Annotated in this window: 110 protein-coding genes and 3 pseudogenes (1 of these 113 running past the window's edge); 90 read left to right on the forward strand and 23 right to left on the reverse strand. The window is 48.8% G+C overall.

Translation table 11 applies throughout. From position 1 onward, the window contains the following. Positions 1-434: 434 nt before the first annotated feature. Both DXB70_RS14595 and DXB70_RS01670 read right to left on the reverse strand, forming a co-directional pair. Positions 435-1,100: a type I restriction-modification system subunit M N-terminal domain-containing protein gene (locus tag DXB70_RS14595; RefSeq protein WP_333491304.1), complete on the reverse strand. Its 666-nt coding sequence runs from the start codon at positions 1,098-1,100 to the stop codon at positions 435-437. A 26-nt stretch (positions 1,101-1,126) separates the two neighbouring features. Beyond that, the gene (locus DXB70_RS01670; protein WP_118672537.1) at positions 1,127-2,509 is read right to left on the reverse strand and encodes a helix-turn-helix transcriptional regulator; all 1,383 of its coding nucleotides are present in this window, start codon (positions 2,507-2,509) and stop codon (positions 1,127-1,129) included. A gap of 636 nt (positions 2,510-3,145) precedes the next feature. Between DXB70_RS01670 and DXB70_RS01680 the strand changes: the two genes are divergently transcribed. Both DXB70_RS01680 and DXB70_RS01685 read left to right on the forward strand, forming a co-directional pair. Next, positions 3,146-4,462, forward strand: coding sequence for a hemolysin family protein (locus DXB70_RS01680; RefSeq protein ID WP_107000749.1), 1,317 nt, complete (start codon positions 3,146-3,148; stop codon positions 4,460-4,462). 211 nt (positions 4,463-4,673) lie between these two features. Further along, positions 4,674-4,811, forward strand: coding sequence for a hypothetical protein (locus DXB70_RS01685; RefSeq protein ID WP_243099878.1), 138 nt, complete (start codon positions 4,674-4,676; stop codon positions 4,809-4,811). A gap of 336 nt (positions 4,812-5,147) precedes the next feature. Here DXB70_RS01685 and DXB70_RS01695 read toward each other — a convergent pair. The 4 genes and pseudogenes from DXB70_RS01695 to DXB70_RS14075 form a co-directional block, all read right to left on the reverse strand. Continuing rightward, positions 5,148-5,389 (reverse strand): annotated as a pseudogene (locus DXB70_RS01695) (peptide-methionine (R)-S-oxide reductase); the annotation flags it as partial. Positions 5,390-5,478: 89 nt separating this feature from the next. Continuing rightward, positions 5,479-6,429 carry a TlpA disulfide reductase family protein gene (locus DXB70_RS01700; RefSeq protein ID WP_182448404.1) on the reverse strand — a complete coding sequence of 317 codons (951 nt, stop codon included), beginning with the start codon at positions 6,427-6,429 and terminating at the stop codon, positions 5,479-5,481. 11 nt (positions 6,430-6,440) lie between these two features. After that, complete coding sequence (locus tag DXB70_RS01705) at positions 6,441-7,334, reverse strand: 4Fe-4S binding protein (RefSeq protein WP_182426193.1); 894 nt, start codon at positions 7,332-7,334, stop codon at positions 6,441-6,443. A gap of 25 nt (positions 7,335-7,359) precedes the next feature. Continuing rightward, positions 7,360-7,506, reverse strand: coding sequence for a CD1871A family CXXC motif-containing protein (locus tag DXB70_RS14075; RefSeq protein WP_181357199.1), 147 nt, complete (start codon positions 7,504-7,506; stop codon positions 7,360-7,362). A 147-nt stretch (positions 7,507-7,653) separates the two neighbouring features. On the opposite strand from DXB70_RS14075, the gene DXB70_RS01710 reads away from it, so the two are divergent. Continuing rightward, the gene (locus tag DXB70_RS01710) at positions 7,654-8,331 is read left to right on the forward strand and encodes a response regulator transcription factor (RefSeq protein WP_107000745.1); all 678 of its coding nucleotides are present in this window, start codon (positions 7,654-7,656) and stop codon (positions 8,329-8,331) included. After that, the gene (locus DXB70_RS01715; RefSeq protein WP_107000744.1) at positions 8,328-9,479 is read left to right on the forward strand and encodes a HAMP domain-containing sensor histidine kinase; all 1,152 of its coding nucleotides are present in this window, start codon (positions 8,328-8,330) and stop codon (positions 9,477-9,479) included. Before DXB70_RS01710 ends, DXB70_RS01715 begins: the two co-directional genes overlap by 4 nt. Here DXB70_RS01715 and DXB70_RS01720 read toward each other — a convergent pair. Beyond that, complete coding sequence (locus DXB70_RS01720) at positions 9,465-9,755, reverse strand: hypothetical protein (protein WP_182429706.1); 291 nt, start codon at positions 9,753-9,755, stop codon at positions 9,465-9,467. The two genes, DXB70_RS01715 and DXB70_RS01720, sit on opposite strands and share 15 nt — an antisense overlap. Positions 9,756-10,125: 370 nt before the next feature. Next, on the reverse strand, positions 10,126-11,886 hold the full coding sequence (locus tag DXB70_RS01725) for a diguanylate cyclase (protein ID WP_118672539.1): 1,761 nt from the start codon (positions 11,884-11,886) through the stop codon (positions 10,126-10,128). Between the two features lie 449 nt (positions 11,887-12,335). Between DXB70_RS01725 and DXB70_RS01735 the strand changes: the two genes are divergently transcribed. After that, positions 12,336-12,650, forward strand: a complete 315-nt coding sequence (locus DXB70_RS01735; protein ID WP_333489793.1) for a hypothetical protein — start codon at positions 12,336-12,338, stop codon at positions 12,648-12,650. Between the two features lie 411 nt (positions 12,651-13,061). On the opposite strand, the gene DXB70_RS01740 is transcribed toward DXB70_RS01735, so the two are convergent. Next, positions 13,062-13,400, reverse strand: a complete 339-nt coding sequence (locus tag DXB70_RS01740) for a helix-turn-helix domain-containing protein (protein ID WP_107000743.1) — start codon at positions 13,398-13,400, stop codon at positions 13,062-13,064. A gap of 119 nt (positions 13,401-13,519) precedes the next feature. Between DXB70_RS01740 and DXB70_RS01745 the strand changes: the two genes are divergently transcribed. The 3 genes from DXB70_RS01745 to DXB70_RS01755 all read left to right on the forward strand — a co-directional run bounded on the left by DXB70_RS01745 (position 13,520) and on the right by DXB70_RS01755 (position 14,845). Further along, on the forward strand, positions 13,520-13,915 hold the full coding sequence (locus DXB70_RS01745; RefSeq protein WP_118481843.1) for a pyridoxamine 5'-phosphate oxidase family protein: 396 nt from the start codon (positions 13,520-13,522) through the stop codon (positions 13,913-13,915). 142 nt (positions 13,916-14,057) lie between these two features. After that, complete coding sequence (locus DXB70_RS14275; RefSeq protein ID WP_147341939.1) at positions 14,058-14,168, forward strand: DUF2200 domain-containing protein; 111 nt, start codon at positions 14,058-14,060, stop codon at positions 14,166-14,168. 65 nt (positions 14,169-14,233) lie between these two features. Then, positions 14,234-14,845, forward strand: coding sequence for a sugar O-acetyltransferase (locus DXB70_RS01755; protein WP_015553463.1), 612 nt, complete (start codon positions 14,234-14,236; stop codon positions 14,843-14,845). A 126-nt stretch (positions 14,846-14,971) separates the two neighbouring features. Here the strand turns inward: DXB70_RS01755 and DXB70_RS01760 are convergent, their stop codons facing one another. From DXB70_RS01760 to DXB70_RS01775, 4 genes are all read right to left on the reverse strand, one after another. Continuing rightward, on the reverse strand, positions 14,972-15,994 hold the full coding sequence (locus DXB70_RS01760; protein ID WP_118481842.1) for an AraC family transcriptional regulator: 1,023 nt from the start codon (positions 15,992-15,994) through the stop codon (positions 14,972-14,974). After that, on the reverse strand, positions 15,991-16,377 hold the full coding sequence (locus DXB70_RS01765; RefSeq protein ID WP_107000740.1) for a metalloregulator ArsR/SmtB family transcription factor: 387 nt from the start codon (positions 16,375-16,377) through the stop codon (positions 15,991-15,993). The genes DXB70_RS01760 and DXB70_RS01765 overlap by 4 nt, the downstream gene beginning before the upstream one ends. A gap of 53 nt (positions 16,378-16,430) precedes the next feature. Then, positions 16,431-16,793: a CGGC domain-containing protein gene (locus DXB70_RS01770; protein WP_107000739.1), complete on the reverse strand. Its 363-nt coding sequence runs from the start codon at positions 16,791-16,793 to the stop codon at positions 16,431-16,433. A gap of 244 nt (positions 16,794-17,037) precedes the next feature. Next, a complete protein-coding gene (locus DXB70_RS01775) occupies positions 17,038-17,481 on the reverse strand; it encodes an Rrf2 family transcriptional regulator (RefSeq protein ID WP_117796831.1) in 444 nt (147 codons plus the stop codon). A 127-nt stretch (positions 17,482-17,608) separates the two neighbouring features. Here DXB70_RS01775 and DXB70_RS01780 point away from each other — a divergent pair, with 127 nt between their 5' ends. From DXB70_RS01780 to DXB70_RS01900, 24 genes and pseudogenes are all read left to right on the forward strand, one after another. Continuing rightward, positions 17,609-18,565, forward strand: coding sequence for an NAD-dependent protein deacetylase (locus DXB70_RS01780; RefSeq protein ID WP_182448399.1), 957 nt, complete (start codon positions 17,609-17,611; stop codon positions 18,563-18,565). Positions 18,566-18,625: 60 nt separating this feature from the next. Further along, the gene (locus DXB70_RS01785) at positions 18,626-19,462 is read left to right on the forward strand and encodes an NAD-dependent protein deacetylase, SIR2 family (protein ID WP_118672541.1); all 837 of its coding nucleotides are present in this window, start codon (positions 18,626-18,628) and stop codon (positions 19,460-19,462) included. Then, positions 19,453-19,560 (forward strand): annotated as a pseudogene (locus DXB70_RS01790) (DNA-3-methyladenine glycosylase I); the annotation flags it as partial. The gene DXB70_RS01785 and the pseudogene DXB70_RS01790, both read left to right, overlap by 10 nt. 247 nt (positions 19,561-19,807) lie before the next feature. Then, positions 19,808-20,026 carry a cation transporter gene (locus tag DXB70_RS01795; RefSeq protein ID WP_118672542.1) on the forward strand — a complete coding sequence of 73 codons (219 nt, stop codon included), beginning with the start codon at positions 19,808-19,810 and terminating at the stop codon, positions 20,024-20,026. Positions 20,027-20,124: 98 nt separating this feature from the next. Continuing rightward, the gene (locus tag DXB70_RS01800; protein WP_117796834.1) at positions 20,125-22,125 is read left to right on the forward strand and encodes a heavy metal translocating P-type ATPase; all 2,001 of its coding nucleotides are present in this window, start codon (positions 20,125-20,127) and stop codon (positions 22,123-22,125) included. A gap of 316 nt (positions 22,126-22,441) precedes the next feature. Then, positions 22,442-22,579, forward strand: a pseudogene (locus DXB70_RS14280) (LysR family transcriptional regulator); the annotation flags it as partial. Positions 22,580-22,701: 122 nt separating this feature from the next. Then, positions 22,702-23,172: a flavodoxin gene (locus DXB70_RS01815; RefSeq protein ID WP_107000731.1), complete on the forward strand. Its 471-nt coding sequence runs from the start codon at positions 22,702-22,704 to the stop codon at positions 23,170-23,172. Between the two features lie 194 nt (positions 23,173-23,366). Further along, entirely contained in the window at positions 23,367-24,023 is a 657-nt protein-coding gene (locus DXB70_RS01825; RefSeq protein WP_107000730.1) for a TetR/AcrR family transcriptional regulator, read from the forward strand. Beyond that, a complete protein-coding gene (locus DXB70_RS01830; protein WP_117796836.1) occupies positions 24,020-24,766 on the forward strand; it encodes a YoaP domain-containing protein in 747 nt (248 codons plus the stop codon). The genes DXB70_RS01825 and DXB70_RS01830 overlap by 4 nt, the downstream gene beginning before the upstream one ends. Before the next feature lie 220 nt (positions 24,767-24,986). Further along, positions 24,987-26,171: an AI-2E family transporter gene (locus tag DXB70_RS01835; RefSeq protein WP_118672543.1), complete on the forward strand. Its 1,185-nt coding sequence runs from the start codon at positions 24,987-24,989 to the stop codon at positions 26,169-26,171. A gap of 3 nt (positions 26,172-26,174) precedes the next feature. Continuing rightward, positions 26,175-26,447 carry a hypothetical protein gene (locus DXB70_RS14290; RefSeq protein WP_243099880.1) on the forward strand — a complete coding sequence of 91 codons (273 nt, stop codon included), beginning with the start codon at positions 26,175-26,177 and terminating at the stop codon, positions 26,445-26,447. Positions 26,448-26,759: 312 nt separating this feature from the next. Next, entirely contained in the window at positions 26,760-27,299 is a 540-nt protein-coding gene (locus DXB70_RS01845) for a histidine phosphatase family protein (protein WP_118469243.1), read from the forward strand. A gap of 297 nt (positions 27,300-27,596) precedes the next feature. Beyond that, positions 27,597-28,037 (forward strand): IS200/IS605 family transposase, encoded by a 441-nt coding sequence (gene tnpA, locus DXB70_RS01850; protein WP_118569938.1) that lies wholly within the window; start codon positions 27,597-27,599, stop codon positions 28,035-28,037. Continuing rightward, positions 28,009-29,118: an RNA-guided endonuclease TnpB family protein gene (locus DXB70_RS01855; protein WP_347559576.1), complete on the forward strand. Its 1,110-nt coding sequence runs from the start codon at positions 28,009-28,011 to the stop codon at positions 29,116-29,118. Before tnpA ends, DXB70_RS01855 begins: the two co-directional genes overlap by 29 nt. A 251-nt stretch (positions 29,119-29,369) precedes the next feature. Beyond that, complete coding sequence (locus tag DXB70_RS01860) at positions 29,370-30,038, forward strand: aspartate/glutamate racemase family protein (RefSeq protein ID WP_117796841.1); 669 nt, start codon at positions 29,370-29,372, stop codon at positions 30,036-30,038. 240 nt (positions 30,039-30,278) lie between these two features. Beyond that, on the forward strand, positions 30,279-30,416 hold the full coding sequence (locus DXB70_RS14080) for a hypothetical protein (RefSeq protein WP_181357196.1): 138 nt from the start codon (positions 30,279-30,281) through the stop codon (positions 30,414-30,416). 4 nt (positions 30,417-30,420) lie between these two features. Next, a complete protein-coding gene (locus DXB70_RS01865) occupies positions 30,421-31,764 on the forward strand; it encodes an MATE family efflux transporter (RefSeq protein WP_118672544.1) in 1,344 nt (447 codons plus the stop codon). Between the two features lie 135 nt (positions 31,765-31,899). Next, positions 31,900-32,295 carry a prepilin-type N-terminal cleavage/methylation domain-containing protein gene (locus DXB70_RS01870; protein WP_118481832.1) on the forward strand — a complete coding sequence of 132 codons (396 nt, stop codon included), beginning with the start codon at positions 31,900-31,902 and terminating at the stop codon, positions 32,293-32,295. Between the two features lie 188 nt (positions 32,296-32,483). Then, on the forward strand, positions 32,484-33,332 hold the full coding sequence (locus DXB70_RS01875; protein ID WP_022360030.1) for a DNA adenine methylase: 849 nt from the start codon (positions 32,484-32,486) through the stop codon (positions 33,330-33,332). Then, positions 33,319-34,608 carry a hypothetical protein gene (locus DXB70_RS01880; RefSeq protein ID WP_118672545.1) on the forward strand — a complete coding sequence of 430 codons (1,290 nt, stop codon included), beginning with the start codon at positions 33,319-33,321 and terminating at the stop codon, positions 34,606-34,608. Before DXB70_RS01875 ends, DXB70_RS01880 begins: the two co-directional genes overlap by 14 nt. 112 nt (positions 34,609-34,720) lie before the next feature. Next, on the forward strand, positions 34,721-36,073 hold the full coding sequence (locus DXB70_RS01885) for an MATE family efflux transporter (protein WP_118672546.1): 1,353 nt from the start codon (positions 34,721-34,723) through the stop codon (positions 36,071-36,073). A gap of 23 nt (positions 36,074-36,096) precedes the next feature. Beyond that, positions 36,097-36,651: a phosphatase PAP2 family protein gene (locus tag DXB70_RS01890; RefSeq protein WP_347559574.1), complete on the forward strand. Its 555-nt coding sequence runs from the start codon at positions 36,097-36,099 to the stop codon at positions 36,649-36,651. Between the two features lie 477 nt (positions 36,652-37,128). Beyond that, positions 37,129-38,796: a 2-isopropylmalate synthase gene (gene leuA / locus DXB70_RS01895; protein WP_118672548.1), complete on the forward strand. Its 1,668-nt coding sequence runs from the start codon at positions 37,129-37,131 to the stop codon at positions 38,794-38,796. Positions 38,797-39,200: 404 nt separating this feature from the next. Beyond that, positions 39,201-40,400 carry an amidohydrolase family protein gene (locus tag DXB70_RS01900; RefSeq protein ID WP_118672549.1) on the forward strand — a complete coding sequence of 400 codons (1,200 nt, stop codon included), beginning with the start codon at positions 39,201-39,203 and terminating at the stop codon, positions 40,398-40,400. Positions 40,401-40,538: 138 nt separating this feature from the next. On the opposite strand, the gene DXB70_RS01905 is transcribed toward DXB70_RS01900, so the two are convergent. Beyond that, positions 40,539-41,132: a cupin domain-containing protein gene (locus DXB70_RS01905; protein ID WP_022360036.1), complete on the reverse strand. Its 594-nt coding sequence runs from the start codon at positions 41,130-41,132 to the stop codon at positions 40,539-40,541. 244 nt (positions 41,133-41,376) lie between these two features. Here DXB70_RS01905 and DXB70_RS01910 point away from each other — a divergent pair, with 244 nt between their 5' ends. The 18 genes from DXB70_RS01910 to DXB70_RS01995 all read left to right on the forward strand — a co-directional run bounded on the left by DXB70_RS01910 (position 41,377) and on the right by DXB70_RS01995 (position 58,828). Next, on the forward strand, positions 41,377-42,183 hold the full coding sequence (locus DXB70_RS01910; RefSeq protein WP_107000715.1) for a threonine/serine exporter family protein: 807 nt from the start codon (positions 41,377-41,379) through the stop codon (positions 42,181-42,183). Next, the gene (locus DXB70_RS01915) at positions 42,183-42,665 is read left to right on the forward strand and encodes a threonine/serine exporter family protein (protein WP_243099882.1); all 483 of its coding nucleotides are present in this window, start codon (positions 42,183-42,185) and stop codon (positions 42,663-42,665) included. The genes DXB70_RS01910 and DXB70_RS01915 overlap by 1 nt, the downstream gene beginning before the upstream one ends. A gap of 119 nt (positions 42,666-42,784) precedes the next feature. Then, on the forward strand, positions 42,785-43,645 hold the full coding sequence (locus DXB70_RS01920) for a LicD family protein (protein ID WP_233430211.1): 861 nt from the start codon (positions 42,785-42,787) through the stop codon (positions 43,643-43,645). Continuing rightward, positions 43,645-44,928 (forward strand): lipopolysaccharide biosynthesis protein, encoded by a 1,284-nt coding sequence (locus DXB70_RS01925; protein ID WP_338108855.1) that lies wholly within the window; start codon positions 43,645-43,647, stop codon positions 44,926-44,928. Before DXB70_RS01920 ends, DXB70_RS01925 begins: the two co-directional genes overlap by 1 nt. 24 nt (positions 44,929-44,952) lie before the next feature. Continuing rightward, on the forward strand, positions 44,953-46,044 hold the full coding sequence (locus DXB70_RS01930) for an aminotransferase class V-fold PLP-dependent enzyme (protein ID WP_118672550.1): 1,092 nt from the start codon (positions 44,953-44,955) through the stop codon (positions 46,042-46,044). Continuing rightward, positions 46,041-46,760 (forward strand): phosphocholine cytidylyltransferase family protein, encoded by a 720-nt coding sequence (locus DXB70_RS01935; protein WP_022360042.1) that lies wholly within the window; start codon positions 46,041-46,043, stop codon positions 46,758-46,760. The genes DXB70_RS01930 and DXB70_RS01935 overlap by 4 nt, the downstream gene beginning before the upstream one ends. Positions 46,761-46,888: 128 nt before the next feature. After that, positions 46,889-48,949, forward strand: a complete 2,061-nt coding sequence (locus DXB70_RS01940) for a DUF2142 domain-containing protein (protein WP_118672551.1) — start codon at positions 46,889-46,891, stop codon at positions 48,947-48,949. 258 nt (positions 48,950-49,207) lie between these two features. Further along, on the forward strand, positions 49,208-50,056 hold the full coding sequence (locus DXB70_RS01945) for a glycosyltransferase family A protein (protein WP_118538699.1): 849 nt from the start codon (positions 49,208-49,210) through the stop codon (positions 50,054-50,056). Next, on the forward strand, positions 50,053-51,003 hold the full coding sequence (locus tag DXB70_RS01950) for a glycosyltransferase (protein ID WP_118672552.1): 951 nt from the start codon (positions 50,053-50,055) through the stop codon (positions 51,001-51,003). Before DXB70_RS01945 ends, DXB70_RS01950 begins: the two co-directional genes overlap by 4 nt. Beyond that, positions 50,993-51,730 (forward strand): glycosyltransferase family 2 protein, encoded by a 738-nt coding sequence (locus DXB70_RS01955; protein WP_107000710.1) that lies wholly within the window; start codon positions 50,993-50,995, stop codon positions 51,728-51,730. Before DXB70_RS01950 ends, DXB70_RS01955 begins: the two co-directional genes overlap by 11 nt. A gap of 4 nt (positions 51,731-51,734) precedes the next feature. Further along, positions 51,735-52,118: a DUF2304 domain-containing protein gene (locus DXB70_RS01960; protein WP_022360047.1), complete on the forward strand. Its 384-nt coding sequence runs from the start codon at positions 51,735-51,737 to the stop codon at positions 52,116-52,118. A 90-nt stretch (positions 52,119-52,208) separates the two neighbouring features. Beyond that, positions 52,209-52,763 (forward strand): dTDP-4-dehydrorhamnose 3,5-epimerase, encoded by a 555-nt coding sequence (gene rfbC, locus DXB70_RS01965; protein ID WP_022360048.1) that lies wholly within the window; start codon positions 52,209-52,211, stop codon positions 52,761-52,763. Between the two features lie 18 nt (positions 52,764-52,781). Beyond that, positions 52,782-53,597, forward strand: a complete 816-nt coding sequence (locus DXB70_RS01970; RefSeq protein WP_022360049.1) for an ABC transporter permease — start codon at positions 52,782-52,784, stop codon at positions 53,595-53,597. A 137-nt stretch (positions 53,598-53,734) separates the two neighbouring features. Then, positions 53,735-55,141: an MBOAT family O-acyltransferase gene (locus tag DXB70_RS01975; RefSeq protein ID WP_118672553.1), complete on the forward strand. Its 1,407-nt coding sequence runs from the start codon at positions 53,735-53,737 to the stop codon at positions 55,139-55,141. A 116-nt stretch (positions 55,142-55,257) separates the two neighbouring features. Continuing rightward, positions 55,258-56,394 (forward strand): hypothetical protein, encoded by a 1,137-nt coding sequence (locus tag DXB70_RS01980; protein ID WP_182448400.1) that lies wholly within the window; start codon positions 55,258-55,260, stop codon positions 56,392-56,394. 364 nt (positions 56,395-56,758) lie between these two features. Further along, positions 56,759-57,889 (forward strand): type II toxin-antitoxin system HipA family toxin, encoded by a 1,131-nt coding sequence (locus DXB70_RS01985; RefSeq protein WP_107000706.1) that lies wholly within the window; start codon positions 56,759-56,761, stop codon positions 57,887-57,889. Between the two features lie 17 nt (positions 57,890-57,906). Further along, the gene (locus DXB70_RS01990; RefSeq protein WP_107000705.1) at positions 57,907-58,185 is read left to right on the forward strand and encodes a helix-turn-helix transcriptional regulator; all 279 of its coding nucleotides are present in this window, start codon (positions 57,907-57,909) and stop codon (positions 58,183-58,185) included. Between the two features lie 436 nt (positions 58,186-58,621). Continuing rightward, positions 58,622-58,828 carry a hypothetical protein gene (locus tag DXB70_RS01995; RefSeq protein WP_107000704.1) on the forward strand — a complete coding sequence of 69 codons (207 nt, stop codon included), beginning with the start codon at positions 58,622-58,624 and terminating at the stop codon, positions 58,826-58,828. A gap of 134 nt (positions 58,829-58,962) precedes the next feature. Here the strand turns inward: DXB70_RS01995 and DXB70_RS14085 are convergent, their stop codons facing one another. From DXB70_RS14085 to DXB70_RS02015, 3 genes are all read right to left on the reverse strand, one after another. Further along, positions 58,963-59,124, reverse strand: a complete 162-nt coding sequence (locus DXB70_RS14085; protein WP_182448401.1) for a hypothetical protein — start codon at positions 59,122-59,124, stop codon at positions 58,963-58,965. Positions 59,125-59,398: 274 nt separating this feature from the next. Then, complete coding sequence (locus DXB70_RS02010; RefSeq protein ID WP_118672555.1) at positions 59,399-60,712, reverse strand: MATE family efflux transporter; 1,314 nt, start codon at positions 60,710-60,712, stop codon at positions 59,399-59,401. 86 nt (positions 60,713-60,798) lie between these two features. Continuing rightward, complete coding sequence (locus DXB70_RS02015; RefSeq protein WP_118672556.1) at positions 60,799-61,263, reverse strand: methylglyoxal synthase; 465 nt, start codon at positions 61,261-61,263, stop codon at positions 60,799-60,801. 199 nt (positions 61,264-61,462) lie between these two features. Here DXB70_RS02015 and DXB70_RS02020 point away from each other — a divergent pair, with 199 nt between their 5' ends. Both DXB70_RS02020 and DXB70_RS02025 read left to right on the forward strand, forming a co-directional pair. Then, complete coding sequence (locus tag DXB70_RS02020) at positions 61,463-63,043, forward strand: ABC transporter ATP-binding protein (protein ID WP_118672557.1); 1,581 nt, start codon at positions 61,463-61,465, stop codon at positions 63,041-63,043. A gap of 15 nt (positions 63,044-63,058) precedes the next feature. Further along, positions 63,059-67,051: a glycosyltransferase gene (locus tag DXB70_RS02025; RefSeq protein ID WP_118672558.1), complete on the forward strand. Its 3,993-nt coding sequence runs from the start codon at positions 63,059-63,061 to the stop codon at positions 67,049-67,051. Positions 67,052-67,221: 170 nt separating this feature from the next. On the opposite strand, the gene DXB70_RS02030 is transcribed toward DXB70_RS02025, so the two are convergent. Both DXB70_RS02030 and DXB70_RS02035 read right to left on the reverse strand, forming a co-directional pair. Further along, positions 67,222-68,565: an MATE family efflux transporter gene (locus DXB70_RS02030; RefSeq protein ID WP_118672559.1), complete on the reverse strand. Its 1,344-nt coding sequence runs from the start codon at positions 68,563-68,565 to the stop codon at positions 67,222-67,224. Positions 68,566-68,709: 144 nt separating this feature from the next. After that, positions 68,710-69,627: an AraC family transcriptional regulator gene (locus DXB70_RS02035; protein WP_118637838.1), complete on the reverse strand. Its 918-nt coding sequence runs from the start codon at positions 69,625-69,627 to the stop codon at positions 68,710-68,712. A gap of 437 nt (positions 69,628-70,064) precedes the next feature. Between DXB70_RS02035 and DXB70_RS02040 the strand changes: the two genes are divergently transcribed. From DXB70_RS02040 to DXB70_RS02165, 26 genes are all read left to right on the forward strand, one after another. After that, on the forward strand, positions 70,065-71,450 hold the full coding sequence (locus DXB70_RS02040; RefSeq protein ID WP_118522175.1) for a glycoside-pentoside-hexuronide (GPH):cation symporter: 1,386 nt from the start codon (positions 70,065-70,067) through the stop codon (positions 71,448-71,450). Between the two features lie 31 nt (positions 71,451-71,481). Beyond that, on the forward strand, positions 71,482-72,138 hold the full coding sequence (fsa, locus tag DXB70_RS02045) for a fructose-6-phosphate aldolase (protein ID WP_118672607.1): 657 nt from the start codon (positions 71,482-71,484) through the stop codon (positions 72,136-72,138). 26 nt (positions 72,139-72,164) lie between these two features. Further along, the gene (locus DXB70_RS02050) at positions 72,165-73,025 is read left to right on the forward strand and encodes a sugar phosphate isomerase/epimerase family protein (RefSeq protein ID WP_118522174.1); all 861 of its coding nucleotides are present in this window, start codon (positions 72,165-72,167) and stop codon (positions 73,023-73,025) included. Positions 73,026-73,071: 46 nt separating this feature from the next. Continuing rightward, on the forward strand, positions 73,072-74,205 hold the full coding sequence (locus DXB70_RS02055) for a Gfo/Idh/MocA family oxidoreductase (RefSeq protein WP_118522173.1): 1,134 nt from the start codon (positions 73,072-73,074) through the stop codon (positions 74,203-74,205). Between the two features lie 19 nt (positions 74,206-74,224). Continuing rightward, on the forward strand, positions 74,225-75,277 hold the full coding sequence (locus DXB70_RS02060) for an alcohol dehydrogenase catalytic domain-containing protein (RefSeq protein ID WP_118629161.1): 1,053 nt from the start codon (positions 74,225-74,227) through the stop codon (positions 75,275-75,277). A 97-nt stretch (positions 75,278-75,374) separates the two neighbouring features. Further along, positions 75,375-76,484, forward strand: coding sequence for a D-TA family PLP-dependent enzyme (locus DXB70_RS02065; protein WP_118629163.1), 1,110 nt, complete (start codon positions 75,375-75,377; stop codon positions 76,482-76,484). A gap of 21 nt (positions 76,485-76,505) precedes the next feature. Continuing rightward, the gene (locus DXB70_RS02070; RefSeq protein ID WP_118522170.1) at positions 76,506-77,276 is read left to right on the forward strand and encodes an aspartate dehydrogenase domain-containing protein; all 771 of its coding nucleotides are present in this window, start codon (positions 76,506-76,508) and stop codon (positions 77,274-77,276) included. Positions 77,277-77,292: 16 nt separating this feature from the next. Continuing rightward, on the forward strand, positions 77,293-78,150 hold the full coding sequence (locus DXB70_RS02075) for a transketolase (protein ID WP_118522169.1): 858 nt from the start codon (positions 77,293-77,295) through the stop codon (positions 78,148-78,150). A 2-nt stretch (positions 78,151-78,152) separates the two neighbouring features. Next, the gene (locus DXB70_RS02080) at positions 78,153-79,100 is read left to right on the forward strand and encodes a transketolase C-terminal domain-containing protein (protein WP_118522168.1); all 948 of its coding nucleotides are present in this window, start codon (positions 78,153-78,155) and stop codon (positions 79,098-79,100) included. Between the two features lie 43 nt (positions 79,101-79,143). Then, positions 79,144-80,577, forward strand: a complete 1,434-nt coding sequence (locus DXB70_RS02085) for an aldehyde dehydrogenase family protein (protein ID WP_182427282.1) — start codon at positions 79,144-79,146, stop codon at positions 80,575-80,577. A gap of 24 nt (positions 80,578-80,601) precedes the next feature. Continuing rightward, complete coding sequence (locus DXB70_RS02090; RefSeq protein WP_118522166.1) at positions 80,602-81,666, forward strand: glutamate cyclase domain-containing protein; 1,065 nt, start codon at positions 80,602-80,604, stop codon at positions 81,664-81,666. 320 nt (positions 81,667-81,986) lie between these two features. Beyond that, on the forward strand, positions 81,987-82,694 hold the full coding sequence (locus DXB70_RS02095; RefSeq protein WP_118522165.1) for a nucleotidyltransferase family protein: 708 nt from the start codon (positions 81,987-81,989) through the stop codon (positions 82,692-82,694). After that, positions 82,688-83,758 (forward strand): GHMP kinase, encoded by a 1,071-nt coding sequence (locus DXB70_RS02100; RefSeq protein WP_118522164.1) that lies wholly within the window; start codon positions 82,688-82,690, stop codon positions 83,756-83,758. Before DXB70_RS02095 ends, DXB70_RS02100 begins: the two co-directional genes overlap by 7 nt. Then, positions 83,751-84,368, forward strand: a complete 618-nt coding sequence (locus DXB70_RS02105) for an HAD family hydrolase (RefSeq protein ID WP_118672560.1) — start codon at positions 83,751-83,753, stop codon at positions 84,366-84,368. The genes DXB70_RS02100 and DXB70_RS02105 overlap by 8 nt, the downstream gene beginning before the upstream one ends. A 59-nt stretch (positions 84,369-84,427) precedes the next feature. Further along, on the forward strand, positions 84,428-87,289 hold the full coding sequence (locus tag DXB70_RS02110) for a hypothetical protein (protein ID WP_118672561.1): 2,862 nt from the start codon (positions 84,428-84,430) through the stop codon (positions 87,287-87,289). Positions 87,290-87,323: 34 nt separating this feature from the next. Continuing rightward, positions 87,324-87,959 (forward strand): SIS domain-containing protein, encoded by a 636-nt coding sequence (locus tag DXB70_RS02115; RefSeq protein ID WP_118672562.1) that lies wholly within the window; start codon positions 87,324-87,326, stop codon positions 87,957-87,959. A 78-nt stretch (positions 87,960-88,037) separates the two neighbouring features. Continuing rightward, the gene (locus DXB70_RS02120) at positions 88,038-90,227 is read left to right on the forward strand and encodes a hypothetical protein (protein WP_118672563.1); all 2,190 of its coding nucleotides are present in this window, start codon (positions 88,038-88,040) and stop codon (positions 90,225-90,227) included. A 16-nt stretch (positions 90,228-90,243) separates the two neighbouring features. Then, a complete protein-coding gene (locus tag DXB70_RS02125) occupies positions 90,244-91,179 on the forward strand; it encodes a glycosyltransferase family 2 protein (protein WP_118672564.1) in 936 nt (311 codons plus the stop codon). Further along, the gene (locus DXB70_RS02130; protein WP_118672565.1) at positions 91,176-92,639 is read left to right on the forward strand and encodes a hypothetical protein; all 1,464 of its coding nucleotides are present in this window, start codon (positions 91,176-91,178) and stop codon (positions 92,637-92,639) included. The genes DXB70_RS02125 and DXB70_RS02130 overlap by 4 nt, the downstream gene beginning before the upstream one ends. A gap of 26 nt (positions 92,640-92,665) precedes the next feature. Continuing rightward, the gene (gene rfbF / locus DXB70_RS02135; RefSeq protein ID WP_022360069.1) at positions 92,666-93,439 is read left to right on the forward strand and encodes a glucose-1-phosphate cytidylyltransferase; all 774 of its coding nucleotides are present in this window, start codon (positions 92,666-92,668) and stop codon (positions 93,437-93,439) included. A gap of 388 nt (positions 93,440-93,827) precedes the next feature. Further along, a complete protein-coding gene (rfbG, locus tag DXB70_RS02140) occupies positions 93,828-94,943 on the forward strand; it encodes a CDP-glucose 4,6-dehydratase (RefSeq protein WP_117796322.1) in 1,116 nt (371 codons plus the stop codon). Positions 94,944-94,986: 43 nt separating this feature from the next. Next, complete coding sequence (gene rfbH / locus DXB70_RS02145; protein ID WP_117796291.1) at positions 94,987-96,342, forward strand: lipopolysaccharide biosynthesis protein RfbH; 1,356 nt, start codon at positions 94,987-94,989, stop codon at positions 96,340-96,342. Between the two features lie 121 nt (positions 96,343-96,463). Next, positions 96,464-97,357 (forward strand): LicD family protein, encoded by an 894-nt coding sequence (locus DXB70_RS02150; protein ID WP_118672608.1) that lies wholly within the window; start codon positions 96,464-96,466, stop codon positions 97,355-97,357. A gap of 110 nt (positions 97,358-97,467) precedes the next feature. Next, positions 97,468-98,424, forward strand: a complete 957-nt coding sequence (locus DXB70_RS02155) for a glycosyltransferase family 2 protein (protein WP_117796321.1) — start codon at positions 97,468-97,470, stop codon at positions 98,422-98,424. Positions 98,425-98,438: 14 nt separating this feature from the next. Further along, positions 98,439-100,184, forward strand: coding sequence for a D-alanyl-D-alanine carboxypeptidase family protein (locus tag DXB70_RS02160; protein ID WP_118672566.1), 1,746 nt, complete (start codon positions 98,439-98,441; stop codon positions 100,182-100,184). Positions 100,185-100,372: 188 nt separating this feature from the next. Next, positions 100,373-100,966: a hypothetical protein gene (locus tag DXB70_RS02165; protein WP_181357194.1), complete on the forward strand. Its 594-nt coding sequence runs from the start codon at positions 100,373-100,375 to the stop codon at positions 100,964-100,966. Positions 100,967-101,102: 136 nt separating this feature from the next. On the opposite strand, the gene DXB70_RS02170 is transcribed toward DXB70_RS02165, so the two are convergent. Then, complete coding sequence (locus DXB70_RS02170) at positions 101,103-102,080, reverse strand: zinc dependent phospholipase C family protein (protein ID WP_118672567.1); 978 nt, start codon at positions 102,078-102,080, stop codon at positions 101,103-101,105. A gap of 241 nt (positions 102,081-102,321) precedes the next feature. On the opposite strand from DXB70_RS02170, the gene DXB70_RS02175 reads away from it, so the two are divergent. Further along, positions 102,322-103,680, forward strand: a complete 1,359-nt coding sequence (locus DXB70_RS02175) for an amino acid carrier protein (RefSeq protein WP_118672568.1) — start codon at positions 102,322-102,324, stop codon at positions 103,678-103,680. A gap of 508 nt (positions 103,681-104,188) precedes the next feature. On the opposite strand, the gene DXB70_RS02180 is transcribed toward DXB70_RS02175, so the two are convergent. After that, positions 104,189-104,629: a hypothetical protein gene (locus DXB70_RS02180; RefSeq protein ID WP_107000687.1), complete on the reverse strand. Its 441-nt coding sequence runs from the start codon at positions 104,627-104,629 to the stop codon at positions 104,189-104,191. 283 nt (positions 104,630-104,912) lie between these two features. On the opposite strand from DXB70_RS02180, the gene DXB70_RS02185 reads away from it, so the two are divergent. From DXB70_RS02185 to DXB70_RS02210, 6 genes are all read left to right on the forward strand, one after another. After that, entirely contained in the window at positions 104,913-105,440 is a 528-nt protein-coding gene (locus tag DXB70_RS02185; RefSeq protein WP_107000686.1) for a peptidylprolyl isomerase, read from the forward strand. 3 nt (positions 105,441-105,443) lie between these two features. Next, the gene (locus DXB70_RS02190; protein ID WP_118672569.1) at positions 105,444-106,145 is read left to right on the forward strand and encodes a GNAT family N-acetyltransferase; all 702 of its coding nucleotides are present in this window, start codon (positions 105,444-105,446) and stop codon (positions 106,143-106,145) included. Positions 106,146-106,200: 55 nt separating this feature from the next. Continuing rightward, positions 106,201-107,112 carry a 4-(cytidine 5'-diphospho)-2-C-methyl-D-erythritol kinase gene (gene ispE, locus DXB70_RS02195; protein WP_118672570.1) on the forward strand — a complete coding sequence of 304 codons (912 nt, stop codon included), beginning with the start codon at positions 106,201-106,203 and terminating at the stop codon, positions 107,110-107,112. Next, a complete protein-coding gene (locus tag DXB70_RS02200) occupies positions 107,096-107,776 on the forward strand; it encodes a GntR family transcriptional regulator (RefSeq protein ID WP_118672571.1) in 681 nt (226 codons plus the stop codon). The genes ispE and DXB70_RS02200 overlap by 17 nt, the downstream gene beginning before the upstream one ends. Further along, the gene (locus DXB70_RS02205) at positions 107,773-108,993 is read left to right on the forward strand and encodes an aldo/keto reductase (protein WP_118672572.1); all 1,221 of its coding nucleotides are present in this window, start codon (positions 107,773-107,775) and stop codon (positions 108,991-108,993) included. The genes DXB70_RS02200 and DXB70_RS02205 overlap by 4 nt, the downstream gene beginning before the upstream one ends. Before the next feature lie 97 nt (positions 108,994-109,090). Next, positions 109,091-109,717, forward strand: a complete 627-nt coding sequence (locus tag DXB70_RS02210) for an HD domain-containing protein (RefSeq protein WP_107000681.1) — start codon at positions 109,091-109,093, stop codon at positions 109,715-109,717. Here DXB70_RS02210 and DXB70_RS14030 read toward each other — a convergent pair. After that, positions 109,662-110,357 (reverse strand): hypothetical protein, encoded by a 696-nt coding sequence (locus DXB70_RS14030; protein ID WP_147354032.1) that lies wholly within the window; start codon positions 110,355-110,357, stop codon positions 109,662-109,664. The genes DXB70_RS02210 and DXB70_RS14030 overlap by 56 nt on opposite strands. A 138-nt stretch (positions 110,358-110,495) precedes the next feature. Between DXB70_RS14030 and DXB70_RS02215 the strand changes: the two genes are divergently transcribed. From DXB70_RS02215 to DXB70_RS02225, 3 genes are all read left to right on the forward strand, one after another. Then, positions 110,496-111,557 carry a D-alanine--D-alanine ligase family protein gene (locus DXB70_RS02215; RefSeq protein WP_181357193.1) on the forward strand — a complete coding sequence of 354 codons (1,062 nt, stop codon included), beginning with the start codon at positions 110,496-110,498 and terminating at the stop codon, positions 111,555-111,557. 137 nt (positions 111,558-111,694) lie between these two features. After that, complete coding sequence (gene murI, locus DXB70_RS02220) at positions 111,695-112,558, forward strand: glutamate racemase (protein WP_118672573.1); 864 nt, start codon at positions 111,695-111,697, stop codon at positions 112,556-112,558. Positions 112,559-112,561: 3 nt separating this feature from the next. Further along, complete coding sequence (locus DXB70_RS02225) at positions 112,562-113,011, forward strand: DUF1934 domain-containing protein (protein ID WP_022360090.1); 450 nt, start codon at positions 112,562-112,564, stop codon at positions 113,009-113,011. 93 nt (positions 113,012-113,104) lie between these two features. On the opposite strand, the gene DXB70_RS02230 is transcribed toward DXB70_RS02225, so the two are convergent. Next, the gene (locus DXB70_RS02230; RefSeq protein ID WP_022360091.1) at positions 113,105-113,590 is read right to left on the reverse strand and encodes a hypothetical protein; all 486 of its coding nucleotides are present in this window, start codon (positions 113,588-113,590) and stop codon (positions 113,105-113,107) included. Positions 113,591-114,024: 434 nt separating this feature from the next. Between DXB70_RS02230 and DXB70_RS02235 the strand changes: the two genes are divergently transcribed. Together DXB70_RS02235 and DXB70_RS02240 are read left to right on the forward strand one after the other, a co-directional pair. Beyond that, positions 114,025-114,690, forward strand: a complete 666-nt coding sequence (locus DXB70_RS02235; protein WP_118469158.1) for a GntR family transcriptional regulator — start codon at positions 114,025-114,027, stop codon at positions 114,688-114,690. Positions 114,691-114,826: 136 nt separating this feature from the next. Continuing rightward, positions 114,827-115,343: the 5' portion of a carbon-nitrogen family hydrolase gene (locus tag DXB70_RS02240; RefSeq protein ID WP_118469156.1), read on the forward strand. 269 nt of this gene lie beyond the right edge of the window; the window shows 517 of its 786 coding nt (coding positions 1-517); it begins with the start codon at positions 114,827-114,829; the stop codon falls past the right edge of the window.

The following is a 115,343-nucleotide window of genomic DNA, read 5'->3' on the forward strand; positions in this document are numbered from 1 at the left end:
GAAAAAATCAAAACAAACCATATGTAGTCCTGCAAGGACAACCAAAGTGCGCCTACGAGGCCAACGCGAAACCGGAGGATTCTTGTTAAACTTACTTTGTAAGGACGAAAGTCCGGATGTCCCTTGAAAACTGAATACTCATTCTTCAGGTACATTCCTGTTTGGTCGAGCCATCGACTGCACGCCATGAAGCCCATCGGGGCGATAGCGGTTTCGCAGAAGCAAATGCCGGATTGCAACCGGCGGCGGTGCTAAAGCCAGACAGGGACAATGATACTTCCGTAATTCGCGGTCCGGCCATAAGGAAGGCGGGATGGTTAAATTCCAATGGAGCAGTGAAGCACACTGCCGCCTGTGAGAAATCCTACATCTCTGGGGTGATAAGAAAAAGTACAGAGAAACCATATTTTCAGAAAGCACTGCTGGGTGCTGTATCAGCATGATACCTGGCAGGCTTGTTCTTCCAGTTTTGGTAATGGCACAACCCGTCTAAGTGTATCTGATACGGATATTCTTAAACGAATTTCCATAATACCCTTGGCATATTTCCGCAGCTCTTTCTGAAAACCTACAGTGCTAAAGATGTAACTAATAAACCTTAAATCAGCATCTTCTGTTTCCTTGAAAACATAATAGACAGGGCTAACACATCCGAAATAATGGGATATGCCAACGGATCCGATTATGACATTCATACTGTTTCTCTTGATGATGTTGTCAAAATCGAATTTGGACAGAACATCCTGGACATTGGGAGAGAACCCAGCCAGATAGTCCCGGAAGTTGGCTTCGATGTTATCCGGGTCAGCCAGCAGCTTTTCAAATGTGAACTTGCTGGTATTGTAGAACTGATAACCGGAAGCCTTGGTCAGAAAGCCATCAATGACGGCCAGCTTCTTGACCTTTTCATACTGTGCCAAGACTGCTTCGTGGGTGGGAAGCAGACAGTCGTGGAAACGTTTAACCACGGTCATAGGAAGGATTACAAGTCCGTACTCATGGGGCTTAAAGGGGCCACGGAGCATATCTGCCACATTCCAGATCATCGTTGCTTTTTCTGCAATATTTACTCCTACCGCTTGGATTTTATCGTTAGACATCGTGTGTACCTCGATTCGTATTTTCTTTATGCACTGGCCTGGGTGCCTTCAAGTGGCTCCAGACCAATTATGAAGTCGGTAAGCAAAATAGCATTCAGAGAAGCTTTTTTGCTCGGATAGCTGTGATACCAGCTGTGAGAAACGCCATGCCGGTTCGGCACACCATCAACCACATCATCAACCTTATTGCACTGAGAAACAATGAAGGTATTAAAATAATCGCTGAAGATCTTGTCGTAGTCGTTTGCCTCGATCAGATCTTCCAGTTCTTTTTTAGTGATCGCCATCCTTTGCCGGTGACGATCCTGCATGGTAGCATTGTTTGCCTTTATGTAGATTAAGCCCTCCCACATAGTTGCCAAGCTGGAAATACACAGGGCATATTCACCACGGAGATGTGCTTCAAGAGCCTGTCCCAGAATTCGTTTGATATGTGGTTCTAAATCAGATTCTCTCCATATTCGCTTGATGAATTTGATTTCATTCTTGTCGTAATAGTCGAGAATGACCTTGTCGATACGCTTTTCTCGTCGCTTACTTGCACCTCGGCTTGTTGCCAGGATGTCCGATATTTCCGCTGTCATGGTAATATCCGCTGCCCAGCCAGCGTAGGGGAACCATTTGCATTCATACATAGCCGTCAAGTACGCTTGATTGAACTTCTTGTATCTCCCAAGAATATCCGGTTCCAGTGCAAGATTCTCCAACACAGAGCGCATTGGAGAGATGTCAATGCTCTGAAGCCAATCCATCACAGGCGAATGAATTGTCGCTGTAAGTGCAGACCCAAAGGAGCTTATAATTCCATGAACAGAATCCGCAAGTAGTTTTACCGCACTATTATTGAAAGACTGGAGCATCGCCGTCATCCCTAAATTGGCTTGTTCAAGCAGCGGATTCTTGAAAGTATAGTTGGGGACATTAGCGACTATTGCAAGTTCTCCTAAAGTCTGGATGGTACTACTGTGTTGTAGGGCATCTATTGCAGTACCTACGCTGGTAGCCAACTTCATAGCTTTACTCTGTTCAGCAATCGCTTTCATAGCTGGCGAAGGTTCTGAAATTGCATCCAACGCAAGCGTCGGAATCTCAAAATTGGGGATGTGTGCAGTAGCACCTTCTGCGATTCGCTTGAGTTTTTCCTCTTGCTCCAGAATGGGCGCTAAACTATCTGCTATTTTTTTGCTGGCTTCCATACTTTCCAGCAACTGATCAGAAATAGGGTTATGTTCAAAATCTTTGATCGGGTGCTTATTTCGTTCATACATCAGGATAGTTGCGGGTACAACATCTATTTGCTCTGCAAGCTGTCTGGTAGTCAGAGAGTTTCTCTGTCTGTAATACCTCAGATTGTCACCGGGCAGATTACTTGTGGGCTTTTCCTCAAAAGGTATCGTGACCTGGGGCAAAAGCCTTCCTTGGTAAAATTGACACAACGATGTGTGATTGAAAATACCATTGCAAAGACGAATTATCATATTCATCTGGTATTTAGTGAACGGAAAATGTTGGAACAACCCGAAGTAAAGGTTGCTACCCGAAATATGTTTTATGATGAGCAGGGAAAGCATAGACGCACAAAGAAAGAGGTTTTAGACGAGAATGAGTGATATACAAGCATGTGCAAGGGAGATTGTGAATAAAGAAATGATTTATCAATAAGGAAGATGATATGGTGGAAAGCAAGTCTGAAAATGGCTTGCTTTTTACTTTAAAATGATGTTAAGTGATGATAAAGAAAATTGAATTTCCCAAAGAAATTAAAAATAATCGGATTTTATGTTTTACATAAATTTAACACACTTTTGCTTTTTTCGAATTGATTATGTTAGGTCTTTTTGTTATACTGTACTACAATACTATTTGAGAGGAGGAATATTTAACATGGACGAAAGTGATAATGATTCTGAAGCGAACCAATTCAATAGAATTTTTATTTATATATCGCAAGGCATGGACTATGTATTCGGAACATAGACCATGTCTTTTGTTGCTTTTAAGTAAGTGTGATATTTAGATAATTTTATTGTAGAAAGGTTTTATTTATGAGTACATCAATTTTTATTCTTTTAGTAGTGCAGATTATTTTAATTATATTAAACGCGATTTTTGCGAGTGCAGAGATCGCTGTTTTATCAATGAATGAAACAAAGCTAGAACGAATGGCAGAACAAGGTAATGGTCGGGCAAAGAGATTAGTACGATTAACGCAAGAGCCGGCACGATTTCTTGCGACAATTCAGGTTGCAATCACATTGTCGGGATTTTTAGGAAGTGCTTTTGCAGCAGATAATTTCTCAGAACCTTTAGTTGATTGGGTTGTTGGGATGGGTGTGAATATTCCACGTTCTACTTTAGATACCATAGCTGTTATATTGATTACATTGATTTTATCATATTTCACGTTGGTTTTTGGCGAATTAGTTCCAAAGAGAATCGCAATGAAAAAATCTGAAGAACTGGCAATGGGGATTTCAGGATTGGTTACGGGAATCTCTATCCTATTTAAGCCAATCGTTTCATTTCTTTCAATATCAACAAATATTGTCTTGAGGATTTGTGGTATTGATCCAAATGAAGCGGAAGATCAAGTAGGTGAAGAAGAAATACGTATGCTTGTTGATGCGGGAAGTGAAAAAGGAACAATAGATCATCAAGAAAAAGAGTTTATTCAAAATGTTTTTGAATTTAATGATATTATGGCTGGTACGATTGCTACACATCGAACAGATGTGACAATATTATGGATGTCTGATGATGTGAAGGAGTGGGATGAAACGATCCACAATACACGACATACCCTTTATCCCGTCTGTGGAGATTCGATAGATCATGTTATTGGTATTTTAAATGCAAAAGACTATTTTAGATTAAAAGAAAAAAGTAAGGATATGGTTATAGATTCTGCAATTTCTGCACCATACTTTGTTATGGAAACTACAAAAGCAGATGTGCTTTTTAAAAATATGAAACAATCGAAGCAATCTATGGCGATTGTATTAGATGAGCATGGTGGAGTGGTTGGAATAGTAACTCTTTTTGATTTATTAGAAGAAATTGTTGGCGATTTAAACGATATTGAACCAATATCGTCGGAAGAAGAAACTGTTATTATAAGAATAAGCGATAACAAGTGGGAAGTGAAAGGAAATATACGATTAAGTGATATTGAAGACGCTATAGGTGTTACATTTACAGCAGAAGATTGTGACACATTTACTGGATTTGTATTTCAAAAATTTGGTATGGTACCAAAGGATGGGGATACAAAAATAGAATTAGAAATAGAAAATATGCATATAATCATTGACAAAATAAAAGAACATCAAGTTGAACATGCAATTATAGAAATTTTAGAATAAAATTTTGAAATGCATTTGAAAATTATTTTAGAAACAAGGGGATATATCAGAAGAGTACATATACATTTTCAAATACAACAGGGATAGAATGATGTTGCGATAAAAAAGAGGGAGACACACATTTGTTTAATCCATGAAGTCCAATTTTGCCGTTGACGGACGAACACATGCAGAGTACCGCAAGACCAAATCGGAAATGCAGGATTGGCTTGTGGCGCAGAAGATTATGCAGGAAAACCTGAAAGAGGACGAGCAGAAAAAGAGCAGCTACATGAGCAGGAAGTGCGGCAGGAAGAAGAAAATAGACAAAGCAGTCGATGATGGAATGTCCGGTGCAGTGTGGGTGTAATGCTCATGCTGCACCGGGCTTTTTTCTTTGAAAATGATTTTTTATAATGTTGATCTTTGACTGCTCTTAACTCAAATATTGTATCTTAACTCAAAAAAAGTTATAATACAGAAAAAGAGTTAAGAATGCAGGTGATGACATGGAATATCTCGATAAAGTTCTTGGAGTCAAGGTTACCTATGAGGACGTAGAGTTTAAGCACGGAGTGACTGTCTTGGATGCGGCATATTTGATTCCATTTAAGGCAAAAGCATGGATGGATTTGACAGATCGTAAGGCCGCAGGAGAACATGTTGATAGCAAAAATATTAAGAAACATAACAGTATTTTGCGAACTCATTCCTCGAACAGATACAGAAGATATCCGTAACCCTCTGCTTTCATCTTTGCGTAAGGCACAAAGCGCAGGGCCGCACTGTTGATACAGTAGCGCACGCCATTGGGGACTCCGGATCGCCAGTGAACACATGACCAAGGTGAGAATCTCCGGCACGGCTTCTGACCTCTGTACGGCGCATGCCGTGGCTCAGGTCCTCCAGTTCCACCACGGCAGGCTCTTCAATGGGCTTTGTGAAAGCCGCTCAGCAGCAGTACCGCGGTGAGCAGAAGCGGCAATACTCTCCGATACATGGTGTATCCCTCCTTTCGGAGAAGATAAATTCGTTTGTCAGCCCATATCGGCGGCAAGAGTCTGGTCGATGAGCTTTTGCAGAGTCTCCGCCTGCTTCTTTTCCGTGATGGCGCCTACGATGGGTTCACCCACGATATTGCCGCTGCGGTCGACCACATAGGTGGTGGGATAGGCAAAGATGTTGGTGGTAAACTTTCCCGCCTCACCGTCGGAGTCAAAATACACATTCTGATAGGTGGCGCCCTTCTTGGCAAGCACATCCTTCGCCTCGGAAATTGCCGTTTCGTCGCCGTCCAGCGTGAAGGTGTTGACGCCGATGAGGGAGCCGCCCTTCTCCGCCAGTTCCTTGTTCAGCGCATCCAGCTCGGAAAGCTCGCCTACGCAGGGATTGCAGGTGGTGAACCAGAAATTCACCACGGTGACGGCGTTGGCGGAGAACAGCTCGTCGCTCTTCACCGTGTTGCCATCCAGGTCCTTGCCCTCAAAGACGGGAAATTTCTGCATACTGCCGTCATCAGGCGGCGTGGTCATGTCGCTGCCCGCGGGCACGCTCATAGCGCCATCCGTAGATTGCTGTGCCGCCTCGGGGTACTTTTTCTCTATCATGGTCAGCTTGTTTTCAATCTCGCGGATCTTCTCTGCCGCCTCCTTGAGCAGCTTCAGCTCATCCTCTGTAAACTGATCTTTGGAATCTTCGATGGTGTCCAACAAGAACTCACCATAGTTTTTGCCGTCCTCCTGCATGGTCATGCCCTTGTCGGCCGCTATGAAAACTTTTTCCCAAAGCGCTGTGTTCTCCGAGAGAATGGCATTTTCCTGCGCCATTAGCTCCTTGTGCATGGCAACCGCTTCCTCGGCATTCTTCGGTTCGCTACTCATTCCGTCCATTTTGTCTCCGCCCTTTGTGCCGCAGGCTGCCAGAGAGAGCACCATCAGTGCAGTAAGCAGCAGCGCCAGAATTCTGCCGGCAGTATTCGTCCTATTCATCTTCATTCGTTTTATTCCTCCCTGTTAGTGTTGTTTGTCTGTAGTGTTTCCGCTGCTTTTGCCTTATCTTTACCGTCTCCGAAGCCGTAGCGGAAGCACACGGCTTTCGTCGGACAGGCGCGGATGCACATTCCGCAGCGGATGCACTCGGTATGGTTGGGCGTTTTCGTCACATCCACATCCATCTTGCAGGCTCTGGCGCATTTCCCGCAGGAAACGCACTTATTCTTATCCACCTTCATCTGGAAGAGGGACACCCGGTTGAACAGCGCGTAGAACGCGCCCAGCGGGCAGAGCCACTTGCAGAACGGTCGGTAGAACAGTACGCTCAGCGCAATCACCGACAGCAGGATGCTGAATTTCCATGTAAACAGCTTGCCCAGCGCCGCCCGGATGCCGGAATTGGCAAGGGACAGCGGGATAGCTCCCTCCAGCACGCCTTGGGGGCAGAGGTATTTGCAGAAGAACGGGTCTCCCATGCCAACATCGTTCACAAGGAATGCCGGTAGCAGGAAAACCATCACCAGCAGGACAGCGTATTTCAGGTATGCCAGCAGTTTCAGCCTCTTTGTGGAAAGCTTCTTAGTGGGGATTTTGTGCAGCAGCTCCTGAAACCAGCCGAAGGGGCATAGAAAGCCGCAGATAAAGCGCCCCAGCAGCACGCCCAGCAGAATGAGGAAGCCTATGATATAGTAGGAGAAGCTGAACTTGGAAGACCCCACCACCGCCTGAAACGCCCCAATGGGGCAGGCCCCGGACGCCGACGGACAGGAGTAGCAGTTCAGCCCCGGCACGCAGACGGTCTTCCCCGCCCCCTGATACAGTCCGCCCTTGAGAAAGTTCGGCAGATGCAGGTTGGTCAGCAGCGTCGCCCCCGCCTGAATCCAGCCCCGGAAGCGGGACATGGTCTGTGAAACGCCTGAAAACTTTTTACCCAATGCCCACACACTCCAGACATAATTTGATTGCTTTGCTCAGCACTGTCGCCGCCTCGCCCCGCCAGACACCGAAGCACAGCATGGCGGCTCCGGCCATCAGCAGCACGATCTGCGCCGCTGCCTTTTTCTCGCAGCTCATTTTTCATCACCCTTTCCGATTTTCTGTCCCTATCATAGCGCGGGAGAGTTAAAGTCTCTGTTAAGAACGAAAACTTAACACAAACCTTATCTGTTTTTGCTATAATGAAAGCAACACAAAAACGAAGAAATAAAAAGGAGGGCTCTCATGCACCTTTTAGTAATTGAAGATGAACGCGCCCTGTGCGAGACCATCGTCCGCAGCCTGCGGCGGCTGGCCTACAGCGTGGACTACTGCTATGACGGGGAAAAAGCGCTGGCGCTTCTGGGCGTGGAACGATACGATCTGGTGCTTCTTGATCTGAATCTGCCGAAAAAGGACGGCATGACGGTGCTGCGCACCCTGCGGCAGACCGACCGGGAGACGCGGGTGCTGATCCTCTCCGCCCGCAGCGAAGTGGAGGACAAGGTGCAGGGGCTGGACGCCGGGGCGAACGACTATCTGGCGAAGCCCTTCCACCTTGCCGAGCTGGAGGCCCGCATCCGCAGCCTGACATTGCGGCAGTTCACCCAGCAGGATGTGCTGCTAAGCTGCGGAGGACTGACCTTTGACACCCGCTCCCGTACCGCCACCGTCAACGGGCAGGCGCTGACGCTCACCCGGAAGGAAACAGGAATCCTGGAATACCTGATGGTGCATCAAGGAAGGCCAGTAAGTCAGGAGGAGCTGATGGATCACGTTTGGGACAATAGCGTGGACAGCTTCAGCAATTCCATTCGCGTCCACATCTCCGCCCTGCGCAAAAAGCTCCGCGCCGTGCTGGGCTATGACCCCATCCGCAACCGCATCGGCGAGGGCTATCTGATGGGAGGTGAGGAGGAATGAAGCGGCTTTCCCTGCAGTGGCGCATCACGCTGATGTCCGTCCTGCTCATCGGTGTCACCTGCGTGGCCATGAATCTGCTGCTGTGCTCCTCCGGTGTGTATTATATGGACACCATTGCGGACAACTTACAAGGCGGCGGCACGGTGATCCTGAATGATGGCGGAGCGGCGAGCTTTGACCCACAGCTCATAGCCCCTGGCGAGGATCTGACGATCATTGTCGATGGGGTGCAGGGGCGCTTCCGCACCACCAACTGGTACATCACGGCGGCGATAACGCTGCTCAGCGGCATCCTCGCCTATTTCGTCAGCGGACGCGCTCTCAAGCCCCTGCGCAGCTTTACCTCGCAGGTGGAGCAGGTGCAGCTGAACAATCTTGCCGATATGAGGATCGATGAAGACGCTATTTCGGAGTTCCGGCAGCTGAGCCGCTCGTTCAACCAGATGCTGGAGCGGCTGAACAACGCCTTTTCCGCTCAGCGGCAGTTCACCGGCAACGCCGCCCACGAGCTGCGCACGCCACTGGCACTAATGCAGGCGCAGTTGGAGCTGTTTTCCGCGGAGCATCCTGATGTGCGACCGGAGACGGCGGAGTTCCTCACGCTTTTGCGTGAGCAGACGGAACGGCTGATACAGATGACCAGGACACTGCTGGAGATGAGCAATCTGCAGCAGGTGGCGCGGAACGAGCGGATCCAGCTCGCTCCCATGATCGAGGAGATCTTCACAGATCTTGCGCCGCTCTCAGATAAGCTCGGCGTCACGCTGACGGCGGAGGGCGACGGCATTATGACCGGTAGCGATGCACTGATTTACCGGCTGATCTTCAACCTGACGGAGAATGCTGTCAAGTACAACCGGCCGGGCGGCTCGGTACGGGTTTCTGTCACTCAGGAGTTGGAAAAGCTCCTGCTCCGCGTCTCCGACACCGGCTGCGGCATCCCGGAGGTGTATCAGCGCAGTATTTTCCAGCCCTTCTTCCGGGTGGACAAGTCTCGCAGCCGGGAATACGGTGGCGCAGGACTGGGGCTCTCACTGGTATGGGAGATCGCCGACCTCCACGGCGGCTCCGTTTGGGTGGAGAAAAGTTCGGAGAAGGGCACTACCATTGCGGTGGGGTTGCCAACGCAACAATCAACGAAGCCCTAAAACACTTTTATTCGTTTTTCGCTGCTTCGCTTGCCGCCCTGCGGCGTCCCTCTCCGTATTTTCACGCTCCAATTCCGCCGCACGGAGCTTGCTGTGGACAGACTTATAATCAGAAATTTTCTGTTTCAAACTGTCAATCTCAGCCTTGAGCTTTGCAATTAGCTTGTTTGCCGCATCCACCGCCTTTTGCAGTTTGGATTCCTTTTTCTCTGCTGTAACGTACTTCTTTGCCAGAGTGGAAAGACGGTCAAAGTCCTCACGCTCCACGGCAACCATGCTCGTCCAGCGCGGGCTTGGAATCCCACTTTTTGCTCATGCTGACCTGCTGTATTTAAATAACCCTATTAACACAATTTTATTAGGCGCAGTATAACTGCTGACGGCGTAGAATCTTGGTGGCTAACTTGGTGGATACCTTGATGGGTGTCATCCTCTAAGTTATCATGGGTTTTGAAGAAGCATTTTATGGGAAAAAGAATCTGGATCCAAAGATGCGGGCATTGCTTAATTCACTGGCGAAAACAGATCATACCTTGGCAAATAAAATAGAAGCTCCACATGCGATTTAAAAAAAATCCTGTTCAATATATGAATATGAGCAGGATTTCTCTATTTACAACGATATTTTTTACAATATTTCCTTCGATTATCCGGAAAATTTTTCACTGTAATGACTTTTCATATCCTCCCAGTCCATGAACAATACATAAAATACTTTGCCATATTGCTGGCTCTCAACAATTCTCCCATGGTCAAGCACAGACAGATACGATCCATCCGCTCTTCGTAAATGAAAGTGGATATAGTCATTTCCATTGCCATTATCAATCTGTTTCCAAATGCTTGCTTCTATCTTCTTCTTCTCATCTTCCCGTATCAGGTTGCTGAAACTTTTCTTTGTAAGTCTGAATAGTTCATCCATATCTTTATATCCGGCCATATGAAGAAACTCCTGATTTGCATAAAAGAGTTCATCATCTTCTTTGTCTGCTCTGTATATGATAAATGCTCCTGGAAGGTGCTCGGAGATATCCCTAAATGCAAATCCCAGTTGTTTACGAACCCTTAATTCAAGTCCTTCCCTATAAGCCATGCAGCCATTTTTTCCATGAAGTTTTATTTCGTAAAGGGCTGCATCTGCACAGCGCATAAGCTGTGAACGGTTAGACGCAAATGTCGGATATTCCGAATATCCAAGAGAAATATAAAATGGATATTCTTTTCCCTTATATGAAAATGTCTTTGGAGCCATAGTGAATTGCTGTAGCTTCTCTTTTACATCCTCGTAGGAATAATTTTTTAAAAGAATACAGAACTCATCTCCACCATTTCTTCCTAGTAACGCATCAGACGGGAAAAAAGCTTTCATACTGTCTGCCAGACTTCTTAATGCTTTGTCTCCGTAAACATGTCCATAGATATCATTAATAAATTTAAAATCATCAATATCAAGGAGTACAGCCACAAATTTCGCTTTCGGATTTTTATTAATCATCTTTTCTGCCAGTTCATCGAATCCATAGCGATTGTAAATACCTGTAAGAGAATCTGTGTGTGCCAGTATTTGAAATTTGTTTTTATTTTCTTTTGATACCAGCCACATCCGGGTAAGAGTTACCAAAAGCATGGTAATCGCAATAAAGAAAACACTGATTACTGCTATTAATGTATTGTTTCCCCAGCCATTTTCAGGCATTACTTCAAACTTCCAGTTCTCCGTTCCTATCGTAAAGTCATAGGAAACAGGATTCGTTAATTGACGATCTGACTGATAAATAATTTTATAATTATCACTCCATGGATTATCCGTTTTGGAAAGACTATATTCATATCCAAATTTCGAAAGCGCACTTGTCGCATCTGAAAAAATATCCGGAACACGAAGGATAACAATGGTAAATCCCCAAAAATGTTCCTGCCCGTTTTCATCTTTCAGATAAATAGGATTGCGGACAGCAATTCCATATCCACCCTGTTTCAATTCAAAAGGTCCCTGTGTAACGATTGTATGATGATCTCTTGCATATATGGAAATTTCACCACGTTCTTTATCATGAATCAGATCAATCTTACCTGCCTCATTTCCATCGGCCGGATAAATATCCGTTACAATACCAGCCGGAGCAAGCTGTACGCTTTCAACAGAATCCGACATAATATTTTTTGCAATTGTGTCAAATTGATTGATTTCTCCAGTTCCGCTGATCAAAAGCTGTTTCAGAACATCTGTAATCTCTATTCCATTTATAATCTCATTCTCTATACGTTCTCCATAGGTTGTTGCATTTAATTGTGCTGTTGTGCGGCTCTGCTCTTTTTCATGAGTATCTGTGTTGTATACGACTAAACTAACAAGGCATATGCCCATTAAAAAAACGAGAAGAGGCACAAGTGTCTTTTTTTTCACCTGATTCACCTCGTTTTATCTCAGTCGAGAAGACTCCCATCTCTTCAGGTGGTGAGTAATAGCAAATTTGTCTCAGTGGGAGTTGGGTCTCTGACTAATGTTTTTATAATTAAGCATTATATCACGGAAGTAAAAAAATTGAATAAATTTTGCCCAAAAAGTTATAGAACGTTTTTACATTGTACTGATAACGTTTTCCTTGCGTACAATGGAAAAGAGAAGTAGTGCTCCTAAACAAAAAAAAGTACAGTTTGATTGTTGGATTGCTTGTTTTTATGGCATCTTTTCTTTTGGAATTCAACATGGCGGTTACGCTTCTTTATGGACAGCCGACTGAACAAGAATGGCGGAACGCTTATTTTCACTACGCATTATCCGGAACTGCTGGATGAATATGACCGAAATGACGGAATTTGTATTGTAAGAAACCGTAATGGCATTACAGCAGAATGGAATTAGCAAAATATAAGGCGTGTATATGTGAAGGATCTGCCGAAGAAGCTATTATCGACATACTGGTTGATAATGATCTTCTGATTTTCAAAAGAGAAGAAATGTTGGAAGAATGTGTTATCCGTTGCAGAAGTGCTAAACGATTTGAGGAGCGATACTTACGGAAAGGATTTGATGAGCAGATTTCTGTGATACGGATTTTGGATTCTCGCAGAGAGGAATTTCGATTGAGTAAAGCATATGATCAGTTTAAGCGTTCTGGAAAAAAACAAGCGAATTTTGTAAAACAAATCTTCGGATGCATGATGTGAAGTCGTATGATTTTGTGAAGCAGTATTTCAGTAACCCACAGCTCCTGGTGAAAGCCATAAAAGAGTATCGCAGAACAGCAAATATCCCCAAAGGAGAATACAGCTTGTCTGATTTGCTGAGATGAGCTTTGCTTTTTTAATACATTGGCCGTGACTCAAATGGTCACCAGGAGATAAACGGGTACCAGTTTACAGAAAACAGAATAGAATCGTCTTCGATGCCTCGTTGGGAAACCAACGGGGTATTTTTTTGCCCCAATCCGACTGCATAGGACACTAAAAAAGTCAAAACGAACCGTAGGTAGTCCTGCAAGGACAACCAAAGCGCGCCTACGAGGCCAACGCGAAAACGGATGTTCCTTGAAAACTGAATAGCTTATATGCTACCCATATTCGTAGGAGAATATTTCATCATTCTTTATCGTTTAAATATTGAATATACTCGTTTCCCCATATTTCCAACTCCTTCAGTACTTTCCTGAATTTTTCTCCAATATCACTTAATTTGTATTCTACTTTTGGTGGAATCTGCTGATATTCTATGCGTTCAATCAAGCCTTCTTCTTCCAACTTTTTCAGCTGTCTTGATAGCGTTGTATGTGTCATTTCTTCTGGCATTTTTCTTTGTAATTCATTAAACCGGATGGGGCCATCTGTTAACAAATACATAATATACATAGACCATTTACCTGTTAAAACTTTTTGCGAAGTCACATACGGGCAAAGCCCAAATAGATTTTTCTTTTCCATATATACGTTCCTTTCTGATACCAGTATCGTAAAATATCGTACTTGTTTGTTTTCTCCTATGATATATAATTATACGCATAAAAAATAAAAATACAATTTGTTTTCAGGAGGATTTTGAAATGAATGACGTAGTAAAATATTTGCAGGAATGCGGAACTTTTTATCTTGCCACGGTAGAAGGAGACCAGCCACATGTACGCCCATTTGGTGCTGTATGTGAATTTGAAGGAAAACTTTATATTGTAACGAATAATAAAAAAGATGTTTACAACCAGATGAAAGTAAATGGAAAAGTTGAAATGTGTGGAATGAACAAAGGTACTTGGATTCGTGTGAAAGGTGCAGTAAAAGAAGATACTCGCCGTGAAGCTCGTGTAGCCATGATGGAAGCAAATAAAAATGCTCTCCAGTCTATGTATACGGTTGATGACAATTTGATGACGGTATTCGTTTTTGAAAGTGTCATCGCAACTATTTATTCATTCACAGAAGAACCGAAGGTTATCAATCTGTAAAATTTTGAGTAATGTACATTACGGTTTGTCAGACTGGAAATTCCCCGGCTGATGTTTGGCGCTGCGGGCGGCGGCACATATTCTTTATTATCCGGAAGCGTGGTATACGCTGCACATAGACGCACCTGAGGGAGGAACGAAAATGGAAACTGAAAAAGTATATGCCATGCCATTTGCAAAAATATATCCCATGCTGGTGGATGAGCTGGCTAAGGGCAAAGTGATGGAGAAGATCAAGCGGAGAAACAAATGAGGGAGGGGAAAGCAGCCTATTACACACCGACAGAGAATGTGGTATAATCCTTGAGGAAACATTGTATGGAAAGGACAAACACGATGAACGCTCTGGATATTATGAAACGCCCTGCCGCCTACGTAAGCGGCTATGAAAACACCCCCACGGAGGAACAGAACCGTGCAAAGCAACTGTGCTGGGAGTACAACCGCACCGCTCCCAACGAACAGGAAAAGCGGCGCAGCATCCTGCAGACCCTGCTGGGCACCTGCTCTCCCATGACCGGCATTCAACCGGATTTCCACTGTGACTATGGCTTCAACATCCATACCCACGGCTTGGCGGTCATCAACTATAACTGTGTCATTCTGGATACCTCTCCGGTAAACATCGGAGCAGGTGCCTTTATTGCCCCCGGCGTATGCCTTGCCTGCTCCGGTCATGCCATCGACCCGGAGCAGCGCAGCCACGGCATTGGAACCTCAGCACCTATTACGCTGGAGGAAAACGTCTGGATCGGTGCAAATTCCACCGTCTGCGGCGGCGTTACCATCGGGGCAGGCTCGGTTATCGGGGCGGGAAGCGTCGTCACCCATGACATTCCCGCCGGTGTCATCGCAGCAGGGGTGCCCTGCAAGGTGATCCGCCCCATTACCGAAAAAGATAAGTTCAAGCCGGAGGATATTCTGTTCTGAGAAATTCAGATCGGAAACGCTGAAAAAACATACGCACAAGCTCTCCGGGGACATTTTTGTTTTTCGCCATGCTTTTCTGCGGGGAGAAGGCATGTTATACTGGGAATGACAATTCGGGATTTTTCATTACAGTGTTTTGCTAAAGGAATCCAATGGAGCTATACCCTGGATTTTTCTGTATTCTCTGGGTGACATTTTGACGATAGACTGAAAAGCGCTTGAAAACTTTCCCTGGGTTTGGTAGCCTACCTGGGAAGCAATATCCGCGATAGTGTCATTTGTTTCCCGTAATAATTTCATAGCCTGACGCACTCGAAATTCCTTCATATAGGTGGCGATAGGCTGACCGTAGACTGCCTTGAATATCTCCTTTAGAGTGGAGGTATTTATCAAATACTGTTTGGAAAGTTCTGCAATCGTAAATCGTTGCTCCAAGTGCTCTGTCAACTGTTGATGAATTTCTTTTATCAATTCGGTTTGCTGGGAAAAGTATTGAGTCAATTCTTTATGCTCCGATTTCATGTTGCTCAAATAAATCAAAATTTCCAGCACCTTCAATTTCAAGAGGGAAATTCGAACGGACACAGGAGCAGAAAAGAGTGGGGCAAAAATATGCTCTAAATCGGAACAAGACGGGATTGCGGATGGCTTTCCGGAGCAAAATCGATTCTGTAACTGGTCTGCTTCCACACCGGCATTCTTTAAAGCTTCCGGGCAAATGGAAGAGAGCTGTTTCAGATCCACGGAAATGGAAATTCCCTCTGAATATCCTAGGGGAAACATCATGGCGGAATCCGCGCAGCAGGCCATACTGTGTGCTGTCACATCACCTGTACCTAAATAGACGGCAGTACCGCCGTGCATATTCCAACCCACGCGACCACTGCGACAATAGTAAATTTCTAAAACAGAATCCGAAGCATCATGCCGAAACCTGACCTCTGAAGCAAGAAAAACATTGAAGGATACCTCTATTCCAGGAAAAGTTTCATATGCCTCCATACACCCTTTTCCAGCGGTAACCGCTCGAAACTGTTCTCCAAAGAGTGTAGTACCCGTTCCACCAGCCCGGCAATGCTTCAAGGCGAGGGTGCCGTTTGGGATCTTTTGAAGTTTTTGAGCGATAACTTTGGATTCTTCTTTTTTCATGGCGTTCCTTTTTGTTTTTCTACTTGCGACGGACAGGCGATTTTTACAAGCCACTCAATCATGTGGTGGAAATTTCGGGCCTGCTCGGTATCAGCTGCTTTATAATAGACCTCTTTTCCGTCCCGGCGGTTAACGATCAGACCCGCTGATTTCAACTGCTTGAGATGGTGAGAAACTGCAGGACTGCTCATATTTACCATGGCTGAAAGATTGATAACACATTCCTCACAGTGGCAAAGCAACCAAAAAATGCGAATACGGCTGCCATCTCCCAGCTGCTTGAAAATATCAGCTACGGTTTGAAAGTTTTCTACGCTGGGCATATATTCCAGTTCATGCTCGATAGTTTGTCCGTGGTCGTGGGGTAAGTGGTTCTGAATCATTTAGCACTCCTCCTTGAAGTCTATCTTATCATAGACCGGAGAGAAAAGAAACTTTACTTTTGAGATGTTTCTGGTTCAGGACCAGCGTCATGGGTGTAATCCAAGATACGGACACCATCGCCTACCTCTTTCTGCACCAGCTCTCGCATACGCTTAGCAAAAGGACAGGGGTAACCAATGGGAGTCCCTTTGCTGATGCAAGAAGCAAAAGCAATGGTGTCAGCGCCCTGTTCTACCAGAGAACGGGCCCGCAGCACCGCTTTTTTTCCGGGGCAGCCGCCGCAGTTGATGAAGCCCACTAACTGAATATCATCCTCTCCCATAAAAGCGCCTTTTCTCTCTCGGATTGTCCGAAAATCCCGGCTTCCGGGGCAGTAATCCTCTGTCTGCATACAACGAATAATGCCAAGTTTCATATTAGTTTCCTCCTTAATTTAGGGCCTGCCATTCAGATTTGGCCGGTCCATTGTCTATTATTATGTAACCAGATTTTCCAACAGCTGGATGGAAATGTCCTCGTAGTAGCGATCCTCTTTAATCATTCACAAAATACGGGGTATAGGTCTCTCCGGTTCTCAGTATAGCTCCGCAAGGAGGTTCTGTATTTCCCGTTCAGAAGAATTTTTCTCCCAAATGGAAGAGTTTCTGAAAATCAATCCGTCATAAACGCTGCAAGAGCGTCCCTTCTAACTTCATGTGATATTGTTCCAGTACATCTTTCAGTGTAATTTCTTGCATTCTTTGTTCCGCTTTTTTTTGAATGTCCAAGTAAAAATCCCGCAGCACCAGTTGAATGTTCACGCCCACGCCACAAGCGGGGTTGGTGTGGATGTCCTGATGGAGCAGGGGCTTGTTGCCCTCTACTGCTCGATAGACATCCAGTAGAGTGATTTTCTCCGGCTCACGAGCCAGAGCAGGTCGGGGATGTCCCTTCACGCTGATCAGCAGTCCACCTTTCCGCAGGGCGGACATGAGCTGGCGCACATAGGCAGGATTTGTCTGAATGCTCTCTGCCAGCTTGTTACTGGTCAGATCGCAGTCTGGGTACAGAGCGATAAAAGCCAGAATATGAACAGCATCGCTAAGGCGGGTTGGATATTTCATGGACGGATCTCCTTTTTTGCTTTGATGTTATTTTTATTATAACAGCATATTGACAGTGACGCAAGGGGATGCTAAAATAATTTGAAGTAAGAATAAAAATAACACCCACTTGAAAGGAATGGTGACAATGAACTTCTATGATGATCTGGTCATGCAGACCCAGATGAATTATTCCAGACACTATCATATCTATGCTTCCGGCAGTACGCCTTATCAGCTGACTGACAAAAAGCCGCTGCCGTATAGCGAACAGATCCATCGTTTGGTACAGGAGGTAAAGGAAGCTGATTGTGTGGTAGTGGGCGGGGCCTCCGGCCTGTCCGCTGCCGGTGGCGGAGATTTTTACTACGAGGACAACGACTCCTATCGCAAATACTTCCGACCTTTTGCCGAGAAATACCACTTCAAAGGTGCTTTTGCAGGGATGATGCACCCCTGGAAGACAAGGGAAGAGTATTGGGGGTATCTCGCCACCTTCCTTCACACCACCCAGACCGCCCCTGTGCGTCATTCCTATTTGGATTTAGACGCTTTGCTGAAAGGCAAGGACTTCTTCATCCTCACCACTAACCAGGATACCCAGTTTGTCAAACTCTACCCGGAGGAGAAGGTGGCGGAGATCCAGGGGGATCACCGCTTCTTCCAGTGTGTCGCCTGCTGTACCGATGACACCTGGGATGCGGTAAATCCGGTGGCTGATATGGTAGCCGCTATGGGAGATGGCACGAAGATTCCCACGGATCTCATTCCCCAGTGCCCCCACTGCGGCGGTGAGGCATTCCCCTGGGTGCGAGGATATGGGAATTTCCTGCAAGGAAAGAAATACGAAGAACAGTACGAAAAAATTTCTCGCTATATTCTGGAACACAAAGACAGCAAGATTCTATTTCTCGAGCTGGGCGTTGGTCGAATGACTCCCATGTTTATTCAGGAGCCTTTCTGGAACCTGACCCTCAGCTTTCCCCATGCCCGGTATATTGCTGTCAACAACAAGTATGACTTCCTGCCCAAACAGTTGGAGGACAAGGGCATGACCATTGTGGCCGACATTGCTCAAGTGCTACGGGATGCACGAAAACTCTAGCTGCTCTCCGGCAGGCGCGATCCATCGCAGCAACCATAAAATAGAAAGGAGCGAACGAATATGATTGATTGGAAACCCATTGCCGAAAAATTCAGAGAAGCGGACGCTATCCTGATCGGGGCCAGTAACGGCCTGTCCATCACCGAAGGACTGCATTTGTTTGCAGATAATGCAGCCTTTGATGAATTGTTTGGAGATTTCAAACAAAAATACGGCTTACATTGTATTTTGCAGGGAATGATGGCCGGATGGCCCAGCGAGGAGAAAAAATGGGCCTTCTGGGCCCGGCTCATCCATCATTACTGCGGGCAATACCAGCCTACGCCGGTGATGAACGATTTGAAGGGCATTGTGGGAGAGAAGGATTACTTTGTCGTCACATCAAACGGAGAAGGTCACTTTGAACGGTGTGGTTTCGATCCGACGAAAATCTATGAGATTGAGGGCAACTGGTTTACGATGCAGTGTGCCCGCCCCTGCCACGACACCCTCTATTCAAGTTTAGAGGTGGCCGAAAAATTATCGGCTGCCGAACAGGGCGGCCATGTGCCTACGGAGTTGGTGCCGCGTTGTCCCAAGTGCGGAGGTCCCATGGACATCCACATGGGCGCGGGTCAGAGAATGATTCCGGATACCGCTGCCCAGGCACGGTTCCAAAACTTTCTGAAAACCTACCACGGAAAGAAACTGGTGGTTCTAGAGCTGGGCATTGGCTGGCGCAATCAGCTGATCAAGGCCCCGATGATGCGCCTGGTGGCCGGCGAGCCAAACGCCACTTATGTGACCATCAATCTGGGGGAGATCTACATTGCGGACAATATCAAAGAGAAGTCCTTCGGACTGGACGGGCGGCTGGATGAGCTGCTGCCTGCTCTCCGGGAGGCGTGCGAGGCATGAAGTTTGTGGGGACCATAATCATCTATGCCTATTTGCAGGCGGTGGGAGCTATCAACTCTCATGAATCAATTTGCTTTCTGAATCCTTTGCAGCAGTAGAAAATGCAGAAAATAAAACGCCGGGAAGTTGACTCAAATTGTCAATGCCTCCCGGCTTTTTACCGGGTACTGGAATGTGCCGATAAAAGCTGCATTTTGCCCAAACAGAAGAACCCTTTTCCCGAATAGCAGGATATGGGTTCAAAGCGTTGACGAGGACGGTTTTCCTGCGTATGATGAAGATACAATTAAACGATGATTTAATTGTTCTGACAACAGGAACAAATTAAGAGAGGAGATTTTCAAAATGAAAAAGACTTACAAAATCGATGTGGATTGCGCTAACTGCGCCAACCTGATGGAAGATGCCGCCCGCAAGACCAACGGCGTACAGAGTGCTACGGTGAACTTTATGACCCTCAAGATGAACGTGGAGTTCGAGGAAGATCAGGATCCCAAGGCTGTTATGCAGGAGGTTCGCAAAGCCTGCAAGAAGGTGGAACCCGACTGCGAGATATTTCTGTAAGCCAGCGAAACGAAATGCCCTGTCGAGCGGCAGCTTGCAGGGCATTTTTTCTCTTAGATAAATAAACGAATAAGCAATTGTGAAAGGGGTAAAACGAAATGCAGGAGTATATCATCAACGGTCTGCTGATCGTGGTGGCTCTGCTGGCCGTGATCCTTCAGATCATCGGCATGCGGCCCTCCGCCGGTATGACCAAAAAACAAAAAGTGATGTTGTGGCGGATTCTGACTGCTACGGTTCTACTGTTAATTTTGCAGGTCCTGGGCGCAGGCGCATTTGAAGTGTTTGGCTCGGCAGGCCGCTGGGTACGTCTGGCTGTGTTCCTGGTGGATTATCTGGTTATTGGCTACGACATTCTGAAAAAAGCCGGAAAAGGTATCCGTAACGGTCAGGTGTTCGATGAGCACTTTCTGATGGCGGTGGCTACGCTGGGGGCTCTGGCACTGGCTGTATATGAAAACGGCGACTATCTGGAGGCCATTGCGGTGATGCTGTTCTACCAGGTGGGCGAATGGTTCCAGTCCTACGCTGTGGGCAAGAGCCGCCGGAACATCAGTGATCTGATGGACATCCGTCCTGATTATGCCAATATCGAACGGGAGGGAAAACTGGAACAGGTAGACCCGGACGAAGTGGGTATCGGCACCATTATTGTGGTACAGCCCGGTGAGAAAGTTCCTATTGACGGTACCGTAGTGCAGGGAGAATCCACTTTGAACACTGCCGCTCTCACTGGTGAAAGTTTGCCCCGTGAGGTCAAGACTGGCGATGAGATCATCTCCGGTTGTATCAACATGACAGGTTTGCTCCATATTCAGACAACCAAGGAATTTGGCGAGTCCACTGTCTCCAAGATTCTGGATCTGGTGGAGAACGCCTCCTCCCGGAAGTCCAAGTCGGAGGACTTCATTTCCCGCTTTGCCAAGATCTACACTCCTGCGGTGTGCTATGCCGCGCTGGCGCTGGCTGTATTGCCGCCGCTGGTACGGATGTTTGCCATGGGGCTGGATGCAGGCTGGGAGACCTGGATCTATCGTGCGCTGACCTTCCTCGTTGCCAGTTGCCCCTGCGCTTTGGTCATTTCCATTCCTTTGTCCTTCTTTGCAGGAATTGGCGGAGCCAGTAAGGCGGGCGTTCTGGTGAAGGGGTCCAACTATCTGGAGACCCTGTCACAGGCTAAGATCGTGGTCTTTGACAAGACCGGTACTCTGACCCAGGGCGTGTTCGAGGTCAACGCCATCCACCACAACGAGATGGACGAACGCAAGCTGGTGGAGTACGCGGCCCTGGCAGAGAGCGCTTCCAGTCATCCCATCAGCAAGAGCTTACAGAAAGCCTATGGCATGGAAATTGACCGCAGCCGTGTAACCAATATTCAGGAGCTCAGCGGCAACGGTGTCATCGCCACAGTGGATGATCATCAGGTCGCGGCTGGAAACGACAAGCTCATGAATCGTCTGGGGGTCCAGGCTATTCCGTGCCACAGCGTAGGCACCATTATTCACATGGCGATTGACGGGAAATATGCCGGGCACATTGTTATTTCCGATATCGTGAAGCCTCACTCCAAGGAAGCCATTCAGACATTAAAGTCGGCTGGGGTTCGCAAGACTGTGATGCTTACTGGTGACGCCAAGAAGGTGGCTGATAGTGTAGCCTCCGCACTGGGGCTGGATGAGGTTTACAGTGAACTGCTTCCTGCCGACAAGGTGGAGAAAGTGGAGCAGTTGATTCAGAACAAGCCGGAGAAAGAAAAACTGGCTTTTGTGGGAGATGGCATCAACGATGCCCCGGTGCTTCGCCGGGCAGACATCGGAATTGCTATGGGCGCTATGGGTTCTGACGCTGCCATTGAAGCTGCGGATGTAGTACTGATGGATGACGATCCAATGCAAATTTCCAAAGCAATCAAAATCTCACGCAAGTGCCTTGGCATCGTCTATCAGAACATCGTGGTGGCCATCGGCGTAAAACTGGTCTGCCTCGTGCTGGTCGCTCTGGGCTTCGCCAATATGTGGCTGGCCGTGTTTGCGGATGTGGGCGTGATGATTATAGCCGTCCTCAACGCTATCCGGGCACTGTTTGTGAAAAATCTTTAAAGTTCAGAAATAAACAAAAACAAAAGGGGGGACCCTTCCCGCATGAAGGCTTTATTTTAAATTGGTCCCTCAGAAGCATGTGTCAGTGAAGTTGCAGACAAACTGAATAGGTCAGAGTCCGCTGTTTCTCACCATATCCGTATTTTACGCATGAAAGGTTTGGTTCGCTGGCGCAGGAGTGGAAAGGCTATTTACTATGTTCTAAAACGCTTATTTTCACTACGCATTATCCGGAACTGCTGGATGAATATGACCGAAATGACGGAATTTGTATTGTAAGAAATCGTAATGGCATTACAGCATAAAATTTGAGCTATGCGGTGAATTTGCGGCAGTAGAGACCTTGGCAAGGATATGTAAAACGTATAAAGAAAAATACCCACTGATTCAGATTGAACTTCATACCGCAACAGCAGATACGGTTTATGAGATGATGAAAAAAGGACTTGTAGATAGAATTCAATATAAGCATTAGACATAATAAAATAATGGGTATAAAATAGATGTATAAGAGAAATTCAAATCTTATACATCTATTTTTATACAAGAAATTTGCAAAGAAAGGGGCTTTTTATTATGAGTAAAAAATTAGTGGCATTTTTCAGTGCAAGCGGAACAACAAAAAAAGTAGCAGAGATGATTGCAGAGGAAGCAAAAGCTGATTTATTTGAGATTGAGCCAAAAGTTCCATATACAAAGGCTGATCTTGACTGGATGGATAAAAAATCTCGGAGCAGTGTGGAAATGAGTGATAAGAAATACAGACCGGAGATTATGAAGAAAGAGATAGATATGAGCTCTTATGATGAAATCCTTCTGGGATTCCCTATCTGGTGGTATGTAGCTCCAACAATTATCAATACATTTTTGGAAGCCTATGATTTCAGCGGTAAAAAGATCGTTCTTTTTGCAACATCCGGTGGAAGTGGATTCGGTAATACTGTAAAAGAATTGCAGCCATCCGCACCAGAGGCTGTTATCACAGAAGGCAGTCTGTTAAACCGCGGAACAAAACAGAAAGTCAGTGAGTGGGTAAATTCTTTATAAACAGCAGTGTTATGGAAGTATACAGAATATAGAAAAAATGGTACAGACAGCAGGAAGAAATGTGCTTGGCGAATTTGCGCCGGAGTTTGCACATTTTAACGAAAGGGCATAATTTTTTCATTTGTTCTTGACAAGTAACCATTCGGTAACTATAATGTAGTTACCGAATGGTTACTTTGATAAAGGAGATAATTATGGCAGAGGGTACAAAGGAACGGATTTTGAGAACAGCACTGGAACTGTTTGCGCAGAACGGCTATCTGGGGACATCTATGAATGATATTGCAGGGCAGTTGGGAATTACGAAAGCTGCTTTATATAAGCACTATGCCAGCAAACAGGAAATCTTAGATAAGATCGTGGAGCGAATGAACAAGATGGACTATGAGCGCGCTGAGGCGTATGAAATGCCGGAAACGGAACCAGACGGCTTTGCGGAAGCATATCTGCATACACCAATTCAAAAAATTCGCACATACAGCCTTGCCCAGTTTGACCATTGGACAAAGGAGCCGTTTTCCTCCAATTTCCGTAAAATGCTGACGCTGGAGCAATACCGTGATTCCAAGCTTGCACAGCTTCACCACGACTATCTGGCGGGCGGTCCTCTGGAGTATATGGCGGCCATCTTCCGCAAATTGGCAGATTCTGATGAGGAGGCTATGCAGCTGGCGTTGGAATTCTATGGGCCAATGTATCTTCTATACAGTGTCTACGACGGTGCGGAGGAAAAAGAATCGGTTTCTTCCTTATTGGCGACACACATTGATCGCTTTATTGCCAAGGTTGAGGCTGGTTACAGATCAGAAGCTGCCGGGACAGCTGTTTTAAGCAGGAGGAATAACGGATGAACTATATTCGGATCACTAAAGACAATATTGACAAGGAACATATCTGCTGCGCCATGTCCGGTAAGCAGAGTGTTGTAAAAAAGGAATGGCTGCGGCAGCGCTTTGATGATGGACTTGTTTTCTATCGCAGTGAGGAACGCGGTAAATGCTTTATTGAATACATTCCGGCTGAAAACGCCTGGGTGCCGATTGCGGCAGATGGTTATCTTTACATTAACTGTCTATGGGTATCCGGCTCCATGAAGGGACACGGATACTCAAATGATCTGCTGGAGGCGTGTATCTGTGATGCCAGGGTGCAGGGAAAGAAAGGTATTTGCATTTTGTGCGCGGAGGGCCGAAAGCGGGAATTCCTCGCTGACCCGAAATTCCTTACTTATAAGGGTTTCCGTGTGGCAGACATATCCGACTGCGGGATCAATCTTATGTATCTTTCCATTGAATCGGGGGCACAACCGCCGTATTTCAAGGAATGTGCGAAACATCCGGTGATTGAAGAAGCAGGTTTTGTTCTTTATTACACCGATCAATGCCCATATACCTATTATTGGGTACCAAAGGTGCAGGAGGCGGCGAAGGAACATGGTATCCCGTTTAAGGTTATCCATATCACTGACAAAGAATCAGCACAGAATGTACCTGCACCGGTCACGACCTATGCATTGTTTCGGGACGGTCAGTTTCTGACACAGAGTATCCAGTCAGATAAAAAATTCCTGGCGCTGGCAGGTTTACAAAATTGATTTTACTCCGCTATTTTTGAGTCGCAACATAATGTTATCAAATGAAATGGAGAAAAAACGAATGAAAAATATATTGATTATTTCAAGCTTGCCAATGTGACGTGTCTTTGACCTGCGCACAATAAAGCTATCGTGCGATTCACAAGGAGTGAGTATAAAGCCCTGCAAAAGTGCTTTCGGATTTAAAAAAGGGATTCCGATACTGACAGAAAGGAAAAACATGGAGAAAAAATTGCAAAATCCAACCTCTAACAAAAATGAAACACCCGCACCGCAGGGAGGCAAATGGTCGGACGAGACGATCATTCGCTATATCATCCGTGCTTTTTTGCTGCTTATTGTATTCGCATGGGCGCTGGTAAACCTTGACGCTGTTTTGTGTTTTCTCGGCAAGGTGCTTGCACTGTTCACTCCGTTTCTGATCGGCGGCGCGATTGCTTTTTTGATCAACGTAGTTCTTCGGCCAATGGAATGCTGCTGGAACAAGGTGTGCCGCAAAGCTCCTGCAAAGCTGACCCGCCCCGTGTGCCTGACAGCAAGCACCGTGCTTATCCTTGGAATTCTATTTGCTGTGGTATTTATGATGCTCCCCAGCTTGCGGGAATCCGGCGATGAGTTTATCCAAAACATTCCGATCTATGTGGAGGAAATCGGGCGGTGGTGGGCTGACGTTGTCCAGTTTGCTGCAAAATATAACATTGTCCTGCCCGAATATGTCATAGACTCTGACCTGTTGATTGAGAAGGTCACCGCCTTGATCAGTGACGAGAAAAGCGGGATTCTCACCGTGACATGGGGCGCGGCAACCTCTGTCCTGTCGGTTTTTGTAGATGTTCTCTTGGGGCTTGTTTTTGCACTTTATTTGCTTGCGAAGAAGGAGGTCGTCGCGGCACATTTGAAAAAACTCATTGAGACAGTCCTTCCGCAAAAGACGGCGCAGCGGCTTCTTAGTATTGCCGCGCTGACCAATCAGACCTTCACAAATTTTGTCAGCGGCCAGCTTACCGAAGCGGTTATCATCGGTGTTCTGTGCTTCTTTGGAATGCTGATTCTTGGGATTCCGTATGCCGGTGCTGTCTCCGCGTTTGTGGCCGTCACTGCGCTGATGCCGATTTTTGGCGCATGGATTGGCGGCGGCTTTGGTGCGTTTTTGATTCTGCTGGCAGAACCTGGAAAGGCTCTGTGGTTCATTCTCTTTCTGATCGTTTTGCAGCAGGTGGAGGGCAATCTGATTTATCCCAAGGTGGTCGGCAAGTCCGTCGGACTTCCTGGACTGCTTGTGCTGATGGCTGTTACGATTGGCGGCGAAGCATTCGGCATCTTAGGGATGCTGTTCAGCGTTCCCGTCTGCGCCGTGCTGTTCAGCCTTTATCTGGAGTTCATGAAGAAAGCAAGCACCCTTTAAGTTGTGGTCTATTCAACAAAGACCACGGCAATTATCGATCATATTATTTACGATGAGATGGATGACCATTACGGCGCAGAGCTGGAATATCCCTGGAATGACTGGAAAGCTGTGCTGAGGCGCAACGACAATAATAAATGGTATGGTGTGGTTCTGAAAGTATCTGCTGATAAGTTGGGGGAGTCGGAAGCAGCCGGCATTGATCTAGGGCTGCCGTTCGAGGAAAAACGAAGGGTTTTCGAGGGAGGCAAGTCAAATGGAAGACGTTCGACTTGAATTATTCATTAGTTCTTGATAAGTAACCATTCGGTAATCATAGCGTAGTTATCGAATGGTTACTTTAATGAAGAAAATAATTATGGCAGAAGGCACAAAGAAACGGATTTTGAGAACAGCACTGGAACTGTTTGCGCATACGTGCCCAGTAAAGGATAGAGTTGTATCTTAACCTGAGTATAGTTATAATACAATTATGACAGCTGCTTTCCCAGGATTATCAATGACGAAAATGATGTATGACGATGATAGGCAGCAGGGAATTTCCTGGGTATAAAAAAGCTTGCGAAGCTAATGAGAAGGGATGACATCATGGGACATTTTTATTTTGTAAGACACGGACAGACTGTGTGGAATGTGGAGAATAAAATCTGCGGAGCAACAGACAGTCCGTTGACGGAGCATGGACGGCAGCAGGCGGCTGAAACCGGGAAAAATATTGTAGAAAGCGGAATCAAGGCAGATGAAATTCTCTATTCACCCCTTAGCCGTGCAGCAGATACAGCAAAAATTATTTCTGAAATGAGCGGGATTCCCTGTAGGGAAGAACCAAGACTCATAGAGCAGAACTTTGGAAAATGGGAGTCTACGCCGAGAGACGGCAAAGAGTTTAAGATGGCGAAAGCGTCATTTGCCTGCCGATATGAAGGGGGAGAATCCATGCTGCAGCTTGCACAGCGTATCTATAATCTGCTGGATGAGATAAAACAGGAGTCTGACCATAAGACATACATTCTGGTGGCACACAATGGAATTTCAAGGATGATTCAGTCTTATTTTACGGATATGACTAATGAAGAATTTGCATCCTTTGGCGTAAAAAACTGCCAGGTGGTGCGGTATGACTTCTAATATGTATGACCTTTCCGGTCAGGCTGCGCTCTCGACCAAGGGATATCGTTTGGAATTATGGAGAATGGAGTTTTCCAGATTTAACAACACTTTGCAAGAATTCTCCCATCCTCTCTAGGTGGTGAGATGAATTGCCTTTTGGGAAAATCATGCAATATCTGGCATATTAAAACTGCGCATATCTGTGCACATGAATGAAAACAAATATAGAAGAACAAATGTTCTGAAAAGCATAGACAAACAAGTGTTCCTGTGTTATGATATAATCAGTCGAAAGTAAAAAGAAAGGCTGATTTTATGAGAAAATTGGACAGTAATGCACATTCAGTGTTTCTACTCTATTATCATTTGATTCTGGTTATAAAATATCGAAAAAAGATACTGACGAATCCTGTTTCTGAGCGTGCCCGGGAGATTTTTGAATATATCGCTCCGAAGTATCATGTTACATTAGAGGAATGGAATCATGATCGGGATCATGTTCATATTATGTTCCGGGCCCATCCGAAATCGGAACTCAGCAAATTTATCAATGCGTATAAAAGCGCAAGCAGCCGATTGATTAAAAAAGAGTATCCGGAGATTCGGCAGAAGCTTTGGAAAGAAATGTTCTGGAGCCAGAGTTTTTGCCTGTTAAGTGCTGGTGGTGCACCCATTGAGGTTATCCGCCAGTACATAGAAACACAGGGAGAAAATAAGAGTGAACATCGTGTACCGTTTTCGGATTTACCCGAATAAATCTCAAAAAGAACTATTTGCAAGGACATTTGGTTGTGTGCGTTTCGTGTATAACCGGATGCTGGCAGAGAAGATAGAATATTATGAGAAAACCGGAAAAGTATTAAAGGTTACGCCTGCAAAGTATAAGGCAGAGTTTCCGTGGCTGAAGGAGGTAGACAGTCTGGCATTGTGTAATGCACAGCTGCATCTGCAGACAGCCTATAAGAACTTCTTTCGGGATTCTTCGGTTGGTTTTCCGAAGTTCAAGTCAAAAAAGAATCCGGTAAGAAGTTATACGACAAACTGCGTAAATGGAAATATTACTTTGCAGAATGGTAAACTGAAACTTCCGAAAGCAGGTTGGATCCGCATAAAACAGCATCGGAGTATCGATGATAGTTATACTTTGAAGGGCGCCACCGTCAGCCAGGAAGCAGATGACAAATATTATGTATCATTACTGTATGCGGCAGAAAAACCGGAACATAAAATCAGGCCAGTAAAAACCGCAATCGGGCTTGATTTTTCCATGAATGAATTGTATGTAGATTCCACTGGAACTCATGCAGATTATCCTCATTTTTTCCGAAAATACCAGGAAAAACTTGCAAGGGAGCAGCGCAGGTTGAGTCATTGCAAAAAGGGGAGTAGCCGTTACATGAAACAGAAAAAGAAAATAGCCAGACTCCATGCTCATATTGCACGTCAGCGGAAAGATTATCTGCACAAGGAATCCAGAAAGATAACCAATTTTTATGATCTTGTGTGCATAGAATCTTTGAACATGAAAGAAATGAGCCAGGATTCAAGGTTTGGAAAGAGTGTTCATGATAATGGATGGGGAATGTTTACTGATTTTCTTTCCTACAAATTAGAACGTGCCGGTAAGAAACTGGTTCGTATCGATAAGTGGTATCCCAGTTCAAAAATCTGCAGCTGCTGCGGAAAACTCAAAAAAGAGCTGAAACTGGAAGATCGTATGTATAGCTGCACTTGCGGAAATCAGATGAACCGTGATGAGAATGCAGCTATCAATATTTGCAGGGAAGGCTTGAGAATATTGGGAGTTGAACTTGATGCAGAAAGAAAAATCTCCTGATTTTCCCCAAAGAACATAGATTTTGGTTGGGACTGCGTAGATACGAAACAGTTCCGCTCATAATAACAGAACCGTGGGACACACGGGGATAGCTCGCCTATGCTTTGCCCAATAGGGCAATCGAACGAGAAGCCCCCACTTCAAGCGTTAGCTAAGTGGAGGGAGTATGTCACGGAGATATTCCAATTGCTGCCTGAGTATTTTGCTCATGAAAGTATTTTTAGGAAACCAAGAGAGAAGGAACGTATAATATGAAAACATATAAAGTTGGTCTGATTCGGGTGCTGACCACAGAGGACGAGGAATTGCTGCAGCTGCATGGAAAGCTGATAGAATCGTATTTCCCTATGTTCCAGGTGGTGTCACGATGTATTCCGGATCAACCGGAGGGAATTCATGACGATGAAACATTCGCTGTAGGTGTACCTAAGGTGGTGAATCTTGCAGTGGAACTGTGGAAGGAAGGCTGTCAGGCTATTATTATCAGCTGTGCCGGTGACCCGGGAGTTCCGGAGGCAAGACAGGCCGTACCGATTCCGGTTATAGGAGCGGGATCCAGTACTGCTGCATTGAGTCTGTTTTTTGGCAGTCATCCGGCTGTGTTGGGGATTACTGAAGATGTACCGTCAGGATATCAGCGGATATTCGGTGATCGGATCGTAGACAATGCAAAGGGAGATGGGGTAGAAAATGTCCTGGATTTGATGACAGACAGAGGATATGAGGCCACCATGAAAGCAGCGGCTGCGCAGAAAGAGATGGGTGCCGATGTGATTGCCCTTAGCTGTACAGGAATGTCCAGTATCCGTATTGCTCCTTCCATCGAAAAGACAGTAGGAATTCCGGTTCTGGATCCTGTTTTGTGTGAGGGACTGCTGACATTGTTTGAGCTATTGAGAAGAGAAAATATGGAGGATTAGGAGTTAGAATTAGGAAGCTTCGTCTATACTAAAATATAGGCGGAGCTTTTTTGTGTATAATGATTGTATCTTAAATGGAAGATCGATTATAATATAAATAGACAGAAAAACTGGCGGTTTATATAAATATTATGCTGGATACACATACATTCCCAGCAGCTGCTGAACACAGTAAAAGGCAATGGAGGCACCGGATAACCATAGCTGCAACTGTGGCGCAGAAAGTGAATGAGTGAAATTATGAAACGAATTAACAATGTTATGCCAATTATTTCTGGACCCTGTTTTGGTTTTGCCGGAATTTTTGTACACGAATTACGGATCGTACTTGCTAAGCTTGTGCTTTCGGGTAAAAAGCAGGAAGTTGTGGAGGAATAGGATCATGTCAAAAGATGAGTATTTGATTACCGATGCGCCGCTGAAAGCGTTGACGGTTTTTGCAATGCCGATGATTCTCGGCAGTTTTTTTCAGCAGGTATACAATATGGCGGACTCCATTATCGTCGGCCAGTTTGTGGGTTCCTCCGCACTGGCGGCGGTTGGCGCCTGTGCAGCGCTGACGAATGTTTTCATTTGTGTGGCACTGGGGGCCGGTGCTGGTGCAGGTGTGCTTGTGAGCCGCTATTTCGGTGCCAAAGAGTATGGAAAAATGAAAACGATTGTGTCTACATCACTGATCAGCTTTTTGCTGCTGAGCATCATCCTTGGTGTCTTTGGCTTTTGTTTTTCCCATGCGATGATGAGCAGATTACAGACTCCTGCCGATATTCTGGAGGAAGCAGTGCTGTACCTGCGGGTCTATTTTGTGGGCTTTCCGTTTTTGTTCATGTACAATATTCTCTCTACCATGTTCACTTCCATCGGTGAATCAAAAATTCCGTTGGGACTGCTGATCTTTTCATCAATCCTGAATATTGTAATGGATCTTTGGATGGTAGCCGGTCTGGGACTTGGCGTGTTCGGTGCGGCGCTTGCAACTTTGATCGCACAGGGCATTTCGGCTGTGTTTTCACTTTTGATTTTCCTTTACCGGATGCGGCGGTATAAGAGTATCTTTGCTTGGTTTGAGGGACAGGAGCTGCGCTCGATGCTTCGGATTGCTGTTCCGTCGGTTCTTCAGCAGTCTACCGTATCCATCGGTATGATGATCGTACAGGCGGTGGTAAATCCTTTTGGCACACAGGCACTCGCCGGATACGCGGCAACGATGCGTGTGGAGAATGTTTTTTCCCTGATTTTTGTGTCCATCGGCAATGCGGTTTCCCCGTTTGTTTCCCAGAATCTTGGCGCAAACAAAACCCAGCGCATCAAAAAAGGCTACCACGCAGCATTGGTGCTGGATGTGTGTTTTGCGGCGCTTGCTTTCCTTGTCATTGAAACGTTGCACACGCAGATTTCATCACTGTTCCTTGGAAAAGACGGAACCGCCCTGGCTTATCAGGTGTCGGGGGATTATATGAGATGGCTTGGTTACTTCTTTATTTTCATGGGAATTAAAATGGCGACCGATGGAGTCCTTCGCGGACTCGGAATCATGCGGCCATTCCTCGTTGCCAACATGGTAAATCTTGCGATCCGCCTGTCCGTGGCGTTGATCGGTGCACCGCGTTTTGGTATTAATTTTGTTTGGCTTGCCGTGCCGGCAGGATGGCTTGCCAACTTTCTGGTTTCCTATGCGGCACTGAGAAAATCCTGGCCGACTGAGAAAGTGGAGCCGTCTCAATAAATTTGGATGTACGGAAACGAAATACATACGTTTGTCTTGTTTGATTTATGAATATCGATTTTGTTAAAAATATGTATTTGCTTTAGAGGAAAAAACGAATATAATAACATAAACTGGCAGAAGGAGAAATTTGTGATGAAGAGACAGAAAGGTTTTACACTGGTTGAACTCTTGATAGTGGTTGTTATTATTGGAATACTGGTATCAATTTCAATCCCGATTTTTACGGCACAGATGCACAAGGCAGAGGTGGCGGCAGACTGGGCGAATCTCAGGGCATATTATGCGGAAATACAAGCAGATTATATGTCTACCCAGCAACAGAATCCGAAAGTTAAAACGGATTGGCATACAAATCCCAACTATGACTGGCATTCGGTGACTTTTTTAGATGGGCATAAGGCTGAGATAAAGGCTGGAACCTGTGCAGTTAGTTTTACTACGGATAAAGGATATTCAATTGCATATAATTGTAATAAAGGTCATGCAAAATGTGACTTAGGTTTAGGAGAGAAGTATACGAGTCAATGATATAGCTTGAGAATACATAAGGAATTTCCGGTTCTAATGCTGGACATCCACCCCAAAGTCAAGTATAATGAACTAGAACAGTTGTACGATTATAATAAACGGGTAATCAGAGCACAAGCGGACATCTGATTTCCCGTTTTTGTATTGCAATGTATCCGGAAGACAAACAGAAGGAGGTACCCTATCCGATGTCAAGAAAAAATCCGTTCGTCATGCCCATCCTCAAATGGGTAGGCGGCAAACGGCAGCTGCTGGACAGCATCAATCCGCTGATCCCGGAATGTTCGACCTATTATGAGCCGTTTATCGGGGGCGGTGCGGTGCTCTTTGGGAGACAGCCGAACAAGGCAGTGATCAATGACTCCAACGAAGAGCTGATCAATGTATACCGGATGATCAAGGAAGAGCCGGAAGAGCTGATTGCGGCGCTGAGCGCCCATAAGAAACAGAATTGCGAGGAGTATTATTATACGGTGCGGGCGTGGGATCGCGACAAGGAGACGTATCAGACGCGGACCAACGTCGAGCGGGCAGCGCGGATCATTTACCTGAACAAGACCTGCTACAACGGCCTGTTCCGCGTCAACAGCTCCGGCGAGTTCAATTCTCCGTGGGGCAGATATAAGAACCCGAATATCACGAACGAGGCGACTATCCATGCGCTGAATACGTATTTAAATAAAGCGAATATTACGATCAAATGTGGCGATTACCGCGAGGCGTTAAAGGGCATCCGGAAGGGCGCGTTCGTCTATTTTGACCCGCCTTATATGCCGATCAGCTCGTCGGCGTCGTTCACGGGCTACACCGCGGGCGGCTTCGGGGAGGAAGAGCAGATCGCATTAAAAGAGCAGTGTGACATGTTGAATGCAAAGGGCATCAAGTTCCTGCTTTCCAATTCGTCCTGCGAATTTATCGAGGATTTATATAAAGATTACATCATCGACCACGTGGATGCCAAGCGCGCGATCAACGTGAAACCGGAGAAGCGCGGAGAGATTCAGGAAGTTCTGGTACGCAATTATGAGCTTGATTGATGATAAATGGAGAATTTTATTTGATAAATACCGGATTGAGCGGGAAATTGAGAAACATGGGCGGTTTTACATCACCGCTGACCAGATCCGCGAAGTCAAGGAACCGCGTCTGATGACGAAATTTGACACGCGGGAATCCCTGCCGCGGGTGTTTGGAAAGAAGATTTCGATTCTTCCGGTGTCGCGCGGCGGCTATGTGCTGGGCGAGTTTGACTTGTATCAGGATTTTCCGGAGATTCCGTCCGATATCAAACGGGTGACGAGCGCGAAGATACCCGATTACTTTGAGTCGATTGACCTTCATGACATCCGCTCGGAAGCCAGCGCGATCAACGTTATGAGCATCACGGGGATTCTGGATGATTTTCTGGGCGAGGATCGCATGGTGCAGACGGTTTCGGGGCGGATGGGGTCTGGAAATTTTGAGTTTTATGTCAGCGACTATCAAAAATCAGAGCCGATTGAGAAAAAGCCGCTTATCCAGGTACAGAATTCGCAAGTCGAGATCGACGGTGGATTTGAAAATGAGAATGTATTTACGCTGATCGAGGGAAAAAACGTCGTCCACAGCAATTTTCTGATCCGGCAGCTCTATTATCCGGCGAGACTCTGGGCGGAGAAGATACACAAGCCGATCCGTCCGGTGTTTATGGTGTATTCGAATAATATTTTCCGCCTGCTGGAATATGAATTTACGGACCTGCGCTACTACAATTCGCTGCGGCTGGTGCAGGAGCGAAATTACAGCTTAGAGGAAATCGAGATCACGCTGGATGATTTATACGATGTCTGGGCACGGACAAAGGTCAAGCCGGAACCGGCGGTTACCTTTATCCAGGCGGACAGCTTTTACAAGGTTATTTCACTGGTGGAACGGCTGAACGAGAATCCAATGACGGGCGGTGAGATCGCGCAGCTTTTTGGATTTAAGGAGCGACAGTCGGACTATTATTTCAACGCGTGCCGCTATCTGGGACTGGCGGAGAAGCAGACGGATGAGGACGGCGTGAAAGTGCATATCACGGCGATAGGAAGACGGCTTTTGAAACTGCCGTATAGGGCGCGCCAGCTCGAATACGTCCGCCTGATTCTGGAACACCCGATTTTCCACGATTTATTTGAAGCTGCCCTTCAGATCGGAGATGTTCCGGACAAGGAGTATGTCGCAAAGAAAATGCGGGAATACCAGGTCTGCGGGGAGAATCTGATCGTGCGAAGGTCAAGTGCAGTGCGGGCATGGCTGTACTGGATTCTGATGCTGGTGAACGAAGGATAGGGAAATGGTGCGGAAGCGTTATATTTATTCCTTAGCGAACGTGAACCGCCTGACCGTTAGAAAACAGGGCATTCAGACAGAGAATAAAATATAGAAAGTTACAGGACAGCATATGGGCAGACAAGAGCAGACAAATCATCTTTTCAGCAATCGCGATCTGCGGATTCTTCTGGTTCCGCTGATCGTAGAGCAGATTTTAAACTCCCTGATGGGTACAGCGGACAGCATTATGGTCAGCAACGTGGGATCGGCGGCGATCTCGGCGGTTTCTTTGGTTGACTCCATCAATATTTTAGTGATACAGGCATTCTATGCGCTGGCGGCAGGCGGCACGATCGTCTGCTCCCAGTACATCGGACAGAAAGATAAGAAAAATGCGGAGGAATCCGCGAGACAGTTATCTTTTGTGGTGGCGTGCATCTCGTCGGCGGTCATGGCAGTCTGCCTTCTGACACGCGGACCGCTGCTGCGGCTGATTTTCGGCAGCGTCGAGGCGGATGTCATGGAGGCAGCGCAGATCTATTTCTTCTACACGGCGCTTTCGTTTCCATTTATCGCCCTCTATGATGCCGGTTCCTCGATCTACCGGGCGCAGGGAAATACAAGGCTTCCGATGACGATCGCGGTCGTCTCTAACGGGTTAAATATCGCCGGAAATGCGGTGCTTATCTGGGGCTTCCATCTTGGAGTTGCCGGTGCGGCGATTGCCACGCTCGGTTCCCGCGTTATCTCGGCAGTGGTGGTGTTCGCCTTTTTGCACAATCCCAGCCAGGAAATTGCGGTGCGTGACTATCTGCATATCCGTCCGGACGGACGCCGGATTATGCGGATTCTCTCATTGGGAATCCCAAACGGTATCGAAAATGCGATGTTCCAGTTTGGAAAGCTTGCGATTCAGTCAACCGTCTCGACCCTCGGGACGATCGCGATCGCAGCCCAGGCGATGACGAATATTCTGGAAAACTTAAACGGCATCGCGGCGATCGGTATCGGAATCGGCATGATGACGGTGGTCGGACAGTGTCTCGGCGCGGGGCGCAAGGATGAGGCGATCTATTATATCAAAAAATTGACGGCAGTGGCGGAGATCGTCATCATCGCAAGCTGTGCGCTCGTATTTCTGGCGACGAAACCGGTCACGATTCTGGGCGGCATGGAGCCGGAGAGTGCGAAGATGTGTCTCTACATGGTCGGATGGATCACGGTGGTAAAGCCGATCGTCTGGACGCTCGCATTTATTCCGGCATATGGAATGCGGGCTGCCGGGGATGTGAGGTTTTCGATGATTCTCTCCTGCATCAGTATGTGGGCGTTCCGGGTGACGCTGTGCATTTATCTCTGCCGCGTCCACGGCTTCGGACCGATCGCGGTGTGGATCGGCATGTTTACAGACTGGACGATCCGGGGCATCGTATTCACATTCCGCTTTATGGGCCGGAGATGGCTCGCGCATAAAGTTGTGTAAAAAACAGAGGGAGCAAAATGAAAATGGAGTTACAAATACTGGATTGGATTCAGCAGATGCGGACGCCGGTGGGCGATGTCTGGATGGTGTTTATTTCGCGGCTTGGAAATGCAGGAATGATTTGGATTCTGTTTACATGCCTGCTGCTTATGATTCCGCGGACGAGAAGATGGGGAGCTGCGCTGGCGGTAGCGCTCTGTCTGGATGCGATCATCTGTAATATCTTACTAAAGCCTATGGTTTGCCGGATCCGTCCGTGCGATGTGAATCAGACAGTTCAGCTGCTCATTGCCCGCCCGGCGGACTATTCCTTCCCGTCGGGACATACGGCGGCTTCGTTTGCTGCGGTCGCGGCTCTGTACTTTGCCGGGGCGAGAAAATGGTGGAAAATCACGCTGCCTCTGGCGATCCTGATGGCGTTTTCAAGAATGTATTTATATGTGCATTACCCGACCGATGTTTTGGGCGGCATGATTGTGGGATGCGCGGCGGGGTATTTTGGAAACCGGCTGGCGGCGCATCTGATACGGTCCTGGAGACGGAAGATGAAAAAACCAGAGGACAGAAAAAATAGATAATTTTATGTAAGAGATGCCAGAAGTTACTGGGCACGTATGCGTGTACAGTAATGCCAGAACACCTGTAATTGTCCCGTTTTTCTCTTGATATCCTTTATTTCCGATGGTATAATCTATAATCGAAATAATTTCTTTTATGATAGAAAAGGGATGATTATGATGGGGTTAGACCAGAATCAGTAATTTTATTCATTGTTAAAAGGTACGGCGTGATCTATCGACTCCAAAGCTTAGGATGATAGGAACTGCGTTTTTTGATGATGAGGTACCTGGAAAGCGACCAGGGGTAATGTGCTCTCGGAATCTTTCTGTGCTTGATTTTGTGAGATGATTTTTTTGTCAGTTGTGCCCAAATTTCTGAGGCGTTGGCGTTGCGTCCGCCTCTGAAATTCGGGTGCGGCTGGCGGAAAATCAGCCACAAAAGCAGGTGCAGAAAAGACTCCGAGAGTACATTATAGAGTGATGGAGGAGAAAGACATGTTAAATTACAAGAAATATAAGAGAGTTCCGGTGGTAGATTACCCGGAGCGTGAGTGGCCGAATAAAGAGATTGAGAAAGCGCCGATCTGGTGCAGCGTTGACCTGCGCGACGGCAACCAGGCACTGGTTGAGCCGATGGTCGTAGAGGAGAAGATCGAGATGTTCAACCTCCTGGTAAAACTTGGATTTAAAGAGATCGAGATTGGCTTCCCGGCAGCTTCCCAGATCGAGTACGATTTCCTGCGCCAGTTAGTAGAACGCAAGCTTATCCCGGACGACGTAGTTGTACAGGTTCTGACCCAGTGCCGCGAGCACCTGATCAAGAGAACCTTCGATGCCATCCAGGGTATTCCGAAGGCGATCGTACATATTTACAATTCGACTTCTACCTTACAGCGTGAGGTTGTATTCCATGCAGACCGCGAGGAAGTAAAGCAGATCGCGATCGATGGTACCCGCATGGTAAAGAAATATATGAAAGATTACGACGGAAAAGTAATCCTTGAGTACTCTCCGGAGAGCTTTACCGGAACCGAGCTTGATTTTGCACTGGATATCTGCACCGCTGTACAGGAAGAGTGGGGCGCAACCCCGGACAATAAGATCATCATCAACCTTCCGGCAACGGTTGAGATGACGACTCCGAACGTATACGCAGACCAGATCGAGTGGATGAACAAGCATTTTAAGAACCGTGACAGCATTATTTTAAGTATCCATCCGCACAATGACCGTGGTACCGGCATTGCAGCGACCGAGCTGGCTCTCTTGGCAGGTGCAGACCGTGTCGAGGGCACACTGCTTGGAAACGGCGAGCGTACTGGTAATATCGACATATTAAATATCGCTTACAATATGTTCTCGCAGGGTATCAACCCGGAGTTGAATCTGGAAAATGTAAAGGAGATCACCGAGGTTTGCGAGCGCTGCACAAAGATGACCGTTGATCCGAGACATCCGTATGCAGGCAAGCTGGTATTTACCGCATTTTCCGGTTCCCATCAGGATGCGATCAGCAAGGGTATGCAGGCGCTTCAGAAGAGAACCGATGGCATCTGGGAGGTTCCGTACCTGCCGATCGATCCGAGCGATATCGGACGCGAGTACGAGCCGGTTGTCCGCATCAACAGCCAGTCCGGCAAGGGCGGCGTAGCCTTCGTTATGGATTCCTTCTACGGATTCCGTCTTCCGAAGGGAATGCACAAAGAGTTTGCTGACATTATCCAGAAGATTGCAGAAAAGCAGGGTGAGGTAGCTCCGGAGCAGATCATGGACGAGTTCCGTGCAAACTATCTGGACAGAAAAGAGCCGATGCACTTCAAAAAATGCCAGATCACAGACAAGGAGTACGAGGGCGGCGCATTCGCAACCGTTGCAACTCTTACTTTTACCGCTCATGACACCGAGCGCACCGTTGAGGGCGTAGGTAACGGACCGATCGATGCGGTACAGAGAGCGATCGAGGAGGCACTTGGCATCGAGATCCGTGTTCTGGACTACAACGAGCATGCACTTCGTTCCGGTTCCGGCGCACAGGCAGCGTCCTACATCCATCTGATGGATGTAAAGAGCGGCCGGGCAACCTACGGTGTCGGCATCAGCTCTAACATTACGAGAGCATCTATCCGCGGTATCTTCAGTGCGGTAAACAGATTGTTCTACTAAAAAATAAAATGAATCAATTCAGAGTGACTGCTTGTGTGTGGACAGTCGCTGGTTTGGGCGGTATGCAGAAATGTGTGCCGCTCTTTTTCTGCCTGCCCGTGAACAGTAACAATTGAGTTACTGTTCACAGGTAGGCACTTTTGGAATCGAAAGTGCCGTAAGAAAACGTGGTGGCAGCAGGAATTTGCCGTATTTAAATGCGAAGCCACGGCAAATTCCGTTACTGGGCACGTATGCGTGAACAGTAACACAATTGAAACACGTTTTAGCGGATACTCCGCATTCCAATATTGACAAGAACAAAATCCCGGTGTTACGATATAGAAAACTGAAAAACGGCGTGAAATGACGATATTCGACTGAAAATTTCATACTTATGAAAAAGAGAAAGGAAGTCCGTGAAAATGATTCTAAGGGCGAAGTATTTAATTACCGGAGATGGCAGAACATGTTTGCAGGATCAGGCGGTGTATCTGGATAAAGAGGGAAAAATCGGCTGGATAGGAGACGCTGCGGAAGCGGCGGGGCGCTACCCGGAAGAGATGGTAAAGGATTACGGCGAGGCGACGATCCTGCCGGGACTGTTTGATATGCATGTGCATTTCGGCTACTACTACAGCCAGCCGGATCTGGATAATTATGACGATTATATGGTGGCATACTATGCGCTGGAGCAGGCGAAACAGTCGCTGCGGCTCGGTATCACGACGGTGCGCGATCTGTCCTGCCCGCCCAATCTGATGAAGCAGCTGCGCCTGGCAGGTCAGAAGGGATATGTGACGGTCCCGCGGATCATCCATGCGGACGCAGGTATCTGCATGACCGGAGGACACGGACATCAGGATGGGGTCGAGGAGGCGGACAGCCCGTGGGGCGTGCGCGCCGCTATCCGAAGACAGCTGCGCGCGGGAGCTGACTGGGTCAAGATCCTGACGAGCAACCGCGGCGATATTCCGGAATTTACCCAGGAAGAACTGGATGCAGCGGTCGATGAGGCGCACCGCCAGGGGGTGAAGATCGCGGTTCATTCAGGTACGCAGCCGTCGATTCAGATGTGTATTGACGCGGGATTTGACACGATCGAGCACGGAACCTTTTTAACAGAGGCGCAGGCGCGCCAGATGGCGGAAAAAGGAATCGCGTGGACGCCGACGATCACGGCGTACACATATTTGTATGAGCAGACAAAGCAGATGATCGAGGCGGGTGTGGACATGGACAACCCGATCGCCGCCAGAGCCGTTCACGATCAGGCATTTTTCAAACCGGCGTTTGAGGCATACCGGGATAATTTTAAAAAGCTCTATGACACAGGGGTTACGGTGCTGGCAGGCAGCGATATGGTGCTTTACAAGGCACCGCCGCTTCCGATTCATCAGGAACTCGGCTATATGGTAGACTATGGAATCACGCCGATGGAGGCGATCCGCACGGCAACCTACAACGCGGCAAGCGTGCTTGGAATCGAGAAGGAGACGGGTAGCCTGAAAGAGGGCCTGGCGGGGGATCTGCTGGTTGTAAAGGGAGATGTCTCAAAGAATATTCGTGCGCTGGATGATGTGCTGGAAGTGTATCTGGCAGGAGAAATAGTGTATACGGCATAAAAGATATGAAAAAGCTGTCTTTTTCAGAAATGCAGGAGTTTTTGTTTCCTGAGATGGGAAAAACCAAAAAGAAAATAAAAACATCTTGAAATTCTAAAAGAGACAGCTTTTATTATGTATCTATACCGCGCAGACTGTTTAAAATACGACTTCATTCCCATGAACAAACGGATTCGGCGTGTGTACGGTCAGAATCTTAACGACACGGTTTGTGTTGTTGACCCAGTCATGCGGGGTCTGGGAGTGGATCTGGATGCTGTCGCCCGGATTCAGGCAGTATTCGCTGCCGTCCAGATATACGGTCAGGATACCCTCCAGAACGTAGATAAATTCTTCACCGTCGTGCTGATTCATCTCAAGCTGGTTTTCAGAGCTTGTGGTGGCAGACGGCATCAGGTGGAAGATACGCGGAAGACAGGCAAATCCCTGTGCATTTCCATTGACCAGGTACTGTACGATCTGGGGGTTGATCTGGGAACAGTGCATGGCAAAACTCCGGCTGACCGGGGATTTCTCCTGATCGGCGGAGGAGTCAAAGAACGAAGACAGACTGACTCCGAGAATCGTAGCAAGCTTTGCCAGAGAGTCGATTGCAATCGAAGAGAGACCGCGCTCCAACTGGGAAAGAAAGCCGATGGACAGACCGGACTCTTCGCTGAGCTGTTTCAGTGTGTATTTTTTTGCGGTACGGAAGGCTTTTACCTTGGCACCGATGGTAACATTATGATCCATAGATATATCCCCCTTGCGGCATCATTCTTTAATATAATATATTCACTATACAGGATTTTTGTTGGAACGTCAACCAAAGGGGTAGTTTTGACGGGTAAATTTAATTCGAAATGGAACGATTTTTTGGGAAAAGACCAAAATGGGCGGCGGATTTGGAGAAGTGAATCAGTGAGCGGATAGATGGGGGAGAAAATGGGATAGAGAAAACGGATGGACAGAAAATAAAAACAGGGGGAGAAACAGAATGAAGGAAATAGTACGCGCTTCGATCGAGGATTGTTCCCAGATCGAGCGCTTCCGTTTGGTGACTCGTCTGGGGAATGCGATTCTTTCCAATGGCGGGGAGGTATTCCGGGCGGAGCAGGCGATGGAGTATGCGGCGCGGGCGCTGCGTCTCGAAGCATTCAATGCGTATGTGATTGCAAATGGGATTTTTTCAAATGTGGTGATTGACGGGCGGTTTTATTCCAGCCGTATCTGCCATGTGCCGCTGGCACCTACGATTCTATGCCGGGTGGATGCCTTAAACGATTTGTCGAGAAAGATTGCGGCGGGTAAATGTGGTCCTTATGAGATGCGGATGCGCCTTGAGCAGATTGAACAGATGAAAGTGATCGAAAATCGGGGAAAGGTTCTGGCGGCAGGAATTGGAAGCGCCGGATTTTGTTACCTGTTCCAGGGCAGTCTGCGCGATACGGCGGCGGCATTTGTGACGGGCGTGCTGCTGTATTTGTTCCTTTTATACGCAGCTCCGCGCTTTTCCTCGTCCCGGATGATGCAGACGATCATGACGAGCAGCGTGCTTGCATTGTGCTGTTGTTTTCTGTGTTGGATCGGGCTGGGAGAAAGCCTGGATCATGTCATGATCGGAGCTGTGTTCACGCTGGCGCCGGGGGTGCCGCTGACCAATTCGATCCGGAATTTTTTGGAAAATGATTATTTATCCGGTCTGATCCGTTTTGTAGACGCCTTTTTGACGGCGGGCTGTATCGCGATCGGAGTTGGTGTGGCACTGCGGTTCTGGATGTTTGCGATGGGAGGTATGCTCTGATGGAAATGGCAGGGGAAATTCTGGGGCAGCTTCTGGCGGCCTGTGTCGGAACTGCCGCCTTTTCGGCGCTGTTTGGAGTTCCGAAGAAGTATTGGCTGGATTGTGGTATCTGCGGGGCAGTCGGCTGGGGCGTGTATCTGGCGGTCATGGCAGCTTATCAGACGCCGATCATCGGGACCTTCGCGGCGAGCGCGGTTTTGACGATGCTGTCGCGCTGTCTGGCGGTACAGCGGAAAGCGCCGACGCTCCTCTTTCTGGTCTGCGGCATCTTCCCGCTTGTGCCCGGAGCGGCGATCTATTATACCGCCTACAACTTTTTTATGGGGCAGGAAGCGCTGGCGCTCCAGTATGGCATGGATACAATCAAGATGGCGATCGCAATCGGGCTGGGGATCGGAGCGGCATATTCGCTTCCGGGACACCTGTTTGGATGGAAGCGGGAGATAGAGGTGTGGGAACCTGAGAAAGAGGGTAAAAAGTAGCCGCGGTTTACTTTTCTTTTAAAATATAGTAGAATACCCTCATACTATTAAGGAAAATATGATCAGCTGCGGCAGGCGTGGGGTGTTCTGCGGGCTTGATGGAGGGGACAGACATCGATATGGACAGTAAATTTTATGAGCCAGAAGTTCTGAAACAGCTGCAGGGAGAGATTCTGTCGATTCTGGATGATTTTATCCGGATCTGTGAAGACTATCATCTGGAATATTTCGGGATAGCCGGAACGGGAATTGGTGCGCTGCGGCACAAGGGATTTATTCCCTGGGACGACGATATCGATATTGCGATGCCGCGGCGGGATTTTGAGCGCCTGCTCCGGATCGTGGAAAAGAAGATGAGCGACCGGTATCTGGTTCTCAATGCAGAGCGATATCCCAATTATCCGCTGATGACGACCCGTCTGGTGAAGAAGGGGACGGTGTTTGTTGAGGAGGTTATGAAGGATGTGGACTGTCCGTTCGGCATCTTTCTGGATCTTTATGTGCTTGACAATGTGGCGGACAACCCGGTTCTATACCAGATTCAGTCGTGGACGGCCTGGTTCTGGAGTAAGCTGATGATTCTGCGGGCGATTCCGCGTCCGACGCTGCAGCAGCGGGGCATCAAGGCGAAGCTTATCTGGGCGGTCTGCGGGATGGTCTACAAGGCGATGAAGCTGCTCCATATCTCGCCTCAGTGGCTGCGGATGCGCTGTGAGCGGGTCTGCCGTAAATACAATAAATACCGGACACGCCGGATGGCATTTCTGCCGGACACAAGCCCATACTGGAATGTCGTGGATCGGACGCGCTGTTATCCGCTCCGGAAGCTGGAATTTGAGGGCAGACGCATGAATTTCCCAGGAAATATCGAGGAAATGCTGACAAAAATGTATGGCGATTTCATGCAGCTTCCGCCGGTTGAAAAACGCAAAACACACACGCCGAGCCGGCTGGAATTTTCAAAGGAAGAGATACTGTAGTGGTAAAATATTTAGCGAACGCCCTGATCGGTGGAGACGGGCAGATTGAAAAACGAAATATGAGCTGGAATATGATAGGGAGCTTTCTCTATGCACTGGCGTCCATGGTGCTGACGATCGCGGTCATCCAGATTGTCGGCGAGGATGAGGGCGGTATCTTCTCCTTTGCGTATTCTACATTTGGTCAGCATATGTTTATGGTGGCCTATTTTGGCATCCGCCCGTTCCAGATCACGGATACGAGGCGGCGGTTTACGTTTGGCGAATATCTGCGGCTGCGCCTGATGACCTGCGGCGCGGCGCTGGTAGCCGGGCTTTTTTATGTGACGGTGATCAACCGGGACTATGCCTTTGTCAAGGCGGCGACGGTGTTTTTAATGGTCGCGTACAAGGTGATCGACGGTTTCGCGGACGCTTACGAGGCAGAATTTCAGCGTGATGGACGCCTGTATCTGACGGGCAAATCAAACGCATTCCGGACGGTTTTATCGGTCGGTGTCTTTTTAGGCAGTTTGAATGCGACCCACAACCTGGTTGGCTCCTGCCTGGCGGCGGTACTGGCGCAGCTGGCGGGCGTGTGCCTGTTTGATTTTTCGGTAATCGGTCATCTGCCGCAGGTGGACTGGGAGGTCCGCTCCGGGCGTGTCGGGCTGTTGTTTAAAGAAAATGTAGTCCTGTTTTTATCGGTTATTCTGGATTTTTATGTTTTTTCTGCCGCGAAATATGCGATCGAGGGCAATATGGCGGACAAGTATCAGGCGGTATTCGGTGCGATCTTTATGCCGACCAGCGTCATCAATCTGGTGGCAGGCTTCGTCATCCGCCCGTATATCACGAAACTCTCGGATCAGTGGGAGCGGAATGCGCTCCCGGAATTTGCCGGGACGGTAGGCCGGCTGGCGGCAATCATCGCGGCGCTTACGGCGCTGGCAGTCGGGGGTGCCTGGATTCTCGGAATCCCGGTTCTCTCAATGTTATATCCGAAGATTGCGTATATGCTGCGGGAATGCCGCCTGGCGCTGGCGTTTATCATTCTGGGCGGCGCGTTTAATGCGTATGTGAATCTGTTTTATTATGCACTCATCATTATGCAGGAGCAGAAACGAATTTTTCTGGGTTATGTCGGTGTGACGGCAGCGGCGCTCCTTATTTCTTCGCCCTGTGTACGGGCGGCGGGACTGCTGGGAGGATCGCTTTCGTATCTGCTTTTGATGGCGGCACTGACTGCTTGCTTTGGACTGACGTCGCTTGTGATGTACCGGAGGCGGGTACGCGGGATATAGGATAGATAGATTTGGAGGAAATGTATGATTAATTTTGCGGTAGGACCGGTTCAGATGGACGAGGAAATCCGGGCGATCGGGGCGGAAGAAGTGCCATATTTCCGCACACCGGAATTTTCTGCAATTATGAAGGAAAATGAGCGCCTGATGAAGCAGTTCACGGGGGCGCCGGAGGATGCGAGGGCGGTTTTCCTGACAGGTTCGGGCACGGCGGCGATGGAAGCGGCAGTCATGAACCTTTTTACAGAGCGCGACCGCGTGCTGGTCGTAAACGGCGGCAGTTTTGGCGCGCGGTTTGCGAAAATTTGTGAGATCCATGAAGTTCCTCATGAGGAGATCCAGCTGGAGAGCGGACGGGCGCTTCGGGCAGAAGACCTGGCACCGTATGAGGGAAAAGGATTTACCGGATTTTTAGTCAATGTCCATGAGACTTCCACGGGCGTTCTCTATGATATGGAGCTGATTTCGGACTTTTGCAGACGAAACCAGCTGATTCTGGCGGTTGACGCGGTCAGCTCGTTTCTTGCCGATCCATTTTGGATGGGAAAATGGGGCGTTGATCTGGTGCTGACCGGTTCTCAGAAAGCGCTGGCACTTCCGCCGGGACTCTCGATTCTGGTGCTGGGGGCGCGTGCGATCGCGAGAGTGCAGGAGACGGTGGTTCGCTCGATGTATTTTGATCTGCGCGACTATCTGAAAAATGGCGAGCGGGGGCAGACGCCGTTTACACCAGCGGTCGGAGTGCTTTTACAGCTTCATAAACGACTGACGATGATCGAGGAAAAAGGGCTTGCGGCAGAACAGGCACGGATCCGCTGTCAGGCGGAGGATTTCCGAAGCAAAATAAAAGATCTTCCGTTTGAGATCGTTTCCAATTCTCTCTCGGCGGCATTGACGCCGCTTCACCCGACGGGCGTGGACAAAGAGGGGAAAACGGTCTCAGCGCATCGGATTTTTGAGATTTTGAAGGATAAATACGGCATCTGGATCTGCCCGAACGGCGGCGCGCTTGCCGACACGGTGTTCCGTGTCGGTCATATCGGCGCATTGACGCCGGAAGACAATGACAGCCTGATTGCGGCATGGAAAGATATGCAAAGGAGGGGACTTCTGTGAAAGTATTGATTCTGGCAGCGGGACGGGGAACCCGGATCTCGCGTTATCTGTCGGGAAAACCAAAATGTACGGTGGATATCGGCGGCGGGCAGTGCCTGATCGAGTACACGATTGACCTGCTTCATTCCCGCGGCATCCAGGATATCGGCATCGTGCTGGGCTATGAGGCGCAGGTGATCCGCGAGGTCTTGGCAGACAAGGGAGTTTCCTTTTTCTACAACCCGTTTTACGATGTGACAAACAGCATCGCGTCTGCATGGTTTGCGAAGGAGTTCCTGACAGGGGACGATCTGCTGATCATGAACGGTGACGTATACCTGGAGGAAAAATTGCTTGACCGGATCCTCGCGCAGGGCAGGAGCCCGGTGATGTTTGCGGACGAGAGCCGCCGGGAGACAGCGGATTATAAGTTCTTCTATGAAGATGGAATTTTGAAAAAATATGGAAAAGAGCTGACCGGGGATGATGTGACGGGCGAGTACATCGGAATCGGACGGTTTTCAGCGGCATTTATGCCGGAATTTATCTGCCGGATGGAGGAGATGATCGACCGCCAGGAGCACGGCGTCTGGTGGGAAAATGTTGTTTACAGCATGACCGGGCAGCAGCCGGTCTATGTCGAGGACGTCAGCGGGCATTTCTGGGCGGAGGTTGATTATATTGAGGATTATGAGCGCATCCTGGAACACAGGGGCGTGGAGAAGATAGTGCGCTAGAGCGCTTGATTTGAAAGACAAAACACGGTTCACGGGTAGGCACTTTTGGAACCGAAAGTGCCGTAAGAAAACGTGGTGGCAGCAGAAATTTACCGAATTTAAACGGGAAAAATAAGGGAGAAGTACAGATGCAGTTTAACAGGCATTTTATCAATCGAATAGAGAAAAAAGATGTGCTGCGGCTGCTTCTGGCGCTTGCGGCAGTCTTTGTGATCGGTGTTCTGGGCGAGTTTGTCTGCAATTTCCCGGCGCTCCGGGCAAATGGATGGACGCGGCAGGCGACGCGGACGATCGCTCTGGACGAGGTGCAGGTGAGCGGATTTGAGCGGGTAGAGACAGAAAAGAACGGTTTGGGTGAAATCACCGGAGAGCCGGGGCAAACCATTGGAGAGAATAGGCGGCAGGTGGAAAATACAGAGGTGCTGCAGCTTTCGGATGCAAGCGGTTATCTTCACATTCCACTGGACGGCAGCTATGTCAGCCAGTTTCTCTACCACTATGATTACGATGGTCTGTTAAATGCCACCGTCCGCCTCGGTTACCGCAACATCTACGGCGAGCAGCGGGAGCACGACGCAAAGATGGTCATGGACCGCAACTGCCGGGTGCTGAAATTTTCTTCGATTCCGGTGAATGGAAAGCTGGACTACGTGGATCTTCTGATCACGCGGGAGGATCTAGACGAAGAAGGGCTTTCCTACATGAATTTTGGCGGGATGCCGCTTGCACTGACCGGATTTGCGACGGTGGCGCGGGCAGGTATCAACTGGTACCGGCTGGGACTGTTCTGGTGTGCGGCGGCGGTTTTGATCGCACTTCTCTGTTTCCGGGATTTCGTGGCAAAGCGCATCGAGGTTGGATTTCTGCTGATCTCCCTGACGTTTGGAACAATATTTTCACTGTCGCTCCCGGCAAATAAGGTGAGCTGGGATGAGGAAGTGCATTTCGCGCAGGCGTTCTGGATGGCAAATTACCGGACGCCGGTGCAGGCGGAACCGGCGCTTATACAGGAGTTTACGGCGGGCGCAGATACCTGGCCGTACAATCAGCCGGAGAGTCGGGACGAGCAGGCGGCGCTCACTTCGTATCTGAATCAGAATGCGGGTTACCGGCACGGTGAACATCTCTGGAGTACGGATCTCAACAAAACGACGATGACCGGATATGTGGGCTCGGCGCTGGTGCTGAAAGAGGGTGGGCTGCTTCATATCCCATTTGGAATCCTGTATAAGCTGGGGCGGCTGGGAAATCTCTATGTCTATGCGGCAGTTTTGTATTTTGCCATCAAAAAAACACCGGTCGGCAAGGCAATCCTGACATTTCTGGCGCTGATGCCTGAGCCGATGATGCTGGCGGGGGCATATTCCTATGACCCGACCGTCACAGCGTTTTTGTGGCTGTCTTTTGCGGGCATTCTGGAAGCGGCGCTTGGCGGGCGGAAAATGGACTGGAAAGCGTATGCGCTCATCGTGCTTACCTTTGTCTGGGGCTGCCGCGTCAAGGCGGTATATGCGCCGCTCATTCTGCTGGGACTGATGATTCCGGCAGAAAAGTTCCGTTCTAAACGGGAAATGTACCTGATGAAGGGCGGATTTATCGTGATCTGCGGTCTGATGATGCTATCCTTCATCCTGCCGGTTCTGATCGCGCCGCGCGATATCGGGGATACGAGAGGCGACAACACCAGCGAGAAAGGGCAGATGGCATACATTCTGGGACAGCCGCTTGCCTATGCATGGGTGCTGATGTGCAACCTGTTCCGGACGCTTCCGTCCTATGTGCTGGGCGAAAATTCCCTGGGGCTTCTGGGACACACGGGAACGATGTCATTTCCGTGGGCGCTGTATGCTGGTTCGGCGGCCGTTATCCTCACAGCCGGGCAGTCATCCTGTGGAAAACGTCTGTCAAAAAAACAGAAGCTGTGGATATTTATACTCTGCGCGGGAACGGCGGTGCTGGTCTGGACTTCGATGTACATCGCATTTACCAGACCGGGTAATACCTATATCGACGGCGTACAGGGGCGCTATTATCTGCCATTTCTGCCGCTTGTCTGGCTGGTATTAAACCCGGAGCGGGTGATGGTGCGGATGGAGAATAAAAACTATCATGCGCTGGTGTTAGGGGCGGCGGCGCTGATTCTGGCGGCAACGGTTTATCTGGATATCTGGATGAAGTTCTGCCGGTAAGCATAAGCAAGCTAGAAGAAGGCAAAGGTTACTGTATACGGGTAGGCACTTTTGGAACCGAAAGTGCCGTAAGAAAACGTGGTGGTAGCAGGAATTTGCCGTATTTAAATGCGAAGCCACGGCAAATTCCGTTACTGGGCACGTATGCGTGAACAGTAACAGGCAAAGATGTTTGAAACGTTAAAAGCGATCATAAGTCTGGCAAAAATCAATTCAAGCAGGTACCGCTCTTGAAAAACGAGAAGGCAGAAGTGTGGCATGAAAGAGCGAGAGAGAAAGGGAAACGAGATGCAGCAGAAAATTATTCATACATTTGCGGTCTGTGCATACAAGGATTCGCCGTATCTGGAAGAATGTCTGCGTTCGGTGACGAGCCAGACGGTCAAATCGGAGGTGATCTGCTGTACCTCGACGCCGAGCAGCTATATCCGGGAGCTGACAGCGCGGTATCAGGTGCCGCTCTATGTGCGGGACGGGGCGAGCAATATCCGTGAGGACTGGATGTTTGCCTATGGAAAAGCGCAGGGGCGTTTCGTCACGATCGCGCATCAGGACGACCGATACCGCAGCGATTATGCCGAAAAGCTTTTAAAAGCATGGAAGAAATATCCGGATCTGCTGCTGTTTGCGAGCGATTATCTCACGATCCGCATGACGGAGAAAGAGGGGGAAATGAAAGCCATTCCGGAGTCATTTAACATGGTCTGGCTGGTAAAAAAGATACTGCGCCTGCCGCTGCGTTTCCATTTTCTGGCGGACCGCACCTGGATCAAGCGGAGCAGTGTCTGGTTTGGCAATTCGATCTGCTGTCCGTCCTGCACGTACAATAAAGAACAGATTGGGGACGATATGTTCCATTCGGAGTATGATTTTGCGCTGGACTGGGACAACCTTTACGAGCTGGCGGGCAAAAAAGGGCGTTTTATCTGTTCGGAAAAACCGCTGATTGCCTACCGCGTCCATGCGGCGGCGACGACGAAAGCCTGCATCGAGGACAACCGGCGCCCGGCGGATGAGATGGCGATGTTCCGGAAAATGTGGCCGGACTGGATGGTAAAGATTCTGATGCATTTTTACAGAAAAGCCTATAAGGAGTACGAAAAATGAGAAAAGCCGATGTGATTATACCTACGTTCAAACCGGGGGATAAGCTGGAAAAACTTCTGCGGCGGCTGTTGGAACAGAGTGTGCCGGTGGACCGTGTGATCATCATGAATACGGAAGAAAAGTACTGGGATGCTGAGCGGTTTGAGTCCTTATTTGAGGGGGAAGATACGAAGCTGACCGTGTGCCATATCCGCCAGTCGGAATTTGACCATGGAAGGACGCGCCATGAGGGAATTTTGAAATCAGATGCGGATGTCTGCATCTGCATGACGCACGACTGCGTGCCGTATGACCGGAATCTGGTGAAAGAGCTTCTGGAGGCGCTGGATGCTTCGGAACGTGTGGCGGCAGCATATGCGAGACAGCTTCCGGCGGCGGACTGCGGTGTGATTGAACGGTATACGAGGGACTTTAATTATCCGGCGGTGAGCCGTCTGAAAGGGAAAGAGGACGAGGACGAGCTGGGAATCAAGACGTATTTCTGTTCCAATGTCTGCGCGGCATACCGGCGGGATATTTACCTGAAGCTTGGCGGATTTACGAAGAAAACCATTTTCAACGAGGATATGATTTTTGCCGGACACGCGGTGGAAGCCGGGTATCAGATTGCCTACGCGGCGGACGCGCAGGTCATCCATTCCCACAATTATACGGCGATGCAGCAGCTGCACCGGAATTTCGACCTCGGCGTATCGCAGGCGGATCACCCCGAGGTGTTTGGGCGACTTCATTCGGAGGGCGAGGGAATCCGTCTGGTAAAGAAAACAGCGAAATGGCTGGTGGAAAATGGTCATGTGCTTCTTCTGCCGCAGCTTGTGATGGCGAGCGGAAGTAAATATGCCGGGTACTGGCTGGGAAAACATTATAAAAAGCTGCCGGAGGGGCTGATTCGAAGCCTGACGATGAATCCGGCATACTGGGAAGGAGAAGCGGGCGATGGAAGATAAGGCGTTATTGTCCACAGAAGAAGCTTCTGGGGCGGAAAAAGCCGAACTTTTGATAGTCATACCGGCGTACAACGAAGCCGAAAATATAGAGCGGGTTGTGAACCATCTGACTGCCAATTTTCCGCAGTATGATTATGTGGTCGTCAATGACGGATCGCGCGATGAGACGGCGGCGATCTGCCAGAGAAATGGATATAATCTGTTGAACCTTCCGGTCAATCTGGGACTGGCGGGGGCATTTCAGGCGGGACTTAAATATGCCGACAAGTACGGATATCAATATGCGGTCCAGCTCGATGGAGACGGACAGCACCGTCCGGAGTATCTGGAATCCATGATCAAGAAAATGGAAGAAGGTTACGATATCGTCATCGGTTCCCGGTTTGTCGGGGAGAAAAAGCCATTTACGATGCGGATGCTTGGAAGTAATCTGATCGAGATGGCGATCCGCTTCACAACTGGTGTCAATATCAAGGATCCGACCTCGGGAATGAGGATGTTCAGCAAGCGCATGATCCGCGAATTTGCATCGGGGCTTAACTACGGTCCGGAGCCGGACACCGTTTCCTACCTGATCCGCCAGGGCGCGCGGGTGGCGGAGGTGCCGGTCATCATGGATGAACGGATTCTGGGAGTCAGTTACCTGACACCGGTCAATGCGATGCGGTATATGCTTAAAATGCTGATTTCGATTCTGTTAATCCAGAATTTCAGAAAGAGGAGGTAGCGCCATGACGCCAACACTCAGAGTTGTCCTGATCGTCGTGTCGATCCTGACAACCTTTATGATTATGCGGAAGATCCGGCAGTCAAAACTCCAGATCGAGGATTCGATTTTCTGGCTGGGATTCTCGTCCATTCTCATTGTGTTCAGTATCTTTCCGGGGCTGCCGGATCTTTTGGCGGAGCTGGCGGGAACGTACACGACTGCCAATTTTATCTATCTGGCGGTTATTTTCCTCCTGATTGTGAAAATGTTCCATATGTCGATCAAACAGTCGCAGCTGGAGACGAAGATCAAGGATCTGGCGCAGAAGATTGCGCTGGATGAAAATGAACGGGGGAAAGAGGCACAAACATCTGTAAAAAAGGTTGTCAGCCAGAAAAACGAATGATATAGTTAAGGATGGCACAGCCGAAAAGGATGATGCCAGTTACGTATTGAAAAATGAATTGAAATATCTGCATAAGAAGGAGATAGAAAAATGGGAAAGATTAAAGTAACACCATGTGACATCAAGGGACTTTATGTAATTGAACCGACTGTTTTCAAGGACGAGCGCGGTTATTTTATGGAGACATACAATCAGAACGATTTCCATGAGGCGGGACTCGACATGGTATTTGTACAGGACAACCAGTCCATGTCTGTCAAGGGCGTTCTGCGCGGACTTCATTACCAGAAACAGTATCCGCAGGGCAAGCTGGTGCGTGCAGTGCGCGGTACCGTATTTGATGTGGCGGTAGACCTTCGTACCGGTTCTGAGACCTACGGAAAATGGTTTGGCGTGGTTCTTTCCGCGGAGAACAAGAAGCAGTTCTACATTCCGGAAGGATTTGCACACGGCTTCCTGGTACTGTCCGATGAGGCAGAATTTGCATACAAATGTACCGATTTTTATCATCCTGGCGATGAGGGCGGTATGGCATGGAACGATCCGGAGATTGGCGTTGAGTGGCCGATCGAGGAAGGCATGGAGTTGATTATTTCGGAGAAAGACCAGAAATGGGGCGGCTTCCGGGATGCATTCAAATTTTAAGAATGGAGTTAGGATAGAATGCGGGAACTGATTTCCCTGTTTCGGGAACTGATAGGAAAAAGAAAATTGGTCACCGAGCTTGCCAAGGCGGATTTCCGCAAGCGCTTTGTCGGCTCGTATTTTGGAATTGTCTGGATGTTTATCCAGCCGATGGTTACGATCGCGATCTATGCGTTCATCTTCGGTGAACATGGCATGAAAAATGCGCCGCCGGTTCCGGGGGCGACTTATGTCATCTGGCTGACGCCGGGTATCATCCCGTGGTTTTATTTCAGCGAGATTTTAAATACGGGTACAAATTGCCTGCAGGAGTACCATTATCTGGTTAAAAAGGTAGTATTCCAGGTGGAGATGCTTCCGGTTATCAAGCTTATCTCCTGTTTCCTGGTACATGCCTGCTTCCTGATCATTATGGCGGGGCTGTACCTGATTGACGGGCGTATGCCGTCTGCAACCTGGATTCAGGTGTTATACTATTCCTTTGCGGCGTCGATGCTTGGACTGGCGCTTACCTATTTTACCAGCGCCGTGCAGGTATTCTTTAAAGATATGGCGCAGATCGTCGGCATCTGCCTCCAGTTCGGCATGTGGCTGACCCCGATCATGTACGACGAGGCAATCTTCACCAGCCGCGCATCCTGGCTGGAGTGGGTATTCAAGCTTAACCCATTCTACTACATCGCCGCAGGCTACCGCGACAGCATGCTTACGGGAAGCTGGTTCTTCGAGCGGCCGACGATGACGATTTATTTTTGGGTGGTAACATTTATTTTGATGATAATAGGACTGAAGGTATTCAAAAAACTTCGTCCCCATTTCTCAGACGTACTGTAGATGGGAAGGGAGCTGCTGTAGATGGTGTTGACGGCTATTGGATTATCGAGATGCGAACAATGATAATCTGAGAAGCTACCAGTGCCGCCTCCGGCAGCTCCCTTCTGCGACAACTTATCAATAGGAGTTTACATAAAATGGTTTTCAGCTCAATCATCTTCCTATGGGTTCTTCTCCCCTGCATCCTGCTCCTCTACTACGTGAGTCCCAAACCGTTCAAAAACGGCATCCTGACCGTATTCAGCCTCTTTTTCTATGCCTGGGGCGAACCGCGGTATGTGGTGCTCATGATTTTTTCGGTTCTGCTCAACTACGGTTTCGGGCGTCTAGTGGAGAAATTCGGGAAAAAGAGATGGCTTTTGGCGCTCTGCGTGACGCTCAATCTTCTGATCCTCGGCTATTTTAAATATTACAATTTCCTCGCCGAGGTGCTGAATCCGCTGCTTCGCGGGTTTGATATAGCGCTTCCGGCGATTCAGGTGACGCTGCCGATCGGAATTTCCTTCTATACCTTCCAGGCGCTTTCCTACGTGGTGGATGTGTACCGGGGCGAAAATCAGGCGCAGAAAAATCCGCTCAACATGATGCTTTATATTTCCTTCTTCCCGCAGCTCATAGCGGGACCGATCGTGAAATACCATGACATCGAGGAGCAGATCGAAAACCGGACCGTCACGCTGGAGGGCTTTTCTTACGGCGTGAAACGCTTTATTTTCGGTTTGGGAAAGAAGGTCATCCTGGCAAATACCTTTGCCGAAGTGGTGGACGCGGTCTACGCGTATCAGGCAGCGGATGTGAGTCAGGCGATGCTCTGGCTGACGGCGCTTCTCTATATGCTGCAGATTTATTTCGATTTTTCCGGTTATTCGGACATGGCGATTGGGCTTGGAAAAATGTTTGGGTTTACATTTATTGAAAACTTCCGGCTGCCGTACACGGCGACTTCGATCCAGGATTTCTGGCGGAAATGGCATATTTCCCTCTCCAGCTGGTTTAAAGAGTACGTGTACATTCCGCTCGGCGGAAACAGGAGGGGCACGGTGCGGACGTATATCAACCTTTGGACGGTCTTTCTGCTGACCGGCATCTGGCACGGGGCGGGCTGGACGTTCATTTTCTGGGGCATTTACCATGGCTTTTTCAACGTTCTGGAGCGCTGTTTCCTGGGAAAATGGCTGAAGCAGGAGAAATTCCGGCCGTTGGCGCATATCTATGCGGTGTTTGTCGTGCTGATCGGCTGGATTTTCTTCCGCGCGGACACGATCGGGCAGGCATTTTCCTTTATCCGGTATATGTTTGTGCCGCACAGCGCAGTCGTTTTGATGGAACGGTACATGAACCGGAAACTCTGGATGTTTCTGGCGGCGGCGCTGCTGGCATGCGGTCCGGTGCAGTGGTTCTGGATGAAATGGAAAGGGCGCGTGCTGGCGCAGGATGGATCGGTGACGGTCGCAAGCTGGATCGGCTACATGGCGATCCTGTGGTTTTCCATTTTGCTGCTTGTCAACAATACATACAATCCATTTATTTATTTCCGTTTTTAAAAGCGCTGTAGAAAGTATGTTTGTCTGTGCGATGAGAACATAAAAATGAAAGCATGGGCGGCAGGGCGTGAAAGTACAGAAAGATGGATTCATGCAGGGAGAAGAAAACGAGAGATATGAATCGAGAGACAGGGACAAAAATACTTCTGATTGGTTCCTTTGTGGCGAGCCTGGTGCTGCCGACGCTTGTCTATCCGGCGGTCAGGAGCCATCTGGACCAGCAGAATTATGAAAACAGGGAATTGGCATCCTTTCCGGAACTGTCGGCTGCCAATTTTGACAATATTCCGACGGAATTTGAAGCGTATTACAACGACCATGTTCCGTTTAAAAATCTGTTTGTCAAGGCGAAGACAAAGCTGGATCTGGAGCTTTTAAATGAAAGCTCGATTTCGGATGTGACGGTCGGAAAAGAAAACTGGCTGTTTTACACCGTTTCGGAGGACGGCGAGGATGCGCTGGCGGATTATCAGCGGACAAATCTCTATACGGCGGATGAGAAAACAGCGCTGGCGGACGCGATTACCTCGGTAAACGAGAAAATGAAAGAGCGCGGCATCCGGTTTGTGATGTTTGAGGCACCCAACAAGGAAAGTGTCTATGCGGAATATATGCCGGATTCGGTTCGGGTATACGGAAGTGAGTCGCGTCTGGATGCGGCGCTCCCGGAGCTTGCGGCGCAGGGACTTCCGGTGTATGACATGAAGCCGGAGCTTCTGAAAGAGGCGGACACGTATCAGCTTTATTACAAATATGATACGCACTGGAACCAGATCGGCTCTTTTATCGGAAGCCAGCAGATTGCACAGACTTTGCTTGGAACCTCGACACCGCTCAGTGCAGTCTCGATTGAGGCGGCAGGACCGGCGTCCGGAGACCTGGCGCGGATGCTTAATATGGCAGCAGAGTACAGCGACGATACCGAATATGTGATTCAGAATTATCTGCCGGAGGTGACGGCTACGACGGTGGATATGAACGAGGACAACAGCTTTGCAGTATTTGAGTCGGATTCGCCGAATGATAAAACACTTCTGGTGGTAGGCGATTCCTTTAGCCAGAACCTTAAATATTTTATGCCGAAGCTGTACCGGAAAACGGTGTTTGCGACCTTTGACACATACACGGAGGCGCTTCTGGATGAATACCAGCCGGATGATTTTGTCTATCTGACGGTCGAGCGCAACCAGGAGCTGTTTGAGGATGTGGAGCCGGTTGTCTGGCGAGATGAGGTGCCGGAGAAGGACGGGTAAGGTGCCGGATGTCCGGGCGGAAGGGGGCTGCAAAGTTTTTTTAAAACTAAATAAAAAGAATCACTCGTAAAGTGCTAGTTCGGGTGATTCTTTTTTTATGCCTCTTGATTCCATATTTTGTTGCGCGAGGGTTATTATAAAAAAATGGAAGAGGATGTAAAGAGGGAAATTTTGAAAAGCGAAGGTAGAAGACTTGAAAATCAGGGGTGGATAGATTAAAATAAATGGATAATATATTATACAAAACAAATAAAATATAGCATTAATAGATAATATATTATCCATGATTTAAATGAAAAAAATTAAAATAGAATTTCCCCAAAGTTTGTGTTTATGGGATAATAAAGGAGAAAGGATGGGGCGGATGGAGACAGGAAAGAAACTTCAGGTTATGTATGAAGACAGACTGGTAGGAACTCTTGCATTAACAGCGAATCACAAGGTGGCATTTGAGTATGATGATGCATGGCTGGAAGAGGGATTTTCGATCAGTCCGTTTTCACTGCCTTTGAAAAAGCAGGTGTTTATTCCAAATAAGGATTATTTTGAAGGTTTGTTTGGGGTGTTTGCGGATAGCTTGCCAGATGCGTGGGGGCGCCTGCTTTTGCGGCGTCTTTTGCTGGCGCATAAGCAGCAGCCAGACGATTGGACAGTGTTAGACCGGCTGGCGGTTGTGGGAAGATCTGGGATGGGGGCGTTGACCTATCGTCCGCAGCGGGAACTTTCGGTTGAGGAGAAAAATGATAATCTGGACGAACTTGCGGAGGCCTGCCAGAAAATATTAAATACCGAATACTCGGACAAACTGGATGAACTGTACCGGCTGGGCGGTACAAGCGGAGGTGCGCGCCCGAAAATCATGACGCAGATTCAGGGAGAGGACTGGCTGATTAAATTTCCGGCACATATAGATGGAAAAGATGCAGGGAAGATGGAGTATGACTATGCGTGCTGTGCAAAACAGTGCGGAATTGTCATGAGTGAATCGAGATTGTTTCCCTCAAGGCGATGCAAAGGATATTTTGGAACCAGACGATTTGATCGGGAAATAGAAAATGGGATGGTAAAGCGGGTTCATATGCTGACGGCAGCGGCGTTATTAGAACTGGATTTTGAACAGCCAAGTCTGGATTACCATCAATTGATGAAATTAACGAAAATATTGACGAACGGGAAGGCAGAAGATATAGAAAACATGTTCCGCCGTATGTGTTTTAATGTGTTTGCCCACAACCGGGATGATCATTCAAAGAATTTTACTTATATATATCGGGAGGAGGAAGAGCAATGGCGCCTGGGACCAGCGTATGATCTGACGTACAGCAACACATATTATGGGGAACATACGACCAGCGTAGATGGCAATGGACGAAATCCGGGTGAGAAGGAGCTGCTTGCAGTTGGGCTTGCAGCCGGAATGAAAAAAACGAGATGCATGGAAATGATAAAACAGATTCGTACATGTGTGCAGGACATGTTAGGTCATTATCTTTAGAGAGGCAGGAGAGCAATATGGAAGCACTTATCTGGGAAACTGCAGATGAACTGGATCAGAAACTGGCATCACGGCTGCGTAACATCCGGAAACGCCGCGCTATTTCACAGCAGAGACTGGCGGACATGAGTGGGGTGAGTTATGGCTCAATTAAGCGATTTGAGGCGACGGGGCAGATTTCCCTTTTGTCACTCACAAAAATCGCGATGGCACTGGATTTGGCGGAAGAGCTGCGGGGGCTTTTTACGCGGGTTCCGTACAAAAATATTGAGGAGGTAATCCGCGAATCCCGTTAAGCCACCGTTCACGCATTGTGTAGGCAGCACCCATCCGCGTAGCCCTGCCAGAACCGTTCGCAGGCGACCGCGCGAGACGCCCGAATGAGCCAAGGTACATTCTTTTTTAGGCGGGATGCACAAATCCGCAAATCGCCGCCGGACGTTTTTGTTTATATTTCAAGTATGGATGTTTTTGTAACTTTTGTACATAGTCAGGGTGTCAAAATTGGTACTTATTACATATATTAACTTATATTTATATAATTGCAAATGACTTATAAGTTTATACCACTTCCGGGGATGGTACTTTTTGTTTGACAGTGTTATATTATTGCCATCGAAAGAAACAAGAGATTTTCACAGACGGATATCGTAATAGTATCATAAGAATATTGCAATGGATTTCCGCCTATCATATGAAAAAATATAATTTTATTTGATGGAGGTAATTATCATGATGAAAGCAACAAGAACATTCAATAACGGTTTATATCAGGAGAATTTATATCAGGCATATTACAACACACCAGCAGAAAAGCATGTAGTTTCCGAGTCCTTAGAGCAGGAAGCAATGCCGGTACTGGTACATCGTTTAGCTGCACAGTTAGGTTATACCGAGTCTGAGGCAGAAGTAGAAAAAGAGTTTCTGTGCGAAATGTAATGGATAATCTGCTCGCAAGCTTATAACCATCCGGCAGAATTGGATGAGTTACCACCAACCTAAAGCATTTACGACAGAACAAGGCTTCTGAAGCCAGAAAAAGAAAACCGTCTGAGAAAGAATGAAAGGTTCTTTTACAGACGGTTTTCTTTTTTTACCGAATCGCGTTTTTCATGGATTTCACGTATTCTGCCACATACGGCACACGGGATATCGCTTTCTTCTTTTATCAGATTTACCATCGCGCCGATATCGGTCGTGCTCTCACTCCGGACGCCGGTGCCACCTTGATTCATGGAGTGATTCCATGCGCTTTGCGAGATACCTGCATATCTCCGGCAACTAACATAAGCCCTACGTCGCAGAGTACTAGGCTGAAAATATATCCAGTTTTTGGCTGCGCCATCAGCGGTCCATTGGGCAGCCTGCATCTCGACCCGGTTCTCAGCCTCCCGGACTCTCTGTGCGCGCATATGCTGCTTTGATCTCCGCTTCAACGGTTTTGGTGTGTTCGATTTTTCATCAATATACTACGATGATGTAAAGTGTCAAATATTTTTTGAGAAAAAATTAAATTTTTTTAAAATTATGTGATTCTTTGGAAGTATGTCCCAGCCTTGCCAGCAGCAAAATAGCGAAGAAAGTGATCATTTCCGACGCCAGGAAAGACAGCCAGACGCCGTTCAGCCCAAACAGGCGCGCCAGTGTGACAGCGCAGGGGATGATAGCGATGGCCCCGCGCAGCAGAGAACCGGCGATGGCTGGTTTTGGCTGCGCGACGGCGGAAAAATAGGCAACCAGCAGGATGTTGATGCCAGCAAAGAGAAAGCCCAGGAAATACAGCCGGAGCCCGCTGTGGGCGTAATGCAGAAGTTCGGCGTTCTGCTCCTGGTTGAAGATCTGGATCAGTGGATCGGTCATGCTCCAGGTCAGCACCAGAATGAGCGCTTCCACGATCAGGCAGGCGATGACGCCCCAGGTCAGGAACTGGCGGCTCTGCGTGTGATCGCCTTTTCCGTAGCTTTCGCTGATGAGCGGCTGCGTGCCCTGCGCGAGTCCGTTGAATAGGCACATGGCAACGACGGAGAGATTGGCAGTGACGCCGTAAGCGGCGACACCGACATTTCCGGCGAGTCCCAGAAGCAGGAAATTAAAGACGATCGCGATCACGGCGGAGGATATTTCGCCGACAAAGGCGGATACGCCGAGCTGGCAGCAGGCGATCAGGTGGCGCAGGGATGGAGCGCGAAAACGGAATCCGACCTGATTGTGTTTTCCCAGGTAGTGCGTGCCGCAGATGCTCATCGTCACAAGCGGGCAGAATGCCGTCGCTAACGCCGCGCCGGTCAGTCCCAGACCTGCCGGAAACATGAAGATGTAGTCAAACACGATGTTGAACATACTTCCGGCGATGGAGCCGAGCATCGCGATCGCCGGAGCGCTGTCATTGCGCGCAAACGCCGTGAACGCGTAGTTGGACATAAAAAACGGCGAGGCAGTCAGAATAATGCGGAGATACTGCTTTCCGAGCGCGGTCAGCCCCGCGTCTGCGCCGAGAAGCTGCAAGATTTTATCCGGGATGAAGATGCCTGCCAGCACCAGCGGAATGCTGATGAGAATATCCCAGGTTACGGCGGAGAGAAAATAGAAGCTGGCGCTTTTGCCCTGCGCACGGTCGATCGCATAACGGGTCGCCGATCCGATCCCGATCATGGCGCCAATCGCATAGATCAGTCCGTAAACCGGTAAAATCAGATTTAAGACCGCCAGACCATCTGCACCGGAGTAGACCGAGATAAAATAGGTGTCTGCGAGGATGTAGACGGAAATTCCCAGCATGCCCGCCATGCTTTGGAAAATATATTTAAAAAATTTCTGTAACATAAAAAATCTCCCTTGTATGTATTCTCATAAACGGTAACGACCATTGTACCGAAGAATGAGGATAAATACAAGGGAGAATGTGTTTTTTACAGCGTCTTGGCCCGCTCTTTAATATTCTGGTGGAAGTTGATGATGTCATGCTCATACTCCTCATCCATCAGTGGCGAGGTAATCATAAAATCGGCAGTCGCTTTATTGTTGGCGATCGGGATATCGTAAACCTGGGCGATTCGAAGAAGCGCCTTGACATCCGGATCGTGCGGCTGGGCGGTCAGGGGATCGGAGAAGAAGATGATAAAATCAATCTGTCCCTCGACGACTTTTGCACCGATCTGCTGGTCGCCGCCCAGAGGACCGCTGTTATAGCCCTTGACTGGAAGTCCGGTATATTCCGTAATCATGCGGGCGGTGGTGCCGGTTCCGCATAAGAAATGTTTTTTGAGGATCTCTTTGTTCGCCTCGCACCAGTCAATGAGTTCGCGTTTTTTATTGTCGTGTGCGATGAGTGCAATATTTTTTTGTTTTCGAATTGTCATTGTTAAAAAATCCATAGAATCATCCTCCTTTGCCATGATTTTTGCATAGCATCTGAATATTGTCAAGAAAATACAAAACATTTCACAAAAAAATACGAATGTTTTTCGTGAGTACATAGAAAGAGGTGTGTTTTTCTGCGTACAGGAATTGCAAGAAACATAGAAAACATGCTATACTACGAGAATAGTGGAACAGGAGGAACGAAAAAGATATATGTCTGCTGAAAATACAACAAACACAGGGGCACAAGAGGCGGAGAACGCAGAGAAGTACGCGGTCGAAGTGAAAAATGTGACCAAGATATACAGGCTGTATGATAAACCGATCGACCGGCTGAAAGAATCGCTGAGCGTCAGCCATAAAGAATACCACAAGGATTTCTACGCGTTGAGCGATCTTTCCTTTACGGTTGAAAAAGGTCAGACGGTCGGCATCATCGGTACGAATGGTTCGGGTAAATCGACGATCCTTAAGATCATTACCGGCGTTCTCACGCCGACGACCGGCGAGGTGACGGTGCGCGGCAAAATTTCGGCGCTGCTGGAGCTGGGAGCCGGATTTAACCAGGACTACACCGGTATCGAAAATATCTATATGAACGGTACGATGATGGGATATACCAAAAAAGAGATGGATGCAAAGCTGCCGGAGATTCTCGATTTTGCCGAGATTGGCGATTTCGTCTATCAGCCGGTCAAGACGTACTCGAGCGGTATGTTCGTGCGTCTGGCATTTGCGCTTGCGATCAACGTCGAGCCGGAGATCCTGATCGTTGATGAGGCGCTCTCGGTCGGGGATGTCTTTTTCCAGTCCAAGTGCTACCGCCGCATGGAGGAGATCCGCAAAAACGGCACGACGATCATCATGGTAACCCATGATATGGGAAGTATCATCAAATACTGCGATAAGGTAGTGCTGCTCAATAAGGGAGAATTTATCGCACAGGGTTCGGCGGGCAAGATGGTCGATCTCTACAAAAAGATTCTGGCAGGACAGATGGACGCGCTGCGCGCCGAGCTGGAAGTGATGAACGATTTTTCCGGGGACAAGGTAGTAAAAGCGGAGAAAGCAGGAGCCGGAAGTGCGGAGAATGGTGCATCTGGAAATGAGGCTGGAAATAACGATGCCGGAAATATAAACGGCTCCGGGGCAGTGGATGGCACCGCAGAAAATGGAGTTGGTTCAGCATCGGACGGCACCGGAAATCCGGCTGGTTTGAACGGAGAAACGGCGAAAAAGCCGGGGTTGATGCGCGACAAGCTGACGATCAACGCAAACCGCGAGGAGTACGGCGACGGCAGGGCGCAGATCTTCGATCTGGGACTGGTGGACGCGCGCGGCAATATCACTAACCTGCTCTTAAAAGGCGAAGAGTTTACCATCCGCGAGCGCATCCGTTTCAATGCACCGATTCAGGCACCGATCTTTACTTATACGATCAAGGATAAGAAGGGAACTGATCTGACCGGCACGAACACCCTGTTTGAGGGAACGGATGTCCATCCGGTCAAGGAGGGCGATATTTACGATGTCGCGTTTACGCAGAAGATGACCCTGCAGGGCGGCGAATACCTGCTGTCCATGAGCTGTACCGGATTTGAGGGCGGCGAGCATGTGGTGTACCACCGTCTCTACGATGTGGCCAATATTACCGTTATTTCTAATAAGAACACGGTCGGTGTCTACGACATGGAGCCGGATGTAGCAATCAGGTTATCGCCAGCCGGAGAGGCGGCAAAGCAGGCGGAGTCGCTTAGTGCGGACGAGGCGGCACAGGAAGATCTGCAGGCATGATAAAAGGAGATTAAGATGAAAAAAATCAATCAGGAGCTGATCGCTCTGTTTGATAAATACGGCAGTGACCGGCGCCGGGCGCTGCGGGAAAATAAGAAGCTTTCCTATCTGTACGCACTGGCAGATCTGCGGGAAAACCTGCTGGACTGGTGTCAATTTGACCCGGAACAGCAGGCGCTGCAGATCGGGGCGGACGCGGGTGCGCTGACAGGGCTGCTTGCCAGACGTTTATCATCGGTAACGGTGCTGGATGTTTCCGAAGAAAATCTGGAGGTAGTACGCCGTCGTTTCAAGACAGAGCCGGAGCTGGCGGCGAAGATCCGCTATGTCTGTGCGGATGTGGAGACGTATGCGAGGGAAGCGGAAAAGCGCGGCGGGACATATGGATATGTAGTGCTGATCGGGAATTTGACGGCGGCAGACAGGGCTGGACGCGCGGCGCAGATGACAGCCGCAAAACAGCTTCTTTCTGCTCATGGAACCTTGATTGCGGCGGCTTCCAACTGGTTTGGCGTGAAATACATGGCAGGCGCAGAGCGGGAGACGGGCGCACTTTCCTGGAACGAAATGAAGCAGCTGCTTCCGGGCGGGGAATTTTACTATCCGATGCCGGATTACCGGACGGCGGGAGAGATTTTTTCAGATGCCTATCTGCCGAAAAAAGGCGATCTGACCGGTGTGTTACCGGTCTATGACTGTCCGCAGTATATGCTGATGGATATGGGGGCGGCGCTCGATGCAGCTTGCGAGGACGGACGGTTTCCGGAATTTGCGAATGCATTTCTAGTTTTTTGGCAGAGACAGGCTGCGCCGGAAGCTGAGAATGCTTCACAGGACGTTATCTATGTGAAATACAACCGCACCCGCGAAGACTGCTTCCAGATCCGGACAGAGATCCGTGAAAAGAATGGAACCCGCGAGGTCTGGAAGACGGCGCTCTATCCGGAGGGAAAGGCGCACATCCAGTCCTTCGAAGAAAAATATCAGGTGCTTGACCGTCAGAATCCGTCCCTGAAACTGGCAAAACCGGAGCTTCAGGACGAGGGAATGACAGCGGTCTTTCCGTATTTAGAGGGAAAAACGCGGGCGGAACTTCTGGGAGAAATTCTGACTGCCCAGGGCGCGGATGCGGAGGTTTCCGCGATCCGGGCTGCGATGGATGAGATCTACAACATCCGCCCGGAGGAACGCAAACCATTTGCGGTGACACCGGAATTTATCAAGGTATTTAATGCGCTGGGCGAGCTGGATTCCTATCGGGATAAAGAGACAGAAAATGGCGGCGGATGGGCTTCTTTAGGGGCAGTTCTTGCGGACGAGAGCTACAGCGCCTCCAACATTGATGCCCTTTTTGAAAATATGCTGGTGACGGCGGACGGAACCTACGCGATCGACTATGAGTGGGTCTTCTTATTCCCGGTTCCGGCTGGTTTTGTGAAATACAGGACACTGGTTTATTTCTACCGCCGTTATAAGAGTCTGTTGGGCGGTCAGGCCGAGCGGGAATTTATCGGACAGTTCCCGGAGTATGTGAAGGCGGATGAGAAGCTGCTTTTGCTTTACGAGGCGATGGAACGCGGCTTCCAGGAGTACGTGCACGGGGAAAACCAGCGCACCTACCAGGAAGATTACATGGTAAAGACGAAGACATTAGCCGATCTTTCCCATGTGGACGGAGAACTTGCAAGGGCAAACGAACGTCTGGATGCGCTCCGGGCAGAAAATTCGGAAAAAGATACGGCACTCCGCAAAGTGCAGGAGGTACAGCGCCTGACGAATAACCACGTGGCGAATCTGGACGTTATCATTTCTGATCTGCGCCATGAAAATGCAGAGCTTGGCAAGACGCTGACCTACTTAAATGGTCATGAGGCGGTCATTTTCAAGGTGCGCCGCAAGCTCGGACAGGCATTTAACCGGTGCTATCCAAAGGGCACGGTACGCCGCAAGAAGCTCGGCTACTGGAAACGGACGATTCTTCATCCGGGTAAAATGATGAAGATGTACACCACCGAGGAAGGAAAGAACCTTATCAAAGGTGATTTTGAGATCGGTGAGGAGTATCTGACCTACGGAAAAATCCACCTTCCGAAGGAAGAAAATCCGACGGTTTCCATCGTAATTCCGGTATACAACCAGATTCACTATACCTATCTGTGCCTGCAGTCGATTCTGGAGCATACGAAGGATGTGAGTTATGAGGTTATCATCGCAGATGACGTTTCAACCGATGCCACCGAGCATCTGGCGGAGTTTGCCGATAACCTGGTGATCTGCCGCAATCAGACCAATCAGGGATTCTTGCGCAACTGCAACCAGGCGGCCAAGGCGGCGCGCGGCAAATACGTGATGTTTTTAAACAACGATACCCAGGTAACAGAAGGCTGGCTAAGCTCCCTGGTAAATCTTATTGAATCTGACTCCACCATCGGTATGGTAGGGTCTAAGCTGGTATATCCGGATGGACGTTTACAGGAGGCAGGCGGCATCATCTGGAGCGATGGTTCCGGCTGGAATTACGGCCGCCTCGACGATCCGGATAAGGCAGAATATAACTACGTCAAGGATGTAGACTATATTTCCGGCGCAGCGATCCTTTTATCCACCGCACTCTGGAAGCAGATCGGCGGTTTCGACGAGCGGTTTGCCCCGGCGTACTGCGAAGATTCGGATCTGGCATTTGAGGTGCGGAAAGCGGGCTACCGCGTCGTTTACCAGCCAAAATCCAAGGTCATCCATTTCGAAGGCATTTCCAACGGAACGGATGTCAACGGAACCGGTCTGAAACGGTATCAGGTGGAAAACAGCGAGAAGCTCAAAGAAAAATGGAAAGAAGAGTTTAAGAACCAGTGCGTCAACAACGGCAATCCGAATCCATTCCGCGCACGCGAGCGCAGCATGGGCAAAAAGATCATTGTCGTGATCGATCACTATGTGCCGACCTTTGACAAAGACGCTGGTTCCAAGACAACGTTCCAGTACCTGAAAATGTTCCTGAAAAAGGGGTATGTTGTTAAATTTATCGGAGATAATTACCTCCATGAGGAACCGTATACGTCTACGCTGCAGCAGATGGGAATCGAGGTCCTCTACGGACAGGAATACCTGACCGGTATCTGGGACTGGCTGGTGAAAAATGGAAAAGATATCCAAGTGGCATATCTGAACCGTCCGCATATCGCGACAAAATATGTGGATTTTATCAAAGAACACACGGATATCAAGATGATTTATTACGGTCACGACCTTCATTTTATGCGTGAGTTCCGCGAGTATGAGCTGACCGGCGATGTGAAGAAGCGTCAGGAATCCGAATATTGGAAATCGATCGAGTTTTCACTCTTCCACAAAGTGGCGGTGTCTTATTATCCGTCCTACGTCGAAGAAGAGGCGATCCACGCCGTTGATGAGACGATTCCGGTCAAGGCGATCACGGCATATGTCTATGAGGAGTTTTTACAGAATCTGAACAAAGACTTCGCCAAACGGGAAGGACTTCTGTTTGTCGGCGGCTTTGCGCATCCGCCGAACGCGGACGCGGTGCTCTGGTTCGCGAAAGAAGTATTCCCGAAGATCCGGGAACAGATCAAGGTCAACTTCTACATCGTCGGTTCCAAAGTGACCGACGAGATCAAAGCATTGGAACAGCCTGGAAATGGCATCATCGTCAAAGGCTTTGTAAGTGAAGAAGAACTGGCAGACCTGTACCGGAACTGCCGGATTGTAGTGGTACCGCTCCGCTACGGCGCAGGTGTTAAGGGCAAGGTGGTAGAAGCCATCTATAACGGTGCCCCCATCGTCACCACCTCCGTCGGCAGCGAGGGAATCCCGGATGTAGAAAAAGTTCTCCTCGTCAGGGATCAGCCGGACGAATTTGCCGAGACAGTCGTAGAGCTCTACAAAGACGAAAAACGCCTGGAAGACCTGGCAGAGAAAACGCAGGTTTATATCCGCGAGCATTTCAGTATTGATGCGGCTTGGGATGTGATTAAGGAAGATTTTGAATAAAAAATAGTAAAAGATAGAAAATTATATATAATAAAGAAAACGATCAGGGGAATGTGCTTCTGATCGTTTTCTTGCGTAAGGGTAATTTAAAGTTATCCAAGGAAGGAAAGAGCCAGCTACGCCGGTATGCTGCAGGCTCTTTCCTGTACTACCGGGTAGAGCACTCTATATTACCGATCGTTCTTCCGCAGCGCTTCCACCCGTCCATACCTCCGATACATCAAAAGCTCAAATACCACCATACAAGCCCATCCAATCGTCGTACCAATCGCTACAGCCTGAATTCCCAGCCGTCCAAACAGCGCATAACTGATCACAACGCGGATCGGAATCTGCACCAGAGTCGCGAACAGGGTGATCATCAGGTGCCCGATTCCCCGGTAATATCCCTGAAAGGTATTGGTGATACCACTGATGAAGTAAAAACTAGCCATCGGCACCAGATAGGACATGCCTTGACGCAGCGCCTCCGTTTCATTCGGCTTCAAGAAAATGCCGAGCAGCGGGTGACGGCAGAACAGTACGACCACCGCTGTCAAGATAATATAAATTTCTGCGATCACCAGCATTTTCCGAAGCCCTTTTGGAATCCGGTCATACTCTTTTGCACCGAGGTTCTGTGCGGAGAACGTCGTGATAGATGCCGCGAGGCTGTCGCCCGGGGCGAGCACGTAGCTGTCGATGATGGAGACGGCATTAAAAGCGGCAACTGCATCGACACCGAGCGCATTGACGCCGGACTGGACGAGCAGGCGGCCGACGTAGAGAATCGTCTGCTGGACGGCGGAAATGGAGCTGAAATCGATCGTTTTTTTGAGCATCGAGGTTTTCAGTTTCAGATCCCGGATGCCGAGGCGTAAGAGGGGCACTTTCGCCCAGATATAGACGAAGAGGGCGAGCGCAGAGACCGCTTGCGAGATGATCGTAGCGATTGCCGCACCGGGAACACCGAGGTGGCAGATGCCAACCAGGAATACATCCAGAAATACATTGACAACGGTCGTCAGGATCAGGACATAGAGCGGCGCTCTGGAATCTCCGATCGCGCGCAGGGCGGCGGAGAAAATATTGTAAAAAAAGGTAAAAATAAGACCCAGCGAGATAATCTGCAAATACAAGGACGCCTGTGCTGAGATTTCTTCCGGCGTCTGCGTCAGGCGGATAAACAGGCGGCTTCCCGCCAGTGAGATTCCGGAGAGTACGATGGTTAAAAGCAGTCCGGAGAGTACAGAGGTCGCAAATTCATCCTTCAAATCCTGGTAATCTTTTGCACCAAAGTAGCTTGCCATTAAAATCGATGCGCCGAGTGACAGTCCCACAATCAGAAAAGTCAGGATATTCATGATCGGACCTGCCGCACCGACTGCCGCCAATGCTTCTTTTCCGTAAAATTGTCCGACAACCACCGAATCGACCGTGTGGTAGAGCTGTTGAAATAAATTTCCAAAAACAAGCGGAACCGCGTAGGCAATCAGGTGTCCGGTTATATTTCCTTTTGTCATATCACGTGCCATAAGCATTCCTCCAAATCCCAATTTATAACTAAGATTGTAGCACGGAACAGAGTGTCTGCCAAATAAAAAAATTCGTCGAATCATGCCAAAAAATCAACAAATCGTTGCAAGTTCCGCAAATATCTGCGATGAAAGGGAAAAGCTTCATGCGTTCAATGAGGTTGAGACGGCATTTTTCTTCTTCTGACGATATTCAGAGGGAGATAAGCCGTACATTTTACGGAATGCTTTGCCAAAATAGCTGATACTGCTAAATCCACATTGAAAAGAAATGTCGGAGATACTGGCAGTACTGCCAGAGAGTTTCTGGGCTGCATTCTGAAGGCGGTAGCGGTTCAGGTACTCAATGGGCGAAACCTGACAGAAACCGGAAAAGCATCGGAAACATTCGCTGCGGCTGATACTGGCGGCACCGGCGATATCGTCAATGGTAAGGGGCTGTTCAAAGTGCGATTGGATATAGCTCACCATTTTTCTCATGCGGTGTTCGCGTATGAATTCATCATTGTCAGTAGGAACCGGGAAGGACCGATGCAATAGAACCAGAAGATTACGCCATATGTGTAAAATGTCTTCCATGCACAGAAGCTCATAGGCGTATTTATCTGGATCGGAGCGGTGGATGTGCATAAGGCGTTCAAGAATTTCACTTCCTTCTTCATTTTCAGGGAGGATTTTCCAGTTGCCCATTTTTTTCAGGGAAGATGGGTTGAAATAGTTCTGGTACAGAAATGAGGTACCAATCGTATGAAAGAGCGAAGCAGGAAATTCGATATTGAAAATGATGGATCCTGGAATTAATTGTCGGGCAGAATGAAGGGCCCGTGAAGTAATAAAGATTCCCTCTCCCTGATGCAGGCGGAAAACCTGCTGATCTACCTGATATTCAATCCCGCCTTTTAAAATAATTGCTAATTCAAATTCTGGGTGCCAGTGACAGAGAAATTCCCCATCTACAAAATAATCCATTTCGTCGATAAAACGGGCAAGCGGAAAGTCCGGATTATCATAGTGAATACGTTCCTGAAGCTGCTGATTTACAATTACTTCCTGATTGATCATAATTCAAAATCTCCTTTCATCAGGTGTTGAATGGGATAATTCTTGCTTTCTCATGGAAGATGAAATTATATTACCAAAACATGAGAGAATTGAGATTGCAGCATGCAACCTGCTTAGGGTAAAATAATGCCAGAAATAAAAAATGGTTTGTGAATCAGTATAAGCTGAATATAGACAAAATGTCAATATGGTCCTTGAAAATACAATATAAATTGGTTGTTTTTGTGTAGAATGACAATGGAATTGCTTGTGACTGGAAAAAATGAAGGACGAAATACCGAAAAGGTAAAAATGATAGGCCAGATTCATAAGAGTTCTATCGGGGACTATTCTATCAAAATCAAGAGACTATTTTACTATTATTGAAAATGGGGATGGAAAAATGAAAGAGATACAGATTTTGGGGAAAATCTGGAAACGGGGAAGGAGATTTAAAATTGGAGGAGAAAAAATTATCATTTAAAACCCGATTGTCGTATTCATTCGGAGATCTGGCGTGCAACATATTATTTGCAGCAACTGCGAATATGGCGTCCTATTTTTATACCAACATTGTGGGAATGTCAGCGGCGGTTGTTGGAACGATTCTTTTGCTTTCCAGAATGTTTGATGGATTCAGCGATGCAATTATGGGAGTAATTGTAGACAGGACGAAATCAAAATATGGAAAAGCAAGAGTCTGGGTGCTGCGGATGATTATTCCGTTTGGCGCTGCAGCGGTGCTGATGTTTATGGTTCCGGCGCATGCAAGCGCGATGGCACAGGCTATATATGTATTTATTACATATAATTTTGCTGTAACGATCGTTTATACAGCTTTGAACTTACCATATGGTGCAATGGCCGTGCTGATGACAACCAGCCAGAATGAACGTACCGTTCTGAATATGTACCGTATGTGTATCGCACCGATAGGTGCAGTTGTTGTAACGGCCTTTACACTTCCGATGGCAAATCGTCTGGGGGGCGATCAGAGAGCATGGATTATGATTTCCATTGGATATGCAATTATTTCAATGATTCTTTTATTCATCTGCTTTCTGAACTGTAAGGAACAGGTATCCGAGGATCCGACAGCGGTAGCAGATACGGCGGTGCCGGTTGGAAAGAGCATCGGAGCGTTATTTAAAAACCGTTATTGGCTGATTATTGCAGGAGTATTCATTCTCTGGGGAATGTATTTCTCGCTGAATGGAATGATGGTTTCCTATTATGCACAGTACGCGCTGGGAAATAATGAGAGGGTAACACTTTTGACACTGGCAGAAAAGATTCCACTTATTTTATCGGTTGTTTTAGTGGCTCCATTCGTAAAGAAGTTGGGAAAGAGAAACTGTTCAATAGCAGGAAGTGTATTATTTTTAGCCGGTGCGGCGATTATGGCAGCACAGCCGTACAATCTGACGACCCTGACGGTTGGACTGATTGTACGGGGATTAGGCGGAGGAACTGTAGGCGCACTGATTTATGGACTTCTGGCAGATACGGTTGAATACGGACACTGGTATACAGGTATCCGGAATGAAGGACTTTGCTATTGTGCATCAGCAGTTGGTTATAAGCTGGGTGGTGGCCTGACAAATGCGGTTTGTGGATTTGTAATGTCACATGCAGGATTTGATGGGCTGGCGGCAAGCGTGCCGGAGTCGGCAGTGGCGGCAATTCAGAATCTGTATCTGATGGTTCCGTTTATTGCCTGGGGAGGGATTGCAGTATTGCTTTTCTTCTATCATCTGGATAAAGAATATGCTTATGTAGAAAGCGAGCTGGCAGAAGGACGCTGGCGCCTTGGTTCGACCAGACAGGAAGCAGCGGAACTGTAGGAAAATGGAAGAAGAAACGGAGAGATGGGACATGGATTTATTTATCGATACAGCAAAAGTAGAGGAGATACGGGAAGCAAATGACAAGGGAATTATCTGTGGGGTTACGACTAATCCGTCCCTGATAGCAAAAGAAGGACGAGATTTTAATGAAGTAATTCGTGAGATTGTTTCGATTGTAGATGGTCCGATCAGTGGTGAAGTAAAAGCAACCACAACGCAGGCAGCAGAAATGGTTAAAGAAGGCCGGGCGATAGCAGCGATTCATCCGAATATGGTCGTAAAAATTCCGATGACAGGAGAGGGATTAAAAGCGGTGAAGACGTTAGCGGCAGAAGGCATCAAGACGAACGTGACGCTTGTGTTTACTGCGAATCAGGCGCTTCTGGCGGCAAAAGCGGGGGCAACTTATGTATCTCCGTTCTTAGGACGCTTGGATGATATTTCGGAGCACGGAACGGAACTGATCCGGACGATTGCAGAAATGTTTAAAAATTATCCGGAAATACGCACCAGAATCATTGCGGCAAGCATCCGTAACCCGATTCATGTGACAGAATGCGCGCTGGCAGGCGCGGACATTGCAACTGTACCGTATGGTGTGCTGAAGCAGATGCTGGCACATCCGCTGACAGATGCAGGAATTATCAAATTTCAGAAAGATTATCAGGCTGTGTTTGGAGAGTAAAAGCAGCGGATGGAAAGGAGAGAAATATGATTACATATGCAGCAAATATAGAACCGCTTTTTCCGGGAAAGGATATTTATGAGAAAATTCCGCTGATTCGTAAAGCAGGGATTTCCGGAATTGAGTTCTGGAGCTGGGCAGACCGTGATGTGAAGCGGATTCGTGAACTATGCGAAGATCAGGGAGTAAAGGTGACTGCTTTCAGTGGTCAGCAGGATTATTCTCTTTGCGACGGAAGGAAACGCAGCGAGTATATTGAGTGGGTAAAACGTTCCATCGAAACGGCTCATTATCTGGAGTGTGATTCCCTGATTGCATTCTCCAATCATTTTGAAAATGGGAAAAGCTCAGATTTGAGAAATATATACAGCTGGCAGGAGGAAGTTGCCAATATCAAGGAAACACTGGGACTGCTGGCACCGATTCTCAAAAAAGAAGGCATTACACTTCTGCTGGAGCCGCTCCATAACCATGGAGCGGATGGCGGAATGGCCATTACGGATACAAGCCAGGGAGCAGAGATTGTAAGAACCGTAAATTCCCCGAAGATCCGTCTGCTGTGCGACTTCTTCCATATGCAGCTGATGCATGGAGATTTACTTGAAAATGTAATTCGGAATCTGGATATTGTACCGTATGTACATATTGCAGATGCACCGGACCGCCATGAACCGGGAACCGGGGAGATTAATTATAGTTATCTGATGAATGAACTGAGGGAAAGAGGTTTTCAGGGAACTGCGTGTCTTGAATTTTTCCCAGAGAAAAATACATTTGCAGCGGTTGAGCAGGCAATGAAAATTTGTGGATTTGAATATGCGGGAGAAGAGAAGCACGGAGCACCGGCATGGGGATCCGGCAGGAAAAAACCGATGAAAAAGAGCTGATCTTAATGCTCTGAAAATATAAATGAAAGAAAGAGAGGATGAGAACATGAAACAGGTTCAGTATGGAATGGTAGGTGGCGATCTGAAAGCACTGATTGGTGAAGTGCATCGTAAGGGACTGGCGTTTGATCCGAGAGCAGAGCTGGTGTGCGGATGTTTTTCAGCGATTGATGAGCTGAACGTAGAATGCGCGGATTATTATAACGTGGACAAATCGCGAATCTATTTCGATTACAAAAAAATGGCAGAGGCAGAGGCCGGTAAAATTGATTTTGTGGCAATTTGTACGCCGAATTTTGTGCATTATGAAATTGCAAAGTGCTTTCTGGAGCATGGAATCGGCGTTATGTGCGAAAAACCGCTGTGCTTTGAAGTGGCAGAAGCAGAGGAACTGGCTGCATTGGCAAAAGAGAAAGACCTTCTTTTTGCAGTGAACTACTGCTATTCGGGTTATCCGATGGTAAAGGTAATGAAAGAAATGGTAGCGAGAGGCGAACTGGGAGATATCGTTTCTATCAATGCAGAGTACACGGCGGGCTGTTTCTTAAATGTGCTTCATGAAGATTCCCAGATTAACAGTAAGATCTGGCGTTCGGATCCGAAACTTTCCGGCATTTCCAACACCTGTGCGGATGACGGTACCCACATTGAACATCTGGTTCATTATGTTACAGGACTGAAAATTAAAAAAGTAGCAGCTACGGTTGACCGTTTTGGAAAAAAATTGGATTTCAATGACAATATTCTGGTGGAATATGAGAATGGTGTCCATGGTTCCTATTGGTTCTGCCAGGTGGCATGTGGTAAATCTAATGAAATGGTATTCCGTGTATATGGAACAAAGGGGGGCTTAGAGTGGCAGCAGATTCGCCCGGATGAGGTTATCTTCCATAAATATGGAGAGGCAACACAGGTTTTGACACGTGGAGGTAGTTATTTCTCAGATGAAGAAAAACGTCATTTCCGTCTCCCGTTCGGACATCCGGAAGGATACTACGTTGCGGAAGCTAATATTTATAAAAATATTATCAATTATCTGATCAAACGTAAAAATGGTGAACCGCTTACAGCGGACGATCTGGACTTCCCGGATGTTGAAACTGGTGTATCGGGCGTTAAATTCGTTCATGCAGTTATGAAGAGCGGCGACAATGATTCGAAATGGGTAGAAGTAGAATAAGAAAAGGAGGCAGGAGCATATGCAGTCAATTATCTATAAAGGACCTGGAAAATTTGCGATTGAAGATAGACCGAAACCAATCATCAAAAAAGCAGATGATGTGATGATCAAAGTGCTGGGAGTGTGTATCTGTGGTACAGATATTAACATTTTTGCAACTCCGCAGAAACATCCGTCCCGTCCGGGAATTATCTTTGGACATGAATTTTGCGGACAGGTTGTAGAGGTAGGAGAAGCGGTTACAAGCTTAAAACCGGGCGATAAAGTAATCGTAGACCCGCATGGACCGTGTGGTTACTGTGATGCCTGCCGTGCCGGACTTCCGGAAATGTGTAAGAATCTGTATCTGGATGAGCCGGGACTGGAAGGCCAGGCGAATGCGATGGGCGTATTTAAGGATGGCGGATTAACCAGCTATACACTGGTTCCGGAAAAGTTTGCGTATAAAATCGCAGCTGATACACCGGCAGAACTGATGGCGCTGGCAGAGCCGCTGGCATGCTGTGGATATTCCCTTGAAAAGCTGAATATCCATGTGGGAGATACCGTCTGCATCCTGGGTGGCGGTCCGATTGGACAGCTTTATCTGGCACTGGCGAAGGCAAGCGGAGCAAGAAAGATTATTCTTTCTGAGCCGATCGAGTACCGCAGAAATAAGGCGCTGGAATTAGGTGCAACCAGAGTTGTGGATCCGAATGTTGAGGATATCAAACAGGTGTGCATGGAAGAAACAAACGGTGAAGGTGTCGATCATTGTATTGAAGCGGTTGCCGCAATGTTGATGGATTGTATCGACTGTGTACGCCCGAGAGGAAAAGTGCTTCAGTGCGGACATGATGAGACTGCATTAGCTCCGATCAAGGTTGGAGAGGTTCTGAAAAAAGAAGTAGAAATTCATGGCGTATTCCTTGGAAAATATTACATGGAAAAGACAGCCCGTATCATCGAAAGCGGTGTGCTTCCGCTGGAAAAGATTGTAACACATACATTCCCGCTGTCCCGTTACGGCGAGGCACTTGATCTGGCACGCAGCGGTCAGTGCATTAAAGTTTGTGTCATTCCAGAAGAATAAGAAATAAAGAAAAATGGGCAGAGAGGCTGGAACAGCTGCCTCTCTGCCAAAATGAAAATACTTAAAAAAATAGGCGTTCAGAGCAGGAGTGATGAATATGAAATTGGAAAATTATCATGTAAAGGGTGAAGAAAAGATTGTAAGCCCGGCGTTGATTTATTATAGAGATGCGATTGTGAAGAATACACAGAGAACCATTGAACTGGCGGGGGGAGCAAACCGGCTCTGGTATCATGTAAAAACACATAAAACCAGAGAACTGGTTAAGATGCAGATGGAGATGGGATTTACACATTTTATGTGCGCTACTATTTCCGAGGCAGAGATGGCAGCGTCGGTAGGGGCAGAAAATGTATTGGTTGCCTATGCGCTGGTAGGACCGAATATCGAACGGTTTATTGACCTGACGCTCGGAATGCCGGGTACCCAGTTCTGGGCGCTTGGAGATGACTACGATACGCTTCTTCAACTTTCGGCAGCGGCGAGGGAAAAAGGTATTACAATTCCGGTTCTTCTGGATGTCAATGTGGGACAGGATCGGACAGGAGTTTTGCTGTCTGAAACAGCCGATTATTATGAGAGATGCAGTCGTCTGCCGAATCTTCAGATGCGTGGACTTCACTGTTATGACGGACATAACCATCAGGTGGATGTGGAAGAACGACAGAAAGCGGTAGATGAGATGGATCGGAAGATTGAAGAGGTCCGTCAAGATATTCTCGGACGCGGAATTGTCTGCGATACAGTGATTGTAGGCGGAACACCGTCATTTCCGTGCCATGCAAAGGTAAGCGATTATTTCCTTTCTCCGGGAACTTCCTTTGTCATGGATGCCAGATACGGAAAAGATGCCCCGGATTTGAAGCTCTGGGAAGCGGGAGCGATTATGACGCGGGTTGTCAGTCATCCGGCATCAAATACATTTACACTGGATCTGGGAAGCAAAGGAATTTCCTGTGACCAGCCGGTTCGGGGCGAACTGGTAGGAGTGGCGGCGAAAGCAATGTTCCAGAGTGAGGAACACTGGCTCTGGAAGATGGAGGAAGGCCATGAGGCGGAACGCCCTCAGATTGGCGACATTTTATATGTGATACCAAGCCATATTTGCCCGACTACGGTTTTATATCCATCGATTCTTGTGGCAGAAAACGGAAAGATTGTAGATGAATGGGAGACGGTAGCAAGGGTTAGAATGTTGACGTATTAGGCAGAGTGGGAGGAAATTGTTATGAAGACGATAGGACTGATAGGATTTGGCCTGATTGGCCGGTATATAAAAGAACGTTTAGGTGAGCTTGGCGATGTGAAGCTTGGGTTCATATATGATATGAACCCAGAGGCGACAGCCAGTCTTCCGCCAGAACTTGTGATCAGTACACCGGAGCAGCTGGTAGAAAAAATGAAGGAGCTTTCCGTGGATCTGGTAGTAGAAGCAGCTACTTATCAGGCGGTACAGCAGCTTGCACCGTTAATTCTGCCATATGCGGATATGATGACATTTTCATCCTGTGCATTTGCAGAAGAAAAGTTTGAAAAACTGGCGAAGCACCTCTGCAGTGAATGGGGAAGAAAGATCTATATTCCGCATGGCGCTGTGCTTGGATATGATGGCATTTTTGACGGTAGGGAAGTACTGGAAGAGGTATGCATCACAACAACAAAAAAACCGGCGAATCTGGGGAGCAGCGTAACAGAGAAAACAGTTCTTTTTGAAGGAAGCACCAGAGAAGCTTGTAAGAAGTTCCCGCGCAATGTAAATGTGCATGCTGGAATTGCGATTGCGGGGCTTGGATTTGACAAGACGCGCTCCAGAATTGTGGCGGATCCGGATGTAAAGGGAAATACCCATAAAATCGAAGTGACCGCAGATGGAGTTCAGTTTGATATTGAAGTATGCAGCATTCCGAAAGGACTGGTGACAGGGGCATATACACCATTATCTGCTTTTTTTACATTGAAACGTGTGATAGGCGGAGAGAACGGATTGACAATTTCGTAAAAAGGAGGAGAAGGATATGGCAGATAAACAGGAAGTAAGACGCCTGGAAGAAATGGCGTACCAGCTTCGGACTAAACTCTGCAAGCTTTGTGGCAGTTATCAGGGAAACATTCATATGGGCGGGGATATGTCGATGGCAGATATTCTGACCTGTCTGTTCCACCATACAATGAAGATTGATCCGAATAATATCCGGATGCCGGAGCGGGATCGGTTTATTTTGAGCAAAGGACATGGCGCGGTATGTATGTACATAACCATGGCGCTGCGTGGATTTTTTGACTATGACGAGATAGTAAGGACGTACGGAAAACTGGATAGTGCATATGGACAGCATCCGTGTAAAGTGCGTCTTCCAGGCGTAGAGGCGTCAACCGGTTCCCTGGGGCACGGACTGGCTATCTGTGTCGGAATGGCAGCCCATGCGCGTTATAAAGGAGAAAAACACCGGGTATTCTGCATGATGGGAGACGGAGAAACCTGCGAAGGTTCTGTTTGGGAGGCAGCAATTAATGGTCACGCACAGGAACTTGGAAACTTGATAGCGATTGTGGATCGGAACCGTCAGCTGATGACCAGCTTTAGTGAAGACTCAGTAAAGTTGGAGCCATATGCAGACAAATGGAGAGCTTTTGGCTGGAATGTAGTAGAGATCGATGGAAATGATATGAACGCAGTTGTGGATGCACTGGATCAATTACCGGCACCGGATAGCAAGGTACCGACGGTAATTGTGGCAAACACAGTAAAAGGTCATGGAGTTTCCTTTATGGAAAAACAGATTAAGTGGCATTGTGGAAGCCTGAATGAAGAAGATTTAAAACGGGCACTGGCGGATCTGGATGCAGGGCTTGCCCGGGAAATGGAGGGATAGTTATGCAGGAATCGTATACACTGGAAAAATTCAATTCTGGGCGGACGGTAGTTGGAGATGCGATTACAGAATTGGCAAAAACAGATGACCGTATCTGGCTTCTGACACCGGATATTGGCTGGGGGTGTGCAGATTTTAAGGCAGCTTATTCGGGCAGATTTATCGATACGGGAATTGCAGAGCAGTGTGTAGTGGGAGTTTCTGCCGGTCTGGCACTGGAAGGAAGCATTCCGTTTATTATCGGTATGATGCCGTTTATGAGTATGCGGGATCTGGAACAGGTCCGCACGGATCTGTGTTATCAGAATCTCCCGGTTCGTATTATTGCAAATTACTCGGGGTTGACAGGTAACGGCGGTTCTACCCATTATGCAATGGAAGATATGGCATTATTTTCATCTCTGGTAAATATGACAGTGTGCGCACCGGCTGATCCGGAGCAGCTCCGTCAGATAATTTTAAAGAGCGTGGATTGGGCAGGACCGATGGCAATCCGCATGGATCCGGGCAAAAACAATGCGGTTTTATATCCGGAAGATGCTCAGTTTGAAATCGGAAAGGCATATACCGCATGCGAGGGCTCGGATATTACCATTATTGCCTGTGGAGAGATGGTAGCAGAAGCGATCAAGATTTCAAAGGAATTAAAAAAAGAGGGAATCAGTGTCCGTGTGCTGGATATGTTTACAGTGAAACCGCTGGATCGGGAAGCGGTTATCAGGGCAGCAGAGGAAACAGGAAGAATTATCACTTGGGAGGATCATTTGATGAACAATGGTCTGAGCAGTGCAGTCAGCGATGTGCTTACGGATAACTGTATCGCACTTGAATCCTTTAAGCGTTTTGGAATCCCGCAGGTATATCCGGGGTTTGGAGATGCAAAGGAACTTTATAAAAAGTATGGTTATGACAAAGAGAGCGTCCAGAATTATATTCGCAGCCTCTTTTAAGCGGTCATGATTTTGTTTCATGAGGGAAGGAGTGGGGAAACAGATGTTTAAACAGTATATTGGTGGAGAACTGGTGGAAGGAAAGGGGACAATGCTCCGCGTTATGAACCCGGCAAACGGCACCGATTTCGAATCGTTTAAGGCAGCTACCGGGGCACAGGCAGAAGAAGCGCTGGAGGCGGCTAAAAAAGCATTTTCGACATGGTCCTGGACGCCGCTGGATGAGCGTGTGGAATGGCTGAGAAAGTATACGAAAGAACTTTTGTCAGAGCGGGAATACATTGTAGATTTGTTATCACAGGAATCCGGCAAACCATATGCGGAAGCATGCTATGATTTTGATTGGGGGATTTCCAGTCTTCGGTTTTTCGCAGAAGAGATCCGCAGGGTGACAGGTACTACGTTTTCAGATAACGCAGGCCGCCGGGGAAATTTCTATCATCTGGTGGATCGCCGCCCGCTTGGCGTTGTGGTAGGACATCTTGCATGGAATTATCCACTTGGAAATGCAGCGCTTAAAATTGGGCCGACAATCGCTTCTGGCTGCTGCTGCGTTTTAAAACCATCCAGCCAGACACCGCTGGCAACCCTTTATCTGGGGGAGATTCTGCATCGGATCGGGCTTCCAGCTGGCGTGGTGAATATTATTTCAGGTCCGGCGGGAGAACTTGGAGATGTATTGAATAAGAGCCGGATTCCGAAAATGATTACCTTAATCGGTTCGACGGAAACAGGCCGCCAGGTTATGGCGCAAGGCTCGTCTTCAGTTAAAACATATTCACTTGAGCTGGGAGGCAATGCACCGGCGATTTTGATGGAAGATGCAGATGTGGATCTGGCAGCGGATCTGATTGTAAAAAGCCAGGTGTGCAATACCGGACAGACCTGTATCGGTTATAACCGTATTTATGTACATGAAAAACGTTATGAGGAGTTCTGCCAGAAAGTATTGGATCGCCTGAAAAAAGTAACGATTGGAGCGGGACGTGACGACGGGGAAATGGTCATGGGACCGATGATCAGTTTCCGCGAGCGGGATCGGGTACTGGATTTAATCGCAGATGCAAAAGCGCGCGGCGCAAAGGTACTTTGTGGCGGAGATGTTCCTGCAGGCTTTGAAAAGGGCGCTTATATCAGTCCGACAGTCGTAGCAGATGTGAATGAGGATATGAAGATATCCAGAGAAGAAATTTTTGGACCGGTTATTTCAGTACGCCCGTATACAGATTTTGAGGATGTATTGAAAAAAGCGAATGATACGGAAGCCGGACTGACTTCTTATTTATTCGGACATGATGCAAGGGCGATTGCCAGAGCATATGAAGTTTTGGAATTTGGAGAATTGTATGTAAATGGATTTAGTACCGGACCGATGCTTCCGCATTGCGGGGTTCGTGAATCCGGCGTCGGATGCGACGCTTCCGGTTGGGGTCTTGAGGAGTATTTCAGTCTGAAGAGATTGAGTATGCATCCATAAATAACAAAAGAAGGAGGAGAGAAAATGCGCAAATTAATTTCAGATGTCGGTCTTGCAAATGTAGCAGAGTCAATCGACCGGCTGATGAATGTGGATATTGGTGCGCGTGGTACGGCACAGGTGCTGTTTGATGCAGCCAGAGAGCTTTTAAATGGAAAGCCTATGACGCTGGCGGCGGTAGAATTAATGCAAAAGTCGATTAAGCCCGGCGATTATGTGTTTATCACAACCGGATGGGCGGATCAGCCAGCCAATATCCCGACGAAGAGTGAGACGGATGGACCGCCAGGTACGGCGGCTCTTGCAAGAGCTATCCGCTTGACATTAAAAGGTCTGCCGATTGTCATTACAGATGATTATCTGGTAGAAGATATGAAGAAGGTTATGTCAAGCTGTGGTTTTTCAATTACAGAGCCGGAAAAACTTTCAACATCTCTTTCGGATGAATTGGGATTTGAAATGGTTCCTACGATTGCGGTAATTGGTATGCCGATTGATCAGGAAGCCTGCCGGGTTCGTTCCGAAGAACTGCTGGAGCACTATAAACCATCCCTTTGTCTGGCGATTGAACGTGGAGGTATGAATAAGCATGGCAGGATCCACGGAATGGGAGGCTTTGACTTCTCTGCCAGCCAGGCGAAGATGGATTATCTCTTTACCGGCGCCGGTGAACGCGGGATCGCGACAATCGGTATCGGCGATGGCGGTAATGAGATTGGCATGGCAAATATTGAAAAAACAGTGCGAGAAAAGGTAAAGAACGGAAATATGTGTAAATGCCCGTGTCATTCCGGCATTGCACTGGATGTAGCAAAGGTGGATGTTCTGCTTTCGGCGGCTATCTCAAACTGGGCTGGTTATGGAATTGCCTGCCTGCTTGGACTGGCAGAAGGAAATCTGGACGCCATGTGCAGCGAGGAGATAGAAAAGAGAGTGCTGGACAGCTGCTGGCGCGTTGAATTCCATGATTCGATTGGTTCCAGAGTTGCACCGAGCGTAGACGGATGCCCGGAACCGGTACATCTGGCAATTATACGTCTCTTTAGGGAGATTGTTACAATGGGAATCAAGAGATTCCCGGCAGAATAGAACGAATCACATTGCAACTAAATATGATCAATCCCCATTGATACAAACAAAAATGCAGTCGGTTTCCCCAAACCGGCTGTATTTTTTGTTATATAGAGAGGATAAGGTTAAAAAGGTGTTCTGGCGGTAGAAATCGCGAGTAAACTGTGGTAGAATATATAAGTTAAACTGGGTTTACCAGCTGTTGACGAACGGCTTAGATACCAGAAGTGAAAACAAGGAATAATCTAGTCGGAATGCGATCAAAATTAAACGTTAAAGTTTAAGAATAGAAGTAGAGATAATTAAACGAAAAACAACAGACAGAAAGGAAGTACAGTATGCAGGCAATCATTCTGGCTGGCGGACTGGGGACGCGGCTTCGCAGTGTGGTAAGCGACCGTCCGAAACCGATGGCGCTGGTTGAGGGTAAGCCGTTTCTGGAGTATGTGCTTCAGGGGCTGAAAAAGAGCGGAATTGACGATATTATTTTTGCCGTTGGTTATAAGGGCGGCATGGTGGAAGAATATTTTGGAGACGGAGCGCGGTTTGGCATCCGGGCGCGGTATGCGTATGAGGAAGAGCTGCTCGGCACGGCGGGCGCGATCAAGAATGCCGGGAAATATGTGACGGACGAGCAGTTTTTTGTCCTGAACGGCGATACATTTTATCAGATGGATTTTGGCGATTTGAGCCGGATTCAGCAGGAAAAAAATCTGGAGATGGCGCTGGTTCTGCGTGGCGTGCCGGATATTTCCCGCTATGGGGCGGCACGCCTGACCGACGGGCTGCTGACCGCTTTTAATGAGAAAAACGGCAATACCGGGGCGGGCACGATCAACGGCGGTGTGTACCTGATGAAGCGGGCGCTGCTGGATGAGATTCCGGAGGGAAAAGTTTCGCTGGAAAATGAGTGTATCCCCAGGTGGATGCAGGAGGGAAGACGTCTCGGCGGCATCGTAAATGACGGCTATTTTATTGATATCGGTGTGCCGGAGGATTATTTCCGGTTTCAGGAGGACGTAAGAAAAGGAGACATTACATGGTAATCAGAGGAAGAGCGCCGCTGCGCGTGAGCTTTGGCGGCGGCGGTACGGATGTAGAACCATTCTGTGTAGAACAGGGCGGTGCCATTATCGGAAGTACCATCAATAAATATGCATATTGTTCGATCATTCCGAGAGATGATGACCAGATCACGGTTCATTCCCTGGATTTTGATATGACAGTCAAGTACAATGCGAAGGAAAATTACGTCTGCGATGGACGGCTGGATCTTGTCACGGCAGCGCTGCGGGCGATGGATATTAAGCAGGGCTGTGAGGTTTATTTACAGTGCGATGCTCCGGCTGGTTCGGGACTTGGAACCTCCTCGACCGTCATGGTAAGTCTTCTGACTGCGATGGCGCGCTGGAAAGGAATCACGCTGGATAATTATGCGATGGCGGATCTGGCTTACGGCGTGGAGCGGATCGATCTGGGAATTTCCGGCGGTTATCAGGATCAGTATGCGGCGACCTTCGGCGGCTTTAACTTTATTGAATTTCACGGACGCAACAACGTCGTGGTAAACCCGCTCCGCATCCGCCGCGATATTATCAATGAGCTGCAGTATAACCTGTTGTTATGCTACACGGGCAATATCCATGTATCCGCGAATATTATCAAGGATCAGGTAAGCAACTATAAGAAACCGGACGCATTTCAGGCGATGTGTGAGGTAAAGGCGCTTTCCTATGCGATGAAGGACGAGCTTTTAAAGGGAAATCTCCACAATTTCGGCCGCCTTCTGGACTACGGCTGGGAGAGCAAGAAGCGGATGAGCAGCAAGATCACGAATCCACAGATTGATATGCTCTATGACGAGGCGAAAAAAGCGGGCGCTCTCGGCGGAAAGCTTCTGGGCGCTGGCGGAGGCGGCTTCCTTCTTGTGTACTGCCCATACAACGTCAAACATCAGGTGGCGCACCGTCTGGAAGCGGCAGGCGGACAGCTGATGGACTGGAATTTCGAACTGCGCGGCGCACAGAGCTGGATCTGCGATGAAGACCGCTGGGACTACCGCGATATTCAGGTGCAGATGCCGGATAAGGAGTATACATTCCATGTGTAAAAATAACTGTAAAGTAGTATTCCTTGACCGTGATGGCACGATGAACGTGGAGGTCAATTATCTTCACCGAAAAGAAGATTTGAAGCTGATTGACGGCACCGCAGAGGCAGTCCGTCTCCTGAACGAGGCCGGATATAAGGTGATCGTCATTACCAACCAGGCGGGCGTGGCGAGGGGTTACTATACCGAGGCGGATGTAAAAATCCTTCATGATTATATGAATGAGGTGCTGGGGCGTGACGGAGCACACGTAGATGCGTTCTACTATTGCCCGCACCACCCGGAGCATGGGATTGGACTTTATAAGAAAAAATGCCATTGCCGCAAGCCGGAGACAGGAATGTTTGAGATGGCAGAGCGCGATCTGCCGGGGGGCATTGATAAAGCACATTCCTATATGATCGGGGACAAGCGCATCGACGCGCAGGCAGGAAAAAACTTCGGCGTGACCGGAGTCCTTGTAGGAACCGGCTATGGGGCAAAAGAACATGCGGAAGATATGGCGGCTGGACTTATAAAAGAGGACGGAAGCTGCCCGGTGGGCGGTTATGACGCGTATGCCGATACGCTGCTGGATGCGGTGCGCGGGATTTTAGACGGGCGTATATAGAATGCTGCTCACAAAAAGATTCCGGGAGTACATAAACTAGAAAGAGAGGAACCATCGACATGCAGAATCAGAGAAAAAACGGACGACCAGACGCAGCCGTGCGCATGGCTGGTCTTTTTCTGGTGCTGTTCTGCGTGGCGGCGGTTCTGATTCCGGCGAAAACGCTGTTTACGGGAAATGGTTTTTTCGCAGATTACATTCATTTCACGGAATCGAAGCGGATGTATGTGGAGATTGCGATTCTGGCAGTCTTGATCTTTGGGGGGCTGGCGCTTTTGAAGCGCGGACGCAGCCGGATGTACTGGCTGACGGCGGTTGTGCTGGTGTTTTCCTGGATTCATGTGGTATTTCTGCCGATGGTGGTGTCGGCGGTGTATCTGATTAGCCTGTTGGCGATCGGGAGGTTTTTTAGAAAACAGGTGTTTTTCAGGGGAAGGGTCTGGGAGCGGCCTTATTTTTCTTTTTATATGGACTTCCTTTTTGGAACCTCCTTTGCAATCGTTGTGTATTGTCTGCTTTCTGCCCTTGGCGTTGGAAAAATCGCCTGGATGCGCCTGATCGTCTATGCCCTGGGAGCGGCGGCGCTGGGATTTGATTTTTCCTCGATTTCCCACCAGTGCATCATGGGATGGCAGAAGCTTTCCTGGATGCTGGATGGCAGGGACAAGGTGTCGGTTCAGGTGATTGAGACAGGGAAACAGGCGTTACTGTTCACAGGTAGGCACTTTTGGACCCGAAAGTGCCGTAAGAAAACGTGGTGGCAGCAGGCATTTGCCGTATTTAAATGCGAAGCCACGACAAATTCCGTTACTGGGCACGTATGCGTGAACAGTAACAAACAGGCGTTACTGTTCACAGGTAGGCACTTTTGGACCCGAAAGTGCCGTAAGAAAACGTGGTGGCAGCAGGCATTTGCCGTATTTAAATGCGAAGCCACGACAAATTCCGTTACTGGGCACGTATGCGTGAACAGTAACAAACAGGCGTTACTGTTCACAGGTAGGCACTTTTGGACCCGAAAGTGCCGTAAGAAAACGTGGTGGCAGCAGGCATTTGCCGTATTTAAATGCGAAGCCACGGCAAATTCCGTTACTGGGCATGTATGCGTGAACAGTAACAAACCGACTGGCAGCGGGGCATCGCGGGAAATACCGCGCCGGGTGCGCCGGGCATGGACGCTGGCGGCTGGCTGGTGCGTTTTGATGTTTTTGATTCAGGTAGGACGCCTGAATATCGCACTCGATTTTGATACACTCTGGTATGGCGTTCGCTCCCAGTATATCGTGGCAGGCGGAACCGGGCTTTATGAGAATCCGGGGCTGGTCGGCATGGTCTATGTGTATTCGAAGGGCTTTGAGGTGCTGACCCTGCCGCTCTGCGATCTGGCGAGTCACAGCTACCTGACGTTCTTTAACCTCTGGTTGGCAGTCCTGGGAATTGGGGCGATGGTCTGGAATGCGAAACTGCTGACGAGTAATCGAAAGCAGGAGACAGGGAAGAAACTAACGTATCGCAGCGTCTTGCCGGGAATTATGGCAGCTGTTTTGACCATCTCGGTGCCGGGCATTATGAATATGGCGCTCACAGCCAAGGCGGATTTGATTACGTGGCTGCTGCAGCTTATTATGCTGGGGAGCTTTTTTCAGTATATTCAAGTGTATGAAAATCGTTGGATGATCCTCTCCGGAGCAGCCGGCTCCTATTTCCTGTCCCTCACGATGAAGCCGACCTCCCTGGTCTTTTCCACTGCCGTATTTGGCATGATGGGGCTGTACCTTCTGTGGTTCTGGTTCCATGAGCGCGGGGCGGTGGCTGACCTATTTCACCATATGGTCCGCCTGATTGGCTCATTATGCCTGCCGTTTGGGGCATTGGCCGGTATCTGGGCGCGGACGATGAAGATCACGGGAATGCCGGTTACTTCGGTATTTACTTCGATTTTTGCATTGTTTGGTTTTAAAATGAAATATCCATTTGCCACCTCTGAGCTGCCGCAGAATTATCAGGAGGAATCAACGCTTCATGTGCTGGCGCGGCGCATCTGGCAGATGCTGATGCAGCCGCAGGGCGAAGATATGGGGCATGTGATTCTGGCGTGGGGAACCTCGCTGATGGCGGTACTGATTGTGATGCTGGTGCTTTATGGGATTTTGTCCAAAAAGGGAGAGGAGCAATCCCGTATCTGGAACGCGGCATTGGTGATTTTTGTTCCATTTGTGATCGTCAGTCTGATCAGCCTGTCGATGCTTTACCAGATCGACGGAAATTATTTTATGCTTCTGTATTCTATGCTGATTCTGGGGGCATGCCGGGCGATGGCGTATTTTAAGAAAATCGGCTTTTATCCGCTCGCGTCGAAGTGCCTGGCACCGCTGCTGGTATTAAATCTGATTGTCACGGCGATCAGCAGCTGGGCGTGGACGGCTGGATTTTCGGAGATGCATCTTCTGAATAAAGGGCGTGTCAACCACCGGGCGCAGGAACAGGCGCGGATGGAGGAAAAGGGAAACACGCTGATCTGGCAGGAGGTGTCGCAGGATCCGGAAAACCGGGTGATCGCATTTGGAACGCATCCGTACTGTTTGCAGTTCCCGTGCAATGTGGAGTCGTATAAGGATATTACATCGCCGTGGGGCAACGTCGAACTCGTCAACTCGCCGGAGGCGTTTGAAACCTATATGGCGTATGCGAAGACAGATTATGTCTACGCAGAAGCAGGTTATCTGGGACCGGGAAGCTGGGAGTGGAGTCTGGATCTTCTGCGGGAACTGATCCGCAGAGGCAGTTTGACCGATCTGTTTTTTGAAAATGGAAATATGCTTGCGCGGGTATCCGACACAGAGGTGCCGGAGGAAGAAGCGCAGAACAATCTGGAAATGTTTGAGCGGGAGTATTTATTTTACGATGCAGAAGCTCAATAGACATCGAAAAACCTGACAGGAGGAAATAGAAATCATGAAGGAATACGAGTACCTAGACGAGCTGATCAGCCGCTATCCGGTTCTTGCACCGGTAAAAGCGGATATTCGCACTGCGTATGAGACGTTGAAAGAGTGCTATGAGCGCGGCGGAAAGCTTCTGATTGCCGGAAATGGCGGAAGCTGTGCGGATTCGGAACACATCGTGGGCGAGCTGATGAAGGGGTTTGTGAAGAAACGCCCGGTTTCGGCGGAGATAGAGGCGGCGCTTAAAACGGTAGACCCGCAGATGGGGGCGGAACTTTCTGAAAGACTGCAGCAGGGACTTCCGGCGATCGCGCTGACCGGCCATGCAGGACTGACCACCGCATTTATGAATGATGTGGATGGCAGCATGACTTACGCGGAACAGGTGCTTGGATATGGAAAAGAGGGGGATGTGTTCCTCGGAATCTCAACATCGGGCAATTCGAAAAATGTCCTGTATGCAGCCGTGACGGCAAAGGCAAAGGGGCTTAAGGTTATCGGGCTTCTGGGACGCGACGGCGGGCGGATCCGTGGATACTGCGACACTGCGATTGTCGTGCCGGAGCAGGAGACATTTAAGATTCAGGAGCTGCATCTTCCAGTGTACCATGCACTGTGCCTGATGCTGGAAGAATATTTCTTTTAAGATATATTTTGTTTCATGGAAAGGAAGTAATGATTCAGCAGGTTCATGAAGAAAACTGGATGATTACGAGGGAAAAGTATGTTATTTGGAAACAGGCCGGCGGACAAAACGGCAAAATGGAGAGTCAGTACCCGCAGCTTTGCAGTGCTGCTTGCCTATACGCTTTTTATCTGGTGGCTGGAAGTGCTGGATCTTCTGGCATGGCTTTTACATGTACCACAGGGAACAGCTTTGTCGCGGGCGGCAGCGCTGGTTTTATGCGGTGCTGTCATGGCGGCAATTGGAAGATTTGAACGGGACCATGCGGGAGTGAGTCCGCTTTTTATAGCGGGAAGTTTGTTTATCCTGGCTTTTTTTTCGGTCAAGGGATTTGCCCCGGATCAGAGCTATGACACGCAGAACTATCACCTGCTGTCGCAGATTCCCGGATTTGTGGACAACCTTCATTATCATGTGATACCGGGGCGGTTCCAGATGTTCGGTTTCCGGCTGGGCGACCGGATGTTTTATCCATTCCGGGCGCTTTTAGGGCTTCGGATGGGGACATTGTTAAACGCACTGGCGATGCTTGTGATTTATCGGCAGGTAACGGTGTTCCTGAGCATGGAGGCAGACCGGCTGGAAAGAAAATGCAGCTGGTCGAAGCATCTTGCGCCGGTACTGGCATTTCTGATTGTCAGCCGCCTGGAGTTGATTCAGGAGAGCGGCAGTTACATGGTCGAGCTTCTGGCGCTGCCGTTTCTTCTGGAAATGGTATTTCTGCTTCTGCGCGGGCTGGATGAGGCGAAGCGGGAGCGCGAGGCGGTTTTATTCTGCCTGTTTGGCGGAATCCTGTTCTGTCTCAAGATGACGAATATCGTGTATCTGGTGCCGCTGGTGCTTCTGTATCTGTGGAAAATCCGGAAGTATCTGACGCCGAAGCTGTTTCTGGGGTGTCTGGTGACGGGGATGATTCCCGTCAGCGTGTACCTGATTTACAATGGGATAGCGATGAAAAATCCGGTTTATCCTTATTATAACAGCCTGTTTCATTCGCCGTATTTTGGGGAAACGGACTTTAAGGACCCGAGATGGGGACCCAGCAATATAAAAGAGTTTCTTTTGTGGGCATATTCGATGATCCGGCATCCAGATTACCGCCTGAGTGAGATACCGGCGAAATACAACCTGGATCTGGCGCTGATGTATCTGGGAGCGGCGGGAGCCGGGCTCGGCTGGATTTGGAAGAGGGTCAGCAGCAGGACGGGAACCTTATTTCTGCTGTATGCCGCGTCTTTTATTCTCTGGGCGGCAACGACGGGACACAGCCGCTATTTTATGGGCGGAATCTTATTTGCCGGAATGCTTTGCGGGTGTCTGGTGCTGCAGGGAATGGCTTCCATTTCTCCCAGGCTGACAGGCGGCGTTGTATTTGCAATTATGTTTATAGTTGTTTACGCCGGGCGCGCTTACGATGCTTATACCTGTGTCTGGAACGGCGGGGAATGGGCGATGCGGGCGGTGAGCCGTGAGAGTATCCGCAGCAACCTGCCTTACGTATTTCACGATCATCAGCTGTTTACACCGGAAGAACGTTCCAAGATTGACCGCATTTTCCTGACCTGGTCGGATGTGGGAAGCTATGCGCGGCTTGCGGGCGAAGATGTGCCGGTCTGGAACCGGTATTCGATCGTCAATGAGCTGTCGGAGCAGAAAGACGCCTATATCGATGAAATCGAGGTGGCGATGGAGGCAGGTGAGGGCGTCTATGACATGATCCCGCAGGGACTTGAGACGTTGGAAAGCTATCTGGAATGGATGAATGAGGCGGGATGGTACGTGCATGATATGGAGTATCAGGAAACAATCCTGCAGGGCAGCCAGTCCTTTACACTGGCAGGGCTTGAGATGGCGCATGGACGCGAAAACTGCTGGTACCGCACACAGGAGATTTTCATGGATGCACAGGAACCGGAAAAAGAAGTACCAGAATGGCGCTGGGAGAATACCAGCGGGGACGATCATCCGACTATCCGGGCGGTTCTGTGTGATCCGGACTACTGGGTGCTGAAGCAGCCATTTGAAGTGGAAATCATCGCCTCGGATGGGACAAACAGCCGGACGGCTGCTGTGATCCAGGCGGGACAGAAGGAATATGAACCGATGGAAGTACAGCTTGATCTGACAGGGCTTCAGAGAGAGATAAAATTGGAATTGGTAAGTACAGCTGAGACAAAACGGGCTGTTGTGATCAATCCGGAATGGTCCGCCAAAACGGTGGAAGAGTGAAAACGGGAGGAGAAAAATGGACAAGATAGCGGTATTAATTCCGTGTTATAATGAAGGCCAGACGATTGCCAAGGTGGTCAAGGACTACCGCGAGGCATTGCCGGAGGCAACGATCTATGTATATGACAATAATTCATCGGATCACACGGATGAGATTGCCAGGGAGGCAGGCGCGGTTGTGCGCTATGAATACCAGCAGGGCAAGGGAAATGTCATCCGCAGCATGTTCCGCGACATTGACGCGGAGTGCTATGTCATGACGGACGGCGATGACACCTACCCGGCGGAGGACGCGAGAAAGCTGGCGGACCAGATTTTACAGGGAAAAGCAGATATGGTCATCGGCGACCGCCTTTCTTCGACGTATTTTACCGAAAATAAGCGTCCGTTCCACAATACTGGAAACCGTCTGGTGCGTGGGCTTATCAACCTGATTTTCAAGAGCAATATCAAGGATATTATGACCGGTGCGCGCGCGTTTAACTATGAATTTGTCAAGAGCTTCCCGATTCTTTCGACCGGATTTGAGATTGAGACGGAGATGAGCATTCATGCGCTGGACAAGAACTTTAAGCTGGTGGAGATCCCGGTTGGATACCGTGACCGCCCGGAGGGGAGTGTGTCAAAGTTAAATACATTTTCGGATGGATTTAAGGTGCTACGCACGATCGCGAGACTCTTCCGGGATTACAAGCCGTTTGCGTTTTTTGGATGGCTGGGGCTCATTTGTTTTGCGATTGCAACGGCATTTTTCGCGCCAGTGCTTGGCGGCTATCTGGCAACCGGCATGGTGCCGAAGTTCCCGACCCTGATCGCGTGTTCCGGGCTCTATGTGATTTCGTTCCTGTTGTGGATCAGTGGTGTGATTCTGGAGGTTATTACGAAGAAACACCGTCAGTTATTTGAACTTTACTTGAACCAGCTGAGCATTTTAAAGAGGAGAAACGGATGAAACGCCGTGTATTTTTAGGGCTTCCGGTTATTTTGGGGATTTTATTTTATATCTGGTATATATTTCATGCCTCAGACAATGTGGCGTATTCGGATTATATCCGGCTGATCAATTCATATCTGCCGGATGTGACAAATCCGGCGAAATTCTTTGTACCGGATATCCTGACGCGCGTTCCGATCACGTATCTGGGACGCATCATCAATGTGAAGCTATTTGCCTACAATACGTATTTTGATATGATTCTGGGTGTTTTGAGCCTGGGGGCGGGCGCGGCGGTGCTGGCGCTCTACGCAGAGCGGAACCGCTCGGTCGGCTATCTTTCCTTCCTGTTGATTCAGTTTGTATATTTCAGTCTGAATAAATGGGAAATGATGACGAACGGGACCGGCTGGGTCTGCACTCTGTCGATCTCCGGATTTTTATTCCATTTTGCAGTCCTCGACCATGCAGCGGCGACCCGGTGCCGGAATATGTCTGACCGGGTGCTTCTGGTAATTCTGCCGATCCTGCTGGTCGTGCTGGTGGCAGGACCGTACAGCGGCGGCTATGCGGTGATTCTGGTGCTGGCATACGGCGCACTGTGGCTGGCGGATGGGCGCGGGGGTGCTGAAACAAGCAGCCGCTCCTGGAGCCGAAAGTGCCGGAGAACCTGGTGCATCGGGGCATTGACAACGGTTCTTGCGATGGTATTATATCTTTGGAGCAATTCACAGGCAGTTTACGTGCACCGTGGAGCAGTGACTGATGTTTCAATCGCTCAGGAATTTGCCGCCCAGCCGCTCTTTTTCCTGCGGTTTCTGCTGAAAGCGGTGGCATCGTCGGTGATCGGCGTGGCGCAGATTCAGGAGCTGGAGGCAGGAAGCCCCTGGTTTGTCCGGCTGCATCTGGTGTATCTGCTGGGGCTGGCAGTGTTTGTTTCGTATCTGCTGGCACTGTATCTGAATGTGCGGTTTCAGCTTTATAAAAAGACTATTTTTCCGCTTCTGCTGGTTCTCAGCGGCGGCTGTAACCATCTGCTGGTGCTGGCGGCGCGGTGGATTTTCCTGAAGGACGAGTACGGGATGTCCTCGCGGTACGAGATACAGTATCAGATGGGAATTGTAGGAATTCTGCTTACGTTTGCATTCGTCTGGAGTATGTGCCGGGAAAAGGCGCAGGAAACAGAGGCAGATAAGGCGAAAACACGCGTGCCGGAGAAACGGGCGGCCCGCACACTTTTAAAGGTCTGTATGCTGGCATTTACCGTGCTGACGGTCTTTGGAAATGCATGGACAACCCGGGCAGAAATCCGGACAGCGCCGTACCGGAAAGCATATTTACAGGTATCAAGGGAGCTGGGACTGAATTACCGGACGGCGAGCGATGAGGATCTGGAGACCTACCTGCATAACGACCCGGATGCAGTGCGGGATGCGATGAGAATTTTGGAAGAAAACCATTTGAATATATTTCGATAAAAACGATGGACAGAAGGAGAAGTGCAATGAAAGTTGTAATATTAGCGGGTGGATTCGGTACACGAATCAGCGAGGAAAGCCATTTAAAACCAAAGCCAATGATCGAGATCGGAGAACAGCCGATTCTCTGGCATATCATGAAGCACTATTCCCAGTATGGATTCAATGATTTTGTGATCTGCCTGGGCTACAAACAGTATGTAGTAAAAGAGTATTTTGCTGATTATTTCCTGCATACGTCGGATGTGACCTTCGATCTGGCGAAGAACGAGATGCAGGTGCATAACAATTATTCCGAGCCGTGGCGCGTGACGCTGGTCGATACCGGACTGCACACGATGACGGGCGGTCGTATCAAACGTATCCGCGATTACATTGGGGATGAGACGTTCATGCTGACCTACGGCGACGGCGTTTCCAACGTGGATCTGGACGCGCTGGTGGCATTCCACAAGCAGCACGGCAAGATCGCGACCCTGACCGGCGTCAACATCGGACAGCGTTTCGGTGTCATGGATGTGGACAGCGACGGACACATCCGCGAGTTCCGTGAGAAGAACGATGATGACGGCAAGATCGTCAACGGCGGCTTCATGGTACTCGAACCGGGCGTCTTTGACTATATCGAGGGCGATGATACCGTCTTTGAGAAAGCGCCGTTGGAGCAGCTTGCCAAGGACGGACAGCTGATGGTATACCGCCACGACGGTTTCTGGAAATGTATGGATACCCAGCGTGACAAGATGCAGCTGGAACAGATGTGGCAGGAAGGCAATGCGCCCTGGAAGCTGTGGAAATAATATGTTACTGTACACGCATACGTGCCCAGTAACGGAATTTGCCGTGGCTTCGCATTTAAATACGGCAAATTCCTGCTGCCACCACGTTTTCTTACGGCACTTTCGGTTCCAAAAGTGCCTACCCGTGAACAGTAACAATAATATACTGTAAGGGAAAATTTAAGGAATATACACAAATCCTGTAAGAAAGTATGGTATAATGTGAACACTTGACGAGGTATTTTCGAGTCTAGTGAGAACATATACCTGACCACTTAATGAGGTGTTTCACGAATTTAGTGGTCATGGTATAATGAGCGCAGAAGAAAAGAATGCGGCTGCGAAGCAGACATATTCTTTTCTTGCGCCATTAACGAAGGATCACGAAATAATTAAAAAGAGGAAAACCATGGAACTTCTTGATTTTTATAAAGGAAAACGGGTCCTTGTGACCGGTGACACAGGCTTTAAGGGAAGCTGGCTGGTCCGCATCCTACATCTGGCGGGGGCGGAGGTGACCGGCTATGCGCTGAAAGCGCCGACCGAGCCGTCGATGTTTGAGATCCTGCATCTGGGGGAGACGATTCACCATGTGGATGGGGATGTGCGCGATTTCGCCCATTTAAAACAGGTGTTTGATGAGACGAAGCCAGAGATTGTACTCCATCTGGCAGCGCAGCCGATCGTGCGCGAGTCGTACCGGGATCCGGTCGGCACGTATGCGGCGAATGTCATGGGTACGGTTCATGTGCTGGAATGCGCCAGACAGTGTGAATCCGTCCGCTCTCTCGTCAATGTGACGACGGACAAGGTTTATGAAAATAAGGAATGGGAGTACGGTTACCGCGAAAATGACCCGCTGGACGGCTACGATCCGTATTCCAATAGCAAATCCTGTTCGGAGCTGGTGACACACAGCTATAAGCAGTCGTTCTTCACGGACGGCCGCTGCGCCGTCTCAACCTGTCGTGCTGGCAATGTGATCGGCGGCGGTGATTTTGCGGCGGACCGGATCGTGCCGGACTGCGTGCGCGCAGCGGAAAAGAAAGAGCCGATCATCGTGCGGAATCCGCATTCGACGCGCCCGTTCCAGCATGTGTTAGAGCCGCTGTTTTTGTATCTGACGGTGGCAAAGGCGCAGTGGGAAAATGCGGAGCTGGCGGGCTGCTATAACGTCGGACCGGATGACTGTGACTGCGTCAATACAGGACGTCTGGCGGATCTGTTCTGTGAAACATGGGGCGGCGGGATGCATTGGATCAACCGCTATGATGGAGGTCCGCATGAGGCGAATTTTCTGAAACTGGATTGTTCCAAAGTGAAAAAGGTATTTGGCTGGAAGCCGCACTTCCATGTAGAAGAGGCGATGGCTGCGACGGTGGAATGGTCGAAGAAGTGGCTTGCCGGAGCGGATATGCGCGAGGTGACGGATGAGCAGATCCGGGCGTATGCGGCTCGGTTTGAAGAAAAACAGATAGATGCAGGCGGCTGCACGAAAGGTGTGTCTGGCAGCAGGCAGATCTGATACGGCTGCGGCAGAGAACGGTAGCAAAAGCAGGAGGAGAAACATGGCAGAAGAAAAAGTAACCCTGTCGGACGGAAAAGAGGCTGCGCGTCAGCAGATTCTCGATCTGGTGGCAGAGTATTGTGATAAATATCATAATCAGAAAAAAGAATTTACCGAGGGACAGCGGATTCCGTATGCGTCCCGCGTTTACGATAACCATGAGATGGTCAATCTGGTAGACAGTGCGCTGGAGTTCTGGCTGACCTCCGGACGTTACACCGATCAGTTTGAGGCGGGGCTTGCGAACTACCTGGGCGTCAAATACTGTTCCCTTGTAAACTCCGGTTCCTCCGCGAACCTGATCGCATTTATGGCGCTGACTTCCCCATTGCTGGGAGAGCGCCGGGTGTGCCGCGGCGATGAGATTATCACGGTTGCGGCAGGTTTCCCAACGACGGTAACCCCGGCGATCCAGTATGGCGCAGTTCCAGTGTTTGTGGATGTGACGATTCCACAATACAACATCGACGCCGATAAGCTGGAGGCGGCGCTTTCAGAGAAGACGAAAGCGGTTATGATCGCCCACACACTGGGAAATCCGTTTGATTTACAGAAGGTAAAAGAATTCTGTGACCGTCATAACCTGTGGCTGGTGGAGGACAACTGTGATGCCCTCGGAAGCCGCTATGAGCTGAACGGCGAGTGGCATTTTACCGGTACGATCGGAGATATCGGAACGTCCAGCTTTTATCCGCCGCACCACATGACGATGGGCGAGGGCGGCGCCGTGTACACGGACAATCCGCTTTTAAACAAGATTATCCGCTCCTTCCGCGACTGGGGACGCGACTGTGTCTGCCCGTCCGGCTGCGATAACCTCTGCGGTCATCGATTTGACCGCCAGTATGGTGAGCTGCCGCTTGGCTACGACCATAAATATGTATACTCCCATTTTGGATATAATTTAAAGGCGACCGATCTGCAGGCGTCGATCGGCTGCGCGCAGCTTGAAAAGTTTCCATCCTTCGTGGAGCGCAGAAAACACAATTTCGCCCGCCTGAAAGCGGGACTTGCCGGAACCGAGGACGCATATATCCTGCCGGTTGCCTGTGAGCATTCCGATCCGAGCTGGTTTGGTTTTCTTCTGACCTGCCAAGAGGGTGTAGATCGGAACAAGGTAGTCAAATATGTCGAGGAAAAGGGCGTGCAGACGCGTATGCTCTTTGCCGGAAACCTGATCAAGCATCCGTGCTTTGATGAGATGCGGAAAGAAAACTGCGGCTACCGCGTAGCCGGAACTCTGGAAAATACCGACCGTATCATGCGCGATACCTTCTGGGTCGGCGTTTATCCGGGCATGACAGATGAAATGATTGATTATATGGCAAAGACACTTCGTGAGGCATGCCGTCAGTAGGGACGGGGACCGCGGCAATTCACAGGTGGGGAGATACTCTGCCTGTAAGAAAATGCCTGTGAAAATGAGCAGCTGTGACAGAGAAAGAACAGTTACAGGAGAAAATGAGGGGACAACCATCATGAATGAGGAAAAATCAGAGAGCCGCAGGGCGGTCAAACTGCCGCCGTGTCCGGGGCTTGAGAAGGTTCACCGGGCGAATCTGCGCCTTTTGAAGGAGATAGACCGGATCTGCCGGAAATACAAGATTTCCTATATGCTGGATTCCGGGACACTTTTGGGCGCGGTGCGTCATGAGGGATTTATCCCGTGGGATGATGATGTCGATCTGGCATTTACACGTGCCAATTATGAGATGTTTTTGAAGGTAGCGCCGCGGGAGCTGCCGGAGGGAATGTCCCTGCTGCGCCCGGAGGAGATCCGGGGTGGCAAGGTGTTTTATGATTTTACAACGCGTGTCATCTATGACAACAGCCGCGTCCATGAGGACAATGAGCAGATGCAGTTTTATGAGGGAAAATTAAACCATCTCTGGGTGGATCTGTTCGTCCTTGACCGCCTGCCGGATAGTAAGGTGGGCGCGTGGAGCGCAAAATTTCTTCAGAAGGTTATTTATGGAATGGCGATCGCACACCGTGATCAGATTGATTTCAGCAAATACAGCCTGATGGATAAGCTGCGGGTTGGTGTGCTGGCAGGTGTGGGGCACCTTGTCCCGATGCCGGTTTTATTTAAGCTGCAGAGACTTGCAGCGGCGAAGGATCGCAAAAAGAAGACGAAACACTGGTATTACAGCAATTACCAGCCGGATTATCTCTATGTAACGCTGGAGGGCGCATGGTGCGAGCGCGCGGTGGATCTGCCGTTTGAGGACACAAAGCTGATGGTGCCGGTGGGCTATGAGCATGTGCTGGAGTGGATTTACGGCGACTATATGACGCTGCCGCCGGTGGAAAAACGGGTTCCGGCACATTCTTCGATAGCGATCGAAATTTTGGATGACCCGGATGCTTAATTGAAAGATGAAATATGAGTAAGAAAGATAAGAAAAAACGGACAGACAGCATGGAAGATAAGAAGAAAAATGAAACCAGACAGTCGACCATGCAGAACAGGATGGAAAATATGAACGGACAGAAACCAAAGACGATCTCGATCGTGATTTCTGTTTACAACGAGGAAAAGGCGCTGCATGAGTTCTATCGGGAGGCAACTCCGGTTTTTGAGGCGCTGCCGTGGAATTACGAACTGATTTTTGTCAACGACGGAAGTGCGGACGCCTCGGGGCAGATTCTGGCAGAACTGGCAGCAGCGGATCCGCGGGTACGTGTGATCAACTTTTCCCGTAACTTTGGCCATGAGGCGGCGATGCTTGCGGGGCTGGACCACAGCAGCGGGGAGGGCATCGTGTGTATGGATGCCGATCTGCAGCATCCGCCGGAATGTGTGGCGCAGATAATCGAAAAATTCGAAGAGGGCTATGAGGTTATCAACATGGTCCGGACGAAAAATAAATCGGCTGGATTCATCAAAAACCTGACGTCTTCTGCTTTTTATAAATTTTTGAACAAGATTTCAGATGTGAAGCTGGAAAATAACGCATCCGATTTCTTTGCGCTGACTGCCAATGCGGCGCAGGTGTTAAAGACCAATTACCGGGAAAAAGTGCGTTTCCTGCGCGGCTATGTGCAGAATATCGGATTTAACCGGACGACCATCGAGTATGAGGCGAGAGCCAGGGTGGCGGGCGAGAGCAAGTACAGCATCCGGAAATTATTTAAATTTTCGATCAATACGATTCTCTGCTTTTCGGATCTGCCGCTAAAGCTCGGCATTTACTCGGGAATTATCGTGGGCTTTCTGGGGCTGCTCGTGATGCTGGAAACGATTTATGAGTGGGCGGTCAAAGGAACGCCCAATGGTTACGCGACGATCGTAGTGCTTTTATGCTTTATGTTCGCGATGCTGTTCGTGATTGTGGGAATTATCGGGGAGTATATCGCGATCCTGTTTACAGAATTGAAGGATCGTCCAATTTATATCGTTCATGATACAAAAGGATTTCCGGAAAAGGAAAGCTGACAGGAAGGAATCGTATGAAGAGATTAAGACGTTTACTGATAAGTTTGATGATTACGGCACTGATGGCTGCCGGAATGCCGATGACGGCATTTGCAAAGCCGGACTGGCCCTCGGATACGGGGATCGAGTCGGAGGCAGGCATTGTCATGGATGCGGACTCCGGGGCGGTTTTATTTGGGCAGAACATCCATGTGCAGAAGGCGCCGGCAAGTATCACGAAAATATTGACGGCGCTCGTAGTCATTGAGAACAGCAGTCTGGATGATACGGTCACATTTTCCCACGATGCCGTTTACAACGTGGAAGATGGCAGCGGAAACAAGAACGCCATCGAGGAGGGCGACACGCTTTCGGTGCGCGATTGTCTCTACCTGCTGCTGATGCGTTCTTCCAACCAGGCGGCGAATGCGCTGGCGGAGCATGTGGGCGGAAGCCGCGACGGTTTTGTGAAGATGATGAACGAGAAGACGGCGGAGCTTGGCTGCGAGAACAGCCATTTTGCGAATCCGTCCGGTCTGAATGACGACACACAGCTCACTTCGGTGTATGATATGGCGCTGATCGCATCGGCGGCGTATAAAAATGACACGCTTTTAACGATCAGTAAGGATAAGAGCTACCGATTACCGGCGACGAAGAACAATCCGGACGGTGTGACCATCCAGCCGGAGCACAAGCTTCTTATCACGACTGACACAGAGAGTCCGAACTATTATCCATATGCGGTAGCCGGAAAGACCGGTTACACATCCGTTGCGGGGCAGACGCTTGTTACCTATGCGATCAAGGATGACAGACGCCAGATTGCGGTCACGATGAAGAGTACGCAGGCGACCCATTATCAGGATACGATTGCATTGCTGGATTTCGGCTTTCTACGGTTTGAAAATGTAAATATTTCGGAAAATGAGACGGCATACACAAGCGGCGATCAGCCGGTGCAGATCGGAGACAATAGCTATCAGCCGTCCGATTTATCGATGGATACGTCGGCAGTCATCACGATCCCGAAGGATGCTTCGTTTGCGGATGCGGAGAAGACGGTGGTAACGGATCTGCCGGAGGATGCACCGCTGGGCGCGGTGGCACTGCTTTCTTACAAATACAACGACCGCAAGATCGGACAGGTGTATCTGATCAGCGCATCGGCGGCAGAAGCGGCAGCAAACGGGGAGACGGCTCCGGATGACGGAAATACGGCATCGGATCCGGCAGCATCCAATACAGGCGCGTCCGGAAAACCAAAGCAGGCGAAATCTTCGTTCCACCTGACCCTGCCGAAACTTCCGAAAGTATCGGTGAGAACGGTGCTGATTGTGGTCGTCAGTGTGCTTCTGGCAGCGGCGTGTGCGGCGCTTGTATGGTTGTTCTACCAGCGTCATCAGGAAGAAAAGAGACGCCAGGAGGAGCGGAGAAAACGGAGAAGACAGCGTCTGCAGGAGATCGGCTGTTCGCAGGAAGAGTTTGAAAAACTGCTTGAAAAGCGGATGGGCGCGTCCTACTGGGCGTCTGGCACAGCGGAGGCAGATGAGAGCACAGAGCAGGCGGAGTCTGACATGGATGTGCGATCTGGTTCAGGACAGGTTCCGGCGGCAGATGCAGCCGCGTCCCGGCTGGCAGAGAGTGGAAAAGCAAGAACTGGTTCCACGGAAAAGAAGCCGCTGAAAGAAAAACTTGCACAGAAAGAGGCAGAGGATGCCAAAACACAGCAGGGTGTGCAGGAGGATGACACAGAGCTTACGGTTGAGGATCTGGATTGACAACCTGGATGCGCTAAATGGCTGTAAAATGGTTCGGATGGATTGTTTACGGGAGATTTTGGAAAGTATGAAGATTTTTTGAATTTTTCTAAAATGACTACAAAAACAAAAGGCGATATTATATAATAGCCATGCGGTTCGGACTGGTTCCGGCTGTGAATGAGTGAATGAAGGGATAGAAGAACACGATGAAAAAACTTCTGATAATGATGGTTGCGTGTATGGCGCTGCTCAGCGGATGCACGGAGAGTACGATTGTAAAACCGACTTCTGAGACGGTAGTCGGAGATCCGAATTTTGAGACACAGGAAAATGTTGAGATTGACTGGACACAGGTCAGCACGGACGCGGAAGACATGTTCAAGGATACAAGTACCTACGAGTACGGCCGCGATTTCCATTTCTATATGGAGCCGAACAAGAAACAGATCATGCTGATCTGGGTAGTGGCAGATGATCTGCCGGATGATCAGATAGGAACCTATGCGGAAGATTTAATCAAGGGATTCAACGACATTGTCCACACCCAGGACTTCTCGATTGAGATGTCCGGTGAAGATTCCTACGGCGGACTGTGGAAACAGTATGCACTGTCCTACAGCATCGTTCCGGAGAGCGACCAGGATAACGAGGACGCATGGTTTATCAGTGGTTCCTATGAGGCTGGCGCAGATTTCAAACTTCCGGATACCAAAGAGCTGATTTCCAAGGTGAAAGAGAAAGAAGCAGCAGGCGAGTACGATACGACTGAGGCGGAGGAAGAGACAGAGAACGCAGAATAAGAGGTTGTCTGTACAGACACGGGATATTTTCTGTGTATAATTAAGAGAAAAGTGATCAAAAAAGCTGTCATATGAGAAACAGATGAGTGTTCTTCATATGACAGCTTTTATTTACCAGGAACCGAAGTACGTGTTTTCACTCAACAGGTAGTCCGCTGTGATAAGACTCATTCCCCAGTTCAGCCAGAAGCGGCGATAAATCCTGTTTATCTAACGGTATGTTGTCTGTGACGGCGCTGTTTAAAAGCGCATAGACACGGCTGCATTTGTCCAATGTTTCATGGAAGAGATCAACAAACGAGGCGGTTGAGACGCGGGTCGGATCCCACGGGTTGCCCCATGCTTCGTGGTTTAGGTTACAGCTGCTCCGGTAGTCGGTTACGGAGTCCGTTACCATTTTCGCGGAAGCAACTGGGTGGTTGACGAAGATGGATTCGACCTGTGCAATGCCGAATTTTTTCTTGCCGTTCTTGTCCGAGAGTGTCCGGCAGCCGAAGCGCAGCGCCCAGATGGAGCGGTGCACCATCGCCGGAGTAACCTGGAAGTTGTTGCGGTAGGTGATAGGATAATAGGTTTCGTTGATACAGGAAGCCAGAAAATGGGAAATGAACTGGATTTCCTGTCCATTTAGACAGATCGTGGCGGTCTGGTTAAATTCGGACGGCTTCTTTTTTTTATATTTCCAGAGCAGGATCGCGTCGAGCTCATTTTCCAGATGTGCGTGCATCCCGTGATGCATGGAGGTCGGGGCATCCACCGGATAGCCGATGCGCCCGTACACGTAAGGATGACAGATCGAATCGGCAATGTAATGGTTTATAAATCCGGCCAGATAGGAGATGGCTTCCTCCTGCTGCTGGCGCGAGCGGATGGTTCCAATACGGCGCAGACAGCACTCAAAAAAGGCGTTTACCTTGTGTTCGTGCATATAGGAACCGACGTTGCGGTAATCGCGGTGGCGCAGGATCGGGATATTATAGAAAAACATATCCGGTCCCTGCAGACCGAGCTGGTAGAGCCAGCGGTATTTGGCGATCGTGTGTTTTAAGGGTGTGAACGGCATATCGTTGTATGCTTTCATGCCGAATATATAGTGCGTGGTAAAACCTGGCATATTGTTTTCATCCTTTCCAGAAGGACAGAGATTTGGAAATTTGTCCGCCTGTCCGATATGCTTATTGTAGCACTGCCGGTCTGGTTTGTCATGGGGTTTGCGGATGTTTACAGAAAGTGTAAGAAAAGGTGGATGGAAAGAGAGTTCTCGGAAGGCAATATCACGGCTTGGAGAATGAAATATCATAGTAAATCATAAGATTGGTTTGATAGAGTGAAAATAGATATAGAAAGGTGCTCGGATGGAAGCACTCAGAATCGTACAGAAAATGGTGTGGGGACCGTGGCTTCTGGGACTGTTTCTGGCGGTTGGAGTCCTCTGCATGGTGCGTCTGCGGGGATTTCCGATCCGTCATATCAGAGTCTGGTGGGAAGAGACGGTTGGGAGCGGCGGGAAAGGACAGCTTTTGACGACCTGCACCGCGCTGGCGGCGACGGTCGGAACGGGAAATATCACGGGCGTGGCAGCCGCGTTGGCGATCGGTGGTCCAGGTGCTGTGTTCTGGATGTGGGCGGCGGCATTTCTGGGGATGGCGCTGGCATATACGGAGGTTTATCTGGGAATTTTGTATGGGGGCGGACCTTATGTCTATCTGGAAAATGGGGTTGGAAGCTGTTTCGCTGGAAAATGCTATGCCCTGTTTTGCGTGCTGGCGTCGCTTGGAATGGGATGTATGGTACAGGCGGGGGCTCTGGCGGATAGTCTGCGCTATGCAGCGTCCCTGCCGCCGCTTGGAACCGGTATCATACTGGTAGTTTTGACTGCCGTGGTGCTCTTTGGCGGGGCAAAACGCATCGGATGGACGGCTTCGGTTCTGGTACCGGTATCGGCGGGGCTGTATCTGCTGGCAGGTGGAATCGCCGTGTTCAGTTTTTATGATCAGATACCGGAAGTATTGATGAAAATTGTGGGCGGGGCATTTGGACTGGCAGATAATGCAGGACAGACGGATGGAAGCAGTATTTTGAATTTTTCAGGAATTTCGGGCGGGATGACCGGGTACGGAATGGCAGCGGCGATCCGGAGCGGGGTATCGCGCGGTGTGTTTTCCAATGAGGCGGGCCTGGGGAGTCTGGCGGTGCTGCATGGGATGAGCGAGGGAAAGGGGAGGCTAAGACAGAGGCAGGAAGCGCAGAAACAGGGAATGTGGGCGATTTTCGAGGTGTTTTTCGATACGATCATAGGGTGCAGCCTGACCGCTTTTTTACTGCTCTGTGTATTTCCGCACAATCTGACCGGGAAGATCGATTCCCTGGGCGGCAGCGGCGCGGTGGCGGCGGCTCTGGCAGCCCGTTTTGGAAATGCAGGCGGCATAGTGACGGCGGCGTGCATGGTGCTGTTTGCCTTTGCCACGATCCTTGCCTGGTTTTACATCGGTGATCAGGCACTTGGATGGCTGATGCGGGATGTCCCACAGAAGCGTGCCGACAAAATATGTATTTTGTATCACGGGGGTTATCTTGTTTCGGTCTTTCTCGGCTGCGTCAGCCGGATGGAAGCCGTCTGGGCGGTATCTGATATTTTCAATGGGCTGATGGCGGTGCCAAACCTTGCAGCGCTGGTGGTGCTTGGCAGGAAGGTACGAAGACCGGAACGGTGAGAGAATTGAGGGATTCAGATACAACAAAAGACCTCTCCAGCAGTGAGAGGTCTTTTGGTATTGAAAAAGGGAGGAGAGCTGATATAAACTCAGCTCGGTATTATGAAAAAAATTTGTAAGCATTGCTTGTTGCTATGGTTATAGTATAGGGAAAAATCGTGAAGAAACCATGTTAATTGTGTAAAAGGTTTTTTAATGAAGTGTGAACGAAATATGAACGCGGAACATGGATTCCATGATCCTGGTAAGTATGTTTTATGTTCAGAGGATCGAAAATGGCAGCCTGGGCAGGAAGCGCAGATATTTTGCGTGCTTCGTCTGTCAAGACTGCCATAAAAAATACGGGTATAAAGTGTGTCAGCAAGTTACTGTACACGGGTAGGCACTTTTGGAACCGAAAGTGCCGTAAGAAAACGTGGTGGTAGCAGGAATTTGCCGTATTTAAATGCGAAGCCACGGCAAATTCCGTTACTGGGCACGTATGCGTGAACAGTAACGTCAACAATCCTTATTCCGCTTTTTTAACTGATAAAACGGTTCCGCTGAATGCATCCACTTCACTGACGGTTCCCGTATACGTTACGGTAACTTTATCCCCATCTTTTACATCAGAAAGCCCGTCCGGTTTCTGATCCTGCTCGAAGCTGAATTCATAATCGGTTCCGTCGGCGGTGATCGTAAACATAAAGTCTTTGATGTCGCTGATCGTACCAGTCATTGTGGACTGTTTTGCATCGGCAGTTCCTTCGGATGGAAGAACGGCGTCTTTGGCGTCTTCTTTTAAATCATCCATCGGGCTGCTTTCGTCCATGCCATTCGAGCTGGACTCGGAGGAGGCGGACTGGGACGATTCATTAGCAGTCGGTTCATTCACGTTTTTGGAAGAGCAGGCGGTTGCGAGCGAGAGGATCGCAGCCGCGCCCAGGATAGCAAAATATGTTTTTTTCATAGTACATTACCAACCTTTCTTTTGACTTAGTTTGCTCACAGATGTATGATGCAGGACAGATGATGATTCCTGAGCGCAACATTCATCTTTTCGCATAGAATGTCCATTTCGACATTGTGCTATACATCTTAAACCATAAATGTGAATGAATTGTGAGGAGAAACTTACGAAATGTAAAGAAAATGGACAAATATGGAACGAAAAACAGTCGATTTTCGAACGTTCTTATGGTATAATGTGACCACTTAATGAGGTATTTTTTAAAATTCAGGAGGAAACATACATGAAAAATCCAGTTGTTACCATTGAGATGGAAAATGGCGATATCATGAAGGCAGAGCTCTACCCAGAGATTGCGCCGAACACAGTCAACAACTTTATCAGCCTGATCAAGAAGGGCTTTTATGATGGTCTGATCTTCCACCGTGTCATCAAGGGCTTTATGATTCAGGGCGGATGCCCGAATGGAAACGGTATGGGCGGTCCAGGGTATACCATCAAGGGTGAGTTCAGCCAGAATGGTTTTACGAACAATTTCAAGCACACCAAGGGCGTTCTCTCTATGGCGCGTGCGATGGACCCGAACTCCGCAGGTTCCCAGTTCTTCATCATGCATGAGACTTCCCCGCATCTGGATGGTCAGTATGCATCCTTCGGGAAGGTAGTTGAAGGTCTGGATATCGTGGACAAGATTGCCGGTGTCCGCACCGACTGGGGCGATCGTCCGCTGAAAGAGCAGAAGATCAAAAAGATGACCGTTGACACCTTCGGCGAGGAGTACCCGGAGCCGGAAAAAGGAAAAGAAAGATAATCTATGACAATCGAACGAGAAGTAACCATTGCGGGACAGACATACCCGGTAATTCTCTCCGATGAAAACGAAGCTCTTCAGGCTGCGAAAGCAGCCGGGAGAGCTATTGTTGGCTTATGGAGGGAAAATGAGGAAAAACAGCCAGCCGACTATTCATTTTGCCTTTACCTTATTACAGACCCTGAAGACGCCGATGAAACATTCCTGGAACGCGTCGTCCGCCGCCATCTGGCTCTCCCGTGGTTCATCGCGGAAACCGACCGCCTCATCATTCGTGAATTTTCCCGGGACGATCCGTTGGAACCGGCATCCGCTGAGGATGCCGACGGAACTTTCTCCGACTGGAACAAACGCGAGGAATACAGGAAACACCAGTACCGCTTTGCCGAGTGCGGTTTGTGGGCGCTGGAACGCCGCGCGGACGGGGTGCTGGTTGGAAAGGCGGGGCTGACAGACGGAGAACTGGGATATCATATTTATGAACCGTTCCGCCGTCAGGGTTATGCGCTGGAAGCCTGCCGGGCGATTGTGAAATATGGGTTTGAAACGCTGGAGTTGGATAAGATCCGGCTTCGCACGAAGCGTTCCAACACGGCTTCACGGATATTGGCGAAAAAAATGGGATTCATTCAGGTACCTTCATCCTGCAAGGATTCTATTGTATTTTGTATGCAAAAAGGATATAATAGCTTGTATACAAAATAATGAAAAAATACAATCTAGTGTGATTACACTAAGGGAACGATGGGAGGAATGACCGATGATCAGGCATCTGGAGCTGAAAGCATATGGAAAGATCAATCTCGGTCTGGATGTAGTCCGCCGGAGAGAAGACGGCTACCACGAAGTGCGGATGATCATGCAGACGGTGCGCGTGTACGACGCGATCGAACTGAACCGGACGGAAGAAGAGGGAATCCGTCTTTCAACGAACCTTTATTATCTGCCGGACAATGAAAATAACTTAGGTTACCGCGCGGCGAAACTTCTGATGGATGAGTTTGGAATCCGCGACGGTGTGGAGATCAAGATGAAGAAATTTATCCCGGTGGCAGCCGGGATGGCAGGCGGCAGCAGCGATGCGGCCGCAGTCCTGTTTGGTGTCAACAAGATGTTCGGACTGGGGCTTTCGAAACAGGAGCTGATGGAGCGCGGCGTCCGTCTGGGGGCGGATGTGCCGTACTGTATCATGCGGGGAACGGCTCTTTCAGAGGGAATCGGGGAGATCCTGACACCGCTTCCGCCGATGCCGCAGTGCCGCGTGCTGATTGCCAAACCGGCGGTCAGCGTTTCGACGAAGCATGTGTACGAGAGCTTAAACCTGCCGTCTCTGGGTGCAGAGGCGCATCCGGATATTGATGCGATGCGGGCGGCGATCGAGAAAAAAGACCTCTCCGGCGTCGTTTCACAGCTTGGAAACGTGCTGGAAACGGTGACGATCCCGGAAAATCCGGTGATTCAGACACTCAAAGATAAGATGATGGAGATGAGCGCGGACGGCTCTTTGATGAGCGGAAGCGGTCCAACCGTATTTGGCTTGTTTACGAACCAGACGGCGGCGCAGGCGGCGTATGAGGAACTCCGCTATGGCAGCAGCCAGGATCTGGCGAAACAGGTATACCTGACTAGTTTTTACAACAGGAAGGGGCACGCAGATGGGGAACAATTTTGAGGTTAAAATGAATGAATATCTCCCACTCAGGGATGTTGTATTCAACACACTCCGGCAGGCAATCTTAAAGGGAGAGCTGGCACCGGGCGAGCGCCTGATGGAGATCCAGCTGGCACAGAAGCTGGGCGTCAGCCGCACCCCGATCCGTGAGGCGATCCGCAAGCTGGAGCTGGAAGGACTCGTTCTGATGATTCCGCGGCGCGGCGCGGAGGTGGCGCGGATTTCGGAAAAAAGCCTGAAAGATGTGCTGGAAGTGCGCCGTTCGCTGGAGGAACTGGCGATTGAGCTGGCGTGCCAGCGCATGACGGAAGAAGATATGCAGGCATTGGAAGAAGCACAGAAAGCATTTAAAGCGGCGATTGATCAGGGCGATGCGATGAAGATCGCGGAGACGGACGAGGCATACCATGACGTGATCTACCATTCGACCCGCAACAAGCGTCTGGTGCAGATTTTGAACAACCTGCGTGAGCAGATGTACCGGTTCCGTCTGGAATACATCAAGGACGAGGATAAACGGCAGATTCTGCAGTTAGAGCATGAAAAAATATTGGAGGCACTGCGTCTGCGCCATATGGCGGAGGCAAAGGCGGTAGCCAGGGGGCACATAGATAACCAGGAAATTACGGTACTTAAGAATTTAAAGGAGCGGAAGGAAGTATGACATTTAAAGAATTGTACCTGTCCGGACAGGTTCCATTTGAGGAAATCGATCGCTATATTTCCCGTTGGAACCGGTCGGATGATGAGCGGACACTGGCAAAATATCTCGGTCTCAACGCCGATGAGGAGGATGTCTGGATCGATGACAGCGACGAGGCACTGAAAGAGACGCTGGACGCAAGAGAAAGGGTAGCCGGTACGCCGGTTACCCTTGGAAAGACGGATATTATCGTCAATAAAAATGGATTTGGCGCGCTGCCAATCCAGCGTATTTCTTTTGATGATGCGAAGGTACTGCTTCGCAAGGCGTATGACGCGGGTGTCCGTTTCTTTGATACGGCGCGCTTTTATACGGACAGTGAGGAGAAGATCGGCTATGCGCTGAGCGACGTGCGCGAGCATATCTATATTGCGACCAAGACAGCGGCAACGACGGCGGAAGGCTTCTGGAAGGATCTGGAGACGAGTTTACATAACTTAAAAACAGACTACGTGGACATTTACCAGTTCCACAATCCGGCAGTCTGTCCGAAGCCGGGAGACGGAAGCGGTCTTTATGAGGCGATGCTCGAGGCAAAAGAGCAGGGGAAAATCCGTTTCATCGGCATCACGAACCACCGCATGAGCATTGCGGAGGAGGCGATCGAGTCGGGGCTTTACGATACCCTGCAGTTCCCATTTAATTATCTTTCCACCGAGCGGGAGATCGCGTTGGCGAAGGCCTGTGCGGAGCACGAGATGGGATTTATTGCAATGAAGGGTCTGTCGGGCGGTCTGCTGACCAATTCGGCTGCGATCTATGCCTATATGGCACAGTTTGAGAATGTACTGCCGATCTGGGGTGTACAGAAGGAAAGCGAGCTGGACGAATTTTTAAGCTACATTGGCAATCCACCGGAACTGACGGACGAGCTGAAAGCTGTTATTGAAAAAGACCAGAAAGAGCTGGCAGGTGAATTCTGCCGGGGCTGCGGCTACTGTATGCCGTGTCCGGCAGGAATCGAGATCAACAACTGTGCGCGTATGTCCCTGCTTCTGCGCCGTTCTCCGTCAGCGAGATACCTCTCCCCGGAGGGACAGGCGAAGATGAAGAAGATAGAGGACTGCCTGCATTGCGGACACTGCAAGTCGATGTGCCCGTATGGTCTGGATACGCCGAAGCTTTTGGAGGAGAATTATAAGAATTATAAAGAGGTTCTTGCAGGGAAGAGACTGTAAAGAGAGGATAAATGCAAGAGGCATTTTTCCGTTACTGGGCACGTATGCGTGAACAGTAACTAGAAATGTAGTGAAATAGACCAGGGAGGCGGAAACAATGGATATAAATCAGAAACAGAAAGAACGTCTGGAGCAGCAGTTTGCATTTATCCGGGAGATAGACAAGGAGAAATTTATTGGTCGCCAGACGTATCTGACAGACGGCGAGCGGAAGGAAAATGACGCGGAGCACGCATGGCATATGGCGATCATGACGGTGCTTCTGGCGGAGTATTCCAATGAGCCGATCGATGTGCTGAAAACGGTTACCATGCTTCTGATTCATGATCTGGTCGAGATCGACGCCGGCGACACGTATGCCTATGATGAGGAGGCGAAGAAAACCCAGCGGGAGAGAGAATTAAAGGGTGCAGAGCGCATTTTCGGAATGCTGCCGCCGGATCAGGGCGAAAAACTGCGCGCTCTCTGGGATGAATTTGAAGCCGGGGAGACGCCGGAAGCGCGGTTTGCACATACGATGGACAACATCCAGCCGACGATGCTCAATGATGCTTCCAAGGGAAAGGCGTGGGCGACGCGCGGCGTGCACCTGAGCCAGATTCTTGGAAGAAATAAGAATACCGCCAAGGGCTCGGAGACGCTGTGGAACTATTCCTATGAGAATTTCATCACTCCGAGCCTCCGGGAAGGAAAGATAAAAAACGACACGTTACCCGAAGAGTAATCGAATTGTCGGAGGAAGCATGAGCTTTATCCAGCAGACTGCTGTCAGCGGAAACGGCGTGCGTGGCTGCTATTTTTGAGTTCGAAGAAGATTCTGTCGGTTCGGTGGTTATTTTTGAAGCTGAAGCTGTTCCAGAACGTTCCGAGTGATTGGAGCAAGTCATCGGGTCAGCTTTAGAGGAAATCAGAGCAGCAGCTTTCTTGTTTACATCAAAAACGATATGCTTCTTTTGCGACAGCCAGTTCATATCGTTATCAAAAATCAGAGCGTCAGAGACGGAATCGGCGCTCTGATTTTTTGAGTTTTCTTCCGGCATGACACCTCCGGACAGGGCGGGCGGCGGATAGAGAACACCCCACCAGTTGTCGATCACATGAGTCTGCAGGATCGGCGGGGCGATCGCGTACGCCAGGACTTTCTGCTGAATCTGGTTTCTGGTAAAAGTAAGAAGAGGCAGGCAGAAAAGCAGAAATAAGAGCATGGAACATAATGCGAGAAGCGGGAGTATTCCATCGTAGATATGGGAAAGCTTGCAGGAACCGGTGGAAAAATGGCGGCATTTATTGGTAACAGGTGGATGAATCCTGGATGTGGGTGACGGACAATTTTCAGGATGGAACGAAATCATTTGATTTATCATAATGGCTCTCCTTTTACTGAAAGAAATCGAATCTTCTTGTCGCAAGTATTGACAGTTATGGTATAATCTAAACTATATTTTGGAATAGCATTCCGGCGTGTGGTGAAGCTTCCCACACCCGGCAGAAAGGCGGATATTATGAAAAAGAGTGTACTTGTGGTATTTGGCGGACAGTCTTCGGAACATATTGTTTCATGTATGTCGGCAATCAATGTCATTAAAAATATAGATACAGAGCGCTATGATGTAACCCTGATCGGAATTACCGAAGAGGGAAAATGGCTGCTGGTTGACTCGGTCGAGCAGATCGAGGATGAGAGCTGGAGAAAGAACACGACGACCGCGATCCTTTCCCCGGATGCAACGGAGAAATCCGTGATCGTCCTGAAAGATGGTAAGGCGGAAATGATCCGCATTGATGTGGTATTCCCGGTTCTGCATGGACTCTGGGGCGAGGACGGCACCATTCAGGGCATCTTTGAGCTGGCAAAAATCCCGTATGTCGGATGCGGTGTGCTGGCGTCCAGCGTTTCGATGGATAAAGTGTATACAAAACAGATTGTTGACCACACAGGCGTGCGCCAGGCGGCATATGAGCTGGTCATCCGCAAAGAACTTGAAAAGATGGATGAGGTTGTGGCACGCATCGAGAACCGGTTCTCATATCCGGTATTTATCAAGCCGTCCAATGCAGGTTCTTCCAGAGGTGTCAGCAAGGCGTCGGATCGCGAAGAGCTGATTGCAGGCTTAAAGGAGGCGGCGCACCATGACCGCAAGATTCTGGTTGAGGAGACGATTGTCGGCCGTGAGATCGAATGTGCGGTCTTTGGAAATGGCACAGAACCGGTCATCGCTTCCGGTGTTGGCGAGATTCTGGCAGCAGCCGATTTCTATGATTTTGATGCGAAATATTACAACGCAGAGTCCAGAACCGTGGTAAATCCAGAGCTTCCGGGCGATGCGACCGAGCGTGTGCGTCAGGCGGCGAGACGTATTTTCAAGGCGGTAGATGGCTATGGTCTGTCGCGTGTCGATTTCTTTGTGACGAAGGACGGCGAGGTTATCTTCAATGAGATCAATACCATGCCGGGCTTTACCGCGATCAGTATGTACCCGATGCTCTTTGAGGCGGCCGGAATCCCGAAGCCGGAGATGGTGACAAAGCTGATTGAACACGGACTGAAACGCTACGAAGCCTAGAAATAAATAAAAATGTTTCAGAATCCTGAAACAGTGTGAGAGAATCTACTTTTGGACGTTATATGATTCAATATACACAGATGTTCGGGAAAGAATGGAAACATGACCATAAGAATTTTGCCGAAAGGAAGGTAAACATGGATAGAAATGCCCCGATCGGAGTTTTTGATTCAGGCATCGGCGGTCTGACGGTAGCCCGTGAGATCATGCGTCAGATGCCGCAGGAGCGCATCGTATACTTTGGAGATACGGCGCGCGTTCCATATGGAAGCAAATCGCAGGAGACGGTGCTGCGCTATTCCCGCCAGATCATCCGTTTTCTGAAAACACAGGGAGTCAAGGCGATCGTGATTGCCTGCAACACGGCCTCGGCGTGTGCACTGGAGACGGTCAAACAGGAATTGGATATCCCGATCATCGGGGTTATCTACGCGGGCGCGCGCACGGCTGCCGAGGCAACCCATAATGGAAAGATTGGCGTAATTGGAACCGAGGCGACCATCCGGAGCGGTATTTATACCAGAGAAATGCAGAAGCTGCGCCCGGATATTGAGGTCATTGGAAAACCGTGTCCGCTCTTTGTGCCGCTGGTGGAGGAAGGACTCTTCCATGATTCGGTAACAGATGAGATTGCCTCCCGGTATCTTTCTTCGCTGAAAGAAAAATACATTGATACGCTGGTTATGGGATGTACGCATTATCCGCTGCTGCGTTCGACTCTGCATCGGCTGATGGGCGACGAGGTGACATTGGTAAATCCGGCATATGAGACGGCGGTTGAACTTAAAACTCTGCTGCGGGACATGGATCTGACACGCAGTTCGGAGGATCTGGAACGTTTTTCGGAGGAAAACAGCCGCCGCGCTGCTGCCGGGGACCCGATTCTTGACCAGTATCAGTTCTTTGTCAGCGACCGGGCGGAGAATTTCACGCGTTTTGCCAAGGCGATTCTGCCAAAAGAGGTAAAAGACACGAAACAGATTAACATTGAGGAGTATTAAAATATGACGAAAGATGTGCTTGTATCCGTGCGCGGTGCCCATATTGCGGACGGGGAGACGAATAACCTGGAGGTTATCACGGCAGGCAGCTATTATTTCAAAAATGGCAAGCATTATATCATCTATGATGAGATCCTGGAGGGCGAGGAAGGAAGCATCCGCAATACCATCAAAGCCAATGCGGACAGCGTCGATATGATCAAGGGAGGCGATGCGCGGGCGCATATGATTTTTCAGGAGAACCGTCCGAATGTCAGCTGTTATGTGACTCCATACGGTCAGATGATCGTGGGCGTCACGACCGACCGCATCAAGATCAATGAAGGTCCGGATCATCTGAAAATCCAGATTGATTATACGCTGGAACTCAACTATGAGCAGACCAGCCAGAGCCATATTGAAATTGATGTGAAATCGAAGGCGACGGCGAAATTGAACCTGAAAGAGCAGTAAATATAAAAGAATATAGAAACAAAGAAATAAAATCGATGAATCAAAAATCCCGGAAACGTGCAATCAGTTACATTTCCGGGATTTTAAGATCCATTATTTATTTTTCTTGGACTTGGAAGCTTCTTTCTTTGCTGCCTCTTCTGTATTTTTCTTGAAACGGTCAAAGAATTTTTTCTTCTTCGGCAGCGGCGGGATACCTCCGCGCACGCTCTTGATCTCTGTGATATAAAGACCGCTGATGACAACCTTTGCCTCGGTGCGGAGCGGTAACTGAAGGAATACCTTCTCATCCGCGATCATGGTCACAACCTTCGGTCCGATCTTAGCCTTTACGATCGGGAGCTTCGCCCACTTCATATACCATGGAGTCTGGTCAATAACCATCTTCGGGAGACCGGAATCTCCGATTTTCAGTTTCTTTTTGTCAATCGCCAGAATCGAAACTGTCTGTTTCGAAGCGTCGATCATAGTCTGCTGCTCTGCCTGACGTTTCTGCATCCGGGAACCCAGAATATACAGTACGACAAGAAGGATAGCCAGAATGACGATAATAACTAGCAGTACATTCCAAAATGACATATATATATACCTCCGTTGTAGATAGCGGCGGGACGCAAATCCAATCCCATTTCGCAGAAATAACGAAAATAGCCGCGCAATTACTATGTATTATAGCATTGGAGAGGGGAAATGGCAAGAAAAATAGACGGGTAACTATGGCGATGGGGACTTAAAAATAAAAAAAACCAAAATCATGTTATCCCGCCATTTCATCGTAATGATAATGTGGATGATGGAATCCTGATAGAAAGATAAGTGCATTAAGGTGGGCATAATTTATTGAAAAGATTTGTTTGCACTAATCAGAAAAGGCAGGGCTGTAAGTGCTGGCAGGGTCAGAAAACCTGCAAATAGCTTGACAATTAGAGTGACTGTGTGATATGCATATGATAGTTGATATATGAGGGATGATAACATATATTAGCATTGAAGTTGATGGATGTGAGGGAAGTATGGTAGAAAAACAGCTGGGGTATAAATACCAGGTATATAACGAAATAAAAAAGGGGATCATGACGGGCGTTTATCCCCCGGGGTTCGTGATGAATGAGAGAAAATTGTCAGAAGAACTCGGAATCAGCCGCACGCCGATCCGTGAGGGGATGCAGATGCTTGCCAGAGATGGCTGGCTGCAGATGGAAACATACAAGGGAACGGTGGTGCGTGAATTTGACCCGCATTATATGTGGGAGCTGACTCGTGTCAGAAGCGCGCTGGAGTTATCTGCGATCGAGGATGCTGTGAAAAATGTCACAGAGAAAGATCTGAAATGTCTGGAAGAGATTCAGGAGAAACAGAAGGAAGTCCTGGAACATTATGATATTACGAGATTTATTCAGCTGGATCGGGAATTTCATACCTATATCTACCAGATGAGCCAGAACCGTGAGCTTTTAAAACTGCTGAGCAATTATTATGATATGTTCCGCTTTATGGGAATGCAGGCAGTGAGGGGAACGGATAAACGGCGTCAGACAACGATCGATGAACACCAGGGAATTTTAGACGCTTTGAAACAGAAAAATGTGGAAGCGGCAGTTCGGGCGATGAAGATCCATATGGAGGAAACAGAAAAAAATATCAACCAGAACCATGCAATGAAGCAAAATGTCAGATAAAATTGGAAGATCATCCAAAAAGAGATTTCGGTTTTTGTGAAAAGAGTAGATTGACGATAAAAAAAGAGAGTGTTATTATTCTAATTGTTGGTATACCAAATACCGAATACCAAATACCGTAAAATGGAGGTCAGGTATGAGAGTTGCGATGATTCAGATGGATATGCAGTTGGGGAAGCCGGAGGCAAATTTTGAAAAAGCAGAAAAGCTGGTCCGGATGGCTGCAGAGCTGAAACCGGATGTGATCACACTTCCGGAGACATGGAACACCGGTTTTTTTCCGAGAGAAAATCTGAAAGAGGTGTCGGATGTGAATTTGGAACAGACCAAAAAGCTGTTTTCCAGATTGGCGAAAGAATACCGTGTCAATATAATTGCCGGTTCCGTGGCAAATTGCCGGGATGAGAAGATTTATAATACAGCCGCTGTCTTTAACCGGGACGGCGAAGTGGTGATGGAATATGACAAGGTGCATCTGTTCAGCCCGTCCGGTGAACATGAGTATTTTGAACATGGAAAAAACATCTGCAATTTTGAATTGGATGGAATCCCGTGCAGTCTGGTAATTTGTTATGATATCCGGTTCCCGGAACTGATTCGTTCCGAGATGCTTGCGGGTTCAAAAGTCCAGTTTGTGGTAGCACAGTGGCCGG

Source organism: Clostridium sp. OM05-5BH (assembly GCF_003481505.1).
Classification (GTDB): Bacteria; Bacillota; Clostridia; order Lachnospirales; family Lachnospiraceae; genus Otoolea; species Otoolea fessa.

Bases quoted from the DNA above. Each gene is read 5' to 3' on its own strand.
- DXB70_RS02155 (WP_117796321.1), top strand. From the start codon at position 97,468: ATGAACGGACAGAAACCAAAGACGATCTCGATCGTGATTTCTGTTTAC.
- DXB70_RS02020 (WP_118672557.1), top strand. From the start codon at position 61,463: ATGTCTGCTGAAAATACAACAAACACAGGGGCACAAGAGGCGGAGAAC.
- DXB70_RS02200 (WP_118672571.1), top strand. From the start codon at position 107,096: ATGGGGAACAATTTTGAGGTTAAAATGAATGAATATCTCCCACTCAGG.
- DXB70_RS02095 (WP_118522165.1), top strand. From the start codon at position 81,987: ATGCAGGCAATCATTCTGGCTGGCGGACTGGGGACGCGGCTTCGCAGT.
- DXB70_RS14595 (WP_333491304.1), bottom strand. From the start codon at position 1,100: ATGTCTAACGATAAAATCCAAGCGGTAGGAGTAAATATTGCAGAAAAA.
- DXB70_RS01905 (WP_022360036.1), bottom strand. From the start codon at position 41,132: ATGGATCATAATGTTACCATCGGTGCCAAGGTAAAAGCCTTCCGTACC.
- DXB70_RS02225 (WP_022360090.1), top strand. From the start codon at position 112,562: ATGACGAAAGATGTGCTTGTATCCGTGCGCGGTGCCCATATTGCGGAC.
- DXB70_RS02010 (WP_118672555.1), bottom strand. From the start codon at position 60,712: ATGTTACAGAAATTTTTTAAATATATTTTCCAAAGCATGGCGGGCATG.
- DXB70_RS01835 (WP_118672543.1), top strand. From the start codon at position 24,987: ATGGAGAAAAAATTGCAAAATCCAACCTCTAACAAAAATGAAACACCC.
- DXB70_RS02235 (WP_118469158.1), top strand. From the start codon at position 114,025: ATGGTAGAAAAACAGCTGGGGTATAAATACCAGGTATATAACGAAATA.
- DXB70_RS02060 (WP_118629161.1), top strand. From the start codon at position 74,225: ATGCAGTCAATTATCTATAAAGGACCTGGAAAATTTGCGATTGAAGAT.
- DXB70_RS01825 (WP_107000730.1), top strand. From the start codon at position 23,367: ATGGCAGAGGGTACAAAGGAACGGATTTTGAGAACAGCACTGGAACTG.
- murI (WP_118672573.1), top strand. From the start codon at position 111,695: ATGGATAGAAATGCCCCGATCGGAGTTTTTGATTCAGGCATCGGCGGT.
- DXB70_RS01755 (WP_015553463.1), top strand. From the start codon at position 14,234: ATGGAAAGGACAAACACGATGAACGCTCTGGATATTATGAAACGCCCT.
- tnpA (WP_118569938.1), top strand. From the start codon at position 27,597: ATGAGAAAATTGGACAGTAATGCACATTCAGTGTTTCTACTCTATTAT.
- DXB70_RS14075 (WP_181357199.1), bottom strand. From the start codon at position 7,506: ATGAGCTGCGAGAAAAAGGCAGCGGCGCAGATCGTGCTGCTGATGGCC.
- DXB70_RS01960 (WP_022360047.1), top strand. From the start codon at position 51,735: ATGACGCCAACACTCAGAGTTGTCCTGATCGTCGTGTCGATCCTGACA.
- DXB70_RS01845 (WP_118469243.1), top strand. From the start codon at position 26,760: ATGGGACATTTTTATTTTGTAAGACACGGACAGACTGTGTGGAATGTG.
- DXB70_RS01880 (WP_118672545.1), top strand. From the start codon at position 33,319: ATGAGCTTGATTGATGATAAATGGAGAATTTTATTTGATAAATACCGG.
- DXB70_RS01795 (WP_118672542.1), top strand. From the start codon at position 19,808: ATGAAAAAGACTTACAAAATCGATGTGGATTGCGCTAACTGCGCCAAC.
- DXB70_RS14030 (WP_147354032.1), bottom strand. From the start codon at position 110,357: ATGATAAATCAAATGATTTCGTTCCATCCTGAAAATTGTCCGTCACCC.
- DXB70_RS14085 (WP_182448401.1), bottom strand. From the start codon at position 59,124: ATGAATCAAGGTGGCACCGGCGTCCGGAGTGAGAGCACGACCGATATC.
- DXB70_RS01995 (WP_107000704.1), top strand. From the start codon at position 58,622: ATGATGAAAGCAACAAGAACATTCAATAACGGTTTATATCAGGAGAAT.
- DXB70_RS02130 (WP_118672565.1), top strand. From the start codon at position 91,176: ATGAAACGCCGTGTATTTTTAGGGCTTCCGGTTATTTTGGGGATTTTA.
- DXB70_RS02120 (WP_118672563.1), top strand. From the start codon at position 88,038: ATGTTATTTGGAAACAGGCCGGCGGACAAAACGGCAAAATGGAGAGTC.
- DXB70_RS14080 (WP_181357196.1), top strand. From the start codon at position 30,279: ATGAAACGAATTAACAATGTTATGCCAATTATTTCTGGACCCTGTTTT.
- rfbF (WP_022360069.1), top strand. From the start codon at position 92,666: ATGAAAGTTGTAATATTAGCGGGTGGATTCGGTACACGAATCAGCGAG.
- DXB70_RS02075 (WP_118522169.1), top strand. From the start codon at position 77,293: ATGGCAGATAAACAGGAAGTAAGACGCCTGGAAGAAATGGCGTACCAG.
- DXB70_RS02070 (WP_118522170.1), top strand. From the start codon at position 76,506: ATGAAGACGATAGGACTGATAGGATTTGGCCTGATTGGCCGGTATATA.
- DXB70_RS01900 (WP_118672549.1), top strand. From the start codon at position 39,201: ATGATTCTAAGGGCGAAGTATTTAATTACCGGAGATGGCAGAACATGT.
- ispE (WP_118672570.1), top strand. From the start codon at position 106,201: ATGATCAGGCATCTGGAGCTGAAAGCATATGGAAAGATCAATCTCGGT.
- DXB70_RS01865 (WP_118672544.1), top strand. From the start codon at position 30,421: ATGTCAAAAGATGAGTATTTGATTACCGATGCGCCGCTGAAAGCGTTG.
- DXB70_RS02110 (WP_118672561.1), top strand. From the start codon at position 84,428: ATGCAGAATCAGAGAAAAAACGGACGACCAGACGCAGCCGTGCGCATG.
- DXB70_RS01770 (WP_107000739.1), bottom strand. From the start codon at position 16,793: ATGAAACTTGGCATTATTCGTTGTATGCAGACAGAGGATTACTGCCCC.
- DXB70_RS01920 (WP_233430211.1), top strand. From the start codon at position 42,785: ATGGACAGTAAATTTTATGAGCCAGAAGTTCTGAAACAGCTGCAGGGA.
- fsa (WP_118672607.1), top strand. From the start codon at position 71,482: ATGGATTTATTTATCGATACAGCAAAAGTAGAGGAGATACGGGAAGCA.
- DXB70_RS01735 (WP_333489793.1), top strand. From the start codon at position 12,336: ATGGAATTAGCAAAATATAAGGCGTGTATATGTGAAGGATCTGCCGAA.
- DXB70_RS02025 (WP_118672558.1), top strand. From the start codon at position 63,059: ATGAAAAAAATCAATCAGGAGCTGATCGCTCTGTTTGATAAATACGGC.
- DXB70_RS02230 (WP_022360091.1), bottom strand. From the start codon at position 113,590: ATGTCATTTTGGAATGTACTGCTAGTTATTATCGTCATTCTGGCTATC.
- DXB70_RS01990 (WP_107000705.1), top strand. From the start codon at position 57,907: ATGGAAGCACTTATCTGGGAAACTGCAGATGAACTGGATCAGAAACTG.
- DXB70_RS01705 (WP_182426193.1), bottom strand. From the start codon at position 7,334: ATGTCCCGCTTCCGGGGCTGGATTCAGGCGGGGGCGACGCTGCTGACC.
- DXB70_RS02030 (WP_118672559.1), bottom strand. From the start codon at position 68,565: ATGGCACGTGATATGACAAAAGGAAATATAACCGGACACCTGATTGCC.
- DXB70_RS02160 (WP_118672566.1), top strand. From the start codon at position 98,439: ATGAAGAGATTAAGACGTTTACTGATAAGTTTGATGATTACGGCACTG.
- rfbH (WP_117796291.1), top strand. From the start codon at position 94,987: ATGGCAGAAGAAAAAGTAACCCTGTCGGACGGAAAAGAGGCTGCGCGT.
- DXB70_RS01985 (WP_107000706.1), top strand. From the start codon at position 56,759: ATGGAGACAGGAAAGAAACTTCAGGTTATGTATGAAGACAGACTGGTA.
- DXB70_RS02170 (WP_118672567.1), bottom strand. From the start codon at position 102,080: ATGCCAGGTTTTACCACGCACTATATATTCGGCATGAAAGCATACAAC.
- DXB70_RS02055 (WP_118522173.1), top strand. From the start codon at position 73,072: ATGAAACAGGTTCAGTATGGAATGGTAGGTGGCGATCTGAAAGCACTG.
- DXB70_RS02205 (WP_118672572.1), top strand. From the start codon at position 107,773: ATGACATTTAAAGAATTGTACCTGTCCGGACAGGTTCCATTTGAGGAA.
- leuA (WP_118672548.1), top strand. From the start codon at position 37,129: ATGTTAAATTACAAGAAATATAAGAGAGTTCCGGTGGTAGATTACCCG.
- DXB70_RS02015 (WP_118672556.1), bottom strand. From the start codon at position 61,263: ATGGATTTTTTAACAATGACAATTCGAAAACAAAAAAATATTGCACTC.
- DXB70_RS01955 (WP_107000710.1), top strand. From the start codon at position 50,993: ATGGAAGATAAGGCGTTATTGTCCACAGAAGAAGCTTCTGGGGCGGAA.
- DXB70_RS01950 (WP_118672552.1), top strand. From the start codon at position 50,053: ATGAGAAAAGCCGATGTGATTATACCTACGTTCAAACCGGGGGATAAG.
- DXB70_RS01915 (WP_243099882.1), top strand. From the start codon at position 42,183: ATGGAAATGGCAGGGGAAATTCTGGGGCAGCTTCTGGCGGCCTGTGTC.
- DXB70_RS02105 (WP_118672560.1), top strand. From the start codon at position 83,751: ATGTGTAAAAATAACTGTAAAGTAGTATTCCTTGACCGTGATGGCACG.
- DXB70_RS02090 (WP_118522166.1), top strand. From the start codon at position 80,602: ATGCGCAAATTAATTTCAGATGTCGGTCTTGCAAATGTAGCAGAGTCA.
- DXB70_RS01860 (WP_117796841.1), top strand. From the start codon at position 29,370: ATGAAAACATATAAAGTTGGTCTGATTCGGGTGCTGACCACAGAGGAC.
- DXB70_RS02215 (WP_181357193.1), top strand. From the start codon at position 110,496: ATGAAAAAGAGTGTACTTGTGGTATTTGGCGGACAGTCTTCGGAACAT.
- DXB70_RS02190 (WP_118672569.1), top strand. From the start codon at position 105,444: ATGACAATCGAACGAGAAGTAACCATTGCGGGACAGACATACCCGGTA.
- DXB70_RS01700 (WP_182448404.1), bottom strand. From the start codon at position 6,429: ATGAATAGGACGAATACTGCCGGCAGAATTCTGGCGCTGCTGCTTACT.
- DXB70_RS01970 (WP_022360049.1), top strand. From the start codon at position 52,782: ATGCGGGAACTGATTTCCCTGTTTCGGGAACTGATAGGAAAAAGAAAA.
- DXB70_RS02180 (WP_107000687.1), bottom strand. From the start codon at position 104,629: ATGAAAAAAACATATTTTGCTATCCTGGGCGCGGCTGCGATCCTCTCG.
- DXB70_RS01800 (WP_117796834.1), top strand. From the start codon at position 20,125: ATGCAGGAGTATATCATCAACGGTCTGCTGATCGTGGTGGCTCTGCTG.
- DXB70_RS01780 (WP_182448399.1), top strand. From the start codon at position 17,609: ATGAACTTCTATGATGATCTGGTCATGCAGACCCAGATGAATTATTCC.
- DXB70_RS02065 (WP_118629163.1), top strand. From the start codon at position 75,375: ATGAAATTGGAAAATTATCATGTAAAGGGTGAAGAAAAGATTGTAAGC.
- DXB70_RS02185 (WP_107000686.1), top strand. From the start codon at position 104,913: ATGAAAAATCCAGTTGTTACCATTGAGATGGAAAATGGCGATATCATG.
- DXB70_RS02210 (WP_107000681.1), top strand. From the start codon at position 109,091: ATGGATATAAATCAGAAACAGAAAGAACGTCTGGAGCAGCAGTTTGCA.
- DXB70_RS01775 (WP_117796831.1), bottom strand. From the start codon at position 17,481: ATGAAATATCCAACCCGCCTTAGCGATGCTGTTCATATTCTGGCTTTT.
- DXB70_RS01715 (WP_107000744.1), top strand. From the start codon at position 8,328: ATGAAGCGGCTTTCCCTGCAGTGGCGCATCACGCTGATGTCCGTCCTG.
- DXB70_RS01870 (WP_118481832.1), top strand. From the start codon at position 31,900: ATGAAGAGACAGAAAGGTTTTACACTGGTTGAACTCTTGATAGTGGTT.
- DXB70_RS01815 (WP_107000731.1), top strand. From the start codon at position 22,702: ATGAGTAAAAAATTAGTGGCATTTTTCAGTGCAAGCGGAACAACAAAA.
- DXB70_RS02115 (WP_118672562.1), top strand. From the start codon at position 87,324: ATGAAGGAATACGAGTACCTAGACGAGCTGATCAGCCGCTATCCGGTT.
- DXB70_RS01760 (WP_118481842.1), bottom strand. From the start codon at position 15,994: ATGAAAAAAGAAGAATCCAAAGTTATCGCTCAAAAACTTCAAAAGATC.
- DXB70_RS01980 (WP_182448400.1), top strand. From the start codon at position 55,258: ATGAATCGAGAGACAGGGACAAAAATACTTCTGATTGGTTCCTTTGTG.
- DXB70_RS01875 (WP_022360030.1), top strand. From the start codon at position 32,484: ATGTCAAGAAAAAATCCGTTCGTCATGCCCATCCTCAAATGGGTAGGC.
- DXB70_RS02165 (WP_181357194.1), top strand. From the start codon at position 100,373: ATGAAAAAACTTCTGATAATGATGGTTGCGTGTATGGCGCTGCTCAGC.
- DXB70_RS02085 (WP_182427282.1), top strand. From the start codon at position 79,144: ATGTTTAAACAGTATATTGGTGGAGAACTGGTGGAAGGAAAGGGGACA.
- DXB70_RS01680 (WP_107000749.1), top strand. From the start codon at position 3,146: ATGAGTACATCAATTTTTATTCTTTTAGTAGTGCAGATTATTTTAATT.
- DXB70_RS01740 (WP_107000743.1), bottom strand. From the start codon at position 13,400: ATGGAAAAGAAAAATCTATTTGGGCTTTGCCCGTATGTGACTTCGCAA.
- DXB70_RS01940 (WP_118672551.1), top strand. From the start codon at position 46,889: ATGCAGTTTAACAGGCATTTTATCAATCGAATAGAGAAAAAAGATGTG.
- DXB70_RS02100 (WP_118522164.1), top strand. From the start codon at position 82,688: ATGGTAATCAGAGGAAGAGCGCCGCTGCGCGTGAGCTTTGGCGGCGGC.
- DXB70_RS01720 (WP_182429706.1), bottom strand. From the start codon at position 9,755: ATGGTTGCCGTGGAGCGTGAGGACTTTGACCGTCTTTCCACTCTGGCA.
- DXB70_RS01890 (WP_347559574.1), top strand. From the start codon at position 36,097: ATGGAGTTACAAATACTGGATTGGATTCAGCAGATGCGGACGCCGGTG.
- DXB70_RS01910 (WP_107000715.1), top strand. From the start codon at position 41,377: ATGAAGGAAATAGTACGCGCTTCGATCGAGGATTGTTCCCAGATCGAG.
- DXB70_RS14275 (WP_147341939.1), top strand. From the start codon at position 14,058: ATGGAAACTGAAAAAGTATATGCCATGCCATTTGCAAAAATATATCCC.
- DXB70_RS01975 (WP_118672553.1), top strand. From the start codon at position 53,735: ATGGTTTTCAGCTCAATCATCTTCCTATGGGTTCTTCTCCCCTGCATC.
- DXB70_RS01745 (WP_118481843.1), top strand. From the start codon at position 13,520: ATGAATGACGTAGTAAAATATTTGCAGGAATGCGGAACTTTTTATCTT.
- DXB70_RS02050 (WP_118522174.1), top strand. From the start codon at position 72,165: ATGATTACATATGCAGCAAATATAGAACCGCTTTTTCCGGGAAAGGAT.
- DXB70_RS01765 (WP_107000740.1), bottom strand. From the start codon at position 16,377: ATGATTCAGAACCACTTACCCCACGACCACGGACAAACTATCGAGCAT.
- DXB70_RS01945 (WP_118538699.1), top strand. From the start codon at position 49,208: ATGAAAGAGCGAGAGAGAAAGGGAAACGAGATGCAGCAGAAAATTATT.
- DXB70_RS02035 (WP_118637838.1), bottom strand. From the start codon at position 69,627: ATGATCAATCAGGAAGTAATTGTAAATCAGCAGCTTCAGGAACGTATT.
- rfbC (WP_022360048.1), top strand. From the start codon at position 52,209: ATGGGAAAGATTAAAGTAACACCATGTGACATCAAGGGACTTTATGTA.
- DXB70_RS02080 (WP_118522168.1), top strand. From the start codon at position 78,153: ATGCAGGAATCGTATACACTGGAAAAATTCAATTCTGGGCGGACGGTA.
- DXB70_RS02150 (WP_118672608.1), top strand. From the start codon at position 96,464: ATGAATGAGGAAAAATCAGAGAGCCGCAGGGCGGTCAAACTGCCGCCG.
- DXB70_RS02175 (WP_118672568.1), top strand. From the start codon at position 102,322: ATGGAAGCACTCAGAATCGTACAGAAAATGGTGTGGGGACCGTGGCTT.
- DXB70_RS01710 (WP_107000745.1), top strand. From the start codon at position 7,654: ATGCACCTTTTAGTAATTGAAGATGAACGCGCCCTGTGCGAGACCATC.
- DXB70_RS01785 (WP_118672541.1), top strand. From the start codon at position 18,626: ATGATTGATTGGAAACCCATTGCCGAAAAATTCAGAGAAGCGGACGCT.
- DXB70_RS01830 (WP_117796836.1), top strand. From the start codon at position 24,020: ATGAACTATATTCGGATCACTAAAGACAATATTGACAAGGAACATATC.
- rfbG (WP_117796322.1), top strand. From the start codon at position 93,828: ATGGAACTTCTTGATTTTTATAAAGGAAAACGGGTCCTTGTGACCGGT.
- DXB70_RS01885 (WP_118672546.1), top strand. From the start codon at position 34,721: ATGGGCAGACAAGAGCAGACAAATCATCTTTTCAGCAATCGCGATCTG.
- DXB70_RS01930 (WP_118672550.1), top strand. From the start codon at position 44,953: ATGATTAATTTTGCGGTAGGACCGGTTCAGATGGACGAGGAAATCCGG.
- DXB70_RS02125 (WP_118672564.1), top strand. From the start codon at position 90,244: ATGGACAAGATAGCGGTATTAATTCCGTGTTATAATGAAGGCCAGACG.